Raw genomic sequence first — 115,343 nt, forward strand, 5'->3', positions numbered from 1 at the left:
GGTACAGAGCGAGCAGCAGCCACAGACACGCGAAGCGGTGATTCGCATCTTCAACTCGGGTATGCCGATTCCGGAAGAGGCAAGAGAGAAGATATTTGAACCTTTTTACACGGTCAACAAAGACAGGGCCAGAAAAACAGGCGGAACCGGGCTCGGTCTGTCACTCGTGAAGCAATTTGTAGAGAAACAGGGCGGGAAGATCACCCTGCTGCCAGGTGACATGAAGAATGAGGAAGGAACAACGTTCCAGCTTGTTCTCCCGCTCGCCGATTCAAGTTTACAAGTTGGAAACAAGTCTGAATAACTTTGGAAGTATGGCATGTGTATGCTTGGTCTATAGCAGAGAAAGCAGGGGGGGACCATGATGAATTGGAAACAGGCGGCACTCAGTACATTGGGAGCGTTAGCTCTGTTGTCCGCAGCAGCTTGCGGGGGGACTACGGAGCCGGGAGGCAACACACAAAGTGGGAAAACGGGCACGGATATCACGGTAAAAGACAATACCAATACGTCAGTGTACCAGAGCTTCAAACTCGAGAAAATTGATAAATTGCCCAATATGCGCGGCGTGGCCTGGCTTAGTGATGACTGGATCGTATCGGACAAAGAGAACACGTCGATGAAACCCGTCACGGTTGAAGGCCAGGAAAGATACCCGCATAACTTATATATGTACGATCTGTCTAAAGGAACCGATACACCGCTCAAGGAGAGCGAAGTTAGTCTGAGCTCGCCGATTGTCTCTCCGGATGGTCAGTACTTGTTCTACCGGGAGCCGGAGGAATCGACAGGCAAAGGTTTCTTTCTGAATTTGCACAACGGGGAGACGGTGAATGCGGGCGAGGAAGATGGATTCGTTCAGGAAGGCGCTTGGCTGGATAATGAGCATGTTGTCTTTCCGAATATGAAGGGAGACCTCGTCTCAGCCAGTATTGATGGTACAACCAAGGTGTTGGTCGAGACGGGCAATTTCAACGTGCGCAGCGTCAGGGTCTCAGGCAGTATGATCTACTATATTACCGGTGAAGACGGACAATTGAATGCTTATGATACAACCACAGGTGACGTGAAGCAGGTCCTGAAGAGCGTGGAGTGGGTTATTCCGTCCAATGACGGAACCAGGCTGGCCATTGTGAAAAAAACAGCGGATACGAAACGGGCGCTGGTGCTTACCGATCTGGAAGGCAACGAGAAAGCGACGCTCGCCAGAGGCACACAGATCTTCGGGACCAGTTGGTCCGGGGATGATTCCAAGATCGCGTACACGATTAACTCGGAGAGCGACGATGAGAAGGGATTATTCGTCTCCAATACGGAATCAGCAGAGCAATTCCAGATCTCGGCTGATATGGACGATATCTCCGATCCACTCGCCTGGAGCCCGGAAGGCAACAAGATTCTGCTGTCCCAAGCGGTGCTGCAGAATGAATCGTATCACTTTGTCACTTCTGTTATTACAATCTCGGAGTAACTAGTGACTAATACAAGAATGAGCCTGTTCCCAGGAGGAACCAGGCTTTTTTTGTTATGCCGCTTAATAAGTATACAGAGAGGCACGTTGTTAGAAGGGCAGTAGGTTATACTGGAGAGACGAGAAGTGAAGGGGGAAGTGTGTCATGGATGAAAAGGACTGCCGTTTACTGCTAAGCGTATCTGAAGAGAGCAGTCTGACCCGTGCTGCGGAACGCATGTTTATGACTCAGCCGGCATTGACTTACCGATTGCAGCAGCTGGAGAAGGAATTTGGCGTACCGCTCATCGACAAAACGTTGAAAGGGGCCAAATTTACACCGGAAGGTGAACATCTAGCGATCTATGCCCGGAAAATGCTGCGTGACCTCCATCAGGTGAAAGAGCAGCTCTCGAATATTCGCAATGAAGTCAAGGGAACGCTGCGCCTGGGGATCGCCAATCATTACTCATTGTATAAGCTCCCGCCTTTGTTAAAACAATTTCAGGAGCAGTATCCTGAAGTGAAGTTTGCCGTCACCTGCGCACTAAGTGTGGAGGTGATTGAATTGCTGGCACGGGATGAAATTCAAGTGGGTGTGATCCGTGGAGATCATCCTTGGTTTGATTGTAAACATCTGCTGCACGATGAAGCGGTCTGTATCGTATCGCGGGAGCCCATTCATCTTGATGAGCTCCCCGGGCTTCCGCAGATCGCTTTTCAGGAGCCTGTAACCAAAGCCGGATTCACGGCTAAAACTCCGTTTCGTGAGGCGGTAGCTGCATGGTGGTATGAACGATATGATCGCTCACCTACGGTGGCAATGCGTGTGGACAGCTATGAAACGTGCAAAGAAATGGTGCGCTATGGCCTTGGCTACGCCATTATCCCTGGAATCTTCGTCACGGATGCGGACGGGCTCCATCAGCAGGAGCTCATTCGTCTGGACGGTCAGGGCGTGAGACGGAATACATGGCTGATTTATAAGAAAAGTGTGCTGCAGCAAGCTACGGCGCATCGATTCATTGATTTGATGAGAACGGAAGGGACTTAGGCTGGTACAGGTGTAAGTTTAATTTAGCCTTCACTCGATATATGCAAAAAGAATTCTGCATAATTATTCGATTGTTTTTGAATCTTACGGCAACCCTTACAGGGTGGAATGGTAGGATTGTTAGGTGATTCATTATTCTCAAGAGATGCAGGTATGACTTTGTTGCTTTGCAGGGTAAATCGATATTTAAATTTAAAATAGTACTCTTTATGCTTACATATCATGATATTCATATGTGAATGATCCAGGCCCATAAAATTTTTTATGGGTTTTTCCTTAATTTTTTTGAATTTACTTATAGCATGGTCACACATACAATATATGAAATTCGCATTGTATATTTATTCGGTTGAATTGAATATAGAATGATGTTGGTTCGGAGAAAGGCGGCAATTATTCATGAATCATGACCATGTTCTTATGAAACAAAAAATTAAGGAAGCTGTGGATCGACTGGACCCCGAATTGCGGGAGTTGTCCCTTCGCATTCATGCCAATCCTGAGCTTAGTTTTGAGGAAGTCCAAGCACAGCAGTGGTTGACGGAACCTCTTGAAGCAGCCGGATTTCAGGTGGAAAAAGGGATTTCCGGTCTCCCAACCTCGTTTCGAGCTGTATGGGAAGGCCATGCAGCTGGGCCTACCATCGCTCTGCTGGCCGAATATGATGCTTTGCCTCGTATTGGACATGCCTGCGGACATAATCTGATTGGCACTTCGGCAGTAGGTGCCGCCATGGCTCTTAAGAAGGCTTTCCCTGAGCTGCCTGGGCGAATCATTGTTCTTGGTACTCCGGCTGAGGAAGAGGGCGGCGGCAAGATTATCATGGCGAATGATGGTGTATTTGACGGGATCGATGCTGTCATGATGTGCCATCCGCAGCAAAAAACGATGGTACTCCGGGGAGCGCTGGCTTGTGTGGACGCAACCTTTACATTCCATGGCAAACAGGCGCATGCAGCCTCTTCTCCCGAAAAGGGAATCAGTGCGCTGGATGCATTGGTAAATGCGTATGCGGGCATTAACTCGCTTCGCCCCTATTTGAAGGATGACGTTCGGGTAAACGGGATTATCACCAAGGGTGGAGATGCACCGAACGTTGTGCCTGAGCTAGCGGAGGCAGTCTATATCATCCGGGCAAAAACAGTCGAGGAATTGAAGACGGTTATGGACAAAGTGTACCGCGTCGTGCATCATGCTGCCGAGGGAGTTGGTGCTACGGTGGATATTTCGGAAGGACTGATCTATGCCGAGCGCAATAACAACAAGGCGCTGGCGAGCCTGTTTCAACAGAATCTGGAGGACATGGGCATTGAGGTGCATGATCCGCCGCAGACAGGTGGAGTGGGTTCATCAGATATTGGCAATGTGAGCCAGATAACCGCAGCGATCCATCCATACATCCGGTTGGGAGATGCAACGACCCATACCCCTGAGTTTGCCCGGCTCGCCGGCGCGGAAGAGGGCATGATTGAGCTGAATCTTGCAGCCAAGGCGCTTGCACTGACAGCGTACGATCTGTATGCGGACAGAGCTGCTTTGCAGCAAGTGCGGAATGAATTTGAAGAATGGAAACAACAGAAGGACGAGGGATGATCAATTGGAAAACATAACAAAACCACCACAACAACCACGCAAATGGTTCAAGATGCCGCATACCTTCGTCATCTTGTTCATTCTCGTATTGGTCGCTACCGTACTGACCTACATTATTCCTGCAGGGGAATTCGACCGGGTGAAGGATGAGGCCACAGGCAAATCTCTGCTCGTCCCGGGTTCATATCATCATGTAGAGGCCAATCCGACGAGCCTGTGGGATATTCCCAAATCGATTGTCCGCGGGCTGGTTGATTCTGCCGATGTTGTATTTTTTATTTTCATCATTGGCGGGGCCTTTCAGATCATTACAAGCACGGGTACGATTGAGGCACTGACGGGCAGGGTAGCGCGTTCGTTCGCCAATAAGGGATTGTGGGTCATTCCTGTGTTTATCACCCTATTCTCTGTCGGCGGGTTTACGATGGGGATGTCCACAGAGGTCATGGTTTTCGTACCCATAGGTATCGCTATTGCCCGGGCACTGGGGTATGACGCTCTGACCGGTACAGCAATGATCTCGCTGGGTGCCTCCTGTGGTTTCACCGCTGGACTGCTGAATCCATTCAATGTAGGTCTGGCTCAGGCCATTGCCGAAGTTCCGATTTTTTCCGGTATGTGGCTCCGTGCGATCATCCTGGTATGCTTGATTGCCATTACAAGTATCTATATCATGCGCTATGCTTCGCGGGTGAAATCAGACCCGACTCGCGGGTTGGTTCATGAACTCGAGCAGGAGCAGGCTGCTGATACACCTGCCGTGGATCTGAGCAAGCTGCCCACCATTCGCATCACACATATCCTTACAATCATTACGATTGTTGCCGGATTTGCCCTGTTGATCTGGGGCGTATCGAAAGAAGGCTGGTGGATGGAGGAGCTTGCGGCCCTTTTCCTGAGCATGGGCGTCATTTCCGGTCTGGTATCCGGATTCGGACCGAGCCGAATTGCGAGTGAATTTGTTAAAGGGGCAAGTGGTATTGCGTACGGAGCCTTTATCATTGGTCTGGCCAGAGGGATTATGGTCGTTCTGGATCAGGGGAATGTTATTGATTCAGTTGTGTACGGAATGTCTACTGCAGTGAGTGAACTTCCGTCCTCTGTTCAAGTATTGGGCATGTACTTTTTCCAAAATATAATGAATGTCTTCATTACATCGGGTACAGGCATGGCGGTAACAACGATGCCGATCATGGTTCCACTATCCGATCTGCTCGGCATTACCCGTCAGACTGCCGTGTTGGCATTCCAGTTCGGTGATGGTTTCACCAACATGATTCTGCCGACATCTTCTGCATTAATGGGCAGTCTCGCCGTATCCGGTATTCCGTATCAGAAATGGGTTAAGTTTTTCTGGCCTCTGATGGTGATGTGGATTGCATTGGGAATCATCTTCATGCTGATCGCGAGTACGATTCAGTATTCATAGTAAAGTAAAGAGCCTGTGTTCTGATGCGGCTCCTCTTGAACGGTTATAAACGTTCAGAGGGTGCCGCCAGGACACAGGCTTTATTTATCGGAACTTAATTTTGCATACTCAGCAGCAGCTTCACTGATTCGGCACGCGTCGTGTTGTCTCTTGGAGCAAAGGTATTCAATCCTTTACCGTTCAACAATCCGGATTTTTGCATTCCAGCAACCGCTGCTCTCGCCCACACAGGAATCTGTCCGTCGTCTGCAAAGGTTGAGCTGGTGCCGGATGCTGCCTTCAATTGCAGGGCATTCGCAACCATGACGGCCATTTCTGCACGGGTTACGGCATCATTGGGACGGAAGGTACCATCCGAGCCCCCTTGAATGAATCCGGCTTGTACGGCACGGGCTACAGCAGACTGTGCCCAGGCGCCTATGTTTGAGCGGTCGGTAAATGATAAAGGTGCTTCAGTGTAACTGGTTTGCAGTGCATTCATCAGCATCACTGTGAACTCGGCACGGGTAACAGATGCATTTGGTTTAAACGATCCATCCACATATCCCTTCACGATACCATCACGGGCAGCCTGCTGAATGAGCTTTTCTGCCCAGTGACCTTGTATATCCTGTAATGCAGCTTCTACAGGGGCGTTAGGCTGATCAACCGCGAATACAGCAAATTTGGTGAAATGATCTATGTCCACTTGGATCTGGTTGCCAACTATAGAGGATTCTCCAGCTGGATGCCACGTTTTATCTTGTTCATCAAAATAGAATAGTTCAGGCCGCTGATTGCTTCGCAAGCTTGATCCATCAAAGGCCATCTTCAATGTGACAGGTTTAATGAAATTCTGTGAGACATTTTTGAGTATTTCATATACCGGGCTGAGCAGCTGGGCTTGATTGGTCAGCAGATCGGATGAATCTTTAACCTGATCGATGGTGATCTTCAGCTCCTGATTCATCGCCCCGGCAGGAATAGTTAATGTGATGCCATCGCCCAAACTTACTTGCCCTGCCTGCCCCGCTGCCAGCGTTAAACGACCATTAGTTGAGTTTGTCGAGCTGGATGAATTAGAACTACTGCTTGATCCGGTATTATTCTGGCTGCCGGAGCCACCACTGTTACTGCCATTGCCGCCTGATGGTGGAGAAGGAATCACGTTCCATTTCGCATATAAGGTAAGATCGGCGATAATCTCCGTTTGATCAAAGTCGAACGGCGTCTTCAACTCAGGATCACGATACCATCCGGCAAACGTATAGCCTGAACGGCTTGGGGAAGCCGGAGTTGTAAGCTTACTCCCGTGCTCAATCGATATATCATCTACGGTAGATCCACCAAGAGTATCGAAAGAGATGGTGTACTTGTCAGCAGTCCATTTCGCGTACAGGGTAAGATCGCTAGTTACAGTTGTGTTATCAAAATCAAAAGCCTGACTCAAGGCCGAATCAGTGAACCATCCGGCGAAAGTGTGTCCCACATTGGTTGGATCAGCAGGAGCCACTGCCAACCCACCGTATTGAATCGATTGCTCATCGATCGCCGTACCCCCGTTAGAGTTGAAGCTAACGGTATAGGAGTTAATCGACCATTTTGCATACAGGGTGAGGTCGGTGGTTACAGGTGTATTGTCAAAATTAAAAGCCTGACTCAAACTTGAATCGGTGAACCATCCGGCGAAAGTGTGTCCCACTTTGGTTGGATCAACCGGGGCTACCGCTAATTCATTATATTGAATCGATTGATCATCAACCGCCGTACCACCGTTAGAGTTGAAGTTGACGGTGTAGGAGTTAATCAACCATTTCGCATACAGGGTAAGATCGCCGGTTACAGGTGTGTTGTCAAAGTCAAAAGCCAGACTCAAGCCTGAATCGGTGAACCATCCAGCAAAAGTGTGCCCCACATTGGTTGGATCAGCAGGAGCCATTGCCAATTCATTATATGGAACGGACTGGTCATCGACTGCCGTACCGCCGTTAGAGTCGAAGTTAACAGTGTAGGAGTTAATCGACCATTTTGCATAAAGGGTCATATCGCCGTTTACAGTTGTGTTGTCGAAATCAAAAGCCTGACTCAAACTTGAATCGGTGAACCATCCCAAGAAAGTGTGTCCAGCTTTGGCCGGTGCATCAGGAGTGGTCGCCAACTCACCGTATTGAATCGATTGATCATCGACCGCCGTACCGCCGTTAGAGTCGAAGTTGACGGTGTAGGAGTTGATCGTCCATTTCGCATACAGGGTGATATCGCCAGTTACAGGTGTGTTGTCAAAGTCAAAAGCCTGACTCAAGCCTGAATCGGTGAACCATCCAGCAAAAGTGTGCCCATCTTTGGTGGGGTCATCAGGAGCCGCTGCCAACTCACTATATGGAACGGACTGGTCATCGACGGCCGTACCGCCGCTAGAGTTGAAGTTAACAGTGTAGGAGTTAATCGACCATTTTGCATAAAGGGTAAGATTGCTGGTTACAGTTGTATTGTCAAAATCAAAAGCCTGACTGAAACCTGAATCCGTGAACCATCCAGCAAAAGTGTGTCCCGCTTTGGTTGGATCATCAGGTTCGTTAGTTTTGTCTCCGTAATTCACGTTTTGTTCGGGGACCTCGGAACCGCCATTACTGTCAAAATGAATGGTCCGCGGCACATGAAAGCTAAATTGAACGGTTGTTGTGTTGCCTGCACGATCCGTGACAATCAGTACATGTTCTCCTTCAGCCTGAACGGTATCTCCAGTGTTAAATGGGAAACCATTCAACGTCGCTGTCCCTTCATTAAAAGTGATGAATGGACTAACGTTATAGACTCCGTCTTGAGTGACGCCTGTAACAATAGGAGGATGAGTATCCACTGTAAAATGAATCGTTGTTGTGCCAATGCTATTGGTGACTGCCAGGGTATAATCACCATCTGCTGTGACTGTAGTGCCACTTGTGAATGCAGAACCATTTAAAATCGCGGTTCCACTGTTAAATCTAGGTGTGACCGCTTGGTTATACGTTCCGCCCTCAGTTACGCCGCTAACGATTGGAGCTGTAGTTTGCTCAATCGTTATAGTGACCGCCACTGGAATACTTGTACCCCATTGATTGTTAGCACTATAAGTGAAGCTGTCAGTTCCTACATAATCAGTCACCGGAGTATACGCGAACGAGCCGTTGGAATTCATGACGACTGTTCCGTTCATCGGCCCACTTCTCAACATAGCGGCAGAAGCTGCCCTATCATTGGAAAGTACGCCTGGGGCAGAAACAACCAAAGTGGTGTTTTGGTTAATAATATAGTTATCTTCAATGGCCTCCGGGAGCTCCCCACCGTCTAAACTCGGGAAAACGCCTGTGTTAGCAACATAATAAACCAAAGCAGACTGGCTGCTGTTGAGATTAGGTACATTAAAATTCACCCGACCATCACCTCCAAACTTGGTGCCAAACAGGCTGAATAAGGGCTGGTTTTGGTTGATGGGCAGTGTTAATCCGTTTGCCGGTATCCAGCGGTTTGTCGGGAGGCTAACCAGCATGGGAATGATCTCGCCTATATACTCGTAACCTGTACCATTCTCGGCCTTTAGCGTGGGATCAGTAGAAATGGCATAGAAAATGATATCGTTCATTTTGGGCATGGTAGGAAGTTTAAATGTGGTATTCCCATCTCCACCATAGGTCGTGCCGATCATCTGAAATAAGTCACTGTAAGTAGATGTGGAGACCTCCTGACCATTCAATGCTAACCAACCCGGAGGGGTGAATTGGTATGGAAACAAACGGACCTCTCCAAGAACCGATTCAGCACCACTGTACAAGCTCTCTTCACGAGAAGGATATATCCCGTTTATGGCTATGTAATAGCCCATGCCGTCAGGTGCAGAGCCTGATAGATTGGGTAAAGAAAAGGTTGTTCTTCCATCTCCGCCAAAATTAAGCCCGAGGAGAGAGTAAAGAGCGGTATTTTGAGTGACTGACATGCTTTGCCCTCTAGCTGGCATCCAGCCCTTAGGTATTGCATTGTAGGGAAATAATCTGATCTCCCCAAGGTAAGGCTCTGCTCCCGCTGCCTGTGCCCGTTCGAAGATACTGGAGTTATTCCACAGACCACTCAGTCCAATCAGGAATACCAACCAGATGATACTTACTTTCTTCAATAAAGTTAAACTCACAATTTCATCCCCATTTTCCTCATAAATATGCTCACGTTATGCTTATCCCCATCCACTGCACTTTTGTGATTTACAGTGGTAAGCCATATAATGATGAGCATAGTGTACTGGATACGAAGGCAAAAATGAATATGATTTTAATTCAAATTTAAAATAAATTTTGATATCTTCCAGAGACACCTCAATTATGGTTGAAATGTTCCATAACTTTCATCCCTTTCTATACATTTATATTGACTAAGCCCTTCCGATTCCGATAAACTAGAGTGCAGGAATAAAAGTCGTATGTTGGGCAGCAGTTCGAGACGATGTTTCGGGCGGCTGTTTATTTTCTTTTTTTAATGAGCAAGGTTGCAACGTTGTAGGCTTGTCGGATGATCCGGCCAATATCAACATGGAATAGGAACAGGTGATACACATGTGTAACAGCGCGTACCGCGTGCTTTTATATTATAAGTTCGTGAAGATTGAAGACCCCGAGACATTTACTCAAGAACATCTGCAATACTGCAAGGACCTGGGTGTAAAAGGCCGTATTCTGATTGCATCGGAAGGTATTAACGGTACGGTATCCGGCACGCCCGAGCAGACGGAGCAATACATGAAGGACATGCATGCCAATCCGCTGTTCAGCGATATGGTGTTCAAGATTGATGACGTGGAAGAGCATGCGTTCAAAAAAATATTCGTTCGTCACAAAGCGGAGCTCGTAACCTTCCGCGTGGACGATGATCTGGACCCGAACGTGACTAGCGGCAAACGCCTCTCGCCAAAAGAGTTCCACGAGCATTTGCAACGTGATGACGTCATCGTCATCGATGGCCGCAATGACTATGAATACGAAATTGGTCATTTCCGCGGAGCCATTCGTCCGGACGTTGAGTCGTTCCGCGAGTTTCCGGAGTGGATCCGGGAGAACTTGGGCGACATGAAGGACAAAAAGATCATTACCTACTGTACTGGTGGCATTCGCTGCGAGAAGCTGACTGGCTTCATGATCAATGAGGGATTCCAGGACGTGGCGCAGTTGGAAGGCGGCATCGTAACCTACGGTAAGGACCCTGAGGTACAAGGCCGTCTGTTCGATGGTAAGTGCTACGTGTTTGACGAACGCATCTCTGTGCCAATTAACCGGACAGACGAAGATATTGTCATTGCCAGCTGTTATCACTGTGGAACGACACATGACCGATATATTAATTGTCCAACCTGCAACCTGCAGCACGTGTGCTGTGAGGATTGCGAAGAGACGCATAACCGCTTTTGCTCGGATGCCTGCCGGGAGGCAGCACCGGTACACGCATAAGCAGGAGAGCAGGTGCTGCACGTGAAGCGTGAAGACGAAATGACGACGCGTGAACGGATTTTGTTCATGCTGAAGCGGCAGGGCACGATGACCGCAAGAGAAATGACGGCCGAACTTGGACTGACCGGCATGGCGATTCGTCGTCACCTGACGGCACTGGAGCAGGATGGACTTATTGAAGTCCGGGAGGCTAGGGCCACAGCTGGACGTCCATCTTCGGTGTACCATTTGACCGCACGCGGAGATGGTTTTTTTCCAAAATCCTACCCATCGCTTACGCTTGAATTGCTGGAAGAACTGACGGAGTCTGCGGGTGAAGGCATTGTAGACACGCTGTTCGAGAGTCGGCGTGACAAGCTGCTGCGGAGCAAATTGCCACAGATGGAGGGCCAGGATTTGGCCGGGCGCGTCGAGGAATTGGCACGGATACAGAATGCTAATGGCTACATGGCTGATGCGTCGCGAGAAGAAGACGGTTCTTATGTGCTGACTGAGCTGAACTGTCCGATTGTACAGGTGGCGAGCGTATATCGTCAGGCTTGCCGCTGCGAACTGGATTTGTTCCGTTCCTTGCTGCAGGCAGATGTCGAGCGCACCGAATGTTACGCTGAAGGCGGCAAGAAATGCACATACCAGATTCGCGAAGCCGCGGGAAATTAATAAACGTATGGAGATTGTCTCGATCATTCGAAACAGTCTCTTTTTTTGTTATATAATGACGCAAAAACGCTACTATTACGGTTGAATACACTTATGATTCACTTAACATCCTGTAAAGATTTCATCACTAGAGTTATTTGAGAGGAAATATTATCGTACATGTACACTTGACACATGAATCTCATCATAATAACATTCGTTATATAACAAGTGTTATTATGATGGAGGGAGAAAATAATGCCACCAAGATCCGAGATCACACAAGAAAAAGTGTTATCTGCCGCATTTGAGCTTGTGCGGGAGCAAGGATTGGAGGCGATCACTGCGCGAAACGTCGCTCAGAGACTTCATTGCTCCACCCAACCGATTTATAGCCTCTATAACAACATCGAAGAGCTAAAAGCAAGTGTGTATGACAAAGCGGCCGAATTTGCCCGCGATAGCATGATGGAATATAAGGATAGTGTTAATTCTCCTGCGCTGAACCTGACCATCGGCTTTCTATATTTTGCGCAAAACGAGAAACAACTATTTAGGGCCTTGTATCTATCAGGTTATCGGCAATACAACCCGCATACTGATCAGTTTTTGGGTGAGGAACTAACTACGTTTTATATGCGATACAGCAAGCGATTGCAAGACGTTTCCTATGAGCAGATTAAGCGTATTTTCTTAAAACTAACAATCTATTTAATCGGCATTGGAACGTTACTGAACTCTCACACCTTAGAGCTGGACATGAACGAAGCGATCGAGATGATCCGGGAAATGTATGAAATGTTACTGCATAAAGAAGGTCTCACTTATTAATTCGAATAAGGAGTGAGCAATAATGGTTTATCGGCTTGGTAACAAAATTGGAGAAGGTGGATGTGCGGAAGTATATGAATGGGAGGATGGGAGTAAAATCATCAAGTTAGCTAAGCCTAACACCATCCAGGCTGCCTTACAGGCTGAACTGCATCATTCTCGAATTGCTTGGGCATGCGGGCTGCCTGTTCCACGACCCTATGATTTGGTTAAGGTTAGAGACCGACCAGGTATTATATTTGAACGGATTTACGGCGATCCCATTTTGAAGCGATTCGTGGAAAAAGCAGTAGAGCAATCCAGAATGCAACAACCCATCGATATCATGCATGATTACGTTCATGCCAAGATCACGGCACAACTTTTTCATCAGATTCATTCCCATTCGGTGGCCGATATGCCGTGTCAGAGGGAGAATATTAGGAACGATATTGATAGAGCGCAATATTTGACACAAGCGGAGAAGAAGGCCGTAATTGCCGAGTTGGATCGCTTACCAATTAAGCAGAGACTTTGTCATGGCGATCCAAACCCAGGTAATATTTTGCTCAGAGATGACGACGCAGTCATTATCGACTGGAACAATGCTTCTACAGGAAATCCAGAAGCTGATTTAGCTGAATATGTCATTATGATTCGATATGCAATCTTGCCGCCGCATCTGCCGAGTGAGGCTAGTGTTGCCCTTGATGCTACGAGGGAGATCAGTATTCGCTTGTTTATGGAGGAGTACGAAAAATTGTCTGGCATCAGTTATAGAGATGTTGAACCCTGGATCGGCCCTGTGGCAGCACGCAAACTGGTTGCGGATGGGATCTCCGAAGAAGAAAAACATCTGCTTATCAACGAGATTAGAAGAAGGCTCCATATTCGTTAGCCAGATTGAATATATAATAAAATGATAAAGGCGCCATCAGCAGATTATTGTGGATGGCTTTTTTTGTTTTGTGTAATGTTATCTATCACGGCTAACGAATCAAACTAAATTGGAAGCGGTTCAACCATTGACGGGAAAGAAGTCGCACCTTAATATTAGAGAAACACAAAATGACCAACACGAGTCATGGACTTCAGTCGCATGAGGAATGTCTACGTTTGTCTGCTTTTGTCGATAAAAGCAACAATGCGTTGAAGCGTTCGCTTTGTCCCGCCCTATCGTGTCACTTGGATGAGGAGATGGACAACACATTTAGAAGATGGAGAGGGGTTCTCACATGAAAAAGAAATTCTGGATGTCACTGATGATGGTTGCTTCAATGATTGTAGCTGCAGGTTGCGGAAATAACAGCAGCACGGGTACGGGTACGGAATCCGAAGGATCCGGTACGACAGCAAGCGAAGGTACTGCAGAGAAATCCTACCGCATTGCCATCTCGCAAATTGTGGAACATCCATCCCTGGATGCGACACGTGAAGGATTCATTGCGGCACTGAAGGAAGCGGGAATCGAAGAAAACAAAAACCTAACGATTGACTACAACAATGCACAAGGTGATTCAACAAACAACCTGTCCATTGCCCAAAAAATCGCAGGGGATTCGAAGAATGATCTGGTGCTCGGGATTGCTACTCCATCTGCACTGGCACTGGCTCAGCAGGTCAAAGAAAAGCCATTGCTCTTCGCAGCGGTTACGGACCCGCTTGGTGCCAAGCTGGTGACTGATATGGACAAGCCAGGCGGCAATGTCACTGGTGCATCGGATACAAATCCGGAGGCAATTGTGCAGTTGGCTGCTTTTATCGCGAAATATCTGACGGACGTAAAAACAGTAGGTTTGGTCATTAATGAAGGTGAGCCGAATGCTGTTGTCATGGCAGACAATGCGGAAAAAGCGCTGGCGACACACGGAATCAAGCTGGTTAAAGCCCCAGTTACGAATACATCTGAAGTTAAACAGGCAACAGACTCTCTGGTCGGCAAAGTGGATGCCTTCTATATCACACTCGACAACTCGGTTGTCAGTGCAGTGGATACGATCATCCAGACAGCAAACAGCAACAAGATTCCGTTCTTCTCCAGTGACCGGGATACAGTTGAAAAGGGTGCTTTTGCTACCGTTGGTTTCAAATACTACGACCATGGATATCAAGTAGGCGAAATGGCTGCAGATATTCTGAAGAATGGTACGAAGCCTGGCGAGATGAAAGTAACGGTTCCGGACAAGCTCGATCTGATCCTGAATCTTAAAGCAGCTGAAGCTCAAGGCATCACGGTTACCGACGAGATGAAGGCGGAAGTGCAAGACAAGGATAACAACATTATTCAGTAATCTGACCGGACAACAAACCGGCAGTACGGATGCGAGGCGGACGTGCAGTGGGTTCGCCTCATTCTTTTCGATAGACAGGGAGGAAGTAGCGTGAGTATAAGTTGGAATTCAATCGAAGGGGCAATCGAGCTCGGTCTGTTATATGCCCTCATGGCCCTTGGTGTATATATTACGTTCCGGATTCTCGATTTTCCCGATCTTACCGTAGACGGAAGTTTTACAACAGGAGGCGCAATCGCGGCGGTTATGATCTCCAATGACTTTTCTCCTTGGCTCGCCTGTTTGGCGGCAATGGCTGGAGGAATGATAGCTGGAGCCTGTACCGGTCTGCTGCATACCAAAGGCAAAATCAATGGGTTGTTATCCGGAATTCTGATGATGATTGCCCTCTATTCCATTAATATGCGTATCCTCGGTGCGCCGAACAAATCCATTATGGGGATGGATAACCCATTCTCGGGCGAGCATGTCATGGTGCTAATCATTATTGTTGTGCTGGTGTTTAAAATCATGCTGGACCTGTTTATGAAAACCGATATTGGACTGGCATTGCGCGCCACAGGCGACAATAAACGCATGATCCGCAGCTTCGGTGCAAATACCGATGTAACGACTATCGTCGGCGTCAGTTTGTCCAACGGACTGGTTGCCTTGTCCGGGGCATTTATTGCCCAGCAATCAGGCTTCGCAGACATTACGATGGGGATTGGTATGATCGTGATCGGATTGGCCTCTGTTATTATCGGGGAAGCCATTCTGGGTGCAAGAACGGTATTCTGGGCAACGCTCGCAGCTGTGGTCGGTTCGATTATTTACCGGATTGTCGTTGCGCTTGCTCTTCAGGTCGAATGGTTCGATACCTCTGATCTGAAGCTGATTACCGCGGTAATCGTCATTATTGCTCTTGTTTTCCCAACCATGCAGCGCTCCATGAAGCAGAAGAGCCTTGCTCGCAAACGAACGGAAGAGCTTATGCGATCCACGGGTCAACAAGCGAAGGGAGGCATGTGATCATGCTGGAGATTTCACATGTGACGAAGCTGTTTAATCCGGGAACGACAGACGAGAAGACAGCACTGGTTGGCGTGAATCTGACGATGAATCCGGGGGATTTTGTAACGGTCATCGGCAGTAATGGCGCGGGAAAGTCTACATTGATGAATATCATATCTGGTGTAATGAAGCCGGATATGGGCGATGTGCTGATCAATGACCGGTCCATCAAAAACCTGCCTGAGCATAAGCGCAGCAGCTGGATCGGCCGGGTGTTCCAGGATCCGATGGCAGGAACGGCTCCGCATATGTCCATTGAAGAAAACATGGCGATGGCGTACAAACGCGGTAAAGGACGCGGACTTGGCTTCGGGGTTACCCGGACGAGACGGGAGATCTTCAACGCCCAGCTGCAGAAGCTGGGGATCGGACTCGATAAACGTCCCAATGCCAAAGTGGGTCTTCTCTCTGGCGGGGAGCGCCAGGCACTCAGCCTTCTGATGGCAACCTTTACCCAGCCGCAGATTCTGCTGCTTGATGAGCATACGGCGGCACTTGACCCTTCACGTGCCGAATTGATTACGGAGCTGACCGAAACGCTGGTCCGTGAGATGAAACTGACGACCCTGATGGTAACTCACAATATGGAGCAAGCGATTCGTCTCGGTAACCGTCTGATCATGATGGATAAGGGCAGAATCATTCTGGACGTCAGTGAAGAGCGCAAGCGCACATTGACCGTACCTGAGCTGCTGGGTGAATTCGAGCGCATCAGTGGCAAGAAGATGGCAGACGACCGTGTGGTACTTGGCTAAGGCCAGATCATGTGCTGGGCGTATTATACAAAAAACCTTTTGCGTGCCCGCAAAAGGTTTTTTGTGGTATGTTGTTTTCTACATGAACGAATACCAGGTTTAGCGTAATCGAATTATGTATGAACCCAACCAAGGGATAAGCAAGCATATACAGGGGGACCAGGCATGTCATTGCAATTTGATGAAGGTACATATACCGTAACCCGGCGCACGGATTCCATCCAACTGCTCGCGAAGGAATTCGCGCTATTTCATTTTCTATATGAAAACAAGGAAAAGGCATTTACTCGCAGCCAGCTGCTGGACAGCGTATGGCCGCTGGAGTATCCGGTTGAACGCACCGTGGATGACCATGTGTACCGTCTGCGTAAGAAATTGAAGCGTTGGGAAGAGGTTTCGCTGGATACGGTGCGGGGCTACGGTTACAGACTAACTATACGGACGAATATGGCAGCGCTGCCCGCCAACCCTTCCGCTCACGATCTGGAGATGCGGGAAGTGATCCATGGATTGTTCCGCAAATATCATTTGTTTGGGCAGGGAAAATCGATGCTAACCTTGTTCGATCAGCAGGATGCTCTGGGTATCCAGATTGATTCGTTCTATCAACTATATATTCATTTTATCCAGGGGGATCTGGAATGGCTCATTACCACAGAGGAAGTCCCTTTCGAGGAGCGTTTATACTGGCTGCTGATTTTTGTACACGCGCTAATCGAACCAGCGGAGAGTTTGCATCTGTATGAGCAGGCATTAAATTCACCTGCACTGTCTGAGGATCAGCTTCGGGAGCTCCGTATTTTGAATATTGTTGAGGTCTATGCAGAGGTTGGTCAATATCGGCGGGCCAAAGCACAATTAGCAGAGACATATCGCGTCATTGAGACAGACCATCTGGTCAACTTCAAGCTTCCCGTATCCCTATCGGAGTTGTACGTAGAGTTGTGGGGCGGCAGTGGTGAAAGAGTAGAAGAACAGATGTGCATGTTACGATCAAGTTTGAAGGATGCGCCATATTTGCGTGAGATTGGACGGTTCCAGGTCATGGAGGGGCTGTGGCTGCTGAGGCAGGGGAGGGCTCGTGAAGCAGAACCGAGGATTGATGACGGGCTGGATGTTCTCAAAATGACATTGAACGCACCACTATACATCAATTCGGCGAATCAGATCTTGTTATTTATGGCCCATCACCGAATCGAGGGACGTCTGGTTCACAAATATCGTCAAGTCTATGCTGAAATTGCCAAAGCATACGGTGTTCCTATGTATGGACAGCGTATTACGGATGAAGTCCGCGCGTATTTATCCCCATTTCCTCCAGCCTCTGATCTTCCTCTGATATAACTCTCGTATGATTACAGCCAAGGAACATGCAAGCCTGGCAACTAGGCTGTAATCAGAGGAGTAGGAGGAACCACCCACCATGAATACTGTTTCCAATGAATCTCATCGCTCATCACCTTCGTCCCAAATGCCACCCGGAAGTTTGTGGACCAACTTCCGCTTCATGCGCATGTTCATCGCGTATGCACTCGCTACCTTCGGGGATTGGTTCGATGCCCTTGCCATTCAAGTATTGGTGGCCTATCGATGGGGGGTCGATCCACTGATCATCGCACTGATTCCCGTCTGTATGGCTGTCCCGGGCATCCTGCTGGGCTCGGTCGCGGGTACACTTGCAGATCGTCTGCACAAAGTAAAGATCATGTTACTTTGTGATGTAATCACCGTTGTGCTTACGTTTGCCATTTTGTTCGCCCCGAGCGCGGCATGGCTGCTTCCGCTTCTGGCCTTGCGAGCCATGATGGGCGTATTCCACATTCCGGCCCAACAGGCGCTGACGCGTCAAGTGGTGGCCGAGGAGCATCTGTTTCAGGCATCGTCTCTGAACGGATTTGTCGGACAGTGCTCCAAGGTGGCCGGACCGCTTCTGGGTGCCGTCATCCTGGCGATATTCTCACCCCAAATTTGTATTGTGATCAATGCCTGCACCCGTCTAATATCCGGCTTGGTATTATGGCCATTGCGACGGTTAACGGAGCAACCGGAACATTCTATAGTGAATGAGACGCAAGATCAGCATGACCAAATAGAAAGTGAATCGGTGCTGACGCAATGGACCAAAGGGTGGAGCTTTATACGAAACAGCCGGGCCATCTTATGCACGCTGTTGTTTGGCTGTTTGGGCTTAATGGCCATTCTGATGATTGATTATCAGTTCGTAACGCTTTTCCGAAGCATCAAGCCGGGGAATGAAGCCTTGATTGGATGGCTGGGCTCATCTGCAGGAGCGGGTGCTGTTATTATGATTCTGCTGCTGAACCGGCTGCCGCGAGTCAGTTATGGCTGGGGGTTGGGTGGAGGGTTCCTCCTTATTGGAGTAGGTATTGCTGCCTTAGGCATGGTAGCTCCCTTTACCCCGGATGTATGGATAATCGTCTGGGGGCTGTGCATTGGCCTCGGAAACGGCCTCTCTATGGTCACGCTGAATTATTTGCTGCAAAAGGAAACCCCTCCTGCTTATGTAGGGCGTGTCTTCGGCATCCAAAATTCGATGTCTAGTGTTGTGCTTGTCGTTGCTCCGCTGGCAGGTGGTGCGCTGATTCATATTATGGGACCCGGCCTTACCTTTCAGTTCATCGGCATTGCTACGCTCGCTATTGGACTTACAGGTATCTTGATGCAGCGCAAGTTGTGGGGAGCCCAGAGACCATGCGTTGTTGTTGGGCAGGAACTATAATTCATTGGCAAAAAGACACACGTAAAAGCCGCTTCCAGTTTGCCGGAGGCGGCTTTTCTCTCTGGGATGGGATGATAGGTAGCCATTAGATCTCCCACCAGGTGAAGTAGGCCGTGGACGCCAGCAAGCCTCCAACGGATAGGGAACCGCTGACGGTCAGATTAATGGCCTGACCTGGCGGGATGACATAACTGCCAAAAACGCTGGACGAGAAGGGCCCCGCTTGCAAAGGCATCGTCATTAGAGTCGTTGCTCCGGTAGGCGCAGCGGTGGAAAATCGCACAATTGCAACACTGGTGTTGGTACTGGACAGATTGCTGTTCACGGATGGCAGCGTACTTGGCGAAGCCAGCGTTCCATTGGCACTCAGGACCATGGAACCGCTGAAGGAAGACAGGAGATTAAGTGCAACCGTAATTCCACCGGAGAGCCGCGACACGTACAGTGTTCTCCCGCTTCCCAACGGGTTGCTTAATTGAACTGTCGCGATTACGCTCCCGCCCAATAATCCAAGGGTGGTGGAGTTGGTTGTCCCCGAATTGAACAGGCTTCCTGAGTTTCCGGCATCATTCTCCGGTGGTGCAATGATACCGGGAGCTGTATACGTGTTGGTATTGGAAGTATACACGGGCTGAGTTAACGGGTTGAATACATTATGGTTGGGCACGGTGTTCACCACCCTTTCCGTCATGGTTATCTATCAGAATTCCCACCAAAATAAGTTAATGGCTGCCGTCTGATTTCCAACACCCACGCTAACGGATAACGTCTGTCCTGGCGGCACAACAATGGAACCCTCGAAGTCCATCCGGAACATACCGGCGGTCAGCGGGAGACTTAGCAGACTTGTAAACGCACCGCCTAGCGTTCCTGTATTTTGCCTGGTGGTGACCACACTGGTATTTGTACTGCCAAGCAATGTATTAACCGGGACGGGCGTGCTCGAGGCCGTAATGGTCCCCCCGGAATATACAACAAGAGTAGCAGCTGCAGTGGTGCCTCCCGAAATGCTGGAGATCCGAAGCGTCCTGCCGCTGCCAACAGCATTAATGATCTGCAGGAGAAGATTCTGGTTGTTAGGAAGCAGGGTGTTGTTCGTGGTCAATGCGAAGAAACTGCCCGCAGCAGCAGCACCACTCTCTGCCGAGGCCTCAATTCCGGGAGCGGAAAATGTATTGGTAAGTCGGGTAAACAGGGGACCATTGGATTGGTTGAACACGTTGTAGTTCGTTATCTTACCCACCTCCGATATCAATGAACTAATATTTTTGACACGCATGGCAGCGCCATATCCTTGTACTTGCATTGTATGTACATTACGGATGAAGCGTTTGGGGCAAGAACGGCAAAATCGAAAATAGCGGCAGATGCCGTGCCCGTATTTTAAGTCCGGGCATACGATGCGGAAGCACATTTTTTAAGGGGAATCGAGATGAGTCGAACAGCGAAGCGAAGCAAGAAGAGATTGAGACCAACTAAATATGTGAGCCGCCGCCGACCCCGCCGATCCTGCCGCGCTAAACTGCTGAAACCTCCTTGTTCCCGGATTACTCGTCCCCGGGTCAAGCAGGGTCGCCCCTCACGCACGATACTCCCTGGTGCTACTCACTGTTTTACAGAGCATACGTATGTCGGGGCCGAAACCAGCAGTTCCACCAGTGCTCTTCCTGCTCAGGATACATCATCGCTCAGCATGTGCACATATGGCATTGTGAACCGGGGCAAGAATCCGGCTCTTGTACAGATCCAGATTAGTCCCAATGCAGTGGATTATGCGGTGGACAGCCAGGAGGTGATTGCGGGGGGCCAAACCAAGGCCTTGGTTCCGCAACGGTTCCTTCGATACACCCGGCTTGCGATTCAATCGGTGGAACCGGATCAACCAACCAGGCTGGATGTTTACTTTCAGGCACAGCGCATGCCCTAAGGTGAAATAATATGACAGATTTCCAGGGAGGAGGACGGGGCTCATGCCTAACTTCACGACGTTTAACACGAATCCGGACAATCTGCGGACCCTGATCTTTGGTCAGGATGCTACCGGTACGGCCCAGCCCGTCAGAACAGATACAAGTGGTAATGTTGTCGGAATTATTCTGGACGGAACGATCAGTAACATCTCGGGTTTGACAACGGTCACCATTAATTCAGGTACCATCACCAACCTTCTGAATGGTACCCTTACGAGTGTACTGGGGGCCACCATTACAGCAGGTACGATTACCAGTGTGCTTGGAGCTACGGTGACGGCGGGGACCTTGACGAACTTGCTGAATGGTACGATCACGAGCGTCCTGGGAGCAACCATAACAGCCGGTACGATAACAAGTGTGCTTGGAGCCACCGTGACAGCGGGAACGCTGACGAACCTGCTTAATGGTACAATCACGAGCGTGCTTGGTGCGACCATAACAGCCGGAACCCTGACGAGTGTGCTTGGAGCCACCGTGACAGCGGGGACGCTAACGAACCTGCTCAATGGTACGCTCACCAGCGTACTTGGGGCCACCATAACGGCCGGAACCCTAACGAACCTGTTGAATGGTACAATCACGAACGTCCTGGGTGCAACGATAACAGCTGGAACCATTACCAGCGTGCTTGGGGCAACGGTCACAGCAGGGACGTTGACAAACTTGCTGAATGGTACACTTACCAGCGTACTGGGTGCCACAATTACAGCCGGAACGATCACAAGTGTACTCGGCGCAACGGTGACGGCCGGGACGCTGACTAACCTGTTAAACGGTACCATTACAAGTGTGCTAGGCGCTACAATCACCGCCGGGACCATCACCAGTGTGCTTGGTACAACGATTACAGCAGGTACAATCACCGGCATTTTGGGAGCGACGCTTACAGCAGGTACACTGACGAATCTGCTCAATGGTACAATCACGAGTGTGCTCGGTGCGACTATAACGGCCGGGACGCTGACCAACCTGCTGAACGGAACGATCACCAGTGTACTCGGTGCAACCGTAACCGCAGGCACATTAACAAACCTTCTTAATGGTACCATCACCAGCGTGCTGGGAGCCACGATTACGGCAGGAACGTTGACGAATTTGCTAAACGGAACGATTACCAGTGTACTAGGAGCCACCATCACAGCTGGAACACTTAGCAGTGTAACGTCGATTTCCCAGAAGAGCTTCCAGGAATCACAACTCATCAATACTCCCACTGCCAATACGTTTACACCTCTACCAGCGGTGACAACCAGCGTATTTGGCACATATTCCTTCTTTGTATATAACAGGGGCCCAGGGGTCAATCGTGTGGATGCACAGGTGGAAATCAGCGCCAATGGATCGAACTGGTACACGGATGTGACAACAGTAACGGGAATTCTGGCAGGCTCCGTGGATGTACTGGTTCCCCAGCGTTTCCTCAAATATACACGCCTTTCCTATCGCTCCAGCCTCATCGGTGCACCAAGTACAATCGATGTATTCTTCAATGGACAAGGCACATAACCAGATCCTCAATCATATAGGTACATGGAGTCCCATTTGATGGACTTCATGTACTTTTTTTGCGTTGGAGGTGACAGCATATGCAGAACAGGCTGCTCGGAATTCACATGATTGTTCAAAATGAGGAACAACAATTGCCCCGCTGTCTGAACAGTTTGAACTTGCCCGGCATTCAGTGGTTCATTACAGATACAGGCTCGGGAGACCGCACGCCAGAGATTGCGAGACAATTCGGGGCAACCGTACTTCATGCCCAGTGGGATAATCATTTTGCACGTGCACGCAATATTAGTCTGCCGCTGGCAGGTACCGAGTGGATTCTGTGTGTAGACGCGGATGAATGTGCCATAGATGGTCTGGAAGAGTTAATGGATTATCTGCCCACAGTCCATAAGAGCGTATCAAAGTTAAAAGTGACAATAGAGAATCGGATCGATGAAAAAACGGAAAGTCAAGTTGTCTTTCAGCCGGTACGCCTGTTTCGATCGGGTTACGGATACCGCTATGAGGGTCGTATTCATGAGCAGCTGGTGTGTGATGATACGGAGAAAGTCCGGCAGGAGTCCGATCCCTTGGCTCCGCTGCGGCTCGTTCATGATGGATACCTTGCTTCCCAAATCGCTCATGGGCATAAACCTTCGCGGAATTTTAAGCTTTTGCAACAGGAATTAAATGAGCATCCGGATCAGCCTTTTCATCTCTACAATCTAGGAGTGACGTACTGCCAGTTGGGGCAGATAGAGAAGGCCGCGGATACGTTTGCCAGTTCACTGCACCTGACGGAGTTCCGCGCGCCATATCGGCCTACACTTGTGCGCGATTATGCGAAAGTTCTTGGAGCCCTGGATCGTTATGATGAAGGCCGTGCGCTTCTGGCAGTGGAAACGCAGCATTACCCGGACTACGCTGACCTTCACTTTCTATACGGTGACTTTCTTGAACAACAAGGTCTCGAGGAACGAGCTTATCAATTCTATGCAAAAGCAGTGGATAAATCCGGAGGAGTCCACAGGGAGTCCGATTATGTAAATGAGCAAGGCACGGACACCTACAGACCCTATACCGCCATGGCGCGTCTGGCACAGAAGAGGGGCTTCCTGCAGGAGTCGGCACATCTGTACGGTCTGGCCCTGGATCACATGTCTGTATATACTCCTGCGCTGCAGGGGCTCGCAGATGTACTGCAGCAATCTGGAGAATCGGATGAGGTCATTGCAGAGGCACTACTGCTTCGCTGGAAGAAACGATTGAATTTACGGGAGCAGGACTATGCAGGAGAAGGTACAGATGAGATCAGGAATATGGCTCATACGCTTGCATCCTGCGGAGCGTACGGGCAGGCATTGGTACTGCTCCAGGATCTGGATCAGAACGTTCAGATTGACCCTGCAGTTCAGCTGCACTGGATGTTATGTGCGAGCCGATGCCCGGAAGCCGTACAACTTGCAGAACAACTGTGGGGTGAGCGTGAGGGGATTGTCGAACCAGTCCTGCCCGAGCAGCGACTGGATTGGGCAATTGCTTGTTGGGCCAGCGGATCGGGTCTTTCCCCTGCTTTTCTGGAATCATCTGAGCAGGAAGATCGGGAAGTATGGGGGACGATGGACACGTGGTTCAGAGGACAACAGGAGCAGGCGTGGAGCCCAGTGAGACAGAGTGAGGTAAGGTTGCCTGAAGCACTCCAAGCGTCTGCTCCTAACTTGATCCGGGACATTGTGCAGCGCTCTGTACAAACAGGTCAATTGACACTAGCCTGGCAGTGGTTTGAGAAGTGGGTGGATGGTTGCACGGAGAAGGACCAACGCATGGAGTTTAGCAGGTGGCTTGCAGGCATTCTTTATCGCCAAGGTTATACCCGGGCGGCCGCTGATCTCCTTATTGGCTGCATGACGGAAGGGAATCTGGACGAGGAGGGTTACTTTTATCTCGGGGAAGCGTTGTTTGCCAAGGGGCATTACGATCAGGCTGTGTCTCTATTTCAGCAGGCGCTGGAACGAGATGCAGGATCGCATCGGGCGAGAGCTGGATCTGCCATAAGTTATTTGTATTTGGCTCTTGGTGTTATTCAAAAGGAGCTGAGTCGTTCTCCCTCTAACCCAGGCCTTATAGCGGATCAGGCTGCTCTCCTTCAAAGGTTAAGGACGGCCGAAGGTATCCCTTGGCGTACAGATTGGCATGCCAGAGAGAGGAGGAACCAGCTTGCCGAGCAACCGCATTTCGCTATGCATGATCGTTAAGGATGAAGAGGAGTGGCTGACACAATGTCTGGAGAGTGTCCAGGGAGCTGTAGATGAAATAATCGTCGTGGACACTGGTTCTTCGGACCGGAGTGACGATATAGCACGGCAATACGGGGCTAGAATCGTGCCCTATGTGTGGCGTGATGATTTTGCTGCTGCACGTAATGCAGGTCTGGAGCAGGCGACAGGGGAGTGGATTCTGTTCCTGGATGCGGACGAGGCGCTGGATTCAGCAGCGCGGGAGCAGCTTCGGAGCTGGACGGCGGCCAGCACATGCGACGGATTGTTTTTGAACATTCATAACTATACAGGTACGGGTCAGCAGGGAGCTACAGTTAATCCCGTATTGCGGTTGTTCCGTAATGCACCAGAGCATCGGTTTGAAGGTCGGATTCATGAACAGATTGCAGGGGCTATTTGCCGAAAGAATCCCGATGCTGCTTTTCATGTGACAGACATGATGATCCATCATTTTGGTTATCAGACTGCGGTTGTCGAGCGCAAGGACAAGGTGAATCGAAATTTGAAATTACTGGAACAGGCTGTGGAGGAAGAGCCGGAGCAATCGTTCCATCATTATAATCTGGGCGTCGAGTACTTGCGCGTGGGGGAAGCAGAACGGGCACTTCAGACCTTTCGTGTGGCCAAGGCAGGCATCGATCCTCTTGTGACCAGTTATGCTCACTTGTTATTCAAGTATGAGGTGCGATGCCTTCAACACTTGAATCGCTGGCAGGAAGCATTGGACCACATTGAGGAAGCACTGGTGTTATTCCCGGATTATACGGATCTGCTGCATAACCGCGGAGTATGTCAAGAAGCATTGGGTCACACCGATCAGGCGGAGCATTCTTTGCGCGAAGCCATTCAGTTGGGACCGCCACCTCCTGTGTACCACACGGAAGAAGGAATGGGCACCTATCAAACCTGGTACGCCCTCGGGCGGCTGCTGGAAGGGAGGGCAGACCTTGAGGGTGCAGTCAATGCATACGTGGAAGCCGTGCGTGCCAAATCCAGCTTGCTGCCACCGCTCTACCGAATATTCCGTATTATGCGGGTTTCGGGGCAGCAAGCGGTTATCCCCGCACTGATTACCAATCGTTTCGCCCTGTCTTCCGAAGAGGCCACTCACAAGATCATTGGCATTCTGGAGCAGAGTCGTTGTTATGATGCAGCTCTGGAGATGCTGCCAAGCGCAGCTTCGAAACCTTCGAAGGAGATGAGAGAACGGCTGTCGTTTGCTGAGGCCCTGCTTCATATCGGGCAGGGGAGATGGAACAAGGCGAGGCTCAAGCTGGATACCGTTCGGCGTAAAAAAGGTGATTATGCACTCCTATCAGCTAGTTGGCTGGTGCGTGTGAATTGGCTGGAAGGGCGGGAGACAGCAGAGTCAGATCCGCTAACGATGTGGCTGAATCACTGTGTGCAATCGGGGACAGCCTGGTCCGCAGGACAAGAGAAGGCCGTTTTGCATACGAACGCCGGCACCAATGCCAATGGAAGACCTGGTGATACTGAAGCGACAACTGGGGCAGCAGCTTACGAGGGATGGCATGCCTTGGGTTTGCTCATGGAGGGATGCATACACTCAGGTAAATGGGCCGAGCTGCTTGGGCTCATTCAGATCTGCCAGCAGCTTTTGTCTGCGGAGGCCCGCTCGTCGGAAGAGATCCAGCAAGAGCAAGCTCTGAACCGGAATCGGAAATATGCGCAGGAACCTTTTGCCGGAGCTTTCGATACAGCTGCAGGAGCGGGTTGGCTGATAAAGAGTCTTATAGGTGCTGCAGATCATCATTTACAGGAGTTGGCCGGAGAACCTGCTGGGGAACGTAATCGCTACTGGCCAGTGATTCAACAACTTCGGCTGGAATTGCCGGGACCGGATGGTTTTGAGATGTGAATCGTCACCAGAAAGGAGGGTTGAGGATGCAGCACATGCGGCCTGAAATCAGCCTTTGCATGATCGTGAAGGATGAGGAGGATTACCTTAGACACTGCCTGGAGGCTATAAGTGGAGTCGTGGATGAGATGATCATTCTCGATACTGGATCAACAGATGATACGGTTCGGATTGCCTCTCTCTATGGTGCCAAGATCATTCGTGCAGAATGGAACGGGGATTTTGCTGCCGCTCGCAATCAGTCTCTTACCGCTGCAACCAAACCCTGGATTCTGGTATTGGATGCAGATGAAGTATGGGTGAAGACGGAGCAATCGAAGACAGAGCTTACCCGGTTATTATCCGGGAGCCCTGATCATGTCTGGGGATACTGGGTCAAGGTGACGAGTCTCTTGGGACGGTCTGGTGAAGAACGGGTGACCGATTCGGTGTGCCGCTTATTTCGGAACGATCCCCGGATTGCATTCAAGGGCAGGATTCATGAAGAAATCGCTTCATCCATTCTGGCTTTTGCTCCCGAAGGCGTGAGGCATTCGGAGCTGGAAGTCCTGCATTATGGCTATTTGGAAGAAACGATTGTACGCAAAAATAAAACAGAGCGGAATATGCAGTTGATTCGCTCCGCTTTGAATGGGTCAGATAACCCGCCGGAGCTGCTGTATGCGCTGGCGGCAGAGTGGTTTCAGCAAGGGGAGTACAATGAAGCGTTGCGGCTGCTGGAACCGCTGCTTGCCCGGCTTGGGCCATCCTGCGGTTATCATTCGGATCTGGTACTCAAAACAGCATACGCCTTAAGGGAAAGTGGGCGCCCGGAACGGGCGCTGGCTGTGGTACAGGCGTGGACACCAGCCTATGCTGACTTTGCTGATGTGCTGGAGCTTGGCGCGGTGCTGGAGCTGGATCTCGGTAGAGAAGAAGTAGCGCTGGATTGGTTGAAGAAGGCTCGATCCGCAGCAAAAACATCGGGGCAGTACACTTCCGTTTCAGGTGCCGGAACGTATCGAAGTCTAACACTGGAAGGCATCGCGCTTGAACGTCTGGGCCGCTGGGAAGAGGCTGAGACAGCCTACATTGCTGCACTGACGTCACAGCCCGGAAACATGGCTGCGTGGCAGCGCCTGCTGCTGTTGGCCGCAGCCACGGGGCGGCCAAACGCCATTGCGGATGCGGCAGTACGTGCACTGCCGCCGCCTGCTGCATGGCAGGCGCTTGTTCCGGCCGCGCTGGAAGCGCACCGGCCGGAGTGGCTGCTGCGCCATGCGGCGCGGCTGGGGGCTGCGCTGCGACAGCAGCCGCTTGCCACCGGACTGGCGCTGGCCCAGCTGGGGGAAGATGCTGCAGCGCGGGCATCGCTGCAGCCTTGGGCAGCGCATGCGCAGCTCGGGCCCGAGGCGTCGCTGGCGCTGTGGGCGCTCGGCTGCAAGCGCAGCGCTGGGCGCGAACTTGCACGCGCAGGCGACCACCAGCAGCTGCGCAGCCGCACAGCATGCGCGCTCCCTGCAGCCGCACATGCCGCCGATGCGCTGCTGCGCGGAGCCGCGCCGGGCCATGCAGCCGCAGGCACAGCCCCGCACAGCGCAGCGTCGGTGCCTCGCGGCACAGCAGCTGCGCCGCCGCAGGCCGTGCACGCCGCTGCGCAGGCGCTCGCACGCGTGGGCGCATGGGCTGCATGGCTGCGCCTGCTGCAGGCCCTGCCGCCCGGGGCTACGCCGGCGCTGCTCGCGGCGCTTCCGCCTGCGGCACGCTGCGGGCTGCTGCGCGCGCCCGCAAGCGTCCGTGAAGGGCTGCTGGAGCTATTCGGCTTGCCGCCGGCCATGCAGCAGCCCTTCACAGACGAAATGCCCGCCACGGCTCGTGCCACAGAGGCACTGCTGGCAGGCACGCTCGTGCTGCTCGCGGGGCGGCAGACCACAGCGCAGGAATGGGCCATGAGGGCCCGGCATATCGCGCTACAGCCTGCCGCGTCTGGCCGCCCGGCGACTGTATGTTCGCCGGGGCTGCACATGCTGCTGCGCCTGACAGCTCCCGGCGCAGCGGCAACCGAAGGTTTTGCATCCCGATGCAAGATGCTTTTTGTCCATCTCTGACGTAGTTGGCTTTCACTCACATAACCGCTAACCTTACGACTGGTGTTTCTCAGTTTCATCCTTGCTAAACGGAGATCGACTATCCTTTCCGAATGATCGCCCGGAAGCAGCGAATTGGCGTTCCATACATGTCAGACCAGATGGCATCATCGGGCTCTTCCACCACAAGCTTCCCGTCAATCGTAAGACCGGTTACGGCCATGATGGTTTCGAGTAGATCGGGCCGCATCTCCGGCACATCAAAGGTCGCGATTAATTGTCCATCCGGCTTCATGACTCTGGCGAATTCGCGAAAGGCACGCAGCATCGTGCCAGTATCCAGATGCTCCAGAACCGAAATGCAGAATATGCGGTCAAACATGCCGGAGGCATAAGGTAGCTGCGCCAGGTTCGCCCGAGCGCGATGCAGCCTGGTCAAGTAGTGTTCTGGTAAATGATGTGCAGCTTCTTCGCCGAAGTCGGAGGCTATATCCTGCCGGATCGCTTCCTCCGACAAGATGCGTTCATCCCAATCACAGGCATAAGCTTCCCGGCAGTGTTCGGCCAGCCAAAACTTGAACGGATGGGAAATGCCGCAGGCCGCATCCAGTACCACGTCGTCTTGTTGAGCGAACTGGCGGGCCCATTCATATTCGTAAGGTCTGCTCCACCATGCCGGATGCAGTGGAAATACCAGCGTATCTGTTTTGGGATCGCTTTGCCGAACATATCTGGATACAAATGTCTCATTCTGATTAGGTGTGTCCATCATCCCCGAATCCCCTCTCTCAATCCTGCATCAGCCAAGAACGTCTCCAATACCGAACTCCACTTGCGGCGCCATCCTGACAGATCGTAGGCCACGGCTGTTTCCCTGGCATATATGCCGAGGCGCTCCCGTTCCGCTCGGTCCTCCAGCAGGCGTACCAGAGCAGCAGTAAGTGCTTCATCGCCCGGGGGCACAAGCAGCCCGTTGAAACCATCCTGTATGAGATCGTTTAACCCACCCACGTTAGAGGCAACGACCGGAATGCCACAGCTCATTGCTTCCAGGCAGGCGTAGGAGGTTCCCTCCGAGAAAACTGTGGGAATCACGGCTATATCGGCCTGATGGTAGGCCTCTCGGATATCCCTGAAGTCGTACGTACGCTGCAAAATGCGATCCTGGTGCGGATGAGTGCGGTGCCAATACCGAAATACCCTGCCCACCGTGCTGCCTTCAACCAGTTCTCCGGCAAATTCAATCTCCAGATCCGGATAGGCACCCAGCAGCCGATCTGCCGCAAGCATCATGGGTATAATGCCTCGTTCCATACTGATCCGGCGCGGATACAGAATTCTCAGAGGACGCGCGACCTGTGATGACAGAGCAGTACTGTCGATGCTGACAGCAGAATCAGCGATCTTGTTTGCCTGATCGGAATTGTCAGCGTTATCAAGCAGAATAGCTTCTTTTGCATTCAACCCCGAGATGACGACCCCGGCTTCTTCCTCCTGGCTGGCGAGGTCTTCCTTCCATGCAGACAGCCATTCCGCTTCCTGTTCCTTTCCGAACCTCGGTCTGGGGGGAGCAGGAGTGAAATAGGAGGTATCCACAGCATTGGGAATAAGGACAACCTGCTGGGGATCATCGAACGTGCATGCCGCCCGGCAAAAGGTCTGAAAATGGGAGTCCACCGATACGATGCGCACCAGTCCATCCAGCGCCATTTGGATGTGCTCAGCCACCTGCTGCTTGGTCTCCAGCGGCAATCCGGGGCGATCCCAGTTAATGCCGTGGCAGATGCCCAGACTGCCGGGTTTGTAGCTGATGGGCTGCCAAAGACAACTGGCATAGATGACAGGGCCGCGAGCTGCCGCTGCCATCCGGGCAAAGGCTTCAGGCACATCATCCATATCGTAGGCGTATCCGAATACATCAATCTGCTCCGTACGTGTCTGAAATGCTTCATAATAAGACAACTGATGCACTTCAGGATTATGCCCCAGTTCGCGGATCACACTGCACAGATCCAGAATATAACGTTCAATCCCCCCTCCGAATACCCGTCCGAACTCCCGGTTGTATCCATCTGTGAAGCTGTGTGTCAAAATGCTGACCACACCCATCTCAATGCTCCTCCTTCCAGGGAACAAGCCGAGGTTCCGGGTCGAGGATGGATTCGTAATGTTCCAGACTGCCCCACTCGCCGCTGGGATCAATGCGTTTGTAACGCAGATACTTGCGAACGCGGTCTTCGAGGCTGCCCGCCCACCCTAGATGCTGTACTTTTAATTCCGTGCGAATGCCAGGCAATACCGAACAGGACAAGGGGAGACGGGGAATATGATGGTTCTGCTGTGGGTAAAAGTAGGGATATTCCGGCATATATCGGACAAGTGATGCCGTATGCCGTCTGTGCAAGCCCCAAAGTTCGTCGTCCCGGTAGTGGGTCCGTCCACCCCACATATCGTAGAATCGGAATGCAACCCAGTCCGCATGGTCCTGGTTGATCAGATTGCGTATCGCTTCCTTGGCCTCCGTGCTGTACAGTTCATCCGCATCGACGGAAAGCAGCCAGTCCGGTGAAGTACTTACAGCCGCTTGCCATAACGCATTGCGGAGCCGCCATTCCTCTGCAAATAGAGGCTTCTCCAGGATCTCGAGCCGAACCACTTTTGGATAGGACCTGCATATGTCTGGTGTTCCATCGGTACTCGCATCATCCACGATAACGATCTCATCCACGAATTCACTCAGATCACGGAGGACTTCATCAAGATATCGTCCGCGTTCGTTACGGACCTGCAGCATGGCGGTCAGTTTATTTCCCTGACTTTTGCGGACCCGGCGGATGGAAGAAGATGCGGGGAGTGAACGCTCACTGTCCACATCATTGCTCTTCAAGTCCATCTGATGGCCCGCCAATGTTTCGGACGAGGAGGGGGGAACTTCAGTCCGATTGTCTGGCTGCATGCCCAGCCCCCGATTATGCTGCGTACGCTTCTTCGGGTCCAGCATCACGGCACCTCCCCAAGCAGTTGCTGTACAGCGTTATCCAGCAATTCCATCTCCACAATCCGGGCAAGGGCTTCCTCATTCTCCATCGCGGCTTGAAGAAATTGCCTTACTGCCCCGTGACGATCTCCCCGCAGGGCCATTGCGGTGCCCGATAACTCCTGATAATCCCTGCGGCTGGAATAATCCTGAATATCTGCCGCATGGACCAGAGCCAGAGCATCCTCCACACATCCGGTCTCCTGATAAATCCGGAACTTCCAATGCCGGGCGGTTTCTCCTCCAAGCGCGTCCAATATGCCCAGCGCAGCTCCGTAGTCATCGTTTAACCGCAGCAGCTCTGCCTGCACAAGCAGGTTCTCTCCTGCCTCCAGCCAGCGGCACAGCTGTTCATAGTGATGCCGTTCCTGTTCGCTGCCTGCACTGATTCCGTAGACTTGAATCGCAGATTCGACTTCTCCTGCTTTGGCATGAATGGCCGATAGAAACCGATAGTGTGATTGCACACAATCACTTCGTCCGTTCATGATCGCGTGTGTAAAGGCTTCCTTGAGGGATGCTGCCGCACGGGAGTCATCCAGCAAATATTCATAGGCTGCCAGCAAAAAGGAGATGGTCTCATGCGGCCCCGTTTTGGAACGGAGCTGGCGGTAATAGTCTGCACGCATGCTGCATTGAAGTGGAGTAATGGTGTCCGGTGCTTCTGCAACGGTTTGCCTAAGGGCATGAAGAAACAATAATTCATAATCTCTTAGTGGAATTTCGAGATCATCCTTGTGTATGGAGCCAGCCGGAGCCTTGTCTTCACCCCCCAGCCAGACCGCGCGGACGCCCTGAAAGACCAGCTTCATGTACCGCGTTTCCGAAGACGTGCCGATCAGATCGGCAGCACCGACCAGTCTGGATATACAACCTTCCCACAGCGGAGAGTCTGCCTCATCGCCTGCCGGTTCGGGAAGCAGCACAATGCTGATCTTCGGATGGAGCGATTGAACTGCTGTAAGCCAGTAGGGGTGTGCGATAACAGCAGCGGTGCGCTTCTGCTGCAGCAGAAGCTCTGCTTCCGGCAGGGTGACTACTGAGATGGCCGAGGGCATCTCTTCAGAACGTTCCTGGCTGCTTACATATAAGACCTCTCCCTCTGCCGCGAGCAGAGCTGCAATGTCCGGATAAGGAAAAGAGGACCATCCCCCTTTGCGGGGAAAAAGAATGTACCGAGTGGGAGGGAGTTCCCTGCTATCCTCATTTGACGCTCTTTCCCCGCCTATCTCCGGTATCGATTCGGGCTTATCCATAGGTCATCACCTCACTTTGACTGCATTCAAACAATTCGCCCCCGCTTCCGGAGGTGTTCCATCGCTCCACATCATATGTACAGCCCTTAAGGCATTTCGCATGATATGTCTGACACTAGCATATGGGCATTATGTGCCAAACATGAGCAACTTCCCTGAATAGACGAAGCATATTAGCCAGCAGATTAGGCTGAATTTTATCTAATGTGTGACCATCGTCACATTTTTTTCGCAATTCCGACGTAGATTGTGATAATTGTCACATGTACAAAATAGGCAATCTGGCACAATACGTTCATCACGTATTTGGCGGACAGACAGCGAAGGTGCAGCTTCCATGCCAAATGCAAATCACTGCGATGTAAACAGAAAGAAGGGGTAACGGTATGGATCCGATTATGTTATCGCGTATCCAATATGCACTTACAACAATCTTCCATTTCTTTTTTGTACCGCTGTCCATCGGTCTTGTACTGCTGGTAGCCATTATGGAGACGTTGTACGTAGTCAAGGGCAAGGAGATTTACAAAACGATGGCCAAGTTCTGGGGCAAGCTGTTCCTGATTAACTTTGCCGTCGGGGTCGTAACAGGTATTCTGCAGGAGTTTCAGTTCGGCATGAACTGGTCCGAGTATTCACGCTTTGTCGGGGATGTGTTCGGGGCGCCACTGGCGGTTGAAGCCTTACTGGCGTTTTTTATGGAGTCTACATTTATCGGGCTCTGGATTTTCGGATGGGACCGGTTATCCAAAAAAGTGCATCTGGCCTGTATCTGGCTCGTATTTGTCGGAACATTCCTGTCCGCACTGTGGATACTGGCAGCCAATTCATTCATGCAGCATCCGGTTGGTTTCGAGATTAACAACGGCCGTGCCGAGATGAATGATTTCCTGGCTCTGCTTACCAATGGTCAGCTGCTCGTCGAGTTTCCGCATACGATCTTTGGCGCATTGATGACGGGTGCCTTCGTGGTAACGGGCATCAGTGCGTACAAATTGATGAAAAAGCAGGATGTGGAGATTTTCCGCAAATCGTTTAACATTGCCATCATTATTGGTCTTGTTTCCTCATTCGGTGTAGCGTTCTCCGGGCACTTCCAGGCGCAATATCTGGTGGAAACGCAGCCGATGAAGATGGCAGCCAGCGAAGGGACATGGACAACAACGGAAGATCCTGCGCCATGGACAGTCGTCGCATTTATCGATCCGGACAAACAGGAGAACTCCGGTGAGATCAAGATTCCCGGATTGCTCAGTTATTTGTCCTACAGTAAATTTTCCGGCAGTGTCCAAGGCATGAAGGAACTAAATGCCGAGTATCAGCAGACTTATGGGCCAGGGGACTACATTCCGCCAGTACGGACGACGTTCTGGAGCTTCCGCATCATGATTGCTGCAGGTGGTTTAATGATTGTACTCGCCCTGTATGGTACATTTCTGGCGCTGCGCAAAAAGCTGGAGGTAGCTGGAACGTGGTTTATGCGCCTGATGGTTTTTGCCATTTCTCTACCGTTTATCGCCAATACGTCGGGCTGGATTATGACGGAGGTGGGGCGGCAGCCTTGGACGGTATTCGGATATATGACGACCGAAGCGAGTGTATCGCCTAATGTAAGCGCAGGCCAGATTCTGTTCTCTACCATTGCTTTTACGGCGGCTTATACGGTTCTGGGCATTGTCATGGTCTACCTGTTCGTTCGGGAGATCAAGGCAGGTCCACACGCAGTAGAAAAGCCGGAGGAACATGATGAATCGGCCGATCCGTTCGGCATGGATGGGGGGTATTCCGTTGTCACTAAGTGAGCTTTGGTTTCTGCTGATCGCTGTATTGTTTGTCGGTTTTTTCTTTTTGGAAGGCTTTGATTTTGGTGTGGGAATGTCCACAGGCCTGATTGCCAAATCGGATCGTGAACGTCGTACCTTGATCAACTCCATCGGTCCGTTCTGGGATGGAAACGAGGTTTGGCTGATTACGGCAGGCGGCGCAATGTTCGCTGCTTTTCCGCATTGGTATGCCACCTTGTTCAGTGGTTTTTACCTGCCGCTTGTGGTTGTATTACTAGCATTGATCGGCCGTGGAGTCGCTTTTGAATTCCGGAGCAAGATGAAGCAGCAGCGCTGGCGCAAAACATGGGATATCATCATCGTGGTATCAAGCAGCCTCCTGCCATTTCTGTTCGGAGTCGTCTTTGCCACGCTGATGAAGGGTCTGCCCATTGATGGGGAGATGCAGATGCGTGCGGGATTCCTGGATATCGTCAATCCATATACCGTCGTTGGCGGTCTGAGTGTAACCTTGCTGTGTCTCGTTCATGGGTTACTGTTCGCTTCGTTGCGGACCGTTGGTGATCTCAGGGAACGGGCGTTGAATATGGCAAATCAACTAATGCTGCCGCTGGCCGCCATTCTTGCGGTGTATGCGGTGATGACCTATTTCATGACAGATGTGTTCGCCGTTCGCGGCTGGGCGCTCTGGATCATGGTGGTCCTTGGCGCTGTCTCATTGGGGCTTGCTGCTTACTTCGTGCGGCATAAGCGTGAGGGCTGGGCTTTTGGCATGACCGGAGCTGTTATTGCCATCGCGTTTGCCTCTGTATTCATTGGCCTGTTTCCAAGAGTTATGGTCAGTTCCTTCGGCTCAGCGTTCGACCTGACCGTCTATAATGCGGCTTCCGGTGCATATTCACTGAAAGTGATGACGATTGTAGCCTGCACGCTGCTTCCTTTTGTCCTCGGATATCAGATCTGGAGTTATTACATTTTCCGCAAACGTCTGAACGAGCAGCATCATCTGGAGTACTGACATGGGACGGGGATTGCTGAAGCTGCCGGGGATCCGGCCTGTACTGGCGCTGGCTTCAGCGCTGGTGCTGCTGCAGGCGATGACGATCATTATGCAGGCCAAATGGCTTGCCGAGGCGATAACGGCGTTGTTCGAAGGGTCATCCATCGCAGAGCAGTACCCTGTACTGCTGCTGTTCCTGGCTGCCTTTGCTGCCCGGTATGCGATTGCCTTCTGGTTGCAGCTGGTGGCCTTACGATATGCAGAGAAAACGGGAACAGACCTGCGCAGGCAAATGATAGAGCAGTGGTTCAGGCTTGGCCCGCGTTTTGCCAAAACGGAAGGAACAGGGCATCTGGTCACGTTGGCACGCGAAGGAACAGCCCAGTATAAGACGTATCTGGAGCTTTTTATCCCCCGCATGTTGGGCATGGGGTTTACTCCCATCGTTATTCTCTTGTATGTGTTCAAGCTGGATATCATGTCCGGTGTTATTTTGACGGTGACCCTTCCCATATTGATTGTGTTCATGATTCTGGTCGGTCTTGCCGCACAGCGCAAGATTGATGGACAATTCAAGTCATACAAGGCACTGGCCAATCACTTTGTAGATACGCTTCGCGGACTCGAAACGCTAAAAACGCTGGGCCAGAGCGGCAAGCATACGGATACGATTATTCGAGTCAGCCAGCGCTACCGAAAAGCAACGATGTCTACGCTGCGCATGGCCTTTTTGTCTTCCTTCGCGCTGGACTTCTTCACCATGCTCTCGGTTGCCTCAGTCGCAGTTGGTCTCGGCTTGCGGTTAACGGAGGGGCAGATGCTGCTCGGTCCGGCGCTGACGGTACTTATTCTGGCACCGGAGTATTTCCTGCCTGTACGTATGGTGGGTGCAGATTATCACGCCACATTGGATGGCAAGGAAGCCGGAGAAGCAATTGTTCAGATGATTGAGCGGGGGAAGGCAGCTGAACAGAGACAGTGGGAGGCATATACCACTACTGTTCTTCAGACGCAGGCAGGGACGGACGGAAAGAGTCCTGTAGAGCAGTCTTCTTCCGACCGTAAACATCCCTCGACCATACGTGTTGTATTGCGTGATGATGGCACTACCGGACAAGTGTCTTCAGATTCATCGAAGCTGCTCTGGAACAAGGGCAGCCGGCTGGCGCTTACCGATATCCAAGTGCGTCATGAAGAGGACGGGGCCAACTCGCTGGAGGATGTCACCTTTCAGATTTCCGGTATGATCAAGGTTGGTATCATCGGTGCAAGCGGTGCAGGGAAGTCAACGTTGATCGACGTACTGGCTGGTTTTCAACTGCCCACTTCAGGACGAGTGTTGGTGAACGGTCAGCCCGTGTCCCCGGAGATGATGGAATCCTGGAGAACACAAACGGCTGCCATCCCGCAGCATCCGTATATATTCAGTGGGACCCTTGCTGATAACGTCCGCTTTTATATGCCGGAAGCATTGGATGCGGAGGTCGCAGAGGCAGTTAACGCAGCAGGCTTGAACCAGCTGGTCTCTTCCTTGCCCAATGGACTGTATGAGCGAATTGGAGCCGGTGGTAGACAGCTCAGCGGTGGGCAGGAGCAACGGGTAGCCTTGGCCAGGGCCTTGCTCAGTGCACGGCCGGTACTGCTACTGGACGAGCCAACCGCACATCTGGATGTAGAGACCGAGTATGAGCTGAAACAGACGATGCTGCCGTGTTTTGAAGACAAACTGGTATTTTTGGCTACGCATCGCCTGCACTGGATGACGCATATGGATCGCATCATCGTGATGGACGGCGGGACGGTTGCCGAGACGGGAACACATGAAGAGTTACTTGCAAGACAGGGCGTATATTACCAGATGATTCGGGCCCAGATGGAGGCGGTATAACATGGAAGCTGAACATGAGCAGATAGAAACGGCCCGTAACGGGCGTGTGAAGAGCAGCTGGATTTCTCCTTACGTGGTACAGTACCGCTGGAGATTTGCCGGAGTTATTGCACTGGGAACATGTGCTGCATGCTGTGCCGTGCTGCTGCTCTTTACTTCAGGGTTCCTGATCTCCAAGTCTGCGCTCCGTCCTGAAAACATTCTGATGGTATATGTACCGATTGTGGGTGTTCGTGCGTTCGGAATTTTCCGCGCGGTGTTTCGGTATGTCGAGCGTCTGGCTGGTCATGATGCTGTACTGCGTGTACTTGCAGATCAACGGGTGAAGCTGTATCGGATCTTAGAGCCCCAAGCCCTGTTTCTACGCTCACGGATGCAAACGGGGGATGTGCTCGGTGCACTTGCAGAGGATGTCGAGCGGCTGCAGGATATTTATCTGCGTACGGTCTTTCCAGCCAGCACGGCACTGATTCTGTACGGTGCAGCAGTTATTTCTTTTGGTACCGTGGATTTGGGTTTTGCATTGGGGATGGGGCTGTACCTGTTATTCCTTATTGGGTTGCTGCCAGCCATTACGTTAAAGATTACATGGAAACAACAAGTGCGGTTGAAAAAGGAGAACAGCCACCTATATACGCGTCTTACCGACGGTGTACTTGGCCTTGGAGACTGGCTGGCAAGTGGCCGGGCGGCGGAGTTCGTTCGTTATCAGGAGGAGGGGGAGGAACGGGCAGATTCCGTTCGGCGCAGCCTGCGAAGATGGACGCGCTGGCGTGATCTGATTGCACAATGTGTCATTGGACTGATGGTGGTGTCCGTGACATTGTGGGCAGGAAGCGAGGTTGCCGCAGGACAGCTGCCCGCCGTTATGATCGCGGCATTTGTATTGGTTCTGTTCCCACTCACGGAAGCTTTACTGCCAGTATCCGATGCGGTGGAGCGTATCCCCCAGTACCGTGAATCACTGGATCGATTGCAGCATCTGGAGGGTAAGGGACATACTTCAGGTGCCACGTCAGGCAGTGATGGAACGGTGCAGGCGGCTGAAGCGCCTTCTGTGTCAGCGGAGATGACGAATCATTCACGGGATCAACGCATTCGTCTGCGTATTCCTCCGAATCTGAGAGCGGATATTCGAATGGATCATGTAAGTTACCGCTATGCTTCGGAAGATTCCTATGCGGTGCAGGGTGTATCTCTCCATCTGCCCCAGGGCAAACGGTTAGCGATTCTCGGGCGCAGTGGTGGAGGCAAATCCACACTGCTCAAACTGATTCAGGGTGCTCTGCTCCCTTCAGCCGGGGAAGTTCTGATCAATGATCAGCCTGTGCAGATGCTGGGGGAGGATGTACCTGATGTGATTGCGGTGTTAAATCAGCATCCGCATCTTTTCGATACGACGGTCGCGAACAATCTGAGGATTGGCCGTCCACGCGCAACGGATGAGGAGATCAGACGTGTGGCCGAACAAGTCGGTTTGTCCGGCCTTATCGAATCTCTGCCGCAGGGGTACAATACCCCGATGCTGGAGACGGGCATGCGTTTTTCGGGTGGCGAACGACAGCGGATCGCCCTGGCCAGGGTACTGCTGCGGGAGACACCTGTCGTCATCTTCGATGAACCTACAGTGGGACTTGATCCTGTGACGGAACGCGCACTGATGCGCACCATTCTGGACAGCATGCAGGGCAAAACGATGATCTGGGTTACCCATCATCTCATTGGTGCTGAACAGATGGACGAGGTCATTTTTATGGAAAATGGACAGATTGCCATGCAGGGTTCTCATGAACAACTGCTGGCTCGGGAAGAGCGCTATCGTCGCCTCGTCGAACTTGACCGGCCAGGATGGACAGATTGGCAGAATCCGGGGCTCCCCTTGCCGCCGGCAGCTTCCAGGTAAGTGTTGTGGGCTTGGAAGGTTGGGGTCTGAATAACACTGATCGGAAGAAAAGAGAAGACTTACTCCAAGTTATAAAGCTGATGGAAGGGTCATATCAGCAAAAAGACGAGCCCGTGGATTCACGGACCCGTCTTTTTTTACCTGTATGGAGCAATGTCGCCTGTCCCTACATTTCCACCAACATGAGAATGATGGAGGAGAGACAGAGGCAGGTACTGATGAGATACAAGACACCAACCACCTGCTTATGGTTCAGCCCTGCACGCAGGAGGCGGTAATGGGCCTGGCTTGCATCGGCCTGATAGATGGCTTTGCCTTGAATGAAACGTTTGATAACGACAAAGATATTGTCGAAGATCGGTACACCAAGGGCCAGAATCGGGATGAATAGCGACAGCATGGTCGCTTGCTTGAATGCCCCGTCAAGGGCAATGACAGCCAGAATGAAACCGAGAAATGTCGCTCCGGCATCGCCCATAAATACCTTGGCTGGAGGTTTGTTGTATTTCAGGTACCCAAGCGTTACACCGACAAGCACGATGGACATGAGTGCCGAATCGCTTTGACCTTTGGCCAGGGCAACGACAAACAGCGTGACTGCCGAGATCGCTGACAATCCACCAGCAAGCCCGTCCATGCCATCCGAGAAGTTAATGACGGTGGTTACGCCGAAGATCCACAGGATCGTCAGAATGAACTGCAGCCAGAACGGAAGCATGACGTATTCCGAAGTCAGCGGGTTAACAAACCCGGTGAATGCAATGCCGGAAGCAAATACAAGCACGGCCGCAGAAATCTGAATGATCATTTTGGGCAGGGCGGGAAAGTCTTTGCCCTTCGTTTTGTACCAGTCGTCAATGGTACCAATCGTTAACAGAAGCATGCCGCCTGCAACCAGTGCGGCCGTCTCCATGGACAACTGCTTCGTAAAAGCAATGTATGTCAGGAAGAATCCAGTAAATATCGCGTAACTCGCCGTCAGCGGAATGGGCTGCCTGTGCAGCTTACGCTCTACGTCCTCCCGTGGCTTGTCCACAAAATCAAGGCGGTGGGCCAGTCGGCTAAGCGGAGGAATGAGCAGAAGCACGACAACAAAAGACAGCAAAAAGGCCATTATGTATACCATAAAATTGCTTGATTCACTCCCATCTACCATTTTTCCCCTATTATACGAGCTAGAGCGGAAATCTGTCGATGTCATTATTGTAACCTGCATGTTCACACATGTTGGCAGAAAGCCAAAGTTCAGAACATTTATTGCAAATAAGAACCAAAAAGATGGTTTGCTGTTTCCGCATTATAGCCGTCATCACCTTGCCAGGTAGCGGCAAAGACAAAGTCGCCGGAGCCACCCTTGCCTTTTCTCGGCGTATCGCCAGGAACCAGCAGTCCAGCAGCAGCCCAGATTTCAAGCAAGGCATCTCGTTCCTGTTTACTCGAAGGGAGCAGACCTTTCCATAGCTTTTCAAGCGGGCGGGCACTATCCTTGGGATCACCAGTCTGGCTGGCTGCGAGAAGCTGTTCAAGGATGGCCTTGTCTTCCAAGGTTACCTCGTAGCTTGAATCGTTATCAAGAAGCAGCAGCTCCAGATCCATCAGACAGTAGAGCAGCCATCCATGACGGACCCCGCCCCATTTGATCCGCTCAAAATTCAGGACGTTTAGATCCATGTTCACATACTGCTTGTCCGACTGTAACCGCAGGTAATTGCAATCCCCGCATGCACTAGTGTTGGCATGAAGCGCAGGCCGTTCCGCATAGGTGTGCAGAGGTAAACGTGAGGTGAGTGCCCAACTGGAGAGCGCACTGCGCAAATAAACTTTTTTGGTAGACAGGCTATGCAGAAAAGCCGATACGACCCTGTCCTTCAAGGTGATGTCTTGATGCATTTCATGCAGACGCCGGACAATCTCGTCGTGGGTGGTGGTCTGCGGATCGAACATCACATGCTTGCTCTTAGCATATTCAAAATCATCCCCGGAGAACGGTGCACGTTCTGTCTTCCAGCCGCCACCTCCCCAGAATGTGCTCAGCAGTATTTTTGCCGCTTTTTTATCCAACAATGCAATTAACCTCCTGTCGTATTCAATATTAATTCTACAAGACCGGGAAAACGGCTGTTTAGATCATCCTTTCGCAAAGAGTAAAAATGCTGTTTGCCTTCAATACGTGGCTGGATCAGGCCCGCTTCACGCAAAATTTTGATGTGGTGGGACAACGTTGATTTGGAAATATGGTCTACTTCGAAGGCGGAACAGTTTTTCTCGCCGGAGCTGGCCAGGCAGTGTGCAATCTTCATGCGCACCGGATCACCGAGTGCATTGCAGACCGTGGTAAACTCCATTTTCGAAGTCATGGGAATCGTAGGTGTTTTCATATCTATGACGGTAGCATATTAAAACGTCTCTTTCAATGTTTGATTTTTTTCGAACTGAGGGTTGTAAGGAGACTGGTCGTGTGATACATTTCTATTCAATAGTTCGAAATTATTCGAACTGTAATTCAAAACGGTTTATGACCATCAGGAGGAACATCATGACTACCTTATTAAACAACTATTTTCGTTTATTTGACGCTTCCCGTACGGATGCACGTGCGATGGAGGATTTGCTGTCCCTGTTTACACCGGATGCTGAGATTGTGTTAAACGGAACCAGCAGAAGAGGATTTGAAGGTTTTATGAAAGCATTCTACGAGTACAACATGGACGTCAAACATATGTGGGACGGGTGGGTGCTGCAGCCGGACGGCAGCTATCAGACGAACTGGGCCGTGTGTGGACAAGCTGCTGATGGCAAGGTATATGCCAAGACAGGGATTGATATCGCTCGCCTGAATGATGAGGGACAGATTATGTATCTGGAAAATGTGCAGGACGACAAGGATGCATTCAGTAAATATAATCAGTAATGCTTTTATAAGTAGTAAAAAAACAGGTGCCCATGAAAGGGCGCCTGTTTTTCTGCAATTTATTTCTGATGCATTGTTTTATTTTGAAAAGCAGCGATATCCGCATACTCTTCTTCAAATTTGCGGGAGATCCGGATGAAGATCGGCAGCAATTCCCGGTAGATGCGGACATGATCCGGGTCAGGCTGATGGCGATGTGTGGATCCGATCATGCCGGATACCGCACTCAGGGAATCAATACGACCTAGTGCGTACAAGCCAAGCACGGCTGCGCCAAGGCAGGAGCTCTCAATACTTTCGGGAATAATCACATCCTGGTCGAAAATATCAGCCATCATCTGCCGCCATAATTCGGAGCGGGCGAAGCCGCCCGTTGCCTGAATCTTGGTAGGACGGCCGATCTTCTCCTCAATAGCCAGCATGACCGTATACAGATTGAACAGTACACCTTCCAAAGCTGCGCGGATCATGTGCTCCTTCTTATGATGAAGCGTCAGACCGAAGAACGAGCCGCGGGCATTCGGATTCCAGAGCGGAGCCCGCTCACCTGTCATATACGGATGGAAGAGCAGACCCTCCGATCCTGGCGGTACATTTTCAGCAACACGTGTGAGCACTTCATAAGGGTCAATGCCCAGCCGCTTCGCTGTCTCTACCTCAGAAGCTGCAAACTCGTCCCGAATCCAGCGGAAAATGACTCCGCCATTATTAACGGGCCCGCCAATCACCCACGCATCCTCAGTGAGCGCATAACAGAAGAAGCGTCCTTTCGGATCGGTAACCGGTTTGTCCACGACCGTACGAATGGCTCCGCTGGTGCCGATGGTCACTGCCACCACACCAGGATCAATTGCGTTTACGCCAAGATTGGAGAGCACACCGTCACTTGCCCCGATGACAAATGGCGTCGTGTCTGCAATGCCCATTTCCTTGGCATACTCCGGGTTCAGACCTTGCTTGAGCACATGAGTGGTCGGCACAAGCCGGGATAAATGGCCTGGTTTAATTCCTGCCACATGCAGGGCTTCCTCATCCCAGTCCAGCTTCTCCAGATTCATCATTCCGGTGGCAGACGCCATGGAGTGATCAATCACGTATTCATTGAACAGCTTGAGGAACACGTATTCTTTCATGGAGATAAATTTATGAGTTTGCTTGAACAGCTCCGGCTGTTCCCGGGTCAGCCACATGATTTTGGTCAGCGGTGACATCGGATGAATGGGCGTTCCTGTTCTCAGATAGATTTCATGACCGTTCATTTCAGTTTTGAGAGCTTCGGTCCATTCCGCGCTGCGATTGTCTGCCCACGTCATGGCACGCATGAGCGGTTTGCCTTGCCCGTCAACAGGCAGGATGCTGTGCATTGCCGAGCTGAACGATACAAACAGGATCTCATCCGGTTTGACACCTGCCTTGGAGGTCGCCTGCTTAACGGATTCTACAACGGCTTGGAAAATATCGTCCGCATCCTGCTCAGCAATCGCAGGAGTTGGGGTATACAGCGGATAATCGGCACCACCCTGAGCCACAATGGAACCGTTTTGTTCGAACAATACGGCCTTGGTGGATGTGGTGCCGATATCTACGCCAATCATATAGGGTGAAGAAGCCATTTTGTCATCCCTTTCTCTGGAGCATCTGGTATTTATCTTTAGATAAGAATATCAGACTTGAGGGATGGATCAAAATGCCGAGTCTTAATCTTTCACCGCTCCTGCGGCAATGTCCGAAATGAACTGGCGGCTGATGAACAGGAACATAATAATGAGCGGAATAACAGCCAGCAGTGTACCAGCGATAACCATCGCGTAATCCGTATTGTACAGTCCGTTTAACTGTGAGAGGGCAATCTGCAATGTGTATTTCCGTTCATCTGTCAGGACAATGAGCGGCCACAGATAGTCGTTCCACACTCCGATAAAGGTAAATGCACCGAGAAACGCAAACGCAGGTCGCAGGATCGGCAACGCCACATTCCAATAGAGACGGAAGAAATTACAGCCGTCGATCCGGCCTGCATCGAGCAGGTCATTCGGGATGGACTCCGTGGCATACTGGCGAATCCAGAAAATGCCGAAGGCATTCACCATGCCCGGAATAATCAGGGCCTTGAAGGAACCGACCCAACCGAACGTCGCCATGAGCACGAAGGAAGGCACGAGCGACAGCTGGGAAGGCACCATCATGGTGGCGAGCAGCAGGACGAAGAGCCACTTTTTGCCCGGAAATTCAAACTTCGCGAACGCAAAACCTGCTAATGAATCGAAGAACAGCACGAGCACGGTCACCATGCCGGATACAAACAGTGTATTGACAAATGCACCCCAGAAGTCGATCTGCTGCAGCACCCGGCTGATATTATTCCACAGTTCGCCGCCGAACCAGAGCTGGGGCGGAAATGCATAGATGTCGGACGTTGTCCGGGTGGACATTACAATCAGCCAATAGAACGGGAACATGGAAATGAGCATGCCCCCGATAAGACCGGTATACAATACCAGCGATTTGAGGTATTTGGACGTCATGAGCGCTCCCCCCTTGTCACATCAGGATGACTTGCCTTGAACAAGCTTCCAGTTCACGATGGAGAACAGGGCGATAATGAGGAACATGCCCCACCCCACCGCTGCACCATATCCGAAGTAATTGTTGATAAACGATTCACGGTAAAGGTACAGAACAATGGTCATCCCGGCTGCGCCTGCACCGCCGTCGTTGCCTACGAGGATCTGAGGTTCGGTGAACAGCTGCATGCCGCCAATCGTTGATGTAATCACCGTGAACAGAATTACAGGGCGCAGCATTGGAATTGTAATCCGGAAAAAGGACTGTATACCGGATGCGCCGTCAATTTTGGCTGCCTCATACAAGGTCTGCGGTATACTCTGAAGTCCGGCCAGATAAATGACTGCGTTGTACCCGGTCCAGCGCCAGACGACCATGGAGGAGATCGCCACTTTAATACCCCAAGGTGCATTAAGCCATTCCACGACCGGAAGCCCGACCGACTGCAGGATATAGTTGAGAAAGCCATAGTTGTTAGCAAACAGTGCACCAAAGATGATCGCCACGGCTACGATGGATGTAACGTTTGGCAGGAAGTAACCGACCCGAAACAGTGTACGGAACTTCACGAACGGCGCATGCAGCAAAAAGGCGACAATAAGAGCAAAGAACAGCATGGGAATGGTCGAGTATATCCAGATCATGAATGTATTGCCCACAGCCTGCCAGAACTCGGCATCTGTCAGCATGTATTTAAAATTGTTCAGCCCATTGTAGGTCATTACGCCAATACCGTCCCACTTATGGAAGGCCAGGTACAATGAGAAGCCAATGGGGAACAGGCCAAACACGGCAAAGAGAATATAAAAAGGCGAGATCGCAGCATATAGGGCACGATGTTCCCAAATTTGGGACAGGAGAGATTTCTTCCGATCCAGGTCCGGACGCACAGCTCCGGGTTCGGGAGTGAGATGGGGTTCGGTTACAGCCATATGAATTCCTCCTTATGCGGATATCGAACACACACGTTCTTCAGGTCAACGCTGGAGTTCCCGCTCAACGCGGTGTACGGTATCGGTCCAGACCTGCTCGGGATCGGCATTTTGCTTCGCGACATCATTCAGGCGCCGGGTAATAATGTTGTGTACCGATGGGTAACGTTCACCAAAAAAGGCATCTGGAACATGCTGTGCCGATTCGGCAAATACAGGCCCTGTCGCCTGTCCGCCGAAGAAGGGTTCCTCTTCTTTCATTGCCGGTGAGTCGAACACACCCGGTGCGGAAGGGAAGAGGTTCAACGTCTGATACTGCTCCAGCTGATTTTCCGGACTCTGCAGCCAGCGCACCAGCTCGAAGGCTTCCTGAGGATGCTCGCTGGACTTCAGAATGGACAGGAACGAACCGCCATTATTGCCGTCTCCTCCTGGAGCACGGGCTACTCGCCATTTACCCGATGTATCTGGCGCAGCTTCCTGCAGCACCTGCTTCATCCAGACGGCACCCACGAAGGATGCAATTTCCCCATTGTTCATCGCTGCATTCCAGCCAGGAGTCCAACCATCGGCATTCGCCAGCAATCCCTTTTGCTTGAAATCAATGGCGGTATCCCAGCTTGTTCGTACCAGAGGAGAATCCATGCCGATAAAAGAACCATTCGGGCGGAAGTAGCGCTCAGCTCCTTGGGACAACACTTGATTGTAAACGCTTCCAATGTTATCGGTCAGAAATACCTTGCCCCCAAGTTTCTCCTTGATCTGTTCGCCTGCTGCGGCGTATGCCTCCCAGCTGTTCAGCTGACGGGTCACATCTTCCGGCTCAGATGGAAGTCCGGCCTCCTTGAAGAGGTCAGCCCTATAAAAGAGAGCTGTCGGCCCCGTATCCATTGGGAATCCAATCATCTGTCCGCTTGGTGTTACACCCTGCTTCCATTTCCATTCCAGGTACTGGTCTTCGACGTCCCCTGCGCCAAGATCATACAGATTATAAAAACGGTCTTCACTGGGGAAGAGTTCCATGATCCAGTCGTTTAGGGCAACAATATCGGGCTCGCCTGATTTGGCAGCCAGCGTTGTCTTGAGCTTCGCTTTGAAGTCACCGCCGATCTTCTGGGCAGTCAGTTCGATATTGGGGAACTGTTCCCTGGCCTTGGCAATCAGCTTATCATCAATGGAACGGTTCCAGTACCATAGTGTAAGCGCTACCTTTTTGTTGTTCGCAGAATCGTCTTGTCCCGGCCAGATGGAGCATCCGCTTATAAGCAGGACGCAGATCATCATGATGGCTGTCCAGCAGGTTCTTTTCCGGCGGATCATGTGCACAACCCCCTCATCGTTAAGTTTGAGGCATGAAGTACTTTGGACTACAACATCATTCTATGAGCAGTTTATAAACTCATACCCAATATTCCGAAAATGAAACACAAATTTGTGTCGGTTTCGTATCCTAATTTATTAGTTACTTTAGAAACAAAACTTACTTGACACAATAAAATTTTTATTTTAAACTTGCTTACATAAAGTAACTAATGACGATGACAATAATATAGATACGTACTATAACCGTCCAGTGATCTTTTTTCAGTCTGGATACGAACGAATCAGTATATCAAATGGCTTAACAGGAGGAACGAAACATTATGATTAATTCACATATTATTCAACTGCTTGCCCCCAAAATCCAGACTTTTCCGAGTGGAAAAGAGTTCATATACCTGGTTGGACCGATTAAGCTCCCAGTCAATCTGGATGGAGAGACGCGTACATTTCAGTGGTACAGCTGGCTGAAATCGGATAAGGTCATGGAGAGCGGTGAGCTGATTGAATCCCTGGCTACTGCTGAACTTGCAGAACGTCAGCAATCAAGTGTGCTCGTATACGGCGATTTTGCCGAAGCACAGGAAGCGCTGATCCGGATGCACAGCATCTGTCATACAGGCGATATTTTTGGCAGCAAACGCTGTGATTGCGGCTTCCAGCTGGAGCAATCCATGAAAATGATTGCAGCCCATGGAGCGGGAGCCTTGTTCTATCTGGCGAACCATGAAGGTCGCGGGATTGGTCTGTTCAGCAAAGCGATGGCGTACATTCTGCAAGAGGAAGGTCTGGATACCGTAGATGCCAACCTTCAGCTTGGTTTTACGGATGATGCTCGTAACTATGATGATGCTATTTCTGTATTGCGTACACTGCGTTCTGCACCTGTTACGTTGATCACCAATAATCCACGGAAGCTGGCTGCACTGCAGGAAGCGGGACTGAATGTGGGCGGACGTGTTCCGCTGTGGGGCGATCGCTCGGCGTTCAATGAGAAATACCTGCAGACGAAGGTAAGTCGTTCGGGTCACTTGGCTGAGAACGATGGCTGGGCCGAGGCAGATGTACTGCTTCCCCATGCGCAGGCTTAAGGGTTGTACCCTTGTGTGTTAAGCAGCATCGATTTCGGTGAAAGTGCCTTGTAGTACAATTGACAAAGGTTGGCTGTTGTTGTCCACTTCTTCGGGAGTGTACGACAACGGCTTTTTTGTGTTTAATACAGAGCATTGGACTCTATCGAGCTTTCCTTCCGGTACCTGGCCCTGCTTGCCGATCTACCATGCGGATTATACAATATAGGCAATCTGAATGATGCAGGAGGAACGATGGTGCCATTTGAGGGACAGAGCATGTTACCCGCTGCCAAGAGCATGAAGCAGTTCGAAGCGATTATTGATGGCCCTTACACCTATGGGGTTTTGCTGGATACCCACATTGCCCAGCTGGAGAGCTTGCTGGATGAGGCAAGGCGGCGAAGCAAGAAAATCCTGCTGCATGCCGATCTGGTTCAAGGACTGAAGAACGATGAGTACGCGGCAGAATATTTGTGTCAGCATATTCGTCCGGCGGGATTGATCTCTACACGGGCGACAGTGATTCAAAAGGCGAAACAAAAGGGGATCACCGCAATTCAGCGGGTGTTTCTACTGGATACGAATGCGTTGGAGAAAAGTTATCAACTGCTGGCGAAGACACAGCCGGATTATATTGAAGTGCTTCCTGGCGTTATTCCGCATATTATTACCGAGGTAGCGGAACGGACGGGGATTCCCATTATTGCCGGAGGACTGATCAGGTCTGCCAAAGAGGTTGAGCTGGCACTGCAGGCCGGTGCAACAGCGGTGACCACGTCCAATTTTGACCTGATCCGACATTTTGGGGAATCGCTTACAGAGCCGAAACAAGAGCATTAACTAACAATCATTGCATCTGTCAATCAGGCACCTGAGATATCGAATGATGCACTATGTTTACAGGAGGTTGCGATATGGAAAAGTATATTATGGCTCTTGATCAGGGGACCACGAGTTCACGGGCCATTCTGTTTAACCACAATGGGGAGATTGTACATATTGCCCAGCAGGAGTTTCCCCAGTATTTCCCCAAGCCGGGCTGGGTCGAGCAGAATGCAAATGAAATCTGGAGCTCCATTCTAGCGGTTATGGCTTCATGCTTGGCAGAGAGCGGGGTTAAGCCTGCCCAGATTGCCGGCATCGGGATTACGAACCAGCGCGAGACGGTTGTGGTATGGGACAAGGAAACGGGCCGCCCCATCTATAATGCTGTAGTCTGGCAGTCGAGACAAACTGCTGATATCTGTGATGAGCTGAAGACGAAGGGACTGGCAGACCTTTTTCGGGAAAAAACAGGACTGCTGATTGATCCCTATTTTTCCGGTACGAAAGTCAAGTGGATTCTGGACCATGTGCCAGGAGCACGTGAACGGGCGGAGCAGGGAGAATTACTATTTGGCACGATCGACAGCTGGCTGATCTGGAAGCTCAGTGGAGGTACACATGTAACGGACGTATCCAATGCCTCCCGTACATTGATGTACAACATCTATGATCTGCAATGGGATGACGAACTTCTGGATATTCTCGATATTCCAAAAGCGATGCTGCCGGAAGTGCGGGGCTCCTCTGAAGTGTATGCGCACACGATGGATTATCATTTCTTCGGCCACCGGGTTCCCATTGCTGGCGCAGCAGGCGATCAGCAGGCAGCCCTGTTCGGTCAGGGATGTTATCACAAGGGTAGTATGAAAAACACCTATGGTACCGGATGCTTCATGCTCATGAATACCGGGAAAGATCCGGTAAAGTCGGACCATGGACTGATCACAACGATTGCTTGGGGTGTTAACGGCAAGGTGGAGTATGCACTTGAAGGCAGCATTTTTGTGGCAGGCTCTGCCATTCAGTGGCTTCGTGACGGATTAAGGATGCTTCGTTCCTCCAAGGATAGTGAGGATTATGCTGCACGGGTACCCTCCACAGATGGTGTGTATATGGTACCGGCCTTCGTGGGGCTAGGTAGTCCGTACTGGGACAGCGAGGTGAAGGGTGCCGTATTCGGCCTGACACGCGGCACCACGAAGGAACATTTTATTCGTGCGACGCTTGAAGCGCTGGCGTATCAAACCAAGGATGTCCTGGCAGCTATGGAATCCGACTCGGGCATTGACGTTCATTCTTTACGGGTCGATGGAGGCGCAGCGGCCAATGACTTTCTGATGCAATTCCAGAGCGACATTCTGGGCATTCCGGTTGAGCGCCCAACGGTGAACGAGACAACGGCTCTGGGGGCGGCTTATTTGGCAGGTCTTGCTGTCGGATACTGGGAAAGTGCCGATGAACTGAAGGATCATGAGAACACGGAGCGCGTATTCAATCCGCTGATGGATGAGGATACCAGAAATGATCTGTACGCGGGTTGGCAGCGAGCAGTGAAGGCTGCGATGGCCTTTAAATAAGTAGGATTATGAAGATATAGACATTTGTACTTTTTCGTTAAATAAATGCAATAGATGATAATTCCTGGTGGAAAATGATGCATAACTTACAGGGGATATTTTCCTGGGGGACGAAATACAGATATCCACTATTAGGAAAATAAAGAGGTTAGTGGATCAGTTTGAAATTACGCCCTTGGGCAGAACAATTTTTTGAAATTTTTTTGAATAATGTGTCATTTCAGGCCTTCACGCCGCTCAAAATGTGTGATAGGATTAAGGCACAAGTTAAAAAATGATGTCTGGAGATCGGGAGAGACCACGTACCGCTCAGCAATTGCTGCAGCGAATGACGTGGTCTTTTTTTGTTCTTTTTTGAAGATGGATTAGCAAAAATAAAGGCAATGAATGGGAGGCATACCGATGACTTCACCTTTCTCGGCAGCGCTACGCGGGGAATATCTCCAATCCATGGCGAATGCACATTTTGACATATTGATTATAGGCGGAGGGATCACTGGAGCAGGCATTGCCCTTGATGCAGCGTCCCGCGGACTGAAGACCGCGCTGGTTGAAATGCAGGATTTTGCAGCGGGTACGTCCAGCCGTTCAACCAAACTGGTCCACGGAGGTCTACGATATCTGAAGCAGTTTGAAGTGAAAATGGTGGCTGAGGTAGGACGCGAACGGGCAATTGTTTATGAAAATGGACCTCATGTGACGACACCGGAACCGATGCTCCTGCCCATCTATACGGGAGGTACATTTGGGCGCTTCAGCACATCCATTGGTTTGATGGTGTATGACCGGCTCGCGGGTGTGAAGCGCAGCGAACGCCGTACGATGCTGAACGCTGGAGCTGTCTCGGACAGCGAACCTTTGCTGCGCAGAGAGGGACTGCTGGGTGGCGGGTTATATGTGGAATACCGTACGGATGATGCACGGCTTACCATCGAAGTAATGAAAGAAGCGGTGAAGCGTGGAGCCCAAGCTGTGAATTATGTAAAAGCAGACGGGTTTGTGAAGGAAAACGGAAAGATCATTGGCATTCAGGCCACAGACCAGATCACAGGCCAAAGTGTTCAATTAAGGGCAAGCAAGGTAATCAATGCTTCGGGTCCATGGGTGGATGAGCTCCGCAAGGTAGACGGTTCAAGGCAGGGCAAGACGCTGCAAATGACCAAAGGCATTCATTTGGTGTTCAACGGATCAAGGTTTCCTCTTCGGCAAGCTGTATATTTTGATACGCCTGATGGGCGAATGGTTTTCGCGGTTCCGCGTGATGGCAAAACATACGTGGGTACCACCGATACTGTTTTCCAAGATGACCCGGCGTATCCTCTGATCTCTGAAGCAGATCGGGATTATGTGATCGATGCGGTAAATGGCATGTTTCCAGATATCCAGATTCGTGCCGAAGATGTGGAATCGGGCTGGGCTGGCATACGTCCATTAATTCATGAGGAAGGCAAGAGTCCCTCTGAAATCTCACGCAAGGATGAAGTGTGGGTCTCTCCCTCCGGACTGATCACCATTGCGGGGGGCAAACTGACCGGGTATCGCAAAATGGCTGAAATGGTCGTTGATCTGGCAGCCAGGGAGCTGAAGCAGGAAACAGGGAAATTGATCGGGCCATGCATAACGAAGAAGATGCCGATTTCCGGTGGGGACGTGGGTGGCTCAGCAGGGTACTCTGTTTATATAGAGCGCAAGATTAAGGATGGGGTGGCACTCGGACTTAATCGGCAAGCTGCAGAGCGGCTGGCTCGTACCTATGGATCCAATGTGGATGCCCTTTATGATCGGATGCCTGATCCACGGGCCAAGGCCGAGCTGCATGGCATGCCTCAGGAACTGCTGCTTATGCTGAATTATGCAATTGAGGAAGAAATGGCCGTAACCCCAGCAGACTTCCTTGTGCGACGAACAGGTGATTTATTTTTCCGAATTGACGAGGTGCGTCAGTATAAGTCGGCAGTTATCCAATACATGAATGATCGGCTATGCTGGACGGATGAGCAGAGAACAGGGTATGAACAAGAGCTGGACCGGCTGATATTGGGGGCATCTGGCAAAATATAATGCAGGATTTCGTATTCGGGGGTCGAATGGAACATGTAAGCGCGTAACAAAGAGAGGGGATTACATCCATGACGTTACAGATCGGCATCATTGGAACAGGCTGGTTCAGCAAAGTACATGCAGATATTTTGGCACGAATGGAAGGTGTCCGTGTGGCAAGTGTGCTCGGGACCACCTTGGAGAAAGCTGAGGCCATGGCTTCCGTGTACGATGCAGCTGGCTACAGCGAGCTTGAACATATGCTGGATGGGGAGAAGCTGGATGCAGTTTACATCTGCGTTCCGCCAATGTCACATGGTTCGATTGAATCGGAACTGATTCGTCGCGGCATTCCTTTCCTTGTGGAGAAGCCACTAAGCACAGGAATGGATATTCCGCGCAACATTTTAGATCAGGTGAAGAATACAGATTTGCTTACTTCGGTAGGTTATCACTTCCGCTATCAGGAAGCTGCCCAGGTGCTTCGGGGAGCAATGAAGGATCAGACGATCGGCATGGCACTTGGACGATGGATGGGTGGGATGCCAGGCGTTGCCTGGTGGCGCCGTCAGGATGGATCCGGAGGGCAGTTTGTCGAGCAGACAACACATATTGTGGATCTGCTCCGATATTGTGCAGGAGAAGTTACTGAGGTGTATGCTGCAGCAGCCCAGCGTGTGATGCATGAGAAGCACGATCATGTTACCGTGGCAGATGTGGCGAATGTTACGCTTAAGCTGGAGAGCGGTGCCATTGCGAGCATTGCCAATACATGCCTGCTGCCCGATGGAGAAGGCGGTGCCGGACTTCAGTTCTACACGGAAGCGGGAGTATGGGATTGGACACCGGACCGTCTGCTGCTGCCAAGTGCTGCTGCCCACGCAATGGCAGGTCAGGAGATTCCGGCGGGACACAACCCGTATGAACGGGAGAACGAGGCATTCATTCATGCTCTTCGGACGGGCGATCGTACGCGGATCCTGTCTGATTACGCGGATGCCTGCCGTACTCAGGAGATTACAACAGCGGCGCTGGCATCTGCCGATTCCGGTCTGCCGGTGCAGCTGAAGCCTATCAAGAATCTCTCGCATTAATTCATTGAATGATCCATTGCGATTTAAGAAAAAAGCCTGAATGGGAAGCTGATCTGAGAAGATCAGCACCTATTCAGGCTTTTGGTGTTTTAGATTAGTAGCGATCGGCCATGCTATCGTTTCAGCCAATCGGAGGACCAGCCATAAATTTGGTTGATCACCGGCTCAATAGCCTTGCCTTTGGGAGTCAGCTCGTATTCAACCCGTGGCGGAATTTCAGGATACATATGACGGGTTACGATGCCTTCCATCTCCATTTCCTTCAACCGTTCGGATAACAGACGGCCGCTAATGGCCATTTCCGCTTCCAGCTCCGTGAAACGCTTGGGTCCGGAGAGCAGCTGATACATGATCAGCAGAACCCACTTCTTACCAATAATGTCCATGGCTTGTGTGATCAAACAGGGACTTGGTGATTTTGCTTTTCTCAGCTTCAACGTGTTCACCTCAATTCGCATAACAATGTTGGAATGGTTTAACTGTATTGTATATAAAAAAAGTGCCTGGCTTACCGCCACTCTGACGAAAAATAAGAAACATTCATTCATAAGGGTTACGACAAGAATCCGTGCAACAACCCTTTTGTATGTATTATACACCATTTATCAAAAAATTACTTGAATAAATAATCTTATTATTATATACTCACTTCATAAAAGTAAGTCAGTATCCAATAATACCTAATAGATAGATATGGACTACATTATTCGTTCGCATGTTGGCTTGAAAACCGAGTCGTCGCAAGACGGCTTTGACATAGATTTAGCATCTTGCAGATTTGAATTGAATTCGCAACGTACAGCAGGCAAGATGCTCCAGCTTTTCTTTTCATCTAACCTTTAGATCAGTTACAGGAGGAACATACATAATGAAAGTTATTGGATATATTTTTCTGGTTGTGCTTGCAGGTGTATTTGTGATGACAGGGCTTAACAAGGTGATGGGTGCTGAGATGATGGTGCAGACGTTCGAGAGCTTCTCGTATCCCAAGTGGACGATGTATCTGCTCGGCGCAGTAGAACTGCTTAGTGCAGTAGGCTTATTGATCCCGCGTACCCGCATGGTAGCAGCAGGTGTGCTGACATTTATTCTGATTGGTGCACTCGGAAGTCATCTGATCTACGGACAATACGGGGCAGTTGCACTTCCGGCAGTTCTGCTCGTTGCCAATATTGTCGTTCTGGTGATCGGTATGCGCAAGCTGGAGGAAGAAGAGGTCCTGGAAGTCATTCAGGCGTAACTTATTAGACCAACGTATAGATTGAATAACCAAAAGGGCGGCTGCGAAAACAGTTGCCCTCTTTTGCTATGCCTTCATTTAATTCATATTTCTTTACATTGTAAAAAGGGATCACAGGCTTCTCTGCGCTCGGGTGGTAATCCGCCTTGTGGCCTTCGTATCGGACATCTGCAGCCAGGTGTTACAGACCTGGCGAACCCAATCCGGATTCGATTTGCTGGCATCATTCAACCAGTTGCTAACCGAATCCTGTACATATTTGTCCGGATCGGATTTCACCAGTTCCAGCAGGGGAAGAGCTAAGGCCGGGTTATCTTTAAGCATCTGAATATGCTTGGCCCATACGCCGCGGGGTCTAATAGATTCAATGGCGAAGCGTCTGATTCGCGGATCAGGATCAGCTGTCCAGGGTAGAAGGTGCTCCAGGGCACGGGGTAACTCGTTTATGATCGGCTCACGTACAGCCATCCAGGCGATTTCGCGCACACCGAAGTGGGGATCTGCGGCAAAGGGACGGATCTGCGCCAGCCTTTCAATTAAAGACAATCGAGAATCCAGACCAATCATGTAAGCTGCCCAGCAGCGAACGCTGTCTGAACGATGCTGGGCAATGGAATAGAAAAGTTGGGTCCGATATTCAGTATCCTTGTGCTCCATGAGGGCAAGCCAAGCAAGAGCTATAACCGGAATGATCTTCATAATTCGATGCTCATTCAACTTCTGTAACTGTTGAATGGTTTCACGGGTATCCTCAATCATTTCCCAATCATGGATGACTTGCTGGAATAGAAGGATGTGATTGACTGCGAGCCATTCCGTGAGGTTGACGGATTCGATCTGTCCAGATTGGAGAAGGTTGCGAACATGCTCTGGAATATCCGCCGATTTGCGAGCACCTTTACGTAGAAGAATATCTTCGGGGATCGTTGCGTGTGCCTTTGCTTGCATGACTAAGCTCCTCCTTGTATACGTGTCCTATACGTACACGATACAGAAAGCAGCGGGCTGGAGATGTAATGCATCTTACATGTGGACAGACGGGTCGGGCATGGTGGTCATTTCATCCCGATGCAGGGATACAGACTTGAAGCCAGTACGGATCCTCCCTGCTCTTGAGAGCTCCTGCAGTGCAACAGTAACCGATTCCCGGCTTGCCCCTACCATCCAGGCAATTTCCTGATGGGTCAGTGCCAGATGGATTCGGAAGTAATTCTCTTCTTCAGTCGATCCCATCTGGGTGGCTAGTCGTAAGAGAGTGTGCATAATTTTGTCATGGAGATTACCGAGTGCCAGCTTCTGCGTTAGCTCACTCATGCTTCTAATCCGCTCGCTCAGCACCTTCATCATGTTCATCATGAATGCGGGATGTTCAAGCAGGAACTGGTCAAAACGCTGGCGGTTCATCAGGCAAATGTCGGATTCCTCCATCGTTTCGATATACATCGCACGTGTACCAAGCGAGATACCGTCCATTTCTCCAAACACGTTGCCTTCTTTCAGAATATCGAGTGTGAACTGCTTTCCTTCTGAATTTAGCGTATAGAGACGGATGGCACCCCTTTTCACAAAATAAAAGCCTTCGCCAAATGTATCAGGGGTCTGGATCAATGTATTTTTGGACAGGGTGGTGATGGATGTCATGCTGTCCATTTCTGCAAGATCCGCTTCGGACAGACTGGACATCAGATTAAACTGGGATAAATACAGCATGTTGTTCATGCGACTCTCCTCCATATCGATAAACGGATAAAAAAAGAAGAACCCATACATTCACAGGGTTCTCTTGCAGTAGGACTTCCTCATCGGGAAGATCTCCTGATTATAAATAATAAAATGAAATCGTATTATAGCAATTTCTTTAATTGGGAGACGCGTCCTTGGCTAATACCAAGCTTTTCCGCAATCTGCTGCTGAGCCAAACCAGGATTCTGTTCAACAATTTCTTTCATCTGTTGCAGCATGCGAGCCGTCTTGGGCCGCAGGTCAGGATACTCAGTGCTGGCAGGTACAGTTCCCTCATCCCATGTGGGAGACGAGACTTTGGCGGAATCGGAAGCAGGACGCTCCACGGCTGCAGGAGCCTGTTTGTTCTGAGGAACGAACCATTCGGGAGTGTCATCCGGGTGTTTTAATTGAACAGCACACGTCCGGCAGATGAATTGCTCTTTGAAATACATATCCGTATCCATATCACCGCAAAACACACACAATGTTGATTTGTACTTTCTCAAAATCAACTCTTTCCCTTCAATGAAAAACTCAAGCGGATCGCCGATATGGATTTCCATCGTATCCCGCATTTCTTTGGGAAGGACAATTCGTCCAAGGCGGTCCAGAGATCTCTTCATTCCGGTTCTTTTCATCGCATCTCCCCCGCAATATTCGCTTATAAAACATGTCCTTATTGTAAGGAAGAAAGGGCTTTAATACAACAATAATATTTCAAATAATAGGGACAATTCTATCTATTATGGGAAAATAAGTTTAGAAAGAATGGGTGCCACCGCCAGAGTGAACAATGCAGCGAGTACCATGGAGATACTGGAGATGGTTCCTGTCAGGGAACTGAGCTCAAAAGCTTTGGAGGTCCCTGTGCCGTGGGCACCCGTTCCGAGCAGGGTTCCGCGGGCAATTTCTCCATCAATGCGGAGCATTTTAACGATAGAAGGACCCATGATCGCACCAAGCAAACCGGTCATGATGACAAATACTGCCGTAACTGCCGGGATACCCCCAATGGTAGCCGAGACATTCATGGCAATCGGAGTCGTAATGGAGCGCGGAATCAGGCTGTGAATCAGCCCGGAGTCCAGCTGGAGCCATTTGGCGAGCAGGGCTGACGAGAGTACGGCAACCACCGATCCGGTCATGACACTGAAGACAATCTCGGATATATGCTTTTTGAGCACATGGAAAAAGGTATACAGCGGTACAGCAAAAGCTACCGTAGCCGGTTGAAGCAGAAGGCTCAGCCATTTGCCGCCGCTGCTGTAAGCTGCATAATCCGTTCCGGTCGCAAGCAGCACGCCAACGACAAGCAAGGGCGTGATCAGCAGTGGAGACAGATACACCTTGGGCAATTGGCGATACATGCGTTTGGCAATCAAGTAAATACCGACAGTTAACAACAAGCAGAGAAATCCAATCATCCGGTGTGACGCTCCTTTCGTTTGGCGATTCGTGTAGCAACCAGGCCGGTGCAGGCCATAACCAGAAATGTACTCAGCAGGACGATGAACAGAATCTGCAGTCCATCATGTTCAAGCATGGGCATGTAGTTCATGATGCCAACGGCTGAGGGGATGAAGAAAAGCAGCAGTTCTCCAAGCAGCCATGCAGCACCGACTTCTATCCAGCGCAGCTTCACAACCCGCGTCTGAAGCAAAATAAACAGCACAACCATACCAAGTATCGAACCCGGCACAGGCAAATGGAGAGCACGGGCCAACTGGTCCATGAGCAGTGAAAAGACCATGAGGAGAGCAACCTGCAGTACACCAAGTCCCCATTTTTTCACTTCAATCCCTCCTTATATAATCAACGTGATTGATTTTCGTTTATGAAAATGAATGGAAACATACTTTCTTGTTACAAATTTTACATCGCATTCTTTCATGAGTAAAATGCATATTAAGAATGTTTTCTATTCCATTTATCTATGAGAGGCTAGGAATCAGACGATGGATATCCGCCATTTGCAATATTTTCTGGAAGTCGCCCGTCAGCAGAGTTTTACCAAGGCAGCCGAGGTGCTGTTTATCACGCAGCCAACCATCAGCAAAACTGTTAAAAGCCTTGAAGATGAGCTGGGGGTGACGCTGCTGGATCGGTACGGCAAGAAAGTCGAATTGACCGATGCAGGGCATGTTTTCTTTAGGCAGGCACTGGAAATTGAAAAATCGTTTCGCAGCTTGTCGTCCGAACTCGACGATCTGATGAACCTGAAGAAGGGACATCTGCGCATCGGACTGCCGCCCATGGTGGGCTCGAGCTTTTTTCCCATGATCATCGGTGAATTTCATAAGGCCTACCCGCAAGTGAGCATTCAACTGTTTGAGGATGGTGCGAAAAAAGTAGAAGCCGATGTCATCAGTGGTGCACTGGATATTGGCGTGGCTGTTCTGCCGACGGTGGATGAGCTGGTGGATCATTTTGTGTTCGTGAAAGAAAAGCTGAATCTGCTCGTTCATCCATCGCATCCGCTAGCGGACAAAGAATCGGTTGCCCTGAGTGAGCTGGAGCATGATGCCTTTGTGCTGTTCAGGGAGGATTTTGCCCTGCATGATCGGATCATTGCTGCCTGTCAGCATGTAGGATTCCAGCCGAGGGTTGTCTATGAGAGTTCCCAGTGGGATTTGCTCAGTGCAATGGTCGCAGCCAATCTGGGTGTGGCATTACTCCCCGAGACCATCTGCCGTGAAGTGGATCATATGCGTGTACGCATTATGCCGGTTGTGGAACCCGTGATTCCTTGGCAGCTCGGCATGATCTGGCGCAAGGACCGATATCTTTCTTTTGCCACACGGGAATGGATCGGTTTCACCAAGGCGATGTTGAGCGAAGAAAGGAAATAGAAATTACTTCATTTCGTTGATACAATGAGAGCAGAATAATGATGGAGGTGGAGAAACATGAAATTGCGGGTATCCGCTGTACAGTACCAATTGCAAACCATCAGCTCCTTTGAGCAGTTCGCTGCTCAAGCCGAGCATTACATACGGACAGCCGACGAATTCGGAACTGAATTTGTGCTGTTCCCTGAATTTTTTACAACTCAGCTCATGTCCATTGGAGACGATAAGGGCAACGCGCTGACCATTGAGGACTTGCCAGATTTTACGGAGCAGTATGAACAGCTGTTTACATCCCTGGCTTCGAAGTACAACATGCACCTGATCGGGGGAACTCATGTCATCCGGCGTGAAGGGAAATTGTATAATACCGCCCACATGTTCTATCCGGATGGCCGTATTGCACGCCAGGCCAAAATCCATATTACACCGACCGAAGTACAGGAATGGAACATGGCACCGGGCGATGGCCTTGAAGTATTCGACACGGATAAAGGCAGAATTGCGATGCTGACCTGTTACGATATTGAGTTCCCGGAAATTGTGCGTATGGCAAAAGCCAAAGGAGCTGACGTCATCTTCTGTCCTTCCTGCACGGATGACCGGCACGGATTCTACCGGGTGCGCTATACAAGTCATGCCCGCGCGGTAGAGAATCAGGTTTATGTTGTACTGACCGGAACGGTGGGCAATCTGCCGACAGTGGACTTCATGCGTGCCAACTACGGACAGGCTGCCATCATTACGCCGAATGATGTCCCATTCCCGCCGCGCGGCATTCTGGCCGAAGGTGAGATTAACGATGATATGATCGTAACGGCTGATCTGGATCTGGATTTGCTCTACGAAGTACGTGAGCGCGGATCTGTAACGACCTGGCGCGACCGCCGCACCGATCTATACACAGACTGGGAGTAGTCTGAGGCTTAACTACCCTTATTGCCTGTTGGGAGGAGGAGATTATCAGCATGTATCAAAAAGAGATGTTGATTACCGGTCCGGATAAGCACGGTAAACCCGTAAAAGCTATCGTCCGTACGTATCAGGAGGCTGACTTCGATGAACTGATTCGCATCCAGGCCGAGAGCTTTCCTCCGCCTTATCCGGAAGAGCTGCTCTGGAACCATGAGCAGCTTGCCAGTCATGTAGCCAATTACCCGGATGGGGCCATCTGCATTGAGGTAGATGGTGAGCTGGCGGGATCGATGACCTCGCTGCGCATGCAATGGGATCCTTCACATCCGGCAAGCCACACGTGGGTTGAAGTGACCGATGACGGGTATATTCGCAATCATCAGCCGGATGGCAACACGCTCTACATTGTTGATCTCTGCGTGCGTCCGAAATTTCGCAAGTGGGGACTGGCACAGCTCATGATGCAGGCCATGTATCACCTAGTCATTGCACAGGGGCTCGACCGGCTGCTCGGTGCCGGAAGAATGCCTGGGTACCATCTGGTGGCAGATGAAATGACGGCTGAATCGTACCTGGAGCAGGTAGTATCCGGTGAGAAACACGATCCGGTAATCTCATTCCTGCTGCGCTGCGGGCGTATGCCAGTGGGCGTGGCGACGGATTATCTGGATGATGAGGAGTCCTGCAACTATGCAGCCCTTATGGAATGGCGCAATCCGTTCAAGACATAATGCACATTTATCATAGGAGGTAGATGAATCCATGGAATTTACACGAATCACTTCAATTAATGATCCTTTGTTTGCCCAAATGCACAAGCTGATGCAGGAGATTTTCCCGCCTGAGGAAGTGCTGGACTTTCCGCTGTGGCAGGAACCGCTGGAAGACCCCGGCATTCGCGTATTTGTGGCTGTGCATGAAGGGAACGTTGTGGGAGCGACTGAATACCGCTATTACGAAGACTGGAATGTGGCCATGACAGATTTTACGATCATTGGCCGCGAAGGTTTGGGCATTGGCAGTTTCCTTGCCAACCATCGGAAACGTGACCTGCAGCAGCTTGCCGCGGCAAACGGCAAGGAACTATTCGGCATGTTCGCCGAGATCTATAACCCGTATCTTAGCCAGGATCATGAATTTGGCGGCATCAAGCCCATGGATCCGTATGTGCGGCGCGAAGTGCTGTCCCATCTCGGATATCAACGACTGGATTTCCCATATGTTCATCCTTCCTGGCAAGGGGATGGAGAAGCGGTAGGTGGACTTGATCTTTGCTTCATGCCAGGCAATGAGGAGCAGGCGGAACTGCCAGCCAGCCTGGTGGCGGATTTCCTGAATCGTTATTATGCTGTGCTGACGAATAAACCGCAGGAATGGCTTGCCATGGTAGATCAGCTGAAAGCTCGCACTTCGGTGCCGCTGCTGCCTTTGTAATTACGAATTTGAATATGAATATACAGCATGACACAGCCTGCGAACGGCTGGAAATGAATAAAGCCCCTGAAACAGGATTCCATTCCTGTTTCAGGGGCTCTTTTAATAGATTGAATGATTGCTTTCAGCTACTTTTCTGTATTTCGGTCAGGCAATTGAGTCAAATAACTGTTGGACAAATGCATAAGATCCAAAGCGCGCTCGTACTCGTCCTTGGTAATGTAACCTGAGGAGGACACTGTGTCGTCATCCGTTGTGGCAGTTGCCGGAACAGCATTCCCTTCCAATGACTCAGGTTTCGGTTCCGAAGGGTTTTCCACCTGCCTGATGTCCTGCCTTCCGGCATCGGCAAGCGAGTAATGGGTTCCGTCACCATAACCGGTTTCCGGAATAAATAATGAGGCATCATTAAGCACGGAACCGGTAGGCAGATAATAGCGTTCCGGCAGCAGATTGCCTGACTCCCTCAGCAGATCCTGACCGAAGTACAGTTGATCCTGGAGAGATGCTCCTGTGAGTCCGGCTATCGTTGGCAGAATGTCCACCTGTCCACCGATCTGATCCAGCTGCTCTGCAGGCGTAACACCGGGAGCCGTCATGATGAGCGGAATGTTAATCATGTCCGCGGATGTATACTCCCGGCCGTAGATTTCCTTCATTAACTCTTTATCGTCCCGGTCCAGCGAATAGATGGGCAGGCCAAGGTGGTCTCCGTATACCACCAGCAGGCTGTTGTCCCATAGTCCGCGTTGCTTCAAACCATCGATGAATTGTCCCACTGCCTGATCGGCATAATGCTGGGATACCAGATAATCACCTGGCAGGGTGTCCGAGTACCGCTCCGGCAGCGTCAGACTAATCTTGCTCTCAGGCAAATGGTACGGGTGATGTGCTGACATGGAGATAATCTGTGCATAGAAGGGCGAGCCTTCTGCCTGCATCTCTTCCAATTTATCGAGCGTCTTGGAGTACAGCACCTCATCCGATGCCGAGAAGGCAATGGAATCCTCTGTGCCAAAATAATCGATATCATAATATTGGTCAAAACCAAGCGCCTGGTAGAGCTGATCCCGATTCCAGAAACGAACATCGTTTGAATGGAAGGTAGCGGTCTGATACCCGTTTGCGGACAACAGCTTCGGGAGACTTGGCAAGGCTTTATCGGCATAGACGGTAGATGCAGCTCCGTTTGGCGGCGTATAGAATGATGTATTGACAACAAACTCGGCATCCGATGTATTCCCCTGGCCTACCTGCTGATAGAAGTTCGGGAAATACAGGCTTTCCTGTGCAAGCTGGTTGAGATGTGGCGTGACTTCCTGGCCATCCACCTTCAGACCAATCAGGAAATTCTGAAATGATTCAAGCTGGAGGACAATCACATTTCGGCCTTTAGCTGCCCCCGAATCCACGATAGAATCCAGCGCTGTCGTTTGTTTGATCTGATCGATTCGATCCTGATCAATCTCATCAAGGGGAACAGGCTTGTCAGGCCGATCCGCCAGAATGGTATAAGCCTCGTAACCGAGGATTCCCATTTGTTCCGCTTGCGTGATTTCGCTCATGCTTGCCCGGTTCGGGTATATGTTCAGCATGCAGATTACCAGGGAAATCATCAGAATAACGGAGGCAACTCTGCGTCTGCTTCTGCGGTCCAGAGGTATCTTTCCGGGACGCTCGGTAACGCCGAGCTTGATCCGGCGCCGGATCAAGATGCCGCCAATAATCAGAATATCCGCAAAAATAAACAAGTAATACGGGTCCAGCAGGGAGAACATGCTGCTCTTTACCGACGTCACCTGATTCACCTGCGCGAGCGCATGATAATTGACGATGACCCCGTAATATTTGTAATACATAATGGCAGCGAAAAAAATGCCTGACAGCACCAGGTTCAGTGCAAGATAGGCCCACATCCGTCTTTTGGCTGCAAACCACTCAATCAGACAGAAGCAGATCCAGATCAGCGGCAGCTCAGTGAGCAAAGGTTTCCAGACCGGGATATCATCGAAAATGACGATCCAGGCCAGGGAGCTTTTGATAATCATGATCACGGTAAACAATATAAACGGTCCGCTTAGAAACCGGGTGAGTGAACTGCGTGACAACATAACCGCCTTCCCTTCCGAAGTTTCATTTAACAAGTATTATGCTACCTCATGGTATGCTGTGTCAAAAATAAGAAATAGAAAAAGCCCCTCCCATTCAGGGAGAGGCCATGTGATCTGCTACATAAGTAAAACTCGTTGGGCGCTTGAGTCTATCAGGCTACCCACTATTCTATCGTATATGTCGTGACATAAGAGGCTCTTGGAAACATGGCTGGCTTCTGTGCGGTCAGCCCTTCACTTGTACTGCGATTGCGGTGGGCATGATTATAGGCCTGAGACTGCTGCCAGCTTTTGAAGTGATCCTCTGACTCCCACAGCGTAAGTACAACATACGTATCATCTTTCAGAGGACGGAGCACACGGATACCGACAAAACCTGGCTCGTCCTCCACTTTGCGTGCACGGTTTTTGAACCGTTCCTCGAAGTCACTACGGCCGTCTTCCGTCACCGGGATATTATTCAAAACCGCAAAGCTGCCGCCTGTCCAGGAGCCTGCGGCATCAAATGCCTCATATGCGGCTATGCTATCATCCGACTCAATATGAAGCAGACGTTCAGACGTTTCGATGGCAAGACGAACCTGCTCCTCGCTCCGCAAGGTCAGATGCGGATATGCAGCGAGCACGTCCGGAATCGGGGAAGGAACCAAATAAATATACATGGAATCTGCCTCCTTAAATGTACGTTCCCCTTCAACATAGCATACGGGGAGGGACGAGTCCAATCTGCGGAATGGCTGGTTTGGCCAGGTCTTTTCATGATAAAGTAGAAAGACTAAAACAGAACGGGTGATCGTATGACAAATACCATTCGAATATCAGTCAGGCCTTTGGTTGAATATGTATATCGCAGCGGCAGTATTCGTCCCGGATTCCGCTCCAATGCATCCATGCAGGAAGGAACCCGAATTCATCAGCGGGTGCAGAAGGATTATACGGAAGAAGACCTGAAAGAAGTTGTGCTTGAAGCTGAAATCCAGCATGGAGACCTAACCTATGTGGTAGAAGGGCGATGTGACGGTCTGATTCGTCTGGAGGGCCAGCTGACTGTGGATGAGATCAAATCAACAGCCGGCAACCTGGACGATCTGGGCGATGGACTTCCGGTCCACTGGGCGCAGGCCATCATGTATGCATATATGTATGCCGTACAGCATGATGAGCCAAGAATGCAAGTACAGCTTACCTATGTGCAGACCGTGAATAGCCAGGAGAGAAGATATCGGCGCATGCTCGAACGTGAGGAGCTTGAGCAATTTGCCGCTGAGGTCATCGCCGGATATGCTCCTTATGCCGAGATGATTGCTGCATATGAAGAGAAGCGGGACGTCACTGTTAAAGAACTGCCGTTTCCATTCCGCAAGTATCGGGAAGGGCAGCGCAAGCTGGCAGGGGCAGTATATCAGACCATCCGTGAGGGTAAGGGACTGATGGCCAAGGCTCCAACGGGAATCGGGAAAACAATGTCCGTCTTATTTCCCGCAGTGAAGGCAATTGGTGAAGGCGAAGCCAGTCGATTGTTCTATCTTACGGCAAGGACGACGACTCGTGTTGCGGCAGAAGAGGCTTTTGCCAGAATGCAGGCGGAAGGGCTGAACATGCATGTGATCAGCCTGACTGCCAAGGACAAGATCTGTTTCAAGGAAGAAGAAGCTTGTGATACCGGTCAGTGCGGCATGTGTGAAGGGTATTATGATCGCATTAATGGGGCAGTGCTGGATATGCTGGAGCATGAAACATTGATGACACGCCCGGTCATTGAACAGTACGCGCGCAAGCACCGGGTGTGTCCATTCGAATTTTCACTGGATGCGGCATATGCGGCCGATGCAGTCATCTGTGACTATAACTATATTTTTGACCCGCGTATTTCCCTCAAACGCATGCTGGAGGAGCAGAAACGCAAAACGGTGCTGCTGGTCGATGAGGCACATAATCTGGTCGATCGCGGCCGCATGATGTTCTCCGCTGAGCTGGAGAAGGCTGTTTTTCTGGATGTCAAAAGGGAGTTTAAGACGCTGGGCAGCAGTGTCGCTGCCGCGAAGGCCATTACCGACCATGCGGGAGCCATTGATAAGTACCTGATCACCCTGCGCAAAAACGGAGGAGAAGAGGGCAAGCTGCTGCAGCAGGAGGCGCCGGAGGAACTGATTGAATTGCTGGAGCCCTTTGTCATGGTTGCGGAGCAGAATCTTGTGGAAGGCGGTTCGGGAAATGCCGAGACGGATCAACTGCTGCTGGATGCCTACTTTACAGCTCAGAACTTCCTGCGTATCGCCAAGCTGTATGATGAACGATTCGTTACGTATGCTGAATGTGTGCGAAGCGAAGTGAGAGTGAAGCTGTTCTGTCTCGATCCATCTGTGCTGCTTCGCCAGACAGCGAAGGGTTTCCGTTCCATCATTCATTTCTCGGCAACCTTGTCACCACTGGGTTATTACCGTGACATGCTTGGTGCGGAGGAAGAGGACTACACCTTGCGTATCGCTTCACCCTTTCAGCGGGAACAATTGGATGTAAGGCTGCTTCCCTTGTCCATTCGCTACAAGGACCGGCAGCGTTCCAGGCAGCCGATTGCGAGCATGCTGCATCAGCTCGTATCCGAGTGGCCGCGGAGCAATCTGCTTGTCTTTTTCCCTTCGTATCCATATATGCGTGAAGTCTACGAGACCTATACGCAGCTTCCTGGTGAGGCCGATACGGTCATGCAGGAACAGGGCATGAATGAGCTGGAAAGAGAGGCATTTCTGAATGCATTCCAGCCGCATCCGGAACGAACGAGGCTCGTATTCGCCGTGATGGGTGGTGTATTTTCAGAAGGAGTAGATCTGCCGGGAGATCGTCTCAATGGGGTCGTCGTGGTGGGTGCAGGGCTTCCCCAGATTGGACTGGAAAACAACGTGCTTCGTGACTATTTTGACCGCTCAGGACGCAACGGCTTCAATTATGCTTATGTATTTCCGGGGATGAACAAGGTGCTGCAGGCAGGCGGCAGGCTGATTCGGACGGAAGAGGATACGGGCGTACTCGTATTGGTGGATGATCGCTTCACCCAGGAGCCGTATCGTTCCCTTCTGCCCGAGGAGTGGCTGGATTATAAGCGCATCTCCCCTTCAACCGGAAACTTCTCTGCGGGTGATTGAAGCATAGGCCAAAAAGGGTATTACTTGGATAGCAAACGAACGAACAAGGGCGAATACATATCCGTTCCAACGTCCGCTTCGAAAGCAATCAAGGAGGTCGGTTTTTGATGAAAAGAAATCATACGATGATGCAGTTTTTTGAATGGCATTTGGCTGCAGACGGTAAGCATTGGAAACGACTGGCCCAAATGGCTCCGGAGCTGAAAGCCAAAGGCATTGATTCGGTATGGGTGCCCCCTGTGACCAAAGCCATTACCCCGGAGGATACCGGATATGGCGTCTATGATCTGTACGATCTCGGGGAGTTCGACCAGAAAGGCAGTGTGCGGACGAAGTATGGTACCAAACAGGAATTGGTGGATGCCATTGCCGAATGTCAGAAAAACGGTGTTGCCGTCTATGTTGACCTGGTCATGAACCACAAGGCAGGTGCTGACGAGAAGGAAGTGTTCAAAGTCATTGAAGTTGATCCGAACGACCGGACGAAGGAAATATCCAAACCGTTCGAGATCGAAGGCTGGACCAAATTTACGTTTCCGGGTCGTGACGACCAATACTCCTCCTTCAAGTGGACATCTGAACACTTTAATGGTACGGACTTTGATGCCAAGACAGAACGCACCGGCATATTCCGCATCGCAGGAGAGAACAAGAAATGGAATCAGAATGTCGATGACGAGTTCGGCAACTATGATTATCTGATGTTCGCCAACATCGACTACAACCACCCGGAGGTCCGCAAGGAGATGCTCCAATGGGGAAAATGGCTGATCGACACGCTGCAATGCAGTGGTTTCCGCCTGGATGCGATCAAGCATATTAACCATGAATTCATCAAGGAATTTGCAGCAGAGATGATTCGCAAGCGTGGGCAGGACTTCTACATTGTAGGGGAGTTCTGGAATTCCAATCTTGATGCCTGCCGTCAATTCCTGGATACGGTGGATTATCAGATCGACCTGTTCGATGTGTCCCTTCACTACAAGCTGCATGAGGCATCCCTGGCAGGCAGAGATTTCGACCTATCCAAAATTTTTGATGACACGCTCGTTCAGACACACCCAACGCATGCCGTAACGTTTGTCGATAATCATGATTCCCAGCCGCATGAAGCATTGGAATCATGGATTGGCGACTGGTTTAAACCCAGCGCGTATGCATTGACCCTGCTGCGCCGTGATGGGTATCCGGTTGTCTTTTACGGGGATTATTACGGTATTGGCGGTCCTGAGCCTGTGGAGGGCAAAAAGGATATCCTAGATATTCTGCTATCTGCCCGTTATAACAAAGCTTACGGAGAGCAGGAAGATTATTTCGATCATCCGAATACGATTGGATGGGTACGCCGTGGTGTGGAAGAATTCGAGCGATCCGGTTGTGCGGTGGTGGTCTCCAACGGGGATGATGGCGAGAAACGAATGTTTGTCGGCGAACATCGTGCCGGTGAAGTATGGACGGATCTGACGCACAGCTGCGAGGATAGCATCACCATTGAGAAGGACGGCTGGGCTACGTTCCATGTGTGTGGCGGAGGTTTATCCGTATGGGCTTTGCCTGATGACGAGAGTGCGAGTGCGTAAGATCGGGATATAAATATAGACAACTAAACCACCTGAAATGGCGATGGCATGCCTGCAGGTGGTTTTTGTGCTGGGTCCAGCTATTTTTATTGTGTTATCTTAATATGGGATAATAAACCAATTCATGTGAATAGACGTTAATTAGTTAGAAGTGCTATTTTTATGTAGATACAAGGGGGAAGATGGGTTGAGGAGAATTATACATACAGGGGCATGCTTACTTTTAATGGTGTGTTTGGTGGCCTGCAGCGTATTCCCAAACAAGGGGCCGAACGGTGAACCGAGACGAACAGATGAATACACGCTTAATTCCGAGAGACGAGATCTTTATCAACGAATTTTGAAGAATCCAGCCTCCTTCAGGGTTAATTCCCCCAATGAATATACATTAACCGCAACTGTGAACGTAAGTCATGAAAACGGGACTGACTTAATTACATATGAAATCTTGATCAATGAGGTTCAGGTGCCAATGGATAATGTAATTCAGTCTTTTACACTAAATTCATCCATGATAAATAATATCAATGCCTCGGAGCTTCTTATCTCTAACGTGCACAATACACACGAAACGAGCCTCGATCCGGACAATGAACCTTTGGGATTAAGCTTGAGCAGGGGATATACGTTGAAGCCAGAAACGGAGATAGACAGCAATATCATTCATGCCTACGAGGACATGTACATTAAAATCTCCTATGGACCGAAAGAGGATCGAACAGAAGATTACTTCCATTTGAAAGCCGAACCTTCTTCCGAGGCTCTGGAATATATGAAAGTGTGGAGTGAGGATGAATAAACTAGGAAGGTAGCCTCCATTCAGCTCTTTTTGGGAGCGTGAGCGAAGGCCACCTCATCTTCTAGTAAAACGATGCTTCAGCTTTCTGAAGCTACTCGGAGCATCCTATACTTACCTTATTTCTCATTCAGCTCAAACGATTCCAGTGTGCCAGCCATACGCAGGTCATGCTCGCGGTTGAACCGTTCCCGGTTACTCGCATCTGCATATTCGTCATGATAATGCATTAAGACGGTCTTTTGCCTTACTTCCGCTGGCAGCTGTTCCAGGTCCTTCAGCGAGGTATGAGATTTGATCACCAAATCATGCATATGGCATTCATGGAAGATCAGCTGCACATCTGCGGCAGCCTGTTCTACCCGTTCCTGATCCAGCGTGCTATCCGCACTGTAGTAGAAGTAGGGCTTCGCAAGAATACCATTGCTGACCATGCCCGGAACGTGCTGTGTGCGGAATGTCTCAAACGTTACGCCGCCCAGCTCGAATGTGCCTCCATCCGACAGTGGAACGATATCATAATAATCGCTCATTGTGCGCTCGCCATCGGTGGTGTAGCGCATGCCTGGAGATAAGATGCTCCATAGCGGCTCGACCAGTTGTTCGTGGATAAACAGGCGTGGTTTGCGGTCACCCACAATTTGCGAATAGTATCCAAGCATCTGCACACCGTTGATGTGGTCTTCATGCAAATGTGTGATAAATACATTATGGATATCAGTCATGGGGAACCCAACCTCTTTGAGCGCTTTTGCATTCGATTCCGGAAAATCAATGACCAGATGCGTGCCTCCAAATTCGGTGAGCATGCTGTTGTGATGCTGCTCTACGCTGAACATGTCCCCTGTGCCCAGAAATGTAATTTTCAACGATTTCATCTCCTTGTATGATCTTCAGATCAGCATATCGTTCATTAAAACCAGTATATCTTGTTCGGGGGCATATGCCTAAACCAACCTTTTTTGAATACGCTATCATTTTTTATTGAACTTTGGGAGGAAACAGTGTAGCGTAAAGATGGGAAGTGTACCCATATGAACGTAAACTCACCCAAAGGGAGCGTGCGAAGCGAATGAAGTCTTTTTTGGATGAACAATTTTTGCTGCACAATGAGACAGCCGTCAAGTTATATGAGGATTATGCCAAGGACATGCCGATTATTGACTATCACTGCCATCTCAGTCCACAGGAGATCTATGAGAACAAGACGTTTGGCAATATTACGGAAGCCTGGTTGTACGGGGATCACTACAAATGGCGGCTAATGCGGGCAAACGGTATCGAAGAGCAATATATCACTGGCGGTGAGGGCGTGACCGATTACGATCGTTTCCTGGCTTATGCCAAAACGGTACCTATGATGATCGGCAACCCGTTGTATGCCTGGTCCCACCTGGAGCTACAGCGGTACTTCGGGGTATATGAAGTGTTGAATGAGAGCAGTGCTCCAGGAATCTGGGGAAAAGTAAATGCCAAGCTGAACAGTGAAGGGTTTGGCGCACGTGACCTGATTACGAAATCTAACGTCACTGTGGTGTGCACGACCGATGATCCTTGTGATTCTCTGGAATACCATCTGAAGATTCAGGAGATCGAAGGCTTTGATACAGCTGTGCTGCCTTCTTTCCGTCCGGATAAAGGGCTTGAACTGAACCGGGATACCTTCACAGAATGGGTGGGCAAGCTATCTCAGGCTTCGGGTACAGCAATCTCTGATTATGACTCATTCCTCTCTGCGCTGGAATCCCGGGTGGAGTTCTTCCATTCCGTAGGTGGCAGAGTTTCCGACCATGCACTGGATTACGTGCCATATGGCAAGGCTACACGGGAAGAAGCGGCAGCCATTTTTGCCAAAGCGCTCGCAGGTCATCAAGTGAGCCGTGAGGAAGAGAATAAATACAAGACCGTTACGCTGACTTTCTTGGGCAAGCTTTATGCGGAGCGGGGCTGGGTGATGCAGTTCCATATGAATGCTGCCCGTAACAATAACAGCCGGATGTTCGCTCAGCTTGGACCGGATACCGGATATGATGCCGTGAATGATACGCCGCTATCTTCTGCGATGATTGGTCTGCTGGATGCACTGGAGCAGGAGAAAGCACTACCCAAAACCATTCTATATTCCTTGAATCCACGGGATAATGAAGTGCTGGCTGCCATTGTCGGCAGCTTCCAGGGCGGCGGTATCCCGGGCAAAATTCAGCTTGGCGCAGCATGGTGGTTCAACGATACCAAGGACGGCATGCTCGCTCAGATGAGAGCACTGGCCAACGTCGGTTTGCTGAGCCGTTTTGTGGGGATGCTGACGGACTCTCGCAGTTTCCTCTCCTATACAAGACACGAATATTTCCGCCGTCTGGTCTGCAACCTGATCGGGGAATGGGTGGAACAGGGAGAGGCACCGCATGATATGGAATTGCTCGGACAGATGGTTCAAGGCATTGCCTACAACAATGCCAAGGAGTATTTCCCCTTCTCGGCTTCACTCAAAAAAGTATCTGCTTCGCAGTCCTAATTAACATAGAACTTTCCGAAACCGTGGCAATCTGCCACGGTTTTTTTGTGGTGTCATTTACCTGTTTGACTTCCACCCTTGGTGAAAATATAATTAGGATACCTAATTAATTGATATACTATTTAATAGTGATCCTATGTTAATTGAGAATTCATTGAGAATGTAAAGGAGGAACCCTATATGACAGGTCTGGATCCAGTGGCCCAGAAGCTGCTGTATTCCATCATGCAGTTTAATAAAGGCAAATGGAGACAGCATAAGCCCCACGGTCGCAACCATAATGAAATTATGGTATTGGCCTGTTTGCTCCACGGCTCACATCCAGGAGAGCGTCTGGATTGGCGAGATAATCCTCCCGATTTTAACAGCGAATTGAATGAAGATCATCCAGGACTGAAAGTATCGGAGATCAGTGCGCTGCTGCGAGTAAAATCGCCAACGATTACCCCAGTCATTCGTGGTCTTGAGGACGAGGGACTCGTCAAGCGAACCATGGACCCCGATGATCGCCGTGCCGTGCGCATTACGATTACGGAAGCAGGCCGTGATATTATTCGGGCTGCTCATGAAGAGCGCATGCAGATATTCAACAGATTGGTTGAGCATCTGGGAGAGGAAGACAGTACCCAGTTAGCTGAGCTGCTGACGAAAGTATATAGCTTTTTTGACTCACTCGCTTCCCTGCAAAAGGAGCATTCAACAGAAGGAGATGATACGCCATGATGAAATTGTTTCGCATGCTCAAGCCTTATCAAGTCCCCATTATCTTCATTTTGGGTCTGGTATTGCTGCAATCGCTCGCCGAGCTGTACCTGCCAACCTTGATGGCCGATATCGTTAATGATGGTATCGTCAAAGGTGATGTTCCATACATCTGGCAAATTGGCGGCTGGATGCTGGTCATTGCCATTGGGGGTACGGCGTGTTCCGTATTGGCCAGTTACCTGTCTTCCCGTACAGCAGGCGGATTCGCCAAGCAGCTGCGCAGCCGGGTTTTCCGCCATGTGGAGAATTTCTCACTGCAGGAGTTTGATAAGCTAGGCACCGCATCACTGATCACCCGTACGACGAATGACATTACGCAGGTTCAGAACGTATTAACGATGATGCTGCGCATGATGATCATGGCTCCGATGATGTGTATTGGTGGTATCTTCATGGCGGTATCCCAGGACGCCAAGTTGTCCACCATTTTCCTGGTTGTGCTGCCCGTATTGGCCGGTGCCATTGCACTGATTGGGGCCAAGGGTCTTCCGCTATTTAAACAAATCCAAAAAAAGCTGGACCGGCTGAATTTGGTTCTGCGTGAACAACTGACAGGTATTCGTGTCGTTCGTTCCTTCAACCGCGGAGAACATGAACGCGTTCGTTTTAACGGAGCGAATACCGATCTGAGAGATGCTTCCATTAAAGTTAACGTCCTTATGGCGACATTAATGCCTGTTATGATGCTTGTCATGAACTTCTCCATGATCGCCATTCTTTACTTCGGAGGACAGCGCATCGACAGTGGAAACATGGATATTGGTTCCCTGATTGCGTTTATCCAGTACGCGATGCAGATTATGTTCTCCCTGATTATGGTTTCCATTATTTTTGTCATGATTCCAAGAGCTTCTGCATCCGCAGAACGGATCAACGAAGTATTGGATATGCAGCCTGACCTTAGTGATCCAGAGCAGCCTCGTGGCATGAAATCCCTACAGGGCACCATTGAATTCGACAATGTGACCTTCCGTTATCCGGGAGCAGAGAATGCGGCACTGTCGGGTATTTCGTTTACAGCCCGTCCCGGGGAAACTACAGCCATTATTGGTGGTACGGGATCAGGGAAATCCACGCTGCTCAGCCTTATTCCCCGTTTCTATGATGTCACGGAAGGCAGCGTGCGGGTTAACGGTACGGATGTACGAGAGATTAGTCAGGAAGATTTACGTGCGAAAATTGGCTTTGTGCCACAAAAGGCAGTCCTCTTCACGGGAACGATTGCGGAGAATATCCGACACGGGAAAGAAGATGCCACAATGGAGGAAATCGTTCATGCAGCCCGGACTGCGCAGGCTGAGAACTTCATTTCCGAGATGAAAGACGGGTATGACAGCCTAATTGCTCAAGGTGGTAATAACGTTTCTGGTGGACAGAAACAGCGTTTGTCCATTGCACGCGCACTTGTTCGTCGCCCGGAAGTGTATATTTTTGACGACAGCTTCTCCGCTTTGGATTTCAAAACAGATGCCAAACTTCGTGCTGCGCTGAAATCTGAAACGACCGAAGCGGCGGTGCTGATTGTTGCACAGCGAGTAAGTACAGTTATGGATGCAGATCGCATTCTGGTTATGGATGAAGGACGCATTGTTGGTTCCGGTACCCATAAGGAACTGCTCGCGAACAATGAAGTGTACCGCGAGATTGTATCATCCCAGCTGACAGAGGAGGAGATCGCATGAGTGAACGTGCCGAACATAAAAGCAAAGCACCACGTTCCGGCGGACCAGGTCATCCTGGTGGCGGTATGGGCATGCGTCCTCCGGGCGAGAAGCCGAAGGACTTCAAAGGTACGCTGCGGCGGCTGATCCAGTATCTCCAGCCACACCGATATCGTCTGCTTGGTGTACTTGTCGCAGCGATTCTCAGTACCGTGTTCAGCATTATCAGCCCGAAAGTTATGGCTGAAGGAACCGATATACTGAGCCAAGGCGCCATTGCCATTCTGCAGGGCATACAGGGCGCGGGTATTGATTTTCCCGCATTAATGAAAGTGTTGTATCTGCTCTTGGGATTGTACCTGTTCAGTGCAGCATTTATGTATATTCAGCAATATTTAATGGCTGGCGTTGCTCAGCGAGTGGTTTATGACATGCGTGAGCAGATCAGCGCCAAAGTGGGGCGGCTGCCACTGAAATATTTTGACTCCCGCACCCACGGGGAGACACTTAGCCGGGCGACCAATGATGTGGACAACATCAGTAATACGCTTCAGCAGAGTTTGGCACAGTTTATTACTTCTGTCGTAACTATTGTCGGCGTAATAATCATGATGCTGACGATTAGTCCATGGATGACGCTGATCACCATTTTGACGCTTCCACTAAGTGTAATTGTTGTAATGTTGGTAGCATCCCGTTCGCAAAAACATTTTGCCGGTCAGCAGAAATCACTGGGTGAGCTGAACGGACATGTCGAGGAGATGTACACCGGACACAAGGTCGTAAAAGCATTTGGACGCGAAGAACAATCGGTACAGCAATTTGAGAAAGTCAATGAAGAGCTGTATGAATCGGGCTGGAAAGCCCAATTTATCTCAGGGATCATCATGCCGCTTATGAGTTTTGTGGGTAACCTGGGTTATGTTCTGATCTGTGTGGTTGGCGGGATCTTTGTTACACGCGGCGCTATCTCAATCGGGGATATTCTGGCGTTCACGCAGTACTCTCGTCAATTTACACAGCCGATTAATCAGATTGCAAATATCTCCAATATTATTCAGTCCACTATCGCTTCGGCGGAGCGGGTGTTCGAACTGCTGGATGAAGAGGAAGAAGTTCCTGAGTCAAACCAGCCTCTGCAATTACAGCAGCCCGTAGGAGCGGTTGCGTTCCAAGGCGTTAATTTTGGATATAAACCGGATGAACTGCTTATCAAAAATATGAACATCGATGTTAAGCCGGGTCAAACCGTAGCCATCGTAGGACCAACCGGCGCAGGTAAGACGACACTGATCAACCTGTTGATGCGTTTCTACGAAATTCAGGATGGAAAAATCACGATTGATGGTATCGATATCCGGGACATGGAGCGCGGCAAGCTGCGCAGTCTGTTCGGGATGGTGCTTCAGGATACATGGCTGTTTAACGGAAGCATTCGGGACAACATCGCGTATGGACGTGAGGGTGCAACCGAAGCAGAAGTGGTTAAGGCAGCAGATGCAGCCCATGCCGATCACTTTATCCGTACGTTGCCGGATGGCTATGATACCGTGCTGAACGAAGAAGCATCGAATATCTCTCAGGGACAGAAACAGCTGCTCACGATTGCAAGAGCCATCTTGGCGAACCCTTCCATTCTTATTCTGGATGAAGCAACGAGCAGCGTGGATACCCGTACCGAAGTATTTATTCAGAAAGCAATGAATGATCTGATGAAGGATCGCACCAGCTTCGTCATTGCTCACCGCTTGTCTACCATTCGCGGGGCGGATCTCATCCTTGTCATGGATCACGGTAATGTGATCGAACAGGGTAATCATGAGGAATTGATGGCCCAGCAAGGATTCTATGCCGATCTGTACAACAGCCAGTTTGCAGAGCAGCAGCCTCAGGCGATCTAACTGAACCGATGCGTAGAATGATAAAAATAAGCCAGACTCCCCTGTTGGGAGCCTGGCTTATTTGTTGTGTGGTATCCTTTTTGCCGCAAAGTTGAAATGAATTACTTGTCTTTGGATTCCACCACAGCTGTACGATCTGCTTCATCACGGAAATCGACCTTCTCTTCGGGCTCTGCATCCGTGTTCGCTTCTTGAAGAGCTGACGGGGCGGGTTCGCCCGGAATTTGCTCACGCTGTTCGAGCATGCGTTTCACGACCTCATAACAGTCATCGACATGTTTGTTACCCACATAACGCATGGCTGTGAAGCTGAGAGCGGCGGCTAGACCTTGGCCTGCAAGTGGAACGAACTTGGCAACGGATTTGGTGGCTACGCGTACTCCGACCCGTTTCAATACCTGAACGACAAGTTCCTTCGTTACCATGCGGCCGATAACTTTGCTTCCGATGGACATGACGAATCCGTAAATCATGGATTTGGTCTCGGGGTCCATGCCGTCGAGCTGTTTTTGCGACAATCCGAATTTATTGTTAATGGCAGGCAATAGCTGCATAAGCATCCCCACATCAGCCAGTACGTCTGTACCAGGTAAAGGGACAAGTGTAGTACCAGCAGAGGCGGTTGCTCTCTTGCGGACCATCGTACGGCATTGCTTGCGGACTTGCTCCAATTGTTCCAACGTTGCCGGAATCATAGGGAATCCCTCCATTCGTATATGGTATAGATATAACCGATTTAGCTCCTTTTGAATGGCGTTGCCCCCGCGGGGCTGAATATTGAGTGTGAAGTAACCTTTTCTCTCTATCATGCGTTTAGTAAAAAAAGGAAAAAACTCAATTGCCATGGACGATTTCTATTTATTACGGATGTGAGGGGATTTTGATGCATGCACGGTTTTATTTACACCTGTTATTATGTTGTGTGTGTTGGCTGTTCATTACAAGCTGTTCAGAACAGGAGGGGAAGAACAAGATGGAATCCAGTTCGAATCAGGAATTATCTGCTGATAAACGGAACGCACTTCTGAAGAAGATCGAGCCGAAACAGATAGAGGCGATGAACAGATTGGGGATGCAGCTGATCAGAGAGCTTGGAGCGCAGGAGGCATCGAGTGGTAAGAATCTGTTAATCTCTCCTTATAGTATTTCAGTGGGGATGGGCATGGCATACCTCGGCAGTGAGGGAGAAACAAGGCGGGAAATGGCAGAAGCGATGGGTTGGTCAGGACGGGATGATGGGCAATTAAACACTACGGAAGCAGCACTGTATCAATTATTGACGCATCCTGGCTCTGAAATAGAGATCGAAATTGCCAATGCTGTGTGGATTAAGAACGGGGTCACGGTAGAAGATGAGTATCAGGCTAACTTACAGCAAGCATTTGAAGCCGAAATCGGGCCATTGCATGTACAACCCGAACACGCCAAAGATGAAATTAATCGTTGGGTGGAAGAGCATACTCGTGGCAGGATCCCTCAATTGATGCAGGAATCACCTGCAGTGGAAACGCTCATGATTTTGGTGAATGCCATAGCCTTTGACGGCAACTGGACGAACGAATTTCAACCTGAGTATACAAGAGATGGCGATTTCCGGCTTGCAAATGGAAGCACGATGTCTGTGCCGATGATGCATCAGTCGAAGCAATTCCATTACACGGAAAATGAGGATTGGCAGGCCATTCGTCTTCCCTATGGGGATGGACAAATGTATATGCTGGTTGTATTGCCCCGGGAAGGTCAAACGCTAGAAGAAATCCAGCAGCAGCTGGAGGATCATCCCCAGAAGCTGAATGAAACATCTGACTTCAGGTTGGTAGATTTGTCTTTGCCCCGTTTTCGAGCCGAGTATGGAATTCATTTAAAAGAAGCCATGCAGCAGCTTGGTATGGAGAAGGCCTTTGATCCGTATACTGCTGATTTTACAAAAATGATCCCGCGTGGACCGGACTGGCAAGCCTATATTGGCCAAATCATCCACCGAGCTGTGATGGAAGTGAGGGAGCAAGGAACCGTAGCGGCTGCTTCTACACTCTTGGATATGAGAGCAGGGAGTGCTCCACCTACGGATCGTGTCAAGATGGAGGTTAATCGTCCATTCATGGTTGCTGTGGTGGATGATTCAACTGGAGCATGGGTTTTCGCTGGAGTCATTCAGCAACCTGAACAGGTCGCTTCCCATTGACCTGCTTCAACCTTGAAGGCTAAAGGGTAAACAAGCATTAGAATGGAGGAAGAGAGCGATGACATTTAACAAAGCGTTGTTAATTCATCACAATCATGCCGGAAAAGCGAATCGTGCAGATGCTGTAGGTACTGCAACCGGGGTGCTAGCGCCTGCTGTTCGTGAGCTTGTTATTGTACGCACCGAGGAACCTGGAGAGGGAGAAGCCTTGTGCCGGGATCGCGGGGAACAGTTCGATGTCGTTTTTATTTTGGGCGGAGACGGTACGGTGCATGAATGCGTGAATGGACTGGCGAGTCTGCAGAACCCGCCGCTTATCGGGATTTTGCCTGGGGGGACCTGTAATGATTTTGCACGTTCTCTCGGATTGTCACCAGATGTGGAGGCTGCGGCACGTCAGCTGCTTGAGGGTCATGCTGTTTCGATCGACATTGGACGGGCCAATGATCGGGTATTCACGAACTTTTTTGGCATTGGATTAATCAGTGATACATCGCAGAATGTTAACTCCAACCTGAAGGGTACACTGGGTAAGCTGAGCTATTTCATCAGCACATTGCAGACCATTAGTAATACCGAGCCTTTTCATTACCGGATGGAGGCTGATGGCAAAACGATGGAAGGTGAGGCCGTCATGATCTACGCGGCGAACGGACGGTTTCTTGGAACGAATTCACTTCCATTTGCCCCAGATGCGCTGCAAGACGGTGAACTGGATATCCTCATTATTCATGAGACGGGCATTCCGCTACTGCGAGAGATCCTGGCGCACAAACCAGAGGGAGAGTGGCAGCCTCAGAATGAAAGCATCAGTTACTTCAAGGCGTCGACCCTGCTGCTGGAAACGGATGCTCCCATGCCCGCTGATACGGATGGTGAATTGTACATGAAGACACCCGCCGAGCTGTCGGTGCTGGCGGGTCATCTGACTTTTTTGACCGGGGATGTGTACTAAGCACTTCTCCGGTTTCTTTTTATATAAATTACCCTTGCCCTGCAGGGCCTACCATCTGACCTGCGGCATGCCGCTCACGGAATTCATGCTCCAACATACTCATGAGAATGGCATCATGATATTGATGGTTGTAGTACAGTGCATCTCTTCGCGTACCTTCGCGCTGGAAGCCCAGCCTCTCATAGGTACGAATGGCTCTCTCATTGAAGGCATACACCTCAAGTTCGATTCGATGCAGGTTACAAATACCGAAGCCGTAATCAAGCATCAACAGCAACGCTTCGCTACCATAGCCCTTGCCTTGGTGCTCCGCATGATCGATCCCTATTCGCAGGTGTGCGCTGCGGTTCTTGGCATGCATATCCATGAGAACAACCTCGCCGATGAGCTGATCATTTTCCTGTAAGGAGATGAGCAGCATAAGCCGGGAGTCGTCCTGACCTGCGTTTTCAACAAAGCGTTCCACTTGCGTGCGGGTGAAGCTGTTCTGTGTTCCTGTAAGTCTTCGCATCTCAGGGTCAAACAGACCCGGAAAGTAGTCATCGACATCCGTCGTCTCGAACGGACGAAGATAGATGCGTTCTGTCTCCAACAGACGGGGGACACGTGGGGATGGTGTTGATTGGGACATTCGTGATACCTCCTAAAATTCAAGCACTTCAGGATGACCTGAGGTCTTGCCTGTACACATGTAATTGGTTTGATCATTGAATCCTGACATGAGTATATCTCAAATAAAGTCTACTTCACTTTCGCTGAACCGCTCCGTCCAGAAATAAGGAAACCAGCTCATGAGCCAAGTCTTCAATGCTTCCGTTCATGCTGCGCACATCCTCCCGGTTCGCGAGCATGAGCAGGGACGTGAATGCTTGGGCGAGCAGCATAGGGCTCGCAGGGCGCAAATAACCGCTGTCCATCTCCCGCTTGAAGTGTGTGGCGAGAACATCGAAGATCTGGGTCTCGGCTTCACGGATCTGCGCAAGCTGGTCGGCATTGAGATACGATTCGGCTTCACGCATCATGGTTTCCGTGTCCACATGGGACTGCTGCATTTTGGCTGCAGCAACATTCTCCAGTCGCTGCTGCAAGGATCCGGGCTCTTCCAAACGAAGAGCCGTCTGCTGCTGGCCCATGGCCATCATACGCGTTATGGCGACAGTGAAGAGCTCCGGTTTGCTGGAAAAGTGATAATAAATAGACGCCTTGGTCACATGGCACAGTGAGGCAATCTGTTGAAGAGAGACGGGTTCATAACCATATTCCATAAATAACTGCGAAGCAGTCATTAGTATCTTGGACTGGACTGATGTCTGATCGGTACCTGCTTTTGGTCTTCCTGGTGACCGGGAAGGCGAAGTTTTTTTAGTCATGCGGCATACCTCTTTACATAAAAATTATCTTGGCATAAAGTGTTCAAAAAATTAGTATTGCAAAATTAACCTTACGGTATATATAATTAACTCGATTATACTATGACCCGTGGTTCATTTCTACAATTCATATACAATACGGTTTCATAGAAACAGAACAGGAGATGAAGAAACGATGCAAGAAAGATCGGGCTACGGCCGCTGGGTTGCGGGCAAACGAACCAAATGGATTACACTGTTAGTATGGATTATTATTGCGGTTGTACTCGGCGTGGTATGGCCAGCCGTAGGCGAGCGCGAGACGAATAACGCACAAGACCTCAGTGATTCCAAGCCGTCAGTACAGGCAGCTGCGATTGCTCAAAGGGAGTTTCCAGGTGGGGAAGGTCTCCCTGCATTAATTGTGTGGCATCAAGCTGGCGGGCTGACGGACCAGCAGATCGAACAGATTCAGGGGCTGACCGAGCGGCTGGATCAGGATCCGGTAGAGCAGCAGCAAGCAGTTGTGCCATTGTATCAATTGCCGCCACAGGCGATTCAAGGCCAGCTGTCGGAAGACGGAAGTACGCTGGTTATGCCGCTTTTCTTCAATGAAGGAGCAGACTCTGAACAATTGAAGGAAGGCATTGAAGCGGTCGAGCAGAAAACGGAGGACATCTTTGGCTCCAATCCGTTTGATGTCGCTATAGATGATGCCAATGCATTAACTGCACGGGTCACCGGACCTGTAGGTATATCCATTGATGCGAGCGGACTATTCGCATCGGCCGACGTGTCCCTGTTGATCGCAACGGTGGTACTGGTTCTGGTACTCCTGCTGCTAATCTACCGTTCTCCGGTACTGGCGATCATCCCCATTATTGCGGTTGGTTTCGCCTACATGGTCACGAGTCCGATACTCGGATTCATGGCGGATCAGGGCTGGATTACGGTTGATGCACAGTCCATCTCCATCATGACCGTATTATTGTTCGGTGCAGGTACGGACTACTGCCTGTTCATGATCTCCAGATTCCGCCAGATTCTCTATCATGAGCCGGACAAAAAGAAGGCGTTGTTCCAGGCCATCACCGGATCATCTGGTGCGATCGCCATGAGTGGATTCACAGTCGTTGCAGCCTTGCTGGTGCTTCTGCTGGCTGAGTACGGTGCATATCACCGTTTTGCTGTTCCATTCAGTTTGTCCATTTTCATCATGTTTATTGCCAGCTTGACGCTGGTTCCGGCACTGCTTGCCATCTTCGGGCGGGGATCATTCTACCCGTTCGTACCGCGTACGCACGATATGGAAGTGGAGCGTGCCAAGAAAAAAGGCAAACCGGCTCCGGCTCCGCGCAAAATCAAGGAAAGCTGGATTGGTCGCACAGTCATCACCAAGCCATGGACTGTACTGGTCATTACGCTGGTACTTCTCGGTGGACTAGCTGCCTTCTCCAGCCAGATCAAATTCACGTATGACCTGCTGTCTTCCTTCCCGGAAGATGTACCTTCACGTGAAGGATTTACGGTCATTGGGGAACAGTTTTCCGAAGGCGAATTGGCCCCAGCCAAGGTCATTATAGATGCAGAGGGCAAGGAAACCGATCTGAAGCAGCGTCTCGAAGCATTGGATTATGTAAGCAAGGTGGGTGAAGCTCAGCAGGGTGCTGAGAATGCCAACATCACCGCCTATGATGTCGAGTTTAACTTAAATCCATACTCCATGGAGGCTATGCAGCATATTCCGGATTTGCGGGCGACGGCTGAGCAGGCATTAACTGATGCAGGAATTACAGGTGTGGACAGTCACGTCTGGATTGATGGCCAAACTGCAGAGCAGTACGACATCGAAGTGGCCGGCGAGCGGGATGCGAGCATCATTATCCCTGTTGTCATCGGCATGATTACATTGCTGCTCTTGTTATACCTGCGCTCTGTGGTAGCTACGGCGTACCTGATCGCCACAGTGGTGCTCTCCTATTTCTCGGCTCTTGGACTCGGGTGGCTTATCATCCATTATGGTATGGGTGCAGATGCAATTCAGGGTGCAATTCCGCTGTATTCATTCGTATTCCTGGTAGCACTCGGTGAGGACTATAACATCTTCATGATCTCAAGTATCTGGCAGAAACGCAAAACGATGCCTTTACGCCAAGCGATCAAGGAAGGTGTAGGCGAGACAGGTTCTGTTATTACTTCGGCAGGTCTGATTCTTGCAGGTACGTTTGCTGTACTGGCAACACTGCCTATTCAGGTACTGGTGCAGTTCGGAATTATTACGGCAGCGGGTGTTTTGCTCGATACATTCCTTGTTCGTCCATTCATGGTACCTGCCATTACAACCTTGTTGGGCAAATGGGCATTCTGGCCAGGCAAATACAAGCCTGTCGCCGAAGAAGCAAGAGAGAAGCAAACGACCTCCATGTAATTTGAAGTCGAATTCAGGTTGCTCGGTTCATGTTACTGCTTGATGAGCAGTGCATGGATCTAGAAGATGCGGGCAGTGTGAACAACAGCACTGCCCGCATTTTTATGGCAACTCTGAGGCGATGGTTTACGTATAACAGGGTTTTGGGACATAATAGAAGGAACGTTGGTCCAGGGGCTGACGGATGAAAGTACATCAATGGGACAACCAGGGGAAGGATGAAAGTAAGTAATGACGAACCAACTTAATGTGTATTTTAACCATGACGGCGGCGTGGATGACCTCGTATCGCTGTTCATGCTTCTGCAGATGGATAATGTAAAAGTTACAGGTGTATCGGTTATTCCGGCAGACGGATATTTGGAGCCAGCGACGGATGCCAGCCGTAAAATTATTGATCGCTTCGGTACGTATTCCGTCGAAGTATCGAAATCCAACTCCAGAGGTAAAAATCCGTTTCCTGCAGCGTGGAGATTGCACTCCTTCTATGTAGATGCACTGCCTATACTGAACGAATCTGGCAAAATGGAAGCGCCTTTGTCAGCTGTTCCGGCTCACCAGCACCTGATTGAGAAGGTTCGTAACACAGAAGGCAAAACACTTCTTTTGTTCACGGGCCCACTGACGGACCTCGCACGTGCACTTGACGAAGCACCAGACATTGAAGAGAAAATCGACAAGCTGGTCTGGATGGGCGGTACGTTTGAAAAAGGAAACGTGGAAGAGCCTGAGCATGACGGCACAGCCGAATGGAACGTATTCTGGGATCCGGAAGCGGCTTATCGTGTATGGGAAAGCGGCATCCAGATCGACCTGGTCGCACTGGAGAGCACAAACAAAGTACCTCTTACACCTGCTGTGCGTAATCGCTGGGCAGCAGAGCGCCGCTACGAAGGCGTGGACTTCCTTGGAAACTGTTACGCAGGATGCCCGCCACTGGTGTACAGTGAAACAAACTCCACATATTATCTGTGGGACGTGCTGACAACAGCTTCCGTGGGTCGCGAAGATATCGTGAAAAAGAAAACCGTGAACTGCATCGTAATTCCAGATGGTCCTAGCCAGGGCCGTACGGTAGAGCAAGCGGACGGACGTCCTGTGCAGCTGGTGTACGATACGGATCCGGATGCATTCTTTACTTATATGACCGATCTGGGTAAAAAGGCTGCTCCGCAGCGCTACTAATCCAGATAACCATAGCATTGTCTTATATTCGTAAGATCACAAATAGCCGCAGGCAGAGCAACCGGGATCTCCCCGGTTTCTGCCATGCGGCTTTTTGTTGATCAACGTTCATCCTCTGAAGAAGCGAAGAATGGCTTGCCTTAGCCACTTCGTTCATTTCATTTGCTCTATATTTTGAATCGACTGATCAATGTATTTAGTTCACTGGATAATACACGAAGTGACTCGGCTGACGTGCTGATCTCACTCATCGATTGCAGTTGGCCGTCCGTGGCCGTTGATACCTCCTGAATGCTGGAGGAGGATTGCCGTGAAATTTGCTCCATGTCCTCCACTGAAGCCGAAACTTCCTCGGAACTTGCTGACAGCTGCTCGGAAGCTGCAGATACTTCATGCAGTCGTTCGTTTATCGTCTCAATTCCGTTATGGATGGACGTGAACGAGCGGCCTGCTTCCTGTACAACGTCCAGACCGGACTCGACTTCAGCAGTGCTGGCAGACATATGAGCGGATAACACAGAAGTTTGCCGAGTGATCTCTGCAACTAACTCGGCCACGTGCTGGGATGACTGCTCTGATTCCCCAGCCAGCTTGCGAACTTCGGAGGCCACCACTGCAAATCCACTGCCATGCTGTCCTGCACGGGCTGCTTCAATGCTTGCATTCAAGGCAAGCAGGTTGGTTTGGGAAGCAATACCTTTCATTAGCTGTGCAACAGATTCAATTTTATTGGAGTACTGCTCAAGCTGGGAAGCCGAAGCTGCCATCTGAGCATTGGATCGGTGGATTTTATCCATGCTGGCCATTGCGTTGTCCAGTTTGGCCTGCCCCTGTATTGCATTGCTGGTAGTTTCTTGGGATACTTCCGCAACCATGGAGGAAGAATGCGCGATATGCTGCATGCTGCGCGTGATCTCCTCCATCGCGAGGGTAACTTCCCCTGCGCGAGCAACCTGTTCGGCAGCACCCTTTGCCGTCTGGTTGGAATGATTGGCAATTCGCAAACTGGCTTCTGCTGTCGCCTGTGAATGTTGGGATACGCCTTCTGCAGCTTGTAACAGGGATTCCGAGCTTCGCCGAATGCCGGTCATGACATCCCGGGTGCCGGTAACCAGATGTCTGAACTCATTGGCCAGCTGCCCAATCTCATCTTTTCGTTCGAGTTCAACATGAACGGTAAGATCACCTTGCCTGACTTGTGCAATCATTCTCTTCAGTTTGACCAAAGGACGAGTCAAATAATGTGCGAATCCATATACCAGCAGTACACTAAGAAGCACAATGGCGAGTGCTGTCCAGATCATGGTCATCCGGTTTCTTGTCATGAGTTCATAGACGGCAGTGGAATCCAAATCCGCACCTACCAAGCCCAGCATTTCTCCGTTTGATCCTTGAATAGGTACATAGGCTGTGATGGTTGCTCCGTATTCATCCTGCGTTAGGTCACCCCGTATGGAAGTCTGTGTATCAAATGCGTCGAGCATCCCCTGATAATGGGTTTCTTCAGCAGCTCCGTAGGGAGAGAAGTCATCTTCTGCCACATCTGCGGCTGCACCATCGACCACATAAAAATAAGTGGTAGTGCCATTTTCTTCGCGTTTGCCAAGCGTGTACAGATATTTCAAACCATTGGCTTCCCTAAGCTGGCTAAGTTGTGCACGGAGCGCTGCATAGTATTCCGTCTGATTCTGTCCTGTGCTCAGCGCTGCATATTGAGGGATATCGATTAACTCAACCGCCCGTTCGGCAACAGCCTGTGCCTGCATCCCCATGGATTGTTCCACAAGCTGGGCAGAAGACCGGTACATCGTTATGCCAAGGATGGCGCCGGCTGCCAGCATGAGGCAGGAAAAAAATAAAAAGATACGCATAAACAAGCTGTTCATTAGTAGAAACGTTCCTCCTTTTTCAGTAAAACAATCATTCGTTAAATAAGCCTGCATAAGAAAGCTCATGTTGCTTCTTCATTTCATTCATTATGTACTTTGTTTGAATGTACTGGATTGATTTCTATTTCGAGTATCGGCATATAGCCTATAAAGAATTAGCTCCCGAATGATGTTCATCCGGGAGCTAAAGCTGTTCTTATGGTATTTTCGCTAATTACATCGTTCCGCCACCTTGGCGAACGGAAGGAGGAATTTTCTCTGGTCCCTGGTTAATGTACCGGTTAATAAATGTACCGACTTTGGCATCGTCGAAGATGTCCAGCTTCATCGTTTTGGTCCAGGCCGTCACGACGACTTCACTGCCTTCTGGAATATCCTTGTTTGGTACAGCCAGTATGCCGGCCCCCGCCTCACGGAACTTGGTCAGATATTTCAGGTGCTCCTTCAGGTCTTCGCTGGCGTTCTCACGATAATAGATGATGATATCGCCATGCTCCAGGTTATGAACAAGATAAGGATATCCCGGGAAATCGGTGTAAAAGCCAAACTTGATGTCATGTGGGTTGTGAGGCCCTGAAGTGGGAATGGTCATGTCGTAATCAATAGGGTCTTCCGTATGTTCTGCACCATAGTAAGGATCATCTGTTACTTCAATGTTGGCATTAGCGTTAAGATCAGCCACGTCATATTTGTCGAATGCATCTTGCGTGAAGAACAGAATCAGGATGATGACGGAGACGCCGAGCAATGCGTGTGCAGCCAGCCGGATGGACCGACTTTTCTTTTTGATGGTGGCTCGTTCATCCTTTTTCATGTGACTTAGTACTTTGCCCTGTGTACGCGAAGCTAAAATATAAGCTGCGATGGAGAGCAGCAGCAGGACTGCCCCTACAATGAGCCACAGATAGGATGTTCCTGCCTCGTGGTTCATTTGCATCTGATTCATATCGTGATTCATCGATTGATCCTCTTCTTTCTTTTCTAAAATGGAAATAGCCTTTAATATCACTACGCCATGTAGTGTTTAGCTGCGCCGAGAACTCTTCTTCAAGGAAACCGTGAAGCTCCCGGTACGTAAATTCAAACATAAGGTTTGCACTACACATTATAGTGTATCGAAGAAGCCAGTGCAATCCTGGATCGGGAAACGAAAAAAGACTCTTCTGATTTGAACCAGAGGAGTCTCTTCGTAGATGTAATTTTGAAATGAAAATCGGACTACAGACGACCGAATGGCGATAGCATCATGCCCAGAATTCCAAGAATGGAGCCTGCAAGCAAACGGTACAAAATGTAGAGCAAAACAACGTTGGCAATAAGGACAGTATACATGCTGTCGATGGCTGACTTCGTACGATTGAGCGGATGTTGGAACAGCACCGCATTCATGCCTGCAAAAACAATGACATACGAAACAACCAGCAGGAAGATCGCGATCGGGTATGAAATAAAGATAAACAAGTTCGCCAGCACAAGTGCTGCAACAGACGGAACAAGTAAGGTACCATACTGTGCTACCAGCGTTTTCGGACGAAACGTGATTTTCTCGATTTTCAATACAGCGTAGATCAGTACTACAGCCACAAGCAGGATGATCGCGGTAAACAGCAGCGGGCGGATGAATCCAGCTACGAATAAACCACCCTTATCTAACCGGCTGAAGGTAAGTAAAAAGTATGTAGAGGACAGGATTGCAATGAGAGCCATCGTAATTAATCCGTTTAGCGCATGTTGATCACCGACGGTTTTCATCGTTTGGTAAGGACGGGCTAGGACGCTAACAAAATAGGATATGTACTGTTTGCTGACTTCTTTGGCTTGCTGCACCTTCTCATTTTGCATGACATTGTTCCACTGATTGCTGTCTCCTGCAGACGACTGGTTATTCGGGCCGGAATTGTCATACGTCTGGTCATGAGGTGTTGGAGCAGAAGGTGTACGGGATGGAACGGATTGAGAAGGTGCTGCTTGCGTACTGGACCAACGTGTATATTCCGATTCGACAGCAGCAGCTGATTCATGGTCACGGGGAGTGGTAGAAGAAGATGGGGACTGAGTCAGATCTGTACCACACCTCTCGCAGTAATGTGCATTTCCATTTTCATGATTACATACCGGGCATTTCATAACAGGGGCCTCCAATTTCATATATTAAGTAGTATATACATTTTGTCTCATTTTAACGTTTGGTGCCGAAGTTTGTCTATGTTTACAGCGTAATTAATAACCGTAATTTCCCAAATGAAACGAACGGTGTATCAAAAATGATTTTCCAAGCAACAATATTATAGGAAGTGATCAGGTAGAGAGTTTTCGTTTACAGTGGAATTGGCATATGAATTTTGGTGTTTTTTTGGTCATCGTTCGCTTTTATGTGTTATTTGCATGTTAAGTATATCTTTTGGGTTGCCTCCTACCTCATATTTATGTATAATCAAACGTGTTAACACGTCGAATGTACGGTAGTAAATGATGAAGGTGAATTCATGGAACTGCTGGACAGTAATGAAAGTAAGAAAAAGATGTGCCAGTATTACAACGAAATTTCGAAGGAACTATTCGGCTTCGGAACCACTCTCCTGAGAGTGACCGTGGATCAGAATATTGTGACCTTCTTTGCCAAGCACCGACGTTCGCCACGCTCTGACGCCCTGGAAGGGGAGGCCCCCGGCTTGAAGCTGGAAGTGGACTTCCGCATGTCTGTCTTATATAAGAAGAAATTCCGGGAGAAGCTCGAGCAGCACATGGGTTTGCCAATTGAAGCTGTACTAAGGGATTACGATGCGTCCACACAGTGGGCCATTACGAATATCATTCTGGAACAGGCATAGTGTGGATCGACTGGTTCGATTCAGGTCATGCGCGCGTTTCGATTATATCGTCCCAACAATTTCATATGATGGCGTCTAGTCTTCGGATTGATTCTGAAGCAGAAACCAATGTTGTACCGGCAGCGGGTGTCGCTTTCCTTTGTTTACGAAGAAAAGTGTTCTTGTTCTTACAAGAATGCTTTTCTTTTTGTTTTTTTATAACACATCACACATTTCAGGAGGAATTCAAGATCATGATGAAAAAGTGGGTTAGCGGTTTGGCAGCAGTGGCAATGACATCGGTATTACTTGCAGGTTGCGGCAGCAGCACGGATGATGCGACAGGTGGATCTGGCAGCGAGGGAACAGCACCGAACAAACTGGTGATCTCCACTTGGGGCTTCTCCGAAGATTTCTTCAATGAAGAAGTATTTGGTCCATTCGAAAAAGAACATAATGTGGACATCGTGCTTGAAGTCGGTAACAACGCTGAGCGTCTGAACAAAATCCGTCAAGGTACATCGAATGTGGATGTCATCTACCTCTCCGACTACTATGCACAACAAGGTATCGATGAAGGTCTGTTTGAGAAAATCGATCGTTCCAAAATTCCGAATGTTAATGATATTTACGATATTGCCAAAGCACCACTTGGCGAAGATTATGGCCCGGCATACACCGTTGGACAGCTCGGGATTGCCTACAATCCTGACCTCGTCTCCAAAGAAGTGACTTCATGGAGCGATCTGTGGGATCCGGCATTTGAGAATAACCTGACGATCCCGAATATTACGGCAACAGCAGGCCCAATGGTCGTGGATGCAGCTTCTCGCGTAGCCGGAAACGATACATTTAATGAAGATGCGGCATTTACGAAACTGAAAGAATTGAGCGGCAATGTGGTTAAATTCTACAGCCAAACGTCCGAGTTCGTGAACATGTTCTCGCAAGAAGAGATTGCAGGCGGACCGATCATGGAAATGTATTTCAAGGATCTGAAAGCAGCTGTGCCTAATGCGAAGTTTGTTGCACCTAGCGAAGGCGCATATGCAGTTATGAATACAATCAACGTGGTGAAAGGCAGCAAAAACAAAGAGCTCGCTGAAGAGTTCATTAACTGGCAGCTGAGCCAGGATGTACAAGCGAAGTCTGCCAAAGCCAAAGTGGATTCACCGGTAAACACCAAAGTTGAATTGACTGCAGAAGAAGCAGAAGGCGTGACATATGGCGCTGACGTGGTTGAGAAGCTGAACAAGCTGGATATGGAATTCGTGAACCAACAAGCGAAAGCTTGGACGGATCGTTGGAACCGTGAAATTGCACAATAAGAAACATGGGATAGAGCTAGATAAGAACGACAGATAGCGACTTATCGAAATGAATAACCTTTGCAGCAAGCACGATCAATGGTAAGGAGTGGAGAACGTATGAGTGAGGCGTTACAACGTATCATCCTGGATGTAGATACGGGTATTGATGATGCGCTGGCCATTTTGCTGGCCGTCAAGAGCCGGAAGCTGGACATTCTCGGCATTACCACAGTTTGCGGGAACGTATCGCTCCAGCAGGCAACGGATAATACATGCAAGATTCTTGAACTGGCGGATGCGACTGATATTCCTGTGATGGCTGGAGCGGCCAGTCCGCTTACCCGCCAATCACATTATGAACATCGGGTACATGGACAGGATGGATTAGGCGGAGCACTGCCTGATCCGGCCGTGTCCAAGCAAGCGGAAGAGGGTTTTGCACCGGACTATATTATTGAGCAAGCCAAGCGGTATCCGGGTGAACTTACGCTGATTATGACTGCGCCACTAACCAACCTGGCACTTGCCTTGCTGAAGTGTCCAGAACTGCCTTCTTTATTGAAGGAAGTGATCTTCATGGGTGGCGTTGTTCGCGGACATGGCAATATTACACCGACGGCAGAGTACAATACGTACGCTGATCCGGAAGCTGCACGCATTGTTCTGCATGCAGGCATTGAGAAGCTTACGCAGGTTGGCCTGGATGTCACGCGTCAAACGCTGCTGAATGAAGCTACAATTGAGCGTCTCACAGATCCTGCGCTGCGCGCGTACGTGGCTCAGAGCACAGAGATCTACATCAACCGTTACGAACAAATGAACGGTATTCGGGCTTGCGCTCTGCATGATCCGCTGGCAGTGGGCGTTGCCCTTGCACCCGAACTGGTAGGACGCAAATCGTACTACGTGGATGTCGAAACGGCCAGCCGCCTGTGCGATGGCCAGATGGTATGTGACTTTCAAAACCGTTTGGGCCAGCAGCCTAACACGCTTGTCTGCGAAACGGTGGACGCGGAAGCGTTCCTTGAACTTTTTATTAACGCATTAAATGCGTAGTTCTACTCCATTCAGTGAGTAAAGTTAGGCTCAGTCTTAAAATTAGTTCTTAATATGATTCGCTTGTAGTGGAGGGACGAAATCGATTCTGAAGAAACGCAGTGTTCACCTTTATCCCCGGATTTCAACCTTTAATAAAGGATCAGAGAAATCTGGGGATAACAGCGATCGGAAGAACGATTCGGACCGGAACGGTTGCCAAGCAGAGATAGTAAGTACTTGTTTTTGAAATGATCTAAACTTTCGAAACAAACCATTTTATAAGTCAGGAGTACCGCGATGAAGAAATCAGTAATCTACTGGCTACTGCTGCCGGGGTTCGTGTTTTTGGCGGCATTTATGATCATTCCGATTGTCCTGACGATCGGATCAACGTTTTTCCAGGAAAACTCCTTCACATTTGAAGGATACATGCACTTTTTCAGAGACCCTTACTTTTTGAAAATATTGCTTACGACGCTGCAGGTCAGCGTGGTCACCACCCTTGTCTGTGTGGTGCTCGGATTCCCGACAGCTTATTATATTTCGCAAAAAGCGCCGCGCCGCAAAGGTATCCTGCTGGCACTGGCCATTTTCCCATTGCTGACAAGCCCGGTGGTACGCTCGTTCAGCTGGATGATCATTCTTGGACGCAAAGGTCTGATCAACAATGCACTGGTTGGCCTGGGCATCGTGGATAAACCGCTGGATATCCTCTACACGCCGGCAGCCATGATGATTGGTCTGACTCACCTGTTCCTGCCGCTCATGATTATCTCTCTGGTCGGTGTGCTTGAGAACATCGACAATGACCTGCTCAAAGCAGCACAAAGTCTGGGAGCTTCACGTATCACGGCATTCCGCCGAGTTGTATTCCCGCTGGCTGTGCCAGGGCTTGTCATCGGAGCCGTGCTTGTATTTGTCGGAAGCCTCACGGCGTATACGACACCGGCGCTTCTTGGAGGCAAGCAGCGTGTGATCGCCACGTTCCTGTATCAAAACGCCATGACCCTTAACGACTGGTATCTGGCCTCGGTCGTTGCTGCAATTATGATTGTCATCACGTTTGTCGTGGTCGGTGTCATGAACAAAATGGCCAAAACTTTAAATCCGAAGGGGTAGACACATATGCGGGAGAAACATATCGGGCTGGGCCTGTTCAGTCTGCTGGTCTTTATCTTTCTGCTGGGCCCGCTTCTGATCATATCGGTCACTTCGTTTGAACCGGGAACGGTACTCAAATTTCCGCCGGAAGGCTTCTCCTTCCGCTGGTACGAAAATATTTTTAACACAGGCGGGTTTCTCCGCACGTTCCAGACGTCCATCATCATTTCCCTGCTGGGAAATCTGCTGGCGCTGCTGCTCGGAGTACCAGCTGCCTATGCACTCAGTCGTTACGATTTCAAAGGCAAGTCTGTGCTGAACGCACTGTTCCTGTCCCCGGTACTCATTCCGGGAATCGTGCTTGGTTTTACATTGATGAAATATCTGATCGTGATCTATCATCTGCCGATGTATCTGGGCCTGCTGATCGGTCATACGATTATCATGCTTCCCTTTATCATTCGTGTCATTGCTTCCAGTCTTTCGAGCTTTGACTTTGCCGTGGAAGAAGCTGCACTGAGTCTTGGCGCAGGGCGGATAAGAACGTTCTTCCAGATCGTGCTGCCCAACATTCGTTCGGGGATTCTGGCGGCCGTGCTGATTGCCTTCCTGGAGTCGTTCAACAACGTGGATATCTCCGTGTTCATGACGGGGCCGGGGGTAAGTACACTGCCGATTCAGATGCTGACGTATGTGGAGAACTATTTTGACCCAACAATTGCAGCCATTTCCGTGCTGCTGATGGTACTGACCGGACTTTTAATGTTCGTGATCGAACGGATCATGGGCGGATTTTCATACTTTACTAAACGTTAATTGGAGGCGCAGAACGCTATGGCATTGCTGACATTGGATCGCGTATCGGTGGCTTACGATAACCAGACGATCCTGAAGGATTTTCAATTGGAGCTGGAAAAAGGTAAGCTGCTCTCCCTGCTCGGACCGAGCGGTTGCGGCAAAACAACTACGCTGCGCCTCATCGCCGGATTCCTGGAAGCAACACAGGGCAAGTTTATGTTCGGCGGCAAGGACTATACGAAGGTTCCGGTGAACAAGCGGAATTTCGGATTTGTATTTCAGAGTTATGCGCTATTCCCGCATCTGTCTGTCTATGACAACGTGGCCTTCGGCCTGCGGATGCGCAAGGTAAAAGACAAGGATATCTCAGCACGTGTTATGCGTATTCTGGAAGTGGTGAACCTGAACGGCTTCGAGAAGCGTTTTCCACAGGAACTGTCCGGTGGACAGCGGCAGCGGGTGGCGATTGCCCGTGCACTCGTGATTGAACCGGATCTGCTGCTGTTTGACGAACCGCTCAGTAACCTGGATGCCAACCTGCGACTGAACATGCGGGTGGAGATTCGCCGGATTCAACAGGAGCTTGGAATTACAACGCTGTATGTCTCCCATGACCAGGAAGAATGTTTCTCGATCTCGGATCAGGTAGCCATCATGAACAAGGGCGTTGTCGAGCAGCTCGATCGCCCGGAGACCATTTTCAAATATCCGGCAACGGAATTTGTAGCCCAATTTATTGGATTCCATAACTTTATTGAGTTTGCTGAACGCAATGATGCAGGAGATCAGATCTCGCTAAAAGCGGGAGGTCGTTTGTTTACAGCAACAGCTCATCCCGGAACGGCACGTCCCGGCGCTCGTAAAGGTGCAATTCGCCCGGACGATCTGATCGTCAGTGGAGATACGTCAGCGGATTTGGCCAATGCTTTGCCAGGTATCGTGAAGGTGAGTACGTATCTTGGACGCAGCTATCAATATGTCATTGAGACCGAACTCGGTGATTTTACGGCGAACCAGGAGATGGAGACACCATACCTTAGCGGGCAGCGTGTCAGCCTGATTTTCCCACAGGACAAGCTTGTCCTCGTTGAATAGAAGCAATATTCGTGAATAGCATTAAGAAGCAGCAAAGGCAGCATGCTGCATGATTGACTATGCAGCATGCTCAAAAGAAGGAGATTATGCCCCATGCGTGCAGATCAACTGATTGTGAATGTAAATGTGTATAACAGTTATTATAAACGGTTTGAATTGAACAACGTCGCTGTACTTGACGGCAGATTCATGTATGTCGGACCCGGCGGCCCTGAGCTGATTCAGGCAGACGAAGTGATCGATGCGCGGGGAAGATACATGATTCCTGGCCTGATCGATATTCACCTGCACATTGAGAGTACCATGGTGACACCGGCTACCTTTTCCCATGGCCTGATTCGCTGCGGAGTAACGTCCATTGTAGCGGAACCGCATGAGATGGCCAATGTGTTCGGACTGGAAGGTGTGCAGGAGATGATGGCTGCGAGTCGTGAGACGATGGTCAACATGTTCTATGCCATCCCGAGCTCCGTTCCGGCAACGCCGATGGAAACAACGGGCGGTTCTATTGAGATCGAAGATATGGATGTGCTTCTCGCAACCGGAGAGATCATCTGTCTGGGTGAAATCATGAACTACGTGGATGTCATTCGTGATCCGGAATGCAAGACCAATCAGATTCTTCAGCATATTCGCAAAAATTACCCGGATCTCGTGATCGAAGGTCATACACCGAAGTTGCTAGGGCTGGATCTGCACCGACTGATCTATGCAGGTGTGGACTCGGATCATACCCATCAGAGCATTGAAGGACTGCAGGCGCGGATTTCAGCAGGCATGTTCATTGAGATTCAGGAGAAATCGATGACCCCTGAGGTTATGGAATATCTGATCCAGCATGATGTGGCTCAGCATTTCTGCTTCGTGACGGATGACGTTATGCCGGACTCTCTCGTGGAACGAGGTCATCTGGATCATATTGTGCGTAAGGCCATTCACATGGGTATGCGTCCGGAAGATGCCATTTACGCAGCAACGTCTACACCGGCATCCCGAATGAAAATGACGGATCGGGGCAGCATCGCCCCAGGCAAGGTGGCGGATTACGTTCTCGTATCGAATCTGGAGACATTGGCAATTGATCAAGTGTACAAAAATGGCCGGAAAGCTTATGACGACTACGAACCGTATAAGCAGGAACGGATGACGGGACAGTTCCCGCCCCATTTCTATAACAGTGTACAATTGGACAAGCTGACAGCAGAGGACTTCACGATTTCATTGAGCGATCCCAAAGTAATAGGTACTGCTGATGATGCAAATAAAGCTTCATTCAACTGCCGCGTGATGATGGTGAAGGATGGCTCGACCTTTGTGGAAGAACATATCGCAGAGGTTCAGGCAGTGAATGGTGAACTTCAGTGGGAAGATAGTGGGTACGGACAGATTGCTACCTTCGAACGTTATGGTGTGAACGGCAATCGGGCACATGGTTTGATCGGTGGAGATACGATTAAACGGGGAGCCATCGCGACGACATATTCACATGATAACCACAACCTTCTGGTTGTTGGTCGCAACCGTGAAGATATGATGCTGGCGGCTAACACGGTTATTTCGAGCCAGGGTGGCTTCTGTGTGGTAGAGGATGGCAAAGTGCTGTCTCATCTGGAACTGCCTGTAGGAGGCATTTTGACAGAAGAACCGCTCGCAGTTGTGTCTCATCAAGTGAAGGAATTGCGGGCAGCCATGCTTTCTTTGGGCTATGTGCACTATAACCCGATCATGTCGATCAGCACCCATTCACTTGCTGTGAGCCCTGCGCTGAAAATTACAGATCACGGTTTGATTGATGTGAATGCAGGCAAGGTTGTACCGTTGGTTGTAGAATAAATGGATAGTTCATTCAATTGAAGAACATAAATAGGTAGGTATACTGTAGGAAAGAGTGCAGTATAGCTACCTTTTTTGCAGTTGGGTTAAGGCGGAATAACATTGATCTTTCTTTTCCGCCTTCAATGTTCATTTTTATGCTTCTTCATTTTTATGAGCATTACTGCGTGGTACACTGACCTTATTGCACACCCCGTCATCGGGATTAAGACTAACAGATAGCTAGAAGAGGGTTTGGCATCGTAAGTATAATAGGCGTAGACTAGTATCAATGCAGCTACCACGAAAAAAATGAGATTTAGGACTAAGCTATAAATATTATGTTGTTTCTTTTCTTTCGGGTATGTGGAGAATGTCATGCAGTTTTGCTGCCTCCTTGCAGATTTGTTAAAAAGTTATTGTATCATTTATTAAATTTTGTTTCCATAATATTCTAATATCTTATTAATTTTATGAGTGGAATATAACTTACTTCATTGAAGATAGAGAAAGGGGGCAATTATGTTACCCAAGAACCAAGCCCAAAAAGCCATATTTTTCGATGTAGATGATACACTGTATGACCACTTGCAGCCGCTTAGAGGAGCACTGCAAGAGGTTCTTGGTCTAGCCGATGAGGTTCCATATGCCGAGATTTATCACCAATTCCGCTACTACAGCGACTGGTTGTCCGATCAGGAGGGCCTCTCTGCAGTTCCGGAAGCAGAGGCCGTGGAACGGATGCGCAGACGCAGATTTGAACTGACGATGAAGGAGTTCGGCGTAGCTTTAACCGAGGGACAGGGTGAGGCACTGCAAGCGCAGTATCTGAGCAGACAGTTTCAGATTCAGCCATTTGAAGGTGCTTATGATCTGATCAGGAGTCTTATGGCAGACGGACACTTTGTAGGACTCATCACGAATGGTGAGGGGAGACATCAGAGACGCAAGCTTGAAGCACTGAATGTGTTTGACCTGGTTCCCGAGGAGAGAATCTTCATCTCAGGAACCATTGGGTATGCCAAGCCGGATCGGCAATTGTTCGAACATGTGAGCAAACAGACAGGCACGGATGCTCGCTCCAGTTACTATATCGGGGACTCATGGCGTAATGATGTAGTGGGTGCGGTAAATGCCGGATGGAATGTCATCTGGTTTAACCACCGGGATGCTCTGCCGGAATCGAACCATCAGCCCCATCATGTGGCGCGTGATTATAATGAAATAACTCGCATTCTTACATCCGAGTTTGTTCTACAATAAAGAGTGATATATGTGTTCATGCAGCCCTGTTACCTAACTTAGGTAGGTAATAGGGCTTTTTGGGGTGTGGAAAATGTGAGGATGATCGCTGCACATCGAGTGAATTTGAGGTATAAATGCTGTCTGTATTCTGACAAGCGGCATGATCCCGTATCTATTGGAAGATGAAGTGGAACTTCATGGAATCTTCATTTAGTGGAGTAGGCTGAGGCCTTCACAAAGCAGAAGGGTGGTGTTATAATTAAAACAAGATTTAGATTAAGTCTAAATTAAATATAGCACAATAATCAGAATTCCTAATTTAAAATCAAACTATATTGTATATGAGAGGGGAACCTATCCATGAGCACAATTCAAACAACTAACACTTTTACAAACCACAACGCAGCATTGCAAGACGTCCTGAACCGCCAGATTGCAGGCTGGTCTGTATTGTATACGAAATTGCACCATTTCCACTGGTATGTTCAAGGTCCACATTTCTTCACACTGCATGCCAAATTCGAAGAACTGTATAACCTGGCTACTGCGAACATGGATGAAGTCGCAGAACGCTTGCTTGCTATTGGTGGACGTCCGGTAGCTACGATGTCCGAACAGCTTCGTTTGTCTCCAGTTGATGAGGCACAGGGACAGTTGTCTGCTGAGCGTATGGTAGAGTCTGTGGTTGCCGATCTGCGCACCATGGTAAAAGTGATTGGGCAAGGCATCCATGCAGCAGGAGAAGCAGAGGATAACGCAACGGAAGATATGCTGATTGGATTCACAGCGGCATTAGATAAAGAAATCTGGATGTTAAACGCATTTTTGGGCAAATAAGCTAAGATATCCCGCATCCTGACAAACGATATGTAGAGTCCGTGAACAAAGTCCCCGTTCGCTTACAAATCCGGTGTGCTTGCCGTATAATAATGGCATTCGAGAGACACAGATTGGTGGAATGAATGATGCGGACAGACCTGGATCAATTGCAGGGAGAAGCTGAACGGTTTATATATACATGTTATGAAGAGCTGGGCCATTCGCGAGAAGATGCGGAGGCCCGGCTTATTGCTGTTCATCAGGAGATTGTAGATACGGGCACTTATGTGCATACGACCGAAGAGTTGGAGCATGGCTGCAAAATGGCGTGGCGGAACAGCAACCGCTGTATCGGACGATTGTTCTGGGACAAGCTGCGGATCGTGGATGCGCGTCATGCAGACACAGTCGGAACTGCTGCGGAGGCCGTGATGAATCATATTCGCGTGGCATCCAATGGCGGTAAAGTTATCCCGATGATTACGATTCTTCCGCCGAATGGGCCAAGTGGAGCCCCTGTACGGATCTGGAACCACCAGCTCATCCGTTATGCCGGATACGAGACGGAACAAGGTATCATTGGGGACCCTGCATCCGTGGAACTGACCAAGGCTGCGATGTCACTTGGCTGGCAAGGGGCAGGGGGAGATTACGATGTATTACCGCTCATTATTCAGGCGCAAGGGCAGGCTCCCGAGTGGTATGTTGTACCCCATGAGGAAATTGTAGAAGTGGACATTGAACATCCCGAGCGATCTGAAATTGCCGAACTCGGCATGCGTTGGTACGGTGTACCGATGATTGCGGACATGCGGCTTGAGATCGGAGGCATCTCTTACCCGGCTGCGCCGTTTAACGGCTGGTATATGGAGACGGAAATCGGTGCACGTAATCTGGCGGACACATTCCGCTACAATAAATTGCCTGCAGTGGCGGCAGCACTCGGACTGAACACATCCACCGAAACGACACTATGGAAGGACCGTGCACTCGTTGAGTTGAATGTAGCCGTACTGCATTCCTTCAAGAAGGCAGGGGTCAGCATAGTAGACCACCATACGGCGGCATCGCAATTTGCTTTGTTTGAGCAAAGGGAGGAAGTAGCGGGACGTGAGCTGACTGGAGATTGGGTCTGGCTGATCCCACCCGTTTCACCGGCAACGACCCACATTTTCCACAGCTCCTATCGCAATGAAATCGTGAAGCCGAACTTTTTCTGTCAGGAATCAGCGTATACATTAGATGGAGAATCATCTGGTGCTGGACCAGAGAATGTGGAACAACAGAATACAGATGTCAATCACCATCGGCCACAGGCTGGAGATTCATCCATGAGATGCCCGTTTGCACACTAGATGTGCGAGCGGTTTTTTTCTTTTTCCATCAGCTTAAGGTCTGCAAAATAGGAAAAGGTTAAGGGGAATCTTTCTCTATATGGATAGATAAAACTCTTCTATAATGAGTCATGAATCCGCATAGGAGGGGATAATCCATGGGTTACATTGAGACATTGAGGGGCTTGGTTGGCAATGCTCCTGTAATTTTGGTGAGACCGAGTATTCTTATCTTGAATAAGGCTGGTGAGATTCTATTCGTTCGGCATAATGATGATAGCTGGGGAGTGCCTGGTGGATTCATGGAGTTGGGAGAGTCGGTGGAAGAGGCAGCGATGAGAGAGGTTCAAGAAGAGATTGGGATAAAAATAAAGAATCTGGAGCTGTTCGGCGTCTTTTCCGGTAAAGAATTATATACGAAGTTAAGAAACGGGCATGAATATCATAATGTGGTCATTGGATACGTTTGTATGGAATTTGAAGGTGAGCCTAAGCCAGATGGCGTAGAAGTTCTGGAAGCGAAGTTTTGCAACCCGACAGAATTACCCGACAAGACAGACCCATACTTAAAAAGAAAAATTCAAGAAAATGCACAACATATCGCCTCTTTAATAGGAAGAAAATAAAAGGATAAGACCGCCCACTCATGTGAGCGGTTTTGTACGTTACCCTTGTTTCGCTCTGTACCTGCTCCGCATCACCGCCTGAACGGTAATGGCAGCAGCGATCAGCACCAGATTGAAGACAAACACGGCGTATAGCGAAACGTACTCTACAAGCAGCGCAGCAATCAGAGGAGAAATGATGGAGCCGATCTCAGCTGCAGAGACAATTTTGCCAATGACCGCACTTCTACCTGCATCTGGGATGTGGTCGCCGATATGGGCGAAAAAGGAATCCATGTAACAGGCACCGCCAACCCCACCAATCAGCATGCCAACATAAACCCACGCATAAGAAGAGGTGCTTAGAAAAACAACCACTTCAATGCCGATCATCAACATGCCGAGCATACAAAGCAGCAGTCGATCACCCATGCGGTCGGATAGATAACCGGCTACGGGTGCAGCAGCCAGCGTGGATATTCCAGCCACGGTAAAAGCCAAACTGGTTGCAAACGGGTCCCAGTGCATGATATGGGCCGCATAGAGGGCGAAGTATGTCAGAAATACCGCATAGGCACTCATCTCAAGAAAGTGAACCGTACCGTAACCAATCAACTGCTGCCGCTGGATTAACCCTGTCCGAGAGTCTGCATGGGCAGGGTCGGGAGTGCTGGATGTTGGAGAAGCAGTAACCATATCGTCCACAGCAATATCGTATATGGCGGTATCCTTAGCAGCTGAAGGAAGGAGTTTATTCTCATGGGCATTATTTAATGGGATGACTGAGTCTGCCCCTGAGTCCAGACCTGGCATCTGCTCTGGCTCATCCTGTTTAATCATCTGTTCAGATTTTGGCCTGGTCTTCATCCCCATAGCAGTTCCCATGGCGATCAGGCAGCATAGCGTAACGAGCAGAAATGGAACCGATAGCGGCCAGTGCAGGGCAAGCCAGCCGCTAATCACCGGTCCAAGTACCATGCCTCCGCCTTCACTGCTGCTGATATATCCATTGTATAGACCACGGTTGTCAGCATTGCCCCCATCCCCGATGATGGATCGCACAATGACTGTAAGTCCGGTGGAAGCGAGTCCCTGCAGCAGCCGCAGCAGACCAAACAGAAGCGCAGCAGAAGAGATAGCGAAGCCGCCCATACAGACCGCGAGAATGAACAGCATGACGATCAGCGCCCGTTGACCTCCAAGTTTGCGGTAGAGTGCCGCAGCAGGAACCCCTCCAATGACTTTTCCAACATAAAAGAGTGCAAAAATAACCCCCATCATCCAGCCGGACAGGCCGAATTCCTCAATAAACAAAGGAAACAGGGGGAGAATCATGAAACCGCCCATCTGACTAAGAAAACAAATGATCATCAGCAAAGGCAGGTTGCGGCGAATGTCCACGTTCGAAGACTCCTTTCCTACGGACTCAGGTAAGCTCAAGAACCCTCCAATCGCCTTAGGATGCGTAGATATCGACATATAAACGTAATGTATGCAGGATTTGTGAAAATAAGAAGAAAAGACATACTGCGTTTACATCAAAACCATTGCGGATATAGCTGAATCATATATAATAGATGGGATTTGTAATAACGTTGTGTTTATAGAAAGTGTACAGGGTAAGTTGTACCTCAAGTTTAAGGGGGCGAGATGAAACATGTCAGATCAACAACCAATTATCCGGTTCGACCGGGTGACCCAGCAATACGATCAGGATGAAGCCGTATTGAAGGAAGTCAGCTTCGAGATTGAGCGGGGTAAATTTTATACGCTGCTTGGCCCTTCGGGCTGCGGCAAAACAACGATATTGCGGCTGATCGCCGGCTTTGCGGAGCCGACACAGGGCAGTATTTATTTTAACGGAGCATTGATCAACCGTGTACCTGCCCATCAGCGCCAGGTGAATACCGTATTTCAGGATTATGCGTTATTTCCGCATTTGAATGTATTTGAGAACGTGGCGTTCGGTTTGCGGATCAAAAAGATGAAAACGGCTGAAATACGCAGCAAAGTGTTGGAAGCCCTCAAATTCGTCAACCTGTCCGGGTATGAAAATCGCGAGATTGGCGAGATGTCCGGTGGACAACGTCAGCGGGTCGCTATTGCACGTGCGATTGTCAATGAACCGGAGATCCTGCTGCTGGACGAACCATTGTCTGCACTCGATCTGAAGCTCCGGACTGAAATGCAGTACGAGCTGCGTGAGCTGCAGCAGCGTCTGGGCATTACGTTTATTTTCGTTACGCATGATCAGGAGGAAGCGCTGGCCATGTCAGATGAGATTTTCGTTCTGAACGGCGGCGTAATTCAGCAGAGTGGTACGCCGAATGACATCTATGATGAACCGATTAACCGTTTTGTGGCCGACTTTATCGGTGAATCGAACATCGTATCCGGGAAGATGAAACAGGACTTCGTGGTAGAATTCGCTGGGGCACAGTATGAATGTGTCGACCAGGGATTGCAGCCGAACGAGCCAGTTGAGATCGTGATCCGTCCGGAAGATCTGGAGATTACGACCGAGGATCAGGGCAAGCTGAAGGTCAATGTCGACTCCCAGCTGTTCCGCGGGGTGCATTATGAGATCTCCAGTTATGACGATGCAGGCAATGAATGGTTGGTACATTCCACGAAGAAAGCCGTCGTGGGCGAACGTATCGGGCTGTATTTTGATCCGGAAGCCATTCACGTCATGCGCTTCAATGAGACCGAAGAAGAATTCGACAAACGACTTGAAGCCTATCAAGAGGCCGTCCATGCAGAGTAAGGCGAGTACACGCAATGCGTATCTGATTCCATATGTATTATGGATGGTGCTGTTCGTTGTCGCTCCGGTACTGCTGGTTGTCTATTATTCGTTCTTTGATGTAGAGGGCAATTTCACATTTGGCAACTATGCCCGCTTCTTCACGCCCGTATATATGCAGATGACACTGAGTTCATTCTGGTATGCGCTGCTGATTACAGTGTTTGCCCTGTTAGTTTCGTATCCGACGGCATATCTGCTGACCCGGACGAAGCACAAGCAGCTGTGGCTGCTGCTTATTATTTTGCCAAGCTGGATCAATCTGTTGTTAAAAGCGTATGCCTTCATCGGCCTGTTCGGGACATATGGCCTGACCAATTCCTTGCTTGAAGTAATCGGTATTGGTTCACAGCAGATCTTGTTCACCGACTTCAGCTTTATCTTCGTATCGGTGTACATCTTCATTCCGTTTATGATTTTGCCGATCTTCAACGCGCTGGAAGAGATGAATCCTTCGCTGATCTATGCGGCACGGGATCTAGGGGCTTCATCCTGGCTGACGTTTCGCCGGGTCATCTTCCCGCTGACGCTCACTGGAGTCAAATCGGGATGTCAGGCTGTATTTATCCCTGCGTTGTCCCTGTTCATGATCACCCGCCTTATTGCGGGTAACCGGGTTATTACGCTGGGAACAGCCATTGAACAGCATTTCCTCGTCACCCAGGACTGGGGAATGGGGTCGACGATTGCCGTCTTTTTGATTATTGCGATGGCGATCATTATGTTTCTGACCGGATCAGGGAAGAAGGAGGTGCGTAATGGGAAGAAACGGAAAGCTGTCTAACGTCTATCTGGCTGTCGTGTTTGCAATCCTGTACGCACCAATTGCGTACCTGATCTTCTATTCCTTCAACAGCGGCGGTCACATGCGTAATTTTGAAGGATTCACACTGGAATGGTACAGGGAAGTATTTGCCGATACCCGGCTGCTGATCATTGTACTGAATACATTTATTATCGCGCTGCTGTCATCGGCCATCTCGACAATCCTTGGCGTGGCAGGAGCTCTGGCGATCTATCATGTGCGGCGTAAACGGACCAAGAATACGCTGCTATCTCTCAATAACGTCCTGATCGTAAGCCCGGATGTCATCATCGGTGCATCCTTCCTGATTTTGTTCACCATGATCGGGATCAAGCTGGGTTTCACATCGGTCCTGCTGTCCCATATCGCGTTCAGCGTGCCGATTGTCGTCATCATGGTACTGCCAAAATTGCAGGAGATGAGCCCAACGCTGATGGATGCGGCACGCGATCTGGGAGCAGGCTCATGGCAGATCCTTACACGTGTGGTGCTGCCATACGTTAAACCAGGTATTTTTGCCGGATTCTTCATGGCACTGACGTACTCCCTGGATGACTTCGCGGTAACATTCTTTGTAACGGGGAACGGGTACTCGACGCTATCCGTAGAGATCTATTCCCGGGCGAGACAGGGTGTGTCATTGTCCATAAACGCACTGTCGACACTGCTCTTCCTGCTAACGGTACTGCTGGTTATTGGCTACTACTTCATTAACCGCCGCGCTGCTCGGACACCTGCCGGAAGGGGGCTGCGTCCATGAAGCAACTGGTACGGACATTTGCGATTGTATTTGTGGCAGCCTTTGCCCTGATGATCCTGGCCTCCTATCTCAACAAGAGTCAGGGATACTCGGGCGGTAATACGCTGACCATCTACAACTGGGGCGATTATATCGACCCGGATCTGCTGGCGGAGTTTGAAGAGGAGACAGGCATCAAGGTCATCTACCAGACGTTTGACTCCAATGAAGCGATGCTCACCAAGATTGAGCAGGGAGGAACGACCTTTGACGTAGCGATTCCTTCCGAATATGCGATTAGCAAAATGAAAGAAGAGAACCTGCTCGTTCCACTCGATCACAGCAAATTAACTAATTTGCACAATATTGATCCTGATTTTCTGAACTTGTCCTTTGACGAAGGCAACCAGTACTCCATTCCGTACTTCTGGGGAACGGTGGGGATTGTCTACAATCCTGAGCTGGTGGACGGATTGACGTTCGAGAGCTGGGATGACCTGTGGGACCCGCGTCTGAAAAATCAGATCCTGCTGCTGGATGGTGCCCGAGAAGTCATGGGGATGGGGCTGAACAGCCTGCACTATTCCCTGAATGACACCAATGAAGACCATCTGCAGGAAGCTTTGGCGAAACTGTCTACCCTGACGCCTAACGTCAGAGCCATCGTCGGTGACGAGATCAAAATGCTGCTGGCCAACGAGGAAGCGGCGGTGGGACTCGTCTGGTCCGGAGACGCTTCGGAGATTATGGATGAGAACGACAAGCTCGATTATGTGGTGCCTGAGGAAGGATCGAACCTCTGGTTCGATAATATGGTCATTCCGAAGACAGCAAGCAACATTGAAGGAGCACACCAGTTTATCAACTTTATGCTGGACCCTGATCATGCTGCACGTAATGCCGAATATGTTGGATATTCCACACCAAACGCCGAGGCACTCAAGCTGCTGCCAGAGGATATCTCCAGTGATGAGCGTTTCTATCCGGATGATTCACTGACGAGCAAGCTGGAAGTGTACGATAATTTGGGTAAAAAGATGCTTTCGCATTATAACGACCTGTTCCTTGAGTTTAAAATGCACAGCAAATAACACTGATCGGCATAACAGATGCAGCAGGAGCTGCATACTTGAATGTGCTTTATAAAGTCAAAACCCCGATCATCCATTCCAGGATGATCGGGGTTTTCTCTTACCCTTACCTTTAGAGCAAAATGTACTTGCTATTGGTATATAAGATGAACTTTCGGATTACACGGAACGGAGAGGACAGAACAAACTGTAGAAGCGAAGCGCTCGCCTTTATTCCCGGATTTCTCCCTGTCGAAGGGGGAATCAAGGAAATCCGGGAATAACAGCGATCGGAAGTTGTTCTGTCATCGGAGTGGCCTAGTGTAATCAAATTATATCCCTACATGTTTCTTTTGCGGCCCACGATTAACCAAGCCCCGCCCATAATCAGCACAATCGCCACGAATGGCTGAATGAAGGACATGCTGCTCAGCATCGAACCGATGGACATCACCGTGAAGAAGAGCAGCGAGATCACCGTCAGGATGTTGATGGGGATGAGCAGCCACTTGTTTCGTCCGCCAAACCAGTACAATTCAAACAAACCTACAGCAACCGCGAGGATAAAGCCAGGCCACATCGTGCTCCAGTTGCCGAAGAGCATGGCGATCTGGCTAACTACGCCCGCAGTCAGCAAAATACCACCCGGTACAAGCAAGCCAACCCCTCTGCCAATCATGGAGAAGTACAGCCAGTGGAAGAACAGGCCGAGCGGAATGACGAACAGTGTAGGCCAGAAGTTGGCGAAGATCGTACCCGGACCGAGCGAACCTCCCTGGTTCAGAATCAGGTAGACGCCCAGCAAAATGAGCACAGGCGCCAGGATCGTACGTTTAGCCATGATATCTCTCCTTTTCATCGTTTCATTAGAGTCATTCCGAACAGACATGAAGTCTTTTTTCTCGTTACACACAGCATACCATGAACTGGAATTATCCATCCTCGGTCTTTGGCGTTAAAAAGAACCTAGACTTAAGTCTAGGTAAGGACCACATGGTGACTTTCATCATCAGGCCTTAACCTGTGTACTTCCTGAACAGACAGCCTAGTGGAGATTCAGGTCAGACCCGCCCGGTATTGTCCCGGCGTCTGTCCAGTCCACTTTTTGAAAGCATTCTGAAACGCACTTTGCTCGGAAAAATGAAGGGCATAGGCAATTTCACCGACAGAATACTGTCCTTCCCGCAAATAATTCAGGGCAAGCTCCTTCCGTACCTGAACGGAGATTTCATGGTACGTCGTACCTTCTTCACGCAACCTGCTTTGGAGTGTGCGAATGCTCACGCCGAGATGTTCTGCGGTGTGTTGTAATGTGGGAAAGGAGGCAGGAAGGCTGTCGATCAGCCAGCGGCTGACTTTGCCGGAGAACGTATGAGAAGGCTGCAGCAGATCCTTGCTTTTCTCGGCCATCGTTTCAAACACCTGCAGCATTTTGGCATCCGAATAGAGCACAGGCTGACGGAGAATGTCTTTGTGCAGACGCAGCAGGTTATGGGGATCACCGAATTGGGGAGCTACGCCGAACATGTCAATGTATGGGCGAAGGTGGCCCGTATGATCTGGAGCCTCATGGCTAAAACGAACTTCTTTTACCCCAACCGGACGATTCGCTAGTTTGCGGATTAGATACAGAACGGATACGGCCATATCTTCCACGCAATGGCGGGACATCTGCTGCGGCGATTGCAAAAACAGACGAAGGACCACATCCTGCCCCTGAATCTCCCAATCCAGATTGAATCCGCTGTAGAGAATAATGTTATACCGCTGATATGCGGCGAGGGCATCACCTATGGTCCGGGAATGCATCATCACGTAACCGGGAAGGCCCAGATCTGCGAAGTCGAGCAGCTGACCCTGATTGAGGCCAAAATACAAATCGTTTGAATATGCAGAAGCTTGCTGCAGTATTCGTTCCAGTTCTTCGACCGGAATTCGGGCTTCGGCTTGTTCCAGGATGGCCGAATCGAAATCGGCATATTTGAAAAATGCTTCGGGTTCAAACCCTTTGTGAACAAGAGTTTTCATGATTGGATACAGCAAGGAAATGGATACTCCGATATTGTGGTTGTTCATGTACCTCCATTTGCGCGAATTAGCAACATTTTCGGCGCCCTCGATCATTTGTTTAGATATAAAGTCACCTTATGCTAGGGATACGCCTGCTTCTTCGGCTTTCATTTATTATACAGGAGGAACCCAAGTATGAAATCGAATATTCTGGTGATTAACGGTCATCCTGATCCGGAGAGCTATTGTAGGGCATTATCGGATGCTTATATCCAAGGAGCCCGGAAATCCGGCAGTGACGTGAATTTGCTTGATTTGAGTCAAATGGAGTTTAATCCTAACCTTAAATACGGTTATCGTAAGCGGACGGAACTTGAGGAGGATCTGGTAAAAGCCCAGAAATGGATACGCAAAGCAGATCATTTGGTGTTTGTGTATCCGTTGTGGTGGGGGGCGATGCCGGCTGTTCTGAAAGGGTTTTTCGACCGGGTATTCCTGCCGGGGTTTGCCATGAGATATCGGGAAGGATCACCCCTGTGGGACAAATTATTAAAGGGAAAGTCCGCACAGCTCATCGTGACAATGGATACACCACGCTGGTATTACCGTTTGATCTACAGGCAAGCCGGGCACCGGGTCATGATTTCAAATATATTGAAATTCTCCGGTGTATCTCCGGTACGCGTTACGGAGATTAGCCCGGTCAAGGGATCTTCCGAAGCATTCCGGCTGAAATGGCTGGGGAAAATCGAGGAAATGGGGGCCAAACAGGGAAAGAGATGATCGGGTACCTACCCGGTGATAGGCACTAATTCTAATATTCCAATTGAAGTCCTGAATCCAATGGCAATGGTGGAAGATTGTTCGTTGAACATGCAGCAAGCCCACTCCGAAGAGTGGGCTTGCTCGGTTTTGATATTCAATAACAATACGTTATTTTACGACATCCGAATGTTTTTTGCCCCAGCTGTTTACCCCATCATCTTCGATAATGGAAATGGCTGCATCGGCAATATCCGGATTCGTCATCAATTTCTCCTGAATACGGAACTTGATATCATCGGCATCGGCCAGGGACAGGCCTTTGGTCAGCTCAATCAGGCCTTCAACATGATAATAACGGCCTTCCTGGATAATACGCATCATCTGGATATCGGCCACGTGGGAGTCTGCCAGGATCGTCTGGGACACTTTGTCCTCGATATCCTGTGGTGCAGCTACACCAATAAGTCCAATCATATTGTCATATCCGACGCGGAAGGCTACGGCAATCATCAGACAGCCGATCAGGGTAGTCACAATGCCATCAAGCAATGCGAAATTGGTCAATGCAATAACAACGACAGAGACCAGAGCGAGCGTAGCTCCGAGTACAGCCACCACATCTTCGTAGAACACGAGCCGTGTCGGCGGTGCAGCGCGACCCACGTTTTTGATCGCTGCAGGAACAAGGGAGAAACCGGACGCCTTGGGCGCACGTGCTTCCACGAGAATTTCCTTCATGGCTTTAATCAGAATGGCACCGTCAATCACAATGTTCAAGATGAGCACGCCAATGTTGATCCAGAGCCCGCCTGAATGACCCGCAGGGTGCTGCAGGAGGTGAATCCCCTCATGAATGGTTTCGTAGGCCATAATCGTAACCACGATAACGGCAATCATACAGAAGATGTTGATGACCCGTCCAAAACCTGTCGGGAAGCGGCGTGTCGGTTTTTTCTCGGATAACACACTTCCGACAAAGACGAACCCCTGATTGATGGCATCGGCGAGCGAGTGCATGGCTGAGGCAAACATGGCCCCACTGCCACTAAATAGAAAGGCTCCTCCTTTGCACAATGCAAGTACGGCATTACCTGCCATAGCTACAGCCGAGGACGTGTTCCCCTTTTTGACGAGAGACATAAAGCTCTCTGACTTTGCTTGATCAGCCACGTTGATTGTTCCTCCCAGAAGATTTGATAGGTGTAAAATTTAAGATTCTTAGTTACATCTTGTGCATTACCACTAAATGTTATTATAACCCGCTTTACATATCCCAGCATTATGCAAAAAAGGTCATATTATAATATGGACAAATTATAGGGTCTTGAATAAGGGAGAATTATAGATATTCAATTCATATAAAAGGCATGAAAAAAAGCACTCCTAGGGAGTGCCGTTTGTTGAATTCTATACGTTCAGCGATGAATATTGCTGCTTAAACGTTCTTATTCAAACTTCCAACAGGACAAGCTTAGATTGCCGTATTGATATGCTTTGAATAACAGAGATGCCCTCTTGGTCTGATCACCAGCTCCCATGGCCAGCAGCAGGGGAACAAAATGCTCTGGTGTAGGGACTGCTGCACGAGCGGATGGTGCCACCTTGTCATAAGCGAAGAGGGCTTCCGTATCCCACTGGACAAGCTTGTCCTCCAGCCATTGGTCGAATTCCATGGCCCAGGAGTCCACACCGTTACTTTCCCAGTTTAGCTGGCGCAAATTGTGGACTGTGCCGCCGCTGCCAATCACAAGGATATCCTGTTCGCGAAGTGCAGCAAGTGCTTGACCGATCTGATATTGCTGCTCATTCGTCAAGTAGCGATTCACGGAAAGTGCAATGACCGGGATATCTGCATTCGGGTAGAGCAAGCGAAGAACAACCCAGGCACCGTGATCCAGCCCGCGCACGGAATCAGCCTCAGCGGGAATGCCGGCTTCCTCAAGCAGACGAAGAACATCTGCCGTTGTCTCTGCGTGCCCTTGAGCCGGATATTTGATCTGATACAGCTCCGGCTGGAAACCGCCAAAGTCATAGATCGTCTCATATTGAGCCGTAGAGGATACAAGTTGAGTTGCGGACTCCCAATGTGCGGAGAATAAGACGATGGCTCGCGGTTTGGGCAGATCCTGTCCGAGTTTTTGCAGGAATTCGGTATATACATTTTCCTCCAGTGCAAGTGAAGGCGCACCATGTGCGATAAAGAAGGATGGCATCATTATGCATTCAGTCCTTTCGTATGGTCGGCAGCCAGTTCAGCATCGCTGCGAAGCCATAGTTGGAATTGATCATGAAGCTCTGCAGTGACGTGATGTCCACCAGAATAAGGAACGTAAGTTACATTGCTGAGGTGTCTACGGAAATAAGCGGTATTGTCTTCACCCAGTTGCAGGGGGAACATGTGATCCTGATCTCCATGGGAGATAAATACGGATAACGATGTTCCAGGCTCTATTGGATATTCGTCTTTTACGAATTGCGGAATGTATCCGCTCATGGCTACGATTCCTTTAATAGCATCGCCCATGATCAAGGAGAGCGTCATTGCCATAATGGCACCCTGACTGAATCCCGCAATATAACGTCGAGTCGGGTCAATGGCATATTCAGAGGACAAATCTCCGATCAGCTGCTGCAAGCCCTGAACCGAGGTATCAAACAGCTCACGAACAGGATTACCAATGCTTTTAATTTGAAAATAGGCATAACCGCTGCCCTGAACAAGAGGTCCCCGAACAGCTACAATAATAAAATCGGATTCCATCGGTTCCATTAGACGAAGCATGTCCTGCTCATCCGAACCCATGCCATGTAGGGCAAAAATAACGGGATATTGCTGATCTGTATTGTAGTCCGAAGGCAATCGAACTTCATAAGTAAATGATGTATTCATTGGAATCACCGCCTGAAATAAGTTAATCGCATAATAGTTCACTAATATGAAATAAATATTCTTATTAATGAACAAAATTTATCATGGATCCATTGTAGGGTCAATATTTTTTTTGTATTATGAAAATATGTTACGTATTAGAAATCTCTAATTAAATACCAAAATAACGTTGCTGATTGTGATGTTCATATTAACCCCGAGGATGTGATCAGGATGCTGCAAGGGATCGTGCCTATTTTGAGAATATTTGATGAGGATAAGGCTAAGGAATTCTATGTTGACTATCTGGGATTTGGCGTGGATTGGGAGCATCGATTTGAAGAGGGGATGCCCTTATATATGCAGATATCGCTCGATTCCATTGTTCTTCATCTGTCCGAGCATCACGGCGATTGTACGCCGGGAGCCGCGCTGCGAATAGAGACGGAGGATCTGGGTGCACTCTGTGGCAGGCTTAATCAGAAAAAATATAAACAGTCCAGGCCGGGAATTACGGATACGCCTTGGGGATTAAGGGAAATGACTGTGACAGATCCGTTTGGCAACCGGATCATTTATTATGAGTCTCCCCGTGCGACAGATTGAGGTTTTAGCAAGAGAAAGGTAGGAAAGCATTATGGATATCGGTTTGGCCATTCGCACGATTCGGAAGCAGAAACAGATTACAATCATGCAAATGTGCGAGGGGACGGGGTTGTCAAAAGGGTTCATAAGCAACGTCGAAAATAACAAAACATCCCCTTCCATTGCTACACTTGAAAGTATCGCGGATTATCTGGAGGTTCCCCTGCCATACCTGCTGCTTACGCCAGAGCAGCGGATGAATGTAGTACGCAAGGATGAGCGGGAGGAAACGACTGCGGGGAGCGGGTCGATCAAGGTACAGCATCTGACGGCAAAAGGGGCCATGCGCATGTCGATTGTAGAACTGCCGCCTGGTGCTTCCACAGGGGTTAACAAGCATGCCGGTGAAGAGAGTCACCTTGTCCTCCAGGGCAGGATTCGTGCAGCACAGTGTGAGGACGTTGAGATATTGGAAGTTGGGGATTCGTTTAGCTGGAATGCCATCGTTCCTCATGAGGTAACGAATATTGGAGATGAGACAGCAGTCGTGTTAATCGCGGTGTCCAAAGAGCTGGATCTGGACCGTTTGTGGGATAAGTAAAGCCGTGCAGCACCACTTTGGCAAATGAAAAAAACACCGCCAGGAGGTTTCCGGGCGGCCAGATTCATTTCTGCTGTTACTGCGGATTGGTTGTCCAGATTCCAGCAGCTTTGACAAATACACGATCGGAGAGCTTAAGTGTTGCCAGGGCAAGCTCAGCTACATCTTCCGCTTGCATCATGCGATCCTCGTCTCCGATTTTTAATCCGGCATTGGTAGCAAGCTCTGTATTGACTGTGCTTGGTGTCAGTGCCGTTACACGAATGTTGGATTTACGTACTTCCTGCATCAGGGATTCGGTCATGCCAAGCAGTGCGAACTTGGATGCACAGTATGCTGAACCTGAAGCAAATCCACGTTCACCTGCTGTAGAAGCAATGTTGATAATACTGCCACTGCTTTCCTTAATCATGCTCGGCAGGACGGCACGAGTCACATAGTATGTACCCATAACGTTAACATGCAGGATACGCTCCCATTCTTCAGGCTCCATGTCGAGCAAGGTGCCGAAGCTGGCAATACCTGCATTATTGATGAGGATGTCAACCGCACCAAGCTCCATTTCTATTGCTGCTACTGCTGCTTCAGCCTGTGTACGATCGGAAATGTCAGCTACAGCACTTGTGACTTTAATGCCATATGCCTCGCTTAACGTTAGCTGCAGAGCCTCCAGATCGGAAGCAGTACGTGCGATCAAACCGAGATGTACACCTTCCTTGGCGAGTGCTTCGGCAATGGCGCGGCCGATACCTTTACCGGCTCCTGTAATGACAGCCGTTTTATTTTTAAGTTCCATGTGGGTAATTCCTCCTTATAAGTTGGAATGGCAGTTGATTATACTATATTACCCACAGTTCTGATATTTGCTTCATCACTACTTGATGATACGGATGCTGCCAGAGGTGGTACGGGCCTTGATGATTTCCTTGCTAGTCATTGGAGATTCCGGTACATTTACATCTCCAGAAGTGGCACGAGCGTCGTAGACTCCTTCAAAATCGGGTGCAGCTTGAATAAAGACGTCACCTGATTGTCCCGATACATCCACAGGTGCAGAATGGGTCTGTTCGATATGAACACTGCCAGAAGTGAAGCGGATATTGGCAGATCCGTTTAGCTGTGTGATTTCTACATCTCCTGATGTTATTTCGCTGTTCACATTACCTGCTACCTGATCTGCAGTGAAACTTCCGGAGGTTTGATTGATAGTCATATCGCCTTCGACAGCTGAAGCCTTAATGTCCCCTGAAGTGAGATCCAGATCAATACGCGTGGCCGATATGTCTTCCAGACGAATGGATCCCGAGGTATTGTTGAGCTCAAGCAGATTGGCATGTAAGCCGGCCAACTTCCAGTCGCTTGAGGATGAATCGAGTTTAACTTCATCTAATTGGTGACCTTCAGGCAGGGCTACGGTGATTTTGGAATCCCGATCACTCCAATACAGGGTGAAAAACTGTATTCGCTCACGTTGTGTCTGAGCCAGCTTGAACGTGCCGCCAGATAACGTGGCCTGTTCGAAACTTTGGATGACAACCGGGTCCCACTTACCGTCTACCTCAATATAACCATTGGAATCCGGGCTGACCACGAATTCGATATCTGCGCTAAAATTGGCATCCATAATTACGTTTTGCAACTCATCGTTCTTGAAATCCCACCGCTTGGAGTAAGCTTCCCGATCATCTCCGAACTGGATCCCATATATGGACGTTCCGAGCAAACCTATCCCTATACATATGACTGCCAAAGCCAACCACTTTTTTGTACTCATGCGGAAACGTCTCCTTTCATCGTCTTACTGTTCCATCTAATGTATTGTAGCGTGACGGCCTTGAAGCCCTTGAATACCCACTTCGCGGCCATGAAGAACAGAATTCCAACACCAAATGCCCCGATAGCCACGAACAGCTCTGCCTTATCAAATTGACTGAGGAACAGGAAGTCCACCGCAGCTGCGACCGGGGCCAATACCAGCAAGGACATACTGGCAATGGCGAGCCATAGCGACCAGAGGGTTAACCCAAGAGGGATCCCAAGGATGAGGTTCAGAAAGATCAGGCCAATACCTGTAAAAAAGTTGCGAGCTGCCCGGTTGCTGTTCTTCGGCGACCGCATTTCACCATAAGTCGGAGCGTAGAAGGGATCGGAACCCGGCGTGTTCACGTCATAGCGGTCACCGAGTGCTTCCCGTGCAATCTCTTCCGGACGGCCCAATTCGCGGGCAATCTCCTCTTCAGTTCTTCCTTCCTGGAGCCCGAGCTCGAAGTGCTGATCATAGTCTGCGAGCAGCTCCGCCCGTTCCTGTGGCTCCATCGGCCGCAGATGAATTTCCATGGCCTGCATAAA

General features: G+C 49.8%; 101 protein-coding genes (2 of these 101 running past the window's edge). 63 read left to right on the forward strand and 38 right to left on the reverse strand.

All coding sequences use genetic code 11. The annotated features are described in order from the left end of the window. The 5 genes from MH144_RS14375 to MH144_RS14395 form a co-directional block, all read left to right on the forward strand. Positions 1-304: the 3' portion of a sensor histidine kinase gene (locus MH144_RS14375; protein ID WP_239301278.1), read on the forward strand. It extends 1,202 nt beyond the left edge of the window; the window shows 304 of its 1,506 coding nt (coding positions 1,203-1,506); the start codon falls outside the window, past its left edge; it ends in the stop codon at positions 302-304. Between the two features lie 60 nt (positions 305-364). After that, positions 365-1,471: a hypothetical protein gene (locus MH144_RS14380; protein WP_239301280.1), complete on the forward strand. Its 1,107-nt coding sequence runs from the start codon at positions 365-367 to the stop codon at positions 1,469-1,471. Positions 1,472-1,616: 145 nt separating this feature from the next. Beyond that, positions 1,617-2,504, forward strand: coding sequence for a LysR family transcriptional regulator (locus MH144_RS14385; RefSeq protein ID WP_239301282.1), 888 nt, complete (start codon positions 1,617-1,619; stop codon positions 2,502-2,504). Between the two features lie 420 nt (positions 2,505-2,924). Next, a complete protein-coding gene (locus tag MH144_RS14390; RefSeq protein ID WP_239301284.1) occupies positions 2,925-4,097 on the forward strand; it encodes a M20 family metallopeptidase in 1,173 nt (390 codons plus the stop codon). Positions 4,098-4,101: 4 nt separating this feature from the next. Next, positions 4,102-5,526, forward strand: a complete 1,425-nt coding sequence (locus MH144_RS14395; RefSeq protein ID WP_239301286.1) for a YfcC family protein — start codon at positions 4,102-4,104, stop codon at positions 5,524-5,526. Between the two features lie 94 nt (positions 5,527-5,620). Here MH144_RS14395 and MH144_RS14400 read toward each other — a convergent pair whose 3' ends face one another. After that, entirely contained in the window at positions 5,621-9,655 is a 4,035-nt protein-coding gene (locus MH144_RS14400) for an InlB B-repeat-containing protein (RefSeq protein WP_239301296.1), read from the reverse strand. A gap of 433 nt (positions 9,656-10,088) precedes the next feature. On the opposite strand from MH144_RS14400, the gene trhO reads away from it, so the two are divergent. From trhO to MH144_RS14445, 9 genes are all read left to right on the forward strand, one after another. After that, positions 10,089-10,976 (forward strand): oxygen-dependent tRNA uridine(34) hydroxylase TrhO, encoded by an 888-nt coding sequence (gene trhO, locus MH144_RS14405; RefSeq protein ID WP_239301298.1) that lies wholly within the window; start codon positions 10,089-10,091, stop codon positions 10,974-10,976. 21 nt (positions 10,977-10,997) lie between these two features. Beyond that, positions 10,998-11,636, forward strand: a complete 639-nt coding sequence (locus MH144_RS14410) for a helix-turn-helix transcriptional regulator (protein ID WP_095360337.1) — start codon at positions 10,998-11,000, stop codon at positions 11,634-11,636. A 237-nt stretch (positions 11,637-11,873) separates the two neighbouring features. Beyond that, a complete protein-coding gene (locus tag MH144_RS14415) occupies positions 11,874-12,446 on the forward strand; it encodes a TetR/AcrR family transcriptional regulator (RefSeq protein ID WP_239301300.1) in 573 nt (190 codons plus the stop codon). A 22-nt stretch (positions 12,447-12,468) separates the two neighbouring features. Further along, positions 12,469-13,323 (forward strand): phosphotransferase family protein, encoded by an 855-nt coding sequence (locus MH144_RS14420; protein ID WP_239301310.1) that lies wholly within the window; start codon positions 12,469-12,471, stop codon positions 13,321-13,323. A gap of 337 nt (positions 13,324-13,660) precedes the next feature. Next, a complete protein-coding gene (locus MH144_RS14425) occupies positions 13,661-14,716 on the forward strand; it encodes an ABC transporter substrate-binding protein (RefSeq protein WP_239301312.1) in 1,056 nt (351 codons plus the stop codon). A 150-nt stretch (positions 14,717-14,866) separates the two neighbouring features. Continuing rightward, positions 14,867-15,727: an ABC transporter permease gene (locus MH144_RS14430; RefSeq protein ID WP_236146853.1), complete on the forward strand. Its 861-nt coding sequence runs from the start codon at positions 14,867-14,869 to the stop codon at positions 15,725-15,727. Between the two features lie 2 nt (positions 15,728-15,729). Beyond that, positions 15,730-16,524 carry an ABC transporter ATP-binding protein gene (locus MH144_RS14435; protein ID WP_239301314.1) on the forward strand — a complete coding sequence of 265 codons (795 nt, stop codon included), beginning with the start codon at positions 15,730-15,732 and terminating at the stop codon, positions 16,522-16,524. A 165-nt stretch (positions 16,525-16,689) separates the two neighbouring features. Then, positions 16,690-17,868: a winged helix-turn-helix domain-containing protein gene (locus MH144_RS14440; protein ID WP_239301316.1), complete on the forward strand. Its 1,179-nt coding sequence runs from the start codon at positions 16,690-16,692 to the stop codon at positions 17,866-17,868. A 79-nt stretch (positions 17,869-17,947) separates the two neighbouring features. Continuing rightward, on the forward strand, positions 17,948-19,264 hold the full coding sequence (locus MH144_RS14445; protein WP_239301318.1) for an MFS transporter: 1,317 nt from the start codon (positions 17,948-17,950) through the stop codon (positions 19,262-19,264). A gap of 85 nt (positions 19,265-19,349) precedes the next feature. Here the strand turns inward: MH144_RS14445 and MH144_RS14450 are convergent, their stop codons facing one another. Together MH144_RS14450 and MH144_RS14455 are read right to left on the reverse strand one after the other, a co-directional pair. Then, entirely contained in the window at positions 19,350-19,955 is a 606-nt protein-coding gene (locus tag MH144_RS14450) for a hypothetical protein (protein ID WP_239301320.1), read from the reverse strand. Positions 19,956-19,964: 9 nt separating this feature from the next. Beyond that, complete coding sequence (locus MH144_RS14455; RefSeq protein ID WP_239301322.1) at positions 19,965-20,570, reverse strand: hypothetical protein; 606 nt, start codon at positions 20,568-20,570, stop codon at positions 19,965-19,967. Positions 20,571-20,696: 126 nt separating this feature from the next. Here MH144_RS14455 and MH144_RS14460 point away from each other — a divergent pair, with 126 nt between their 5' ends. The 5 genes from MH144_RS14460 (at position 20,697) to MH144_RS14480 (ending at position 28,970) form a co-directional block, all read left to right on the forward strand. Then, a complete protein-coding gene (locus tag MH144_RS14460) occupies positions 20,697-21,191 on the forward strand; it encodes a DUF6385 domain-containing protein (RefSeq protein WP_239301324.1) in 495 nt (164 codons plus the stop codon). A gap of 43 nt (positions 21,192-21,234) precedes the next feature. Beyond that, complete coding sequence (locus MH144_RS14465) at positions 21,235-22,743, forward strand: DUF6385 domain-containing protein (RefSeq protein WP_239301326.1); 1,509 nt, start codon at positions 21,235-21,237, stop codon at positions 22,741-22,743. Between the two features lie 80 nt (positions 22,744-22,823). Then, on the forward strand, positions 22,824-24,980 hold the full coding sequence (locus MH144_RS14470; protein WP_239301339.1) for a glycosyltransferase: 2,157 nt from the start codon (positions 22,824-22,826) through the stop codon (positions 24,978-24,980). After that, the gene (locus MH144_RS14475; RefSeq protein WP_239301341.1) at positions 24,943-26,883 is read left to right on the forward strand and encodes a glycosyltransferase; all 1,941 of its coding nucleotides are present in this window, start codon (positions 24,943-24,945) and stop codon (positions 26,881-26,883) included. The genes MH144_RS14470 and MH144_RS14475 overlap by 38 nt, the downstream gene beginning before the upstream one ends. A gap of 26 nt (positions 26,884-26,909) precedes the next feature. Further along, a complete protein-coding gene (locus MH144_RS14480) occupies positions 26,910-28,970 on the forward strand; it encodes a glycosyltransferase family 2 protein (RefSeq protein WP_239301343.1) in 2,061 nt (686 codons plus the stop codon). 79 nt (positions 28,971-29,049) lie between these two features. Here the strand turns inward: MH144_RS14480 and MH144_RS14485 are convergent, their stop codons facing one another. Genes MH144_RS14485 through MH144_RS14500 form a run of 4 tightly spaced genes read right to left on the reverse strand, consistent with a single transcriptional unit; the run spans position 29,050 to position 33,242 of the window. Continuing rightward, on the reverse strand, positions 29,050-29,721 hold the full coding sequence (locus tag MH144_RS14485; protein ID WP_239301345.1) for a class I SAM-dependent methyltransferase: 672 nt from the start codon (positions 29,719-29,721) through the stop codon (positions 29,050-29,052). Next, a complete protein-coding gene (locus MH144_RS14490) occupies positions 29,718-31,058 on the reverse strand; it encodes a glycosyltransferase family 4 protein (RefSeq protein WP_239301347.1) in 1,341 nt (446 codons plus the stop codon). The genes MH144_RS14485 and MH144_RS14490 overlap by 4 nt, the downstream gene beginning before the upstream one ends. A gap of 1 nt (position 31,059) precedes the next feature. Continuing rightward, complete coding sequence (locus MH144_RS14495; protein ID WP_239301349.1) at positions 31,060-31,950, reverse strand: glycosyltransferase; 891 nt, start codon at positions 31,948-31,950, stop codon at positions 31,060-31,062. Further along, a complete protein-coding gene (locus tag MH144_RS14500; RefSeq protein ID WP_239301351.1) occupies positions 31,950-33,242 on the reverse strand; it encodes a hypothetical protein in 1,293 nt (430 codons plus the stop codon). The genes MH144_RS14495 and MH144_RS14500 overlap by 1 nt, the downstream gene beginning before the upstream one ends. 386 nt (positions 33,243-33,628) lie before the next feature. On the opposite strand from MH144_RS14500, the gene MH144_RS14505 reads away from it, so the two are divergent. Genes MH144_RS14505 through cydC form a run of 4 tightly spaced genes read left to right on the forward strand, consistent with a single transcriptional unit; the run spans position 33,629 to position 39,817 of the window. Then, positions 33,629-35,044 carry a cytochrome ubiquinol oxidase subunit I gene (locus MH144_RS14505; protein WP_239301353.1) on the forward strand — a complete coding sequence of 472 codons (1,416 nt, stop codon included), beginning with the start codon at positions 33,629-33,631 and terminating at the stop codon, positions 35,042-35,044. Continuing rightward, positions 34,989-36,044: a cytochrome d ubiquinol oxidase subunit II gene (cydB, locus tag MH144_RS14510; protein ID WP_239301362.1), complete on the forward strand. Its 1,056-nt coding sequence runs from the start codon at positions 34,989-34,991 to the stop codon at positions 36,042-36,044. Before MH144_RS14505 ends, cydB begins: the two co-directional genes overlap by 56 nt. 1 nt (position 36,045) lies before the next feature. Beyond that, the gene (gene cydD, locus MH144_RS14515; protein WP_239301372.1) at positions 36,046-37,914 is read left to right on the forward strand and encodes a thiol reductant ABC exporter subunit CydD; all 1,869 of its coding nucleotides are present in this window, start codon (positions 36,046-36,048) and stop codon (positions 37,912-37,914) included. Position 37,915: 1 nt separating this feature from the next. After that, positions 37,916-39,817 (forward strand): thiol reductant ABC exporter subunit CydC, encoded by a 1,902-nt coding sequence (gene cydC, locus MH144_RS14520; RefSeq protein WP_239301379.1) that lies wholly within the window; start codon positions 37,916-37,918, stop codon positions 39,815-39,817. A 166-nt stretch (positions 39,818-39,983) separates the two neighbouring features. Here cydC and MH144_RS14525 read toward each other — a convergent pair whose 3' ends face one another. From MH144_RS14525 to MH144_RS14535, 3 genes are all read right to left on the reverse strand, one after another. Then, positions 39,984-40,943, reverse strand: a complete 960-nt coding sequence (locus MH144_RS14525; protein WP_095360332.1) for an MraY family glycosyltransferase — start codon at positions 40,941-40,943, stop codon at positions 39,984-39,986. Between the two features lie 128 nt (positions 40,944-41,071). Then, the gene (locus MH144_RS14530; protein ID WP_239302243.1) at positions 41,072-41,878 is read right to left on the reverse strand and encodes a hypothetical protein; all 807 of its coding nucleotides are present in this window, start codon (positions 41,876-41,878) and stop codon (positions 41,072-41,074) included. A gap of 8 nt (positions 41,879-41,886) precedes the next feature. Beyond that, positions 41,887-42,195 carry an ArsR/SmtB family transcription factor gene (locus MH144_RS14535; RefSeq protein WP_239301389.1) on the reverse strand — a complete coding sequence of 103 codons (309 nt, stop codon included), beginning with the start codon at positions 42,193-42,195 and terminating at the stop codon, positions 41,887-41,889. Between the two features lie 158 nt (positions 42,196-42,353). Here MH144_RS14535 and MH144_RS14540 point away from each other — a divergent pair, with 158 nt between their 5' ends. After that, positions 42,354-42,728: a nuclear transport factor 2 family protein gene (locus tag MH144_RS14540; RefSeq protein WP_239301391.1), complete on the forward strand. Its 375-nt coding sequence runs from the start codon at positions 42,354-42,356 to the stop codon at positions 42,726-42,728. Between the two features lie 59 nt (positions 42,729-42,787). Here MH144_RS14540 and gntK read toward each other — a convergent pair whose 3' ends face one another. The 4 genes from gntK to MH144_RS14560 form a co-directional block, all read right to left on the reverse strand. Next, complete coding sequence (gntK, locus tag MH144_RS14545) at positions 42,788-44,341, reverse strand: gluconokinase (RefSeq protein WP_239301404.1); 1,554 nt, start codon at positions 44,339-44,341, stop codon at positions 42,788-42,790. An 84-nt stretch (positions 44,342-44,425) separates the two neighbouring features. Then, positions 44,426-45,253, reverse strand: coding sequence for a carbohydrate ABC transporter permease (locus MH144_RS14550; RefSeq protein ID WP_095290931.1), 828 nt, complete (start codon positions 45,251-45,253; stop codon positions 44,426-44,428). A 21-nt stretch (positions 45,254-45,274) separates the two neighbouring features. Continuing rightward, on the reverse strand, positions 45,275-46,225 hold the full coding sequence (locus MH144_RS14555; protein ID WP_239301406.1) for a carbohydrate ABC transporter permease: 951 nt from the start codon (positions 46,223-46,225) through the stop codon (positions 45,275-45,277). A gap of 45 nt (positions 46,226-46,270) precedes the next feature. Beyond that, positions 46,271-47,545: an ABC transporter substrate-binding protein gene (locus tag MH144_RS14560; RefSeq protein ID WP_239301408.1), complete on the reverse strand. Its 1,275-nt coding sequence runs from the start codon at positions 47,543-47,545 to the stop codon at positions 46,271-46,273. 323 nt (positions 47,546-47,868) lie between these two features. On the opposite strand from MH144_RS14560, the gene MH144_RS14565 reads away from it, so the two are divergent. The 5 genes from MH144_RS14565 (at position 47,869) to MH144_RS14585 (ending at position 54,154) form a co-directional block, all read left to right on the forward strand. After that, a complete protein-coding gene (locus MH144_RS14565) occupies positions 47,869-48,636 on the forward strand; it encodes a GTP cyclohydrolase II (RefSeq protein WP_239301410.1) in 768 nt (255 codons plus the stop codon). Positions 48,637-48,873: 237 nt separating this feature from the next. Next, positions 48,874-49,458 (forward strand): glycerol-3-phosphate responsive antiterminator, encoded by a 585-nt coding sequence (locus tag MH144_RS14570; RefSeq protein WP_343226065.1) that lies wholly within the window; start codon positions 48,874-48,876, stop codon positions 49,456-49,458. A 74-nt stretch (positions 49,459-49,532) separates the two neighbouring features. Next, on the forward strand, positions 49,533-51,020 hold the full coding sequence (gene glpK, locus MH144_RS14575; protein ID WP_239301421.1) for a glycerol kinase GlpK: 1,488 nt from the start codon (positions 49,533-49,535) through the stop codon (positions 51,018-51,020). A gap of 402 nt (positions 51,021-51,422) precedes the next feature. Continuing rightward, positions 51,423-53,081, forward strand: coding sequence for a glycerol-3-phosphate dehydrogenase/oxidase (locus tag MH144_RS14580; RefSeq protein ID WP_275440114.1), 1,659 nt, complete (start codon positions 51,423-51,425; stop codon positions 53,079-53,081). A gap of 68 nt (positions 53,082-53,149) precedes the next feature. Next, positions 53,150-54,154, forward strand: coding sequence for a Gfo/Idh/MocA family protein (locus MH144_RS14585; RefSeq protein WP_239301423.1), 1,005 nt, complete (start codon positions 53,150-53,152; stop codon positions 54,152-54,154). Between the two features lie 113 nt (positions 54,155-54,267). Here the strand turns inward: MH144_RS14585 and MH144_RS14590 are convergent, their stop codons facing one another. Then, complete coding sequence (locus MH144_RS14590) at positions 54,268-54,540, reverse strand: winged helix-turn-helix transcriptional regulator (RefSeq protein WP_236146850.1); 273 nt, start codon at positions 54,538-54,540, stop codon at positions 54,268-54,270. A gap of 482 nt (positions 54,541-55,022) precedes the next feature. On the opposite strand from MH144_RS14590, the gene MH144_RS14595 reads away from it, so the two are divergent. Beyond that, positions 55,023-55,394 carry a DoxX family protein gene (locus MH144_RS14595; protein ID WP_239301425.1) on the forward strand — a complete coding sequence of 124 codons (372 nt, stop codon included), beginning with the start codon at positions 55,023-55,025 and terminating at the stop codon, positions 55,392-55,394. 111 nt (positions 55,395-55,505) lie between these two features. Here MH144_RS14595 and MH144_RS14600 read toward each other — a convergent pair whose 3' ends face one another. The 5 genes from MH144_RS14600 to MH144_RS14620 all read right to left on the reverse strand — a co-directional run bounded on the left by MH144_RS14600 (position 55,506) and on the right by MH144_RS14620 (position 58,911). Continuing rightward, a complete protein-coding gene (locus MH144_RS14600; RefSeq protein ID WP_239301427.1) occupies positions 55,506-56,342 on the reverse strand; it encodes a DNA alkylation repair protein in 837 nt (278 codons plus the stop codon). A 75-nt stretch (positions 56,343-56,417) separates the two neighbouring features. Next, on the reverse strand, positions 56,418-57,113 hold the full coding sequence (locus tag MH144_RS14605; protein WP_239301429.1) for a Crp/Fnr family transcriptional regulator: 696 nt from the start codon (positions 57,111-57,113) through the stop codon (positions 56,418-56,420). Between the two features lie 125 nt (positions 57,114-57,238). Continuing rightward, a complete protein-coding gene (locus tag MH144_RS14610) occupies positions 57,239-57,757 on the reverse strand; it encodes an AbrB/MazE/SpoVT family DNA-binding domain-containing protein (RefSeq protein WP_095360117.1) in 519 nt (172 codons plus the stop codon). 105 nt (positions 57,758-57,862) lie between these two features. Then, positions 57,863-58,543 (reverse strand): CidB/LrgB family autolysis modulator, encoded by a 681-nt coding sequence (locus MH144_RS14615; protein ID WP_239301433.1) that lies wholly within the window; start codon positions 58,541-58,543, stop codon positions 57,863-57,865. Then, positions 58,540-58,911: a CidA/LrgA family protein gene (locus MH144_RS14620; protein ID WP_239301435.1), complete on the reverse strand. Its 372-nt coding sequence runs from the start codon at positions 58,909-58,911 to the stop codon at positions 58,540-58,542. The genes MH144_RS14615 and MH144_RS14620 overlap by 4 nt, the downstream gene beginning before the upstream one ends. Positions 58,912-59,074: 163 nt before the next feature. Between MH144_RS14620 and cidR the strand changes: the two genes are divergently transcribed. Genes cidR through MH144_RS14640 form a run of 4 tightly spaced genes read left to right on the forward strand, consistent with a single transcriptional unit; the run spans position 59,075 to position 62,314 of the window. Beyond that, on the forward strand, positions 59,075-59,968 hold the full coding sequence (gene cidR / locus MH144_RS14625; protein ID WP_239301437.1) for a cidABC operon transcriptional activator CidR: 894 nt from the start codon (positions 59,075-59,077) through the stop codon (positions 59,966-59,968). 57 nt (positions 59,969-60,025) lie between these two features. Then, the gene (locus MH144_RS14630) at positions 60,026-60,883 is read left to right on the forward strand and encodes a carbon-nitrogen hydrolase family protein (RefSeq protein WP_239301439.1); all 858 of its coding nucleotides are present in this window, start codon (positions 60,026-60,028) and stop codon (positions 60,881-60,883) included. 50 nt (positions 60,884-60,933) lie between these two features. Beyond that, the gene (locus tag MH144_RS14635; protein ID WP_239301441.1) at positions 60,934-61,611 is read left to right on the forward strand and encodes a GNAT family N-acetyltransferase; all 678 of its coding nucleotides are present in this window, start codon (positions 60,934-60,936) and stop codon (positions 61,609-61,611) included. Between the two features lie 31 nt (positions 61,612-61,642). Beyond that, entirely contained in the window at positions 61,643-62,314 is a 672-nt protein-coding gene (locus MH144_RS14640) for a GNAT family N-acetyltransferase (RefSeq protein ID WP_239301442.1), read from the forward strand. 128 nt (positions 62,315-62,442) lie between these two features. Here MH144_RS14640 and MH144_RS14645 read toward each other — a convergent pair whose 3' ends face one another. Together MH144_RS14645 and MH144_RS30790 are read right to left on the reverse strand one after the other, a co-directional pair. Then, on the reverse strand, positions 62,443-64,425 hold the full coding sequence (locus MH144_RS14645) for an LTA synthase family protein (RefSeq protein WP_481857367.1): 1,983 nt from the start codon (positions 64,423-64,425) through the stop codon (positions 62,443-62,445). A gap of 164 nt (positions 64,426-64,589) precedes the next feature. After that, on the reverse strand, positions 64,590-65,087 hold the full coding sequence (locus MH144_RS30790; protein WP_275440115.1) for an antibiotic biosynthesis monooxygenase family protein: 498 nt from the start codon (positions 65,085-65,087) through the stop codon (positions 64,590-64,592). Between the two features lie 135 nt (positions 65,088-65,222). Between MH144_RS30790 and MH144_RS14655 the strand changes: the two genes are divergently transcribed. The 3 genes from MH144_RS14655 (at position 65,223) to MH144_RS14665 (ending at position 69,947) form a co-directional block, all read left to right on the forward strand. Then, positions 65,223-67,568 (forward strand): ATP-dependent DNA helicase, encoded by a 2,346-nt coding sequence (locus tag MH144_RS14655; RefSeq protein ID WP_239301448.1) that lies wholly within the window; start codon positions 65,223-65,225, stop codon positions 67,566-67,568. A gap of 107 nt (positions 67,569-67,675) precedes the next feature. Next, a complete protein-coding gene (locus MH144_RS14660) occupies positions 67,676-69,148 on the forward strand; it encodes an alpha-amylase (protein WP_239301449.1) in 1,473 nt (490 codons plus the stop codon). 511 nt (positions 69,149-69,659) lie between these two features. Further along, complete coding sequence (locus MH144_RS14665) at positions 69,660-69,947, forward strand: hypothetical protein (protein WP_239301450.1); 288 nt, start codon at positions 69,660-69,662, stop codon at positions 69,945-69,947. A gap of 116 nt (positions 69,948-70,063) precedes the next feature. Here the strand turns inward: MH144_RS14665 and MH144_RS14670 are convergent, their stop codons facing one another. Next, on the reverse strand, positions 70,064-70,813 hold the full coding sequence (locus MH144_RS14670) for an MBL fold metallo-hydrolase (RefSeq protein ID WP_239301460.1): 750 nt from the start codon (positions 70,811-70,813) through the stop codon (positions 70,064-70,066). Positions 70,814-71,016: 203 nt separating this feature from the next. Between MH144_RS14670 and uxaC the strand changes: the two genes are divergently transcribed. The 4 genes from uxaC (at position 71,017) to MH144_RS14690 (ending at position 76,786) form a co-directional block, all read left to right on the forward strand. Beyond that, positions 71,017-72,459, forward strand: coding sequence for a glucuronate isomerase (gene uxaC, locus MH144_RS14675; protein WP_239301472.1), 1,443 nt, complete (start codon positions 71,017-71,019; stop codon positions 72,457-72,459). Between the two features lie 180 nt (positions 72,460-72,639). Then, positions 72,640-73,182: a MarR family winged helix-turn-helix transcriptional regulator gene (locus MH144_RS14680; RefSeq protein ID WP_239301474.1), complete on the forward strand. Its 543-nt coding sequence runs from the start codon at positions 72,640-72,642 to the stop codon at positions 73,180-73,182. Continuing rightward, positions 73,179-74,906: an ABC transporter ATP-binding protein gene (locus MH144_RS14685; RefSeq protein ID WP_239301476.1), complete on the forward strand. Its 1,728-nt coding sequence runs from the start codon at positions 73,179-73,181 to the stop codon at positions 74,904-74,906. The genes MH144_RS14680 and MH144_RS14685 overlap by 4 nt, the downstream gene beginning before the upstream one ends. After that, positions 74,903-76,786 (forward strand): ABC transporter ATP-binding protein, encoded by a 1,884-nt coding sequence (locus MH144_RS14690; RefSeq protein WP_275440116.1) that lies wholly within the window; start codon positions 74,903-74,905, stop codon positions 76,784-76,786. The genes MH144_RS14685 and MH144_RS14690 overlap by 4 nt, the downstream gene beginning before the upstream one ends. 101 nt (positions 76,787-76,887) lie before the next feature. Here MH144_RS14690 and MH144_RS14695 read toward each other — a convergent pair whose 3' ends face one another. Next, positions 76,888-77,481, reverse strand: a complete 594-nt coding sequence (locus MH144_RS14695) for a YcjF family protein (protein WP_239301478.1) — start codon at positions 77,479-77,481, stop codon at positions 76,888-76,890. Between the two features lie 278 nt (positions 77,482-77,759). Here MH144_RS14695 and MH144_RS14700 point away from each other — a divergent pair, with 278 nt between their 5' ends. Beyond that, positions 77,760-78,971 (forward strand): serpin family protein, encoded by a 1,212-nt coding sequence (locus MH144_RS14700; protein ID WP_239301480.1) that lies wholly within the window; start codon positions 77,760-77,762, stop codon positions 78,969-78,971. A gap of 58 nt (positions 78,972-79,029) precedes the next feature. Beyond that, positions 79,030-79,926, forward strand: coding sequence for a diacylglycerol/lipid kinase family protein (locus tag MH144_RS14705; RefSeq protein ID WP_239301482.1), 897 nt, complete (start codon positions 79,030-79,032; stop codon positions 79,924-79,926). A 28-nt stretch (positions 79,927-79,954) separates the two neighbouring features. Here MH144_RS14705 and MH144_RS14710 read toward each other — a convergent pair whose 3' ends face one another. Both MH144_RS14710 and MH144_RS14715 read right to left on the reverse strand, forming a co-directional pair. Continuing rightward, a complete protein-coding gene (locus MH144_RS14710) occupies positions 79,955-80,557 on the reverse strand; it encodes a GNAT family N-acetyltransferase (RefSeq protein ID WP_239301484.1) in 603 nt (200 codons plus the stop codon). Positions 80,558-80,672: 115 nt separating this feature from the next. Continuing rightward, complete coding sequence (locus tag MH144_RS14715) at positions 80,673-81,296, reverse strand: TetR/AcrR family transcriptional regulator (protein WP_239301486.1); 624 nt, start codon at positions 81,294-81,296, stop codon at positions 80,673-80,675. A gap of 175 nt (positions 81,297-81,471) precedes the next feature. On the opposite strand from MH144_RS14715, the gene MH144_RS14720 reads away from it, so the two are divergent. Together MH144_RS14720 and MH144_RS14725 are read left to right on the forward strand one after the other, a co-directional pair. Then, positions 81,472-83,703 carry an MMPL family transporter gene (locus tag MH144_RS14720; RefSeq protein ID WP_239301488.1) on the forward strand — a complete coding sequence of 744 codons (2,232 nt, stop codon included), beginning with the start codon at positions 81,472-81,474 and terminating at the stop codon, positions 83,701-83,703. Positions 83,704-83,934: 231 nt separating this feature from the next. Next, positions 83,935-84,888 (forward strand): nucleoside hydrolase, encoded by a 954-nt coding sequence (locus tag MH144_RS14725; RefSeq protein ID WP_153980285.1) that lies wholly within the window; start codon positions 83,935-83,937, stop codon positions 84,886-84,888. Between the two features lie 167 nt (positions 84,889-85,055). Here MH144_RS14725 and MH144_RS14730 read toward each other — a convergent pair whose 3' ends face one another. From MH144_RS14730 to MH144_RS14740, 3 genes are all read right to left on the reverse strand, one after another. Beyond that, positions 85,056-86,774, reverse strand: coding sequence for a methyl-accepting chemotaxis protein (locus MH144_RS14730; RefSeq protein ID WP_239301499.1), 1,719 nt, complete (start codon positions 86,772-86,774; stop codon positions 85,056-85,058). Between the two features lie 217 nt (positions 86,775-86,991). Then, entirely contained in the window at positions 86,992-87,735 is a 744-nt protein-coding gene (locus MH144_RS14735; RefSeq protein ID WP_239301501.1) for a DUF3105 domain-containing protein, read from the reverse strand. A gap of 260 nt (positions 87,736-87,995) precedes the next feature. Beyond that, positions 87,996-88,904, reverse strand: coding sequence for a hypothetical protein (locus MH144_RS14740; protein WP_239301503.1), 909 nt, complete (start codon positions 88,902-88,904; stop codon positions 87,996-87,998). A 359-nt stretch (positions 88,905-89,263) separates the two neighbouring features. Between MH144_RS14740 and MH144_RS14745 the strand changes: the two genes are divergently transcribed. The 11 genes from MH144_RS14745 to MH144_RS14795 all read left to right on the forward strand — a co-directional run bounded on the left by MH144_RS14745 (position 89,264) and on the right by MH144_RS14795 (position 100,765). Then, a complete protein-coding gene (locus MH144_RS14745) occupies positions 89,264-89,608 on the forward strand; it encodes a Na-translocating system protein MpsC family protein (RefSeq protein ID WP_095290982.1) in 345 nt (114 codons plus the stop codon). Between the two features lie 236 nt (positions 89,609-89,844). Further along, positions 89,845-90,915, forward strand: coding sequence for an ABC transporter substrate-binding protein (locus MH144_RS14750; RefSeq protein WP_239302247.1), 1,071 nt, complete (start codon positions 89,845-89,847; stop codon positions 90,913-90,915). A gap of 99 nt (positions 90,916-91,014) precedes the next feature. Continuing rightward, positions 91,015-91,953, forward strand: coding sequence for a nucleoside hydrolase (locus tag MH144_RS14755; RefSeq protein WP_239301505.1), 939 nt, complete (start codon positions 91,015-91,017; stop codon positions 91,951-91,953). Positions 91,954-92,232: 279 nt separating this feature from the next. Continuing rightward, positions 92,233-93,054: an ABC transporter permease gene (locus tag MH144_RS14760; protein ID WP_095290986.1), complete on the forward strand. Its 822-nt coding sequence runs from the start codon at positions 92,233-92,235 to the stop codon at positions 93,052-93,054. Between the two features lie 6 nt (positions 93,055-93,060). Continuing rightward, positions 93,061-93,852, forward strand: a complete 792-nt coding sequence (locus MH144_RS14765; protein WP_193723625.1) for an ABC transporter permease — start codon at positions 93,061-93,063, stop codon at positions 93,850-93,852. A gap of 18 nt (positions 93,853-93,870) precedes the next feature. Further along, complete coding sequence (locus MH144_RS14770; protein WP_239301507.1) at positions 93,871-94,929, forward strand: ABC transporter ATP-binding protein; 1,059 nt, start codon at positions 93,871-93,873, stop codon at positions 94,927-94,929. A 93-nt stretch (positions 94,930-95,022) separates the two neighbouring features. Continuing rightward, positions 95,023-96,762, forward strand: coding sequence for an adenine deaminase (locus tag MH144_RS14775; RefSeq protein ID WP_239301517.1), 1,740 nt, complete (start codon positions 95,023-95,025; stop codon positions 96,760-96,762). A 501-nt stretch (positions 96,763-97,263) separates the two neighbouring features. Further along, positions 97,264-98,004 carry an HAD family hydrolase gene (locus MH144_RS14780; protein WP_239301520.1) on the forward strand — a complete coding sequence of 247 codons (741 nt, stop codon included), beginning with the start codon at positions 97,264-97,266 and terminating at the stop codon, positions 98,002-98,004. A gap of 342 nt (positions 98,005-98,346) precedes the next feature. Then, complete coding sequence (locus MH144_RS14785; protein WP_239301522.1) at positions 98,347-98,823, forward strand: Dps family protein; 477 nt, start codon at positions 98,347-98,349, stop codon at positions 98,821-98,823. A 128-nt stretch (positions 98,824-98,951) separates the two neighbouring features. Beyond that, positions 98,952-100,160 carry a nitric oxide synthase oxygenase gene (locus tag MH144_RS14790; protein WP_239302248.1) on the forward strand — a complete coding sequence of 403 codons (1,209 nt, stop codon included), beginning with the start codon at positions 98,952-98,954 and terminating at the stop codon, positions 100,158-100,160. A 137-nt stretch (positions 100,161-100,297) separates the two neighbouring features. Then, positions 100,298-100,765: an NUDIX hydrolase gene (locus tag MH144_RS14795; RefSeq protein ID WP_239301524.1), complete on the forward strand. Its 468-nt coding sequence runs from the start codon at positions 100,298-100,300 to the stop codon at positions 100,763-100,765. 39 nt (positions 100,766-100,804) lie between these two features. Here MH144_RS14795 and MH144_RS14800 read toward each other — a convergent pair whose 3' ends face one another. Continuing rightward, a complete protein-coding gene (locus MH144_RS14800; protein ID WP_239301526.1) occupies positions 100,805-102,145 on the reverse strand; it encodes an MFS transporter in 1,341 nt (446 codons plus the stop codon). A gap of 256 nt (positions 102,146-102,401) precedes the next feature. Between MH144_RS14800 and MH144_RS14805 the strand changes: the two genes are divergently transcribed. The 4 genes from MH144_RS14805 to MH144_RS14820 are packed head-to-tail and all read left to right on the forward strand — an operon-like array spanning position 102,402 to position 106,185. Next, positions 102,402-103,511, forward strand: coding sequence for an ABC transporter ATP-binding protein (locus MH144_RS14805; protein ID WP_127537357.1), 1,110 nt, complete (start codon positions 102,402-102,404; stop codon positions 103,509-103,511). Further along, on the forward strand, positions 103,501-104,334 hold the full coding sequence (locus MH144_RS14810) for an ABC transporter permease (RefSeq protein WP_095360087.1): 834 nt from the start codon (positions 103,501-103,503) through the stop codon (positions 104,332-104,334). The genes MH144_RS14805 and MH144_RS14810 overlap by 11 nt, the downstream gene beginning before the upstream one ends. Beyond that, complete coding sequence (locus MH144_RS14815; RefSeq protein WP_095360086.1) at positions 104,309-105,115, forward strand: ABC transporter permease; 807 nt, start codon at positions 104,309-104,311, stop codon at positions 105,113-105,115. The genes MH144_RS14810 and MH144_RS14815 overlap by 26 nt, the downstream gene beginning before the upstream one ends. Next, positions 105,112-106,185 carry an ABC transporter substrate-binding protein gene (locus MH144_RS14820; RefSeq protein ID WP_239301528.1) on the forward strand — a complete coding sequence of 358 codons (1,074 nt, stop codon included), beginning with the start codon at positions 105,112-105,114 and terminating at the stop codon, positions 106,183-106,185. The genes MH144_RS14815 and MH144_RS14820 overlap by 4 nt, the downstream gene beginning before the upstream one ends. 319 nt (positions 106,186-106,504) lie before the next feature. Here MH144_RS14820 and MH144_RS14825 read toward each other — a convergent pair whose 3' ends face one another. Together MH144_RS14825 and MH144_RS14830 are read right to left on the reverse strand one after the other, a co-directional pair. Further along, on the reverse strand, positions 106,505-107,005 hold the full coding sequence (locus MH144_RS14825) for a hypothetical protein (protein ID WP_127537354.1): 501 nt from the start codon (positions 107,003-107,005) through the stop codon (positions 106,505-106,507). A gap of 215 nt (positions 107,006-107,220) precedes the next feature. Further along, the gene (locus MH144_RS14830) at positions 107,221-108,240 is read right to left on the reverse strand and encodes an AraC family transcriptional regulator (RefSeq protein ID WP_239301530.1); all 1,020 of its coding nucleotides are present in this window, start codon (positions 108,238-108,240) and stop codon (positions 107,221-107,223) included. A 129-nt stretch (positions 108,241-108,369) separates the two neighbouring features. Between MH144_RS14830 and MH144_RS14835 the strand changes: the two genes are divergently transcribed. Beyond that, on the forward strand, positions 108,370-108,957 hold the full coding sequence (locus MH144_RS14835; protein ID WP_239301541.1) for an NAD(P)H-dependent oxidoreductase: 588 nt from the start codon (positions 108,370-108,372) through the stop codon (positions 108,955-108,957). 150 nt (positions 108,958-109,107) lie between these two features. On the opposite strand, the gene MH144_RS14840 is transcribed toward MH144_RS14835, so the two are convergent. The 3 genes from MH144_RS14840 to MH144_RS14850 form a co-directional block, all read right to left on the reverse strand. Continuing rightward, the gene (locus MH144_RS14840; protein ID WP_095360325.1) at positions 109,108-110,079 is read right to left on the reverse strand and encodes a cation diffusion facilitator family transporter; all 972 of its coding nucleotides are present in this window, start codon (positions 110,077-110,079) and stop codon (positions 109,108-109,110) included. Positions 110,080-110,384: 305 nt separating this feature from the next. Next, the gene (locus MH144_RS14845; RefSeq protein ID WP_239301543.1) at positions 110,385-111,155 is read right to left on the reverse strand and encodes a DODA-type extradiol aromatic ring-opening family dioxygenase; all 771 of its coding nucleotides are present in this window, start codon (positions 111,153-111,155) and stop codon (positions 110,385-110,387) included. Beyond that, a complete protein-coding gene (locus tag MH144_RS14850) occupies positions 111,155-111,829 on the reverse strand; it encodes an alpha/beta hydrolase (protein WP_239301554.1) in 675 nt (224 codons plus the stop codon). The genes MH144_RS14845 and MH144_RS14850 overlap by 1 nt, the downstream gene beginning before the upstream one ends. A gap of 213 nt (positions 111,830-112,042) precedes the next feature. Here MH144_RS14850 and MH144_RS14855 point away from each other — a divergent pair, with 213 nt between their 5' ends. Together MH144_RS14855 and MH144_RS14860 are read left to right on the forward strand one after the other, a co-directional pair. After that, on the forward strand, positions 112,043-112,414 hold the full coding sequence (locus MH144_RS14855) for a glyoxalase superfamily protein (RefSeq protein WP_239301556.1): 372 nt from the start codon (positions 112,043-112,045) through the stop codon (positions 112,412-112,414). A 31-nt stretch (positions 112,415-112,445) separates the two neighbouring features. Further along, positions 112,446-112,994, forward strand: coding sequence for a helix-turn-helix domain-containing protein (locus tag MH144_RS14860; RefSeq protein ID WP_239301558.1), 549 nt, complete (start codon positions 112,446-112,448; stop codon positions 112,992-112,994). Positions 112,995-113,070: 76 nt separating this feature from the next. On the opposite strand, the gene MH144_RS14865 is transcribed toward MH144_RS14860, so the two are convergent. From MH144_RS14865 to MH144_RS14875, 3 genes are all read right to left on the reverse strand, one after another. After that, entirely contained in the window at positions 113,071-113,790 is a 720-nt protein-coding gene (locus MH144_RS14865) for a 3-ketoacyl-ACP reductase (RefSeq protein WP_239301560.1), read from the reverse strand. A gap of 78 nt (positions 113,791-113,868) precedes the next feature. Beyond that, the gene (locus MH144_RS14870; protein ID WP_239301562.1) at positions 113,869-114,768 is read right to left on the reverse strand and encodes a DUF4097 family beta strand repeat-containing protein; all 900 of its coding nucleotides are present in this window, start codon (positions 114,766-114,768) and stop codon (positions 113,869-113,871) included. Further along, positions 114,765-115,343: the 3' portion of a DUF1700 domain-containing protein gene (locus MH144_RS14875; RefSeq protein WP_239301564.1), read on the reverse strand. 15 nt of this gene lie beyond the right edge of the window; 579 of the gene's 594 nt are visible here — the last part of the coding sequence; the start codon falls outside the window, past its right edge — the gene reads right to left on this strand; it ends in the stop codon at positions 114,765-114,767. The genes MH144_RS14870 and MH144_RS14875 overlap by 4 nt, the downstream gene beginning before the upstream one ends.

This window comes from Paenibacillus sp. ACRRY (assembly GCF_022346995.1).
Lineage (GTDB): Bacteria > Bacillota > Bacilli > Paenibacillales > Paenibacillaceae > Paenibacillus.

Coding starts and splice junctions, on each gene's coding strand:
- MH144_RS14380 (WP_239301280.1), top strand. CDS start 365: ATGAATTGGAAACAGGCGGCACTCAGTACATTGGGAGCGTTAGCTCTG.
- MH144_RS14385 (WP_239301282.1), top strand. CDS start 1,617: ATGGATGAAAAGGACTGCCGTTTACTGCTAAGCGTATCTGAAGAGAGC.
- MH144_RS14390 (WP_239301284.1), top strand. CDS start 2,925: ATGAAACAAAAAATTAAGGAAGCTGTGGATCGACTGGACCCCGAATTG.
- trhO (WP_239301298.1), top strand. CDS start 10,089: ATGTGTAACAGCGCGTACCGCGTGCTTTTATATTATAAGTTCGTGAAG.
- MH144_RS14415 (WP_239301300.1), top strand. CDS start 11,874: ATGCCACCAAGATCCGAGATCACACAAGAAAAAGTGTTATCTGCCGCA.
- MH144_RS14420 (WP_239301310.1), top strand. CDS start 12,469: ATGGTTTATCGGCTTGGTAACAAAATTGGAGAAGGTGGATGTGCGGAA.
- MH144_RS14425 (WP_239301312.1), top strand. CDS start 13,661: ATGAAAAAGAAATTCTGGATGTCACTGATGATGGTTGCTTCAATGATT.
- MH144_RS14430 (WP_236146853.1), top strand. CDS start 14,867: ATGGCCCTTGGTGTATATATTACGTTCCGGATTCTCGATTTTCCCGAT.
- MH144_RS14435 (WP_239301314.1), top strand. CDS start 15,730: ATGCTGGAGATTTCACATGTGACGAAGCTGTTTAATCCGGGAACGACA.
- MH144_RS14440 (WP_239301316.1), top strand. CDS start 16,690: ATGTCATTGCAATTTGATGAAGGTACATATACCGTAACCCGGCGCACG.
- MH144_RS14445 (WP_239301318.1), top strand. CDS start 17,948: ATGAATACTGTTTCCAATGAATCTCATCGCTCATCACCTTCGTCCCAA.
- MH144_RS14450 (WP_239301320.1), bottom strand. CDS start 19,955: ATGACGGAAAGGGTGGTGAACACCGTGCCCAACCATAATGTATTCAAC.
- MH144_RS14455 (WP_239301322.1), bottom strand. CDS start 20,570: ATGCAAGTACAAGGATATGGCGCTGCCATGCGTGTCAAAAATATTAGT.
- MH144_RS14460 (WP_239301324.1), top strand. CDS start 20,697: ATGAGTCGAACAGCGAAGCGAAGCAAGAAGAGATTGAGACCAACTAAA.
- MH144_RS14465 (WP_239301326.1), top strand. CDS start 21,235: ATGCCTAACTTCACGACGTTTAACACGAATCCGGACAATCTGCGGACC.
- MH144_RS14470 (WP_239301339.1), top strand. CDS start 22,824: ATGCAGAACAGGCTGCTCGGAATTCACATGATTGTTCAAAATGAGGAA.
- MH144_RS14480 (WP_239301343.1), top strand. CDS start 26,910: ATGCAGCACATGCGGCCTGAAATCAGCCTTTGCATGATCGTGAAGGAT.
- MH144_RS14485 (WP_239301345.1), bottom strand. CDS start 29,721: ATGATGGACACACCTAATCAGAATGAGACATTTGTATCCAGATATGTT.
- MH144_RS14490 (WP_239301347.1), bottom strand. CDS start 31,058: ATGGGTGTGGTCAGCATTTTGACACACAGCTTCACAGATGGATACAAC.
- MH144_RS14495 (WP_239301349.1), bottom strand. CDS start 31,950: ATGCTGGACCCGAAGAAGCGTACGCAGCATAATCGGGGGCTGGGCATG.
- MH144_RS14500 (WP_239301351.1), bottom strand. CDS start 33,242: ATGGATAAGCCCGAATCGATACCGGAGATAGGCGGGGAAAGAGCGTCA.
- MH144_RS14505 (WP_239301353.1), top strand. CDS start 33,629: ATGGATCCGATTATGTTATCGCGTATCCAATATGCACTTACAACAATC.
- cydB (WP_239301362.1), top strand. CDS start 34,989: ATGAATCGGCCGATCCGTTCGGCATGGATGGGGGGTATTCCGTTGTCA.
- cydD (WP_239301372.1), top strand. CDS start 36,046: ATGGGACGGGGATTGCTGAAGCTGCCGGGGATCCGGCCTGTACTGGCG.
- cydC (WP_239301379.1), top strand. CDS start 37,916: ATGGAAGCTGAACATGAGCAGATAGAAACGGCCCGTAACGGGCGTGTG.
- MH144_RS14525 (WP_095360332.1), bottom strand. CDS start 40,943: ATGGTATACATAATGGCCTTTTTGCTGTCTTTTGTTGTCGTGCTTCTG.
- MH144_RS14535 (WP_239301389.1), bottom strand. CDS start 42,195: ATGAAAACACCTACGATTCCCATGACTTCGAAAATGGAGTTTACCACG.
- MH144_RS14540 (WP_239301391.1), top strand. CDS start 42,354: ATGACTACCTTATTAAACAACTATTTTCGTTTATTTGACGCTTCCCGT.
- gntK (WP_239301404.1), bottom strand. CDS start 44,341: ATGGCTTCTTCACCCTATATGATTGGCGTAGATATCGGCACCACATCC.
- MH144_RS14550 (WP_095290931.1), bottom strand. CDS start 45,253: ATGACGTCCAAATACCTCAAATCGCTGGTATTGTATACCGGTCTTATC.
- MH144_RS14555 (WP_239301406.1), bottom strand. CDS start 46,225: ATGGCTGTAACCGAACCCCATCTCACTCCCGAACCCGGAGCTGTGCGT.
- MH144_RS14560 (WP_239301408.1), bottom strand. CDS start 47,545: ATGATCCGCCGGAAAAGAACCTGCTGGACAGCCATCATGATGATCTGC.
- MH144_RS14565 (WP_239301410.1), top strand. CDS start 47,869: ATGATTAATTCACATATTATTCAACTGCTTGCCCCCAAAATCCAGACT.
- glpK (WP_239301421.1), top strand. CDS start 49,533: ATGGAAAAGTATATTATGGCTCTTGATCAGGGGACCACGAGTTCACGG.
- MH144_RS14580 (WP_275440114.1), top strand. CDS start 51,423: ATGACTTCACCTTTCTCGGCAGCGCTACGCGGGGAATATCTCCAATCC.
- MH144_RS14585 (WP_239301423.1), top strand. CDS start 53,150: ATGACGTTACAGATCGGCATCATTGGAACAGGCTGGTTCAGCAAAGTA.
- MH144_RS14590 (WP_236146850.1), bottom strand. CDS start 54,540: ATGGACATTATTGGTAAGAAGTGGGTTCTGCTGATCATGTATCAGCTG.
- MH144_RS14595 (WP_239301425.1), top strand. CDS start 55,023: ATGAAAGTTATTGGATATATTTTTCTGGTTGTGCTTGCAGGTGTATTT.
- MH144_RS14600 (WP_239301427.1), bottom strand. CDS start 56,342: ATGCAAGCAAAGGCACACGCAACGATCCCCGAAGATATTCTTCTACGT.
- MH144_RS14605 (WP_239301429.1), bottom strand. CDS start 57,113: ATGAACAACATGCTGTATTTATCCCAGTTTAATCTGATGTCCAGTCTG.
- MH144_RS14610 (WP_095360117.1), bottom strand. CDS start 57,757: ATGAAAAGAACCGGAATGAAGAGATCTCTGGACCGCCTTGGACGAATT.
- MH144_RS14615 (WP_239301433.1), bottom strand. CDS start 58,543: ATGATTGGATTTCTCTGCTTGTTGTTAACTGTCGGTATTTACTTGATT.
- cidR (WP_239301437.1), top strand. CDS start 59,075: ATGGATATCCGCCATTTGCAATATTTTCTGGAAGTCGCCCGTCAGCAG.
- MH144_RS14630 (WP_239301439.1), top strand. CDS start 60,026: ATGAAATTGCGGGTATCCGCTGTACAGTACCAATTGCAAACCATCAGC.
- MH144_RS14635 (WP_239301441.1), top strand. CDS start 60,934: ATGTATCAAAAAGAGATGTTGATTACCGGTCCGGATAAGCACGGTAAA.
- MH144_RS14640 (WP_239301442.1), top strand. CDS start 61,643: ATGGAATTTACACGAATCACTTCAATTAATGATCCTTTGTTTGCCCAA.
- MH144_RS14645 (WP_481857367.1), bottom strand. CDS start 64,425: ATGTTGTCACGCAGTTCACTCACCCGGTTTCTAAGCGGACCGTTTATA.
- MH144_RS30790 (WP_275440115.1), bottom strand. CDS start 65,087: ATGTATATTTATTTGGTTCCTTCCCCGATTCCGGACGTGCTCGCTGCA.
- MH144_RS14655 (WP_239301448.1), top strand. CDS start 65,223: ATGACAAATACCATTCGAATATCAGTCAGGCCTTTGGTTGAATATGTA.
- MH144_RS14660 (WP_239301449.1), top strand. CDS start 67,676: ATGAAAAGAAATCATACGATGATGCAGTTTTTTGAATGGCATTTGGCT.
- MH144_RS14665 (WP_239301450.1), top strand. CDS start 69,660: ATGATAAATAATATCAATGCCTCGGAGCTTCTTATCTCTAACGTGCAC.
- uxaC (WP_239301472.1), top strand. CDS start 71,017: ATGAAGTCTTTTTTGGATGAACAATTTTTGCTGCACAATGAGACAGCC.
- MH144_RS14680 (WP_239301474.1), top strand. CDS start 72,640: ATGACAGGTCTGGATCCAGTGGCCCAGAAGCTGCTGTATTCCATCATG.
- MH144_RS14685 (WP_239301476.1), top strand. CDS start 73,179: ATGATGAAATTGTTTCGCATGCTCAAGCCTTATCAAGTCCCCATTATC.
- MH144_RS14690 (WP_275440116.1), top strand. CDS start 74,903: ATGAGTGAACGTGCCGAACATAAAAGCAAAGCACCACGTTCCGGCGGA.
- MH144_RS14695 (WP_239301478.1), bottom strand. CDS start 77,481: ATGATTCCGGCAACGTTGGAACAATTGGAGCAAGTCCGCAAGCAATGC.
- MH144_RS14700 (WP_239301480.1), top strand. CDS start 77,760: ATGGAATCCAGTTCGAATCAGGAATTATCTGCTGATAAACGGAACGCA.
- MH144_RS14705 (WP_239301482.1), top strand. CDS start 79,030: ATGACATTTAACAAAGCGTTGTTAATTCATCACAATCATGCCGGAAAA.
- MH144_RS14710 (WP_239301484.1), bottom strand. CDS start 80,557: ATGTCCCAATCAACACCATCCCCACGTGTCCCCCGTCTGTTGGAGACA.
- MH144_RS14715 (WP_239301486.1), bottom strand. CDS start 81,296: ATGACTAAAAAAACTTCGCCTTCCCGGTCACCAGGAAGACCAAAAGCA.
- MH144_RS14720 (WP_239301488.1), top strand. CDS start 81,472: ATGCAAGAAAGATCGGGCTACGGCCGCTGGGTTGCGGGCAAACGAACC.
- MH144_RS14725 (WP_153980285.1), top strand. CDS start 83,935: ATGACGAACCAACTTAATGTGTATTTTAACCATGACGGCGGCGTGGAT.
- MH144_RS14730 (WP_239301499.1), bottom strand. CDS start 86,774: ATGAACAGCTTGTTTATGCGTATCTTTTTATTTTTTTCCTGCCTCATG.
- MH144_RS14735 (WP_239301501.1), bottom strand. CDS start 87,735: ATGAATCACGATATGAATCAGATGCAAATGAACCACGAGGCAGGAACA.
- MH144_RS14740 (WP_239301503.1), bottom strand. CDS start 88,904: ATGAAATGCCCGGTATGTAATCATGAAAATGGAAATGCACATTACTGC.
- MH144_RS14745 (WP_095290982.1), top strand. CDS start 89,264: ATGGAACTGCTGGACAGTAATGAAAGTAAGAAAAAGATGTGCCAGTAT.
- MH144_RS14750 (WP_239302247.1), top strand. CDS start 89,845: ATGAAAAAGTGGGTTAGCGGTTTGGCAGCAGTGGCAATGACATCGGTA.
- MH144_RS14755 (WP_239301505.1), top strand. CDS start 91,015: ATGAGTGAGGCGTTACAACGTATCATCCTGGATGTAGATACGGGTATT.
- MH144_RS14760 (WP_095290986.1), top strand. CDS start 92,233: ATGAAGAAATCAGTAATCTACTGGCTACTGCTGCCGGGGTTCGTGTTT.
- MH144_RS14765 (WP_193723625.1), top strand. CDS start 93,061: ATGCGGGAGAAACATATCGGGCTGGGCCTGTTCAGTCTGCTGGTCTTT.
- MH144_RS14770 (WP_239301507.1), top strand. CDS start 93,871: ATGGCATTGCTGACATTGGATCGCGTATCGGTGGCTTACGATAACCAG.
- MH144_RS14775 (WP_239301517.1), top strand. CDS start 95,023: ATGCGTGCAGATCAACTGATTGTGAATGTAAATGTGTATAACAGTTAT.
- MH144_RS14780 (WP_239301520.1), top strand. CDS start 97,264: ATGTTACCCAAGAACCAAGCCCAAAAAGCCATATTTTTCGATGTAGAT.
- MH144_RS14785 (WP_239301522.1), top strand. CDS start 98,347: ATGAGCACAATTCAAACAACTAACACTTTTACAAACCACAACGCAGCA.
- MH144_RS14790 (WP_239302248.1), top strand. CDS start 98,952: ATGCGGACAGACCTGGATCAATTGCAGGGAGAAGCTGAACGGTTTATA.
- MH144_RS14795 (WP_239301524.1), top strand. CDS start 100,298: ATGGGTTACATTGAGACATTGAGGGGCTTGGTTGGCAATGCTCCTGTA.
- MH144_RS14805 (WP_127537357.1), top strand. CDS start 102,402: ATGTCAGATCAACAACCAATTATCCGGTTCGACCGGGTGACCCAGCAA.
- MH144_RS14810 (WP_095360087.1), top strand. CDS start 103,501: ATGCAGAGTAAGGCGAGTACACGCAATGCGTATCTGATTCCATATGTA.
- MH144_RS14815 (WP_095360086.1), top strand. CDS start 104,309: ATGGGAAGAAACGGAAAGCTGTCTAACGTCTATCTGGCTGTCGTGTTT.
- MH144_RS14820 (WP_239301528.1), top strand. CDS start 105,112: ATGAAGCAACTGGTACGGACATTTGCGATTGTATTTGTGGCAGCCTTT.
- MH144_RS14825 (WP_127537354.1), bottom strand. CDS start 107,005: ATGGCTAAACGTACGATCCTGGCGCCTGTGCTCATTTTGCTGGGCGTC.
- MH144_RS14830 (WP_239301530.1), bottom strand. CDS start 108,240: ATGAACAACCACAATATCGGAGTATCCATTTCCTTGCTGTATCCAATC.
- MH144_RS14835 (WP_239301541.1), top strand. CDS start 108,370: ATGAAATCGAATATTCTGGTGATTAACGGTCATCCTGATCCGGAGAGC.
- MH144_RS14840 (WP_095360325.1), bottom strand. CDS start 110,079: ATGTCTCTCGTCAAAAAGGGGAACACGTCCTCGGCTGTAGCTATGGCA.
- MH144_RS14845 (WP_239301543.1), bottom strand. CDS start 111,155: ATGATGCCATCCTTCTTTATCGCACATGGTGCGCCTTCACTTGCACTG.
- MH144_RS14850 (WP_239301554.1), bottom strand. CDS start 111,829: ATGAATACATCATTTACTTATGAAGTTCGATTGCCTTCGGACTACAAT.
- MH144_RS14855 (WP_239301556.1), top strand. CDS start 112,043: ATGCTGCAAGGGATCGTGCCTATTTTGAGAATATTTGATGAGGATAAG.
- MH144_RS14860 (WP_239301558.1), top strand. CDS start 112,446: ATGGATATCGGTTTGGCCATTCGCACGATTCGGAAGCAGAAACAGATT.
- MH144_RS14865 (WP_239301560.1), bottom strand. CDS start 113,790: ATGGAACTTAAAAATAAAACGGCTGTCATTACAGGAGCCGGTAAAGGT.
- MH144_RS14870 (WP_239301562.1), bottom strand. CDS start 114,768: ATGAGTACAAAAAAGTGGTTGGCTTTGGCAGTCATATGTATAGGGATA.